The sequence below is a fragment of the Halosolutus halophilus genome (assembly GCF_022869805.1).
Lineage (GTDB): Archaea > Halobacteriota > Halobacteria > Halobacteriales > Natrialbaceae > Halosolutus > Halosolutus halophilus.
This window is the reverse complement of record NZ_CP094974.1, coordinates 906779-1021134: the sequence shown is the minus strand read 5'-3', so window position 1 is coordinate 1021134 and position 114356 is coordinate 906779. Positions and strand designations below refer to the sequence as shown.

The window sequence follows — 114356 nt, the reverse complement described above, 5'->3', positions numbered from 1 at the left end:
GAACGGCCGGCGCGACCAGGAGTGCGAGGAAGCCGGCCTCGACGAGCGCCAGCGAGACCGGATCGATGCCGGCCGGAAACAGGGGGACGAGGAGAAGATGTCCGATCGCAAGCGCGTACGGCGTCCCGAGTGCGTACCAGACGACGATGGTGCCACTCCCCGCGAGGACTCCCGGGGGGCCCGCACGCAGCCCGACCACGAGCAGAAGCCCCAGGATCGCCCCCATCTCCGGCCATCGCGCCCGCGGCTGTGAAGCGGTGGCGAGTAGCGATTCCGGACGGGACCGCGATCGGGTCACGTCGGTCCGATCGCTCATCGACGTCCACCTCGCGGTCGATCCCGGCCGGCGGCGAGGACGCTCGACAGTCGATCACCGGGCGCGACCTCGAGCGCGGTGACCTGCGCCATTCGATCGAGGTCGCGACGGAAGTCCTCGAAGGCCACGTATCGCTCGTACGCCCCTTCGAGGTCCGCCAGGCCACCCGACTCGAAGAGGACCGTCGGCGCGAGCAGGACCAACACGTCCCGGCCCTGGTCTCGCGCCTGCCGAATCGCCGTACGGAGGGCGGCCGGGTCCGAGTCGTCCGTACAGAGAACCGTTCCCCCACGGCCGCGGTGGGCTGCTGCCGCCTGGATTGCCCCGAGTAATGGATCCGACTCGAGTTCCGTGCTGACGGCGTGACGGGCCGCATAAAACGGCTCGAGGGTTCGCGAGAACGCGTCGCCGCGATCGAGGTGCGACAGCGCCGCCCGGGGCTGCGTGACTGCGGGCCCGTGAGCGAGCGCGTGGGCTCCCCCACCGACACCGACCGCGTCGCCAGCCGCGCCGGTGGTCGTGGCCGCGTTTCCGGGGGTGGGACTCGGCTCCGGCGGCCGGGACTGCTGGGGGGTCACAGCGGGGGCCAGATCGAGCAATCGACGGCGGATCGTCGTGTAGTGTGTTGGCCCTCGCTCGGGGGCGATCTGGGTGGTCAGTCCCGTTTCGGCGACCGTCACCAACCCGATCGGATCACCGGCGTTGCGGGCGCCCGCCGTCAGTGCGAGTGCGACGGTCCGGAGGTAATCGAGTTTCGTCTCACCGGGCGGTCCCGTCGAGAGGGCGTCCCGATGATCGAGACACAGCACGGTCGGGCGCTCCGTCTCCGCGTCGCGCTCACGCACGTAGAGCGTCCCGAGTCTGGCGGTGGCGTTCCAGTCGATTCGATCGGCCCGGTCCCCCGGCACGTATTCGCGGAGTTCAGCCGGCTCGAGTCCGGGGCCGAGGCGCCCGCTCTCGTGGTCGCCCTGCGTGGTGGCCACGCGTTCCCCACCCTCGCCGACGTGGACGGTTCGCGGGCCACGCGGTTCGACGGTGACCGTCGGCGTGGGGCCGACGGCGACGGTCGTCTCGAAGAGCCCGTCGGTCGCCGTGAGTGACGCGTGCTCGAACCGGTGGCGGCCCGCGATCGGCCAGGTGACGTCCGTCGTTCGCTGTGCGCGAGCGTCACCGGGTGCCAGTGAGAGGGCCAGCGGCTCGGTAACCCTCCCTCCCGGTGGCACGCCGGCCTCGAGGGCGAGCCGTAGCGAACACGGCGCCTCGAGCGTCGCCGCGAGCGTGACCGGGGTCGTTTCGTTCGTCCGAATTCCCGTCGTGTCGGGTGCCTGGAGCACGTCTACTCCAGCCACCGTCTCGGTCACCGCCGCGAGAAACAGGTACTGGCGGCTCAGGGTCCACGCGCCGATCAGCGCCGTCGCGACGAGCAACAGCGGGCGGGCGAAGACGACCGCACACGCGGCGAGGAGCACGGCGAGGACGCCAGTCGCCCAGAGGTGACGCGTCGGACGCATATCCCAGTGACTTTGCGGCGGCGTGTTGAACTTACTGGTTGGCGATTCGCGCCGCTCGGACGGGGACTCGAGCAGACAGGTTTTTGTGCTGAGCGAGCAATCACCGGTCGTGAACGACGCCGGCCGCGCGCTCGTACTCGCGGTACTGCTCCTCTGTTCGCCGATAGCAGCGACCACTGGAGCAAGCGTTTCAGCCGCGGACGGAGCAGCCACCCCGATCGCGACACTCGACGCGGACGACGGCGCGAACGAAACCGTTCGGCACCAGAATCCGGACGAGTACGACGCCGACGGCGATTCCGAACGCATCGAAGCCTGGCTGTCGAATCGGCTCTCGTCGCGGTTGGCGGGGAGCACGGTCTCGCTGAGCGAGGGCGAATACGATCGGGCGCGGAACTTCGTCGGCGAGGAGTATCGCGACCGGCTCGGCCAGTACGTCGAGGTGGCCGGTGACACGGGCGAGGGTGGAACGGGTGCCGGGCGTGACGACCGGAACGATCCCGAGGCGGCATTCGAGGAGGCCGCGGACGAACAGGAGCGCCTGATCGATCGTCTCGAGGAGTATCGAACGACGAAAGACGAATACGAAACCGCGGTTGCGGAGGGCGACGACGAACGCGCCCGCGAGCTGGCCCGCGACCTCGAAGAGATCGCGGCGGACATCGACGAGACGAGCGAGAGCCTGATCACGAATTACGAGCTCATCACGTTCGAGACCGACGACGATCTCTCGGACGCCGCCGACGCGATCGACGAGACGCGACGCGACATCCGGGGCGAGCAGGCCGTCGTCCGCGACGAGCAGTTCGTCGAGACGAAGCTGCGCCTCGACGCCGACGACGAGACCGTCTCGTTTCTCGAGCCGCTCGTCGCTCGCGGCGAGATACGAACGGCGGACGGCTCGCCGATCGACGGCGACGACGCGCGATTCGTGATCGATGGGGATCCCGTTGCCGTCGAGACGGGGGCGAACGGCTCGGTTGCGTTCGAGTACCGCCCGACGACGCAGCCCCTCTCGGCGGAGACGGTGACGGTCGAGTACGTCCCCGCGGAGCAATCGCCGTATCTCGGGAGCGAAACGACGCTGAACGTCTCGGTGGAGCAAGTCGAGCCCACGATCGCGAATCTCGATAGCACCGAGACGGTCGCCTACGGTGACACACTCGCGATCGAGGGCGACGTGGCAGCGGGGGGCGTCCCGGTCGATGGCGTGGGTCTCGAGGTGCGACTCGACGGCGAACTCCTCGGCGAGGTGCCGGTCACCGATGGGCGGATCGCCGGCGCGGTGCCAGTCCCAGCGGCGGTCCGCGACGGGGGCCACACGCTCCGTGTCGCCCTGCCGTTCGACGACCGGGCGCTGGCCGGCACGATAGCCGAAACGCCGGTGACGGTCGCGGAAACGGAAACCGATCTGACGATCGACGCGTCGGCGACCGACGAGAACGAACTCCAGGTCGCCGGCACCCTCGAGACGGCTGCCGGTGACGGCGTCGGCGACCAGCCCGTCGAGATCCACCGCGACGGGGAGACCGTCGCGACGGTGACCACGGATTCCGCCGGCGAGTTCGTCACGACGCTGGCTGTGCCATCGTCGGCCGCCTCCGACGTCCACGTGGCGGCCGAGTACGACGGGGCGGAAACGAATCTCGCGCCGACGGCGACCGAGACGACGGTCTCGCTGTCGGGGACGGACCGCGGCCCCTCGTCGTCGAGACCGACGTGGGCCGTCCTCGTGGGGATCGTCGTGATCGCGGCGGGTGGGGGTCTCTGGTGGTGGAGACGACGGCCCGCTGCTGGCGGGGCCGTCGACGACGCCGACCCCGACCCGGTCGCCGATCCGCCGGGAACGGGCGACCGCGCGACCACGCCCGAACTGGTCGACGCGTTGCTGTCACGGGCGCGAGAGCACCTGGCGAACGGCCGACCGGAGGCCGCGGTGCGAGCCAGCTATGCCGCGGTTCGACACGAGTATCGGGACGATGCGGAGACCCCGGCCGCGCGCACGCACTGGGAGTTTTACCACCGGCTCGGCGACGACCTCGACGCGGAGGGCGAGACGATCGAGCAACTCCGGGCCGTCATCACGGAATACGAACGGGCGGCCTTTGCACCCGATCGGGTCTCCGCCTCGGCGGCCCAGCGCGTCCTCGAGCGCACTCGCCAGGTGTGCGCCACTGAGACGCGATCGAGCGCCGAGTAACGGTCATCGAGCGGTGGCAGAGACGGGCCCCACATACGTCGACCGAGCGACTTTTACCACCGTCTTGCAGATAACTGAGTGAATGGTCGATCGACGGTCGCTCCGGTTGCTTCTCCCCCGACCGCTCCGGGCGCTCCCGGCGGATCTCGTGGCGATGCTCCTCGTGACGGCGCTCGTCAACGTCGCCGTCTTCACACCGGGGGTTCGCGAGACGCCGTTCCGCGTGCCACTCGGCCTCGCGTTCGTGTTGTTCGTGCCGGGCTACGTCTTCATCGCGGCCCTGTTTCCCGAAGCGGGAGAGTCGCCGACTGCCGACCCGGAGCAACCCCGCCACGAATCGGACGCGACCGTACTCACGTCGTTGCGCTCGGGAATCGACGGCATCGAGCGCGTCGCGCTGGCGTTCGGTCTGAGTATCGCGATCACGCCGCTGATCGGTCTCGTCCTCAACTTCACCCCGTGGGGCATCCGGCTGTCCCCGATCATGGTCGCGATGACGGTGTTTACGCTGGTCGCGACGGCGATCGCCGCCCACCGTCGGTGGCAACTCCCCGCCGACGAGCGGTTCGCCGTCCCGTACCGCGAGTGGTACCGCGCGGGCCGTGCGGAACTGCTCGAACCCGAATCGCGCCTCGACGCCGCCCTGAACGTGGTGCTCGTGGCGTCGATCGTCCTCGCCGTCGGGACGGTCACGTTCGCGATCGTCGCCCCGCCGGCGGGCGAGCAGTTCTCGGCGATCTACATCCTGACCGAAGACGACGACGGCGACCTCGTCGCCGACGGGTATCCGACCGAATTCGTCCAGGGCGAGAGCGCCGAGATCGTCGTCGGGGTCGACAATCACGAGCACGACCCGACGGAATACACGGTCGTCGTCCTGGAGCAGGCCACCGAACAGCGACCTAACGAAACGGCCACAACCGGGCCCGGCGGGAACGACTCGGCGGTCAACGAGACGATCGTCACCGAGCAGCGCGAACTCGATCGATTCGAAACGCAACTCGCGCACAACGAGTCCTGGCACCGCTCTCACGAAATCGAACCGACGCTGACGGGCGACGATATCCGCATCGTCTGGCTCCTGTTCCCCGGCGGGGACGTGCCGGCCGACCCGTCGATCGACGATACCGAGTATTACGTCCACCTCTGGGTGTCCGTCGACGAGTCGACCGACGGCTCGCGGCGGTGAACGGGACTGCGAGCACCGCTCCGTCGGCACCCGAACCAGGCGGACGAAAACGGAACGCATTAACTGACGACTTCGAGTAGCAGATCCTGTGGACGACAACGATCGGTCTATCGTCGGGTTCGTCATGGTCGGCCACGCGATGGTCCACACCTACGAGCTGTCGATTCCGATTTTGATGACGATCTGGCTGCTGGAGTTCTCGTCCACCGAGGCGGTGCTGGGCGTCGCGGCCGCGATCGGCTACGGGCTGTTCGGCATCGGCGCACTCCCGGGCGGACTGCTGGTCGACCGGTTCGGCGCGCGGGCGTTGATCACCGCCTGTCTCGCCGGGATGGGGCTCTCGTTTATGGCCTTGAGCCTCGCGCCGGGGGTCGTCGGTGTGGCGGTCGCGTTGGCGCTCTGGGGAGCCACAGCGAGTGTCTACCATCCCGCAGGCCTCACGCTCATCAGCAACGGCGTCGAGGAACGCGGCCGGGGGTTCGCCTATCACGGGATGGCCGGGAACGTCGGCATCGCTGGCGGCCCGCTTCTGACCGCCGTCCTGCTGCTCGCGTTCGACTGGCGGCTCGTGGCGGCCGGCCTCGCGATCCCGGCCCTGGTTGCCACTGGCGTCGGCATGACTATCGAGTTCGATCCGACCGCGGCGGTCGAGTTCGCCGACGGCGGTCACCAGCGACGGATACCGACGTCGCTCGCCGAGTTCGTCAGCGAGACGCGACGCCTGTTCTCCTTCGGCTTTCTGCTGGTCTTCGTCATCGTCGCGTTCAACGGGCTGTACTACCGCGGTGTTCTGACGTTCCTCCCGGATCTCCTCGGCGACTTCCTCACGGCGGCCATCGGCGACGTCCGGCCCGGCGTGTTCGATCCTGACAGCCGGCTCGCTACGGAGTTCGACGTCTCCCGGTATCTCTACGCCGGGCTGTTGACGGTCGGCATCGGCGGGCAGTATCTGGGGGGCCGGCTCACGGACGCGATCGAACCCGACCGCGGGCTGGTCGGGATGCTGACCGCCCTTACCGTCATCGCGTTGCTGTTCGTTCCCGCCGCCCGGGCGGGTCTCTGGGGACTGCTCCTCGTCAGTTTCGTGCTCGGCTTCGTCCTGTTCGCTATGCAACCGCTCACGCAGGCGACGATCGCGAAGTACTCGCTCGTGGGATCTCGGGGGTTCTCGTTCGGCTACACGTACCTCGCTATCTTCGGGATCGGGGCCCTCGGTGCGGCGATCGTCGGGACGGTACTCACCTACGCGTCGGTGTCGGTCGTGTTCGTCGTGCTCGCGGGCTTTTCGGCGATAGGGGCCGTTCTCGCGGTCTCGCTCGTGTCGGGTCAGTAGGCGACTGGGGCCCAGCCCGCAGCGGCTCTGACAGACGGCCAGTGAGTGGACCCTCACCGTCGAGACGAGGGATGCCGACCCGCGGCACCTGTGACGAGTTCGTGACGCGCTGTGTCGTTCGAGGCTTTGGCAGCGTCGGCGCGGGCCGCGGCTGCCTCGCTGTGCGACCGACCGTGATCCAGGACGGGGCGGGTATCGATCGGGACGCGGGCGGCGACGCCAGCGGCGTGTGAGACCCCGCCCGCGATCGCGGGACGGCGAACCAGTTCGCCCGTACGCGGCGTCGCCGCCGAGAACGCTCGATCGGGACCCCCGTTTGTCCAGTTTTCCCACCGTTTATGCGCCGATAGCATGAACGCTTGCATCCAATCCTGTTTTATTTCTAGACATTTAGTCAATATATAACTAATTATTTATATGACCGGTCGCATCGAACACGTATGTCATACGGACGGTCCCGAAGATATGACAGTCCGTCAGTCGGGACGATCTTCGGCACTCTCGTCGCAGCCCTGGTCGCCAGTCTCTCGTTCGCCGGGTTGCTATCGTCGACCGGACACCTCGAGAGCGTCGCTGCGCTGTACGGTCTCGAGGACGTTTCCAGCGACTGGGCGGTCGTCGTCGCACACGGCCTCGTCGGTGCCGTGCCCTTCGTCGCGGGGCTGACCCGCGCCGCAAAGCACCGGTTCGCACCGGCCCCGCTCGCGGCCGCGCTCCGATCGCCGTTCCTCGGGGGCTGTCTCGGCGTCGCCTACGGCACCGTCTGCTGGCTCGTCGGCGTCGCCTACGGCGTCCCCCTCTGGATCGACCTGACCGGCGGGTCCCTTCCGCTGCCGTACCACCACAGCGCGAGTCTGGTGGCACTCATCGGGTACGGTGCCGTCCTCGGGGCGTGGTATCCGCTGGTTCGAACCGCCGTCGACGACCGTGGTCGGGCGCGTCGCTCGCGGCCGTGACACTCGCGAACCGGTATCGGGGCTGCGATTCCGACCCGAACTCGACAAGCGCCGGCGTTACTCGATCACGTATTCGACGATCCGGTCGGCCTCGCACACCGGACAGGTCGTGACCGACGGCGACACCCCCGTCCCACACTGCCGGCACTCCCGGACGACGGTCGCGTCGGGCCCCCGGAAGAGCATCGACGTTATGAGGTCTTTCATCACTGATTCTGAGTGGAAATCCCGTCAGCCGTGTACACGTTATCGGAGTGCTATCCCAGCCGGCGAGAACCGCCCGCTGCCGTGTGAATCACGGCGACGTGGCCGGAACATCAGTCGTCGGTGGGCAGCGCCTCCCCCCGGAAGGCGTCCTGAATGGCGTCTCGAAACGCCGTGAACTGCTCCACCTCATCCCGGACCGTCCGCTGTGTCTCTTCGACGTCCGCGACTGCGTCTTCGAGTCGACGGAGTTCGCCTTCGACGGCGTCGTGCCGGCTCTCGAACGCCGACTCGAGTTGGCCGGTCCGGTCCTCGACGGTGTCGAGGCGCGTTTCCAGGGCGACCTGCTCGTCGCGAACCCGGTCGAGTTGCTCGCGAACCGCGTGCAGGTCGTCCAGTACCTCGGTGAGGACGTCCTCTCCGGACCCGTGGTCGTCGAGGAACTCCTCCATGGCGTCGAGATAGGCCGCGAGGTCCTGAAACCGCGACTGCAAGTACGTCACCCGCAGTTCGAGGCTCGAGCGGGAGCCGTCGATATCGCCGAGTTCTCGCGCCAATCGATCGCGCTGCGCCGGCGTCGCGTCCGCGTCCAGCGTCCGGAGCACCGTGTCGACCAGGTCGTCGATCGTCTCGCCGTCGTCGACAGCCCCGTCAGCCGCGCCGGTCGCTGCCGTCGTCCGGGTGTCGACCGTCGCGGTGCCGCCATCCGCTGGCGTTCGGGGTCCGGTTGAAGGCGTGGCCGAGTCAGTCGCAGAGTCGTCCACGATATCCGCGACGGAGACTTCGTCCTCCGGCATCTCGAAGTCGTCCACGTCGGTGCCCCCGTGGGCCGCCGACTCCTGCTCGCCGTCGGTACCCGGAGTCGCCTCGCTCCCCCGCGTCGCGGCGGTCGGCTTCTGCCCGCGGGCGCCTTCGTCGGACGTCGCCACGGCGTCAGCACCGCCTCGCGCGGCCTCGTCGATGACCAGCGTCGGCGGGTAGTGACTCCCGGCCTCGGCCCCGGTCCCGCCGCGAGTGTATTTGTACCCCGTCGTGACCGATTCCTCCGACTCGAGCGTTCGTTCGTACTCGACCGTGTCGTCGACTGTCGACCAGCGCGGTGGATTCGTCGTCGGAATCTCCACGGTCGTCTCCGCCGGGACCGCGTCCAGCACGCGAACCGTCAGCGGACGGTCCCGCGACGATTCCAGCCGCAGTCCGATCCGAACCTCGTCGCCGTCCGCATCGACGTGCTTCGTCACCGTGACGCCGGCTTCTTCGGTGGTGAATAGGTCTGGCATCCAAACATCCCCTCCCACGTACACATTGGTATCAAGAAACTAAACTATTCGGGTTTCCGATAATTACGAAGTCGGCGTGCCAAGGGTATCACCAATAGAAATTAATTGAAGCGATCGCATCTCCGTGTTCAACAGCCGCTGCTTTCCCGCATCGACAGCCGTCCTCGCGAACCTGCCCCCGCGTCGGCCGATACGATTCCGCGGACCCGAGCGTTGAGACCCACTTCGGCCAGAACAGGGACTGCTAGACCGTCGAGGTCGAAGCGACCTGGGAGGACCGGAGCGACGTGCCAGCGGCCGCGTTGCGGATCAGGACGAGCGCGCCGTCGGGAGAGGTGCGCTTTCACGTCGGCCTCGTCGGCGACGTCCGGCTGGTTCGCCCACTCGTTCAGTTTCTCGATACGACACGCCAGACAGTAGAGTTCGTGGGTGTTCGGCGACTGCCAGTTTTCCCGCTCGAGCCAGAATCCCTCGACCTCGTCCCCATCGATGTCGTTCTCACACTGGAGACGCTCGTTCGGATGGCCGGGCGGCATCGGCGGCGGCCGATACGGCTGCATAGATGTGGGTTCTGATAGGTATACCATGAACGTTCAGATCTCCTGGCGTCGCTCTCGGTCCAGCAGTCACGATCACGCCGCCGGCGAAGCGCACAGCGGTGCGATCGCCGAGTCCCGCGACCTGCCGTCGCGGGCGATCGAGACGGTGCGCGGCGGTCTGGTAGATCGGGAGGTACGACAGATTGCGAACGTTCGAGGAGAAAGCGTCCCTTCAGGGTGGGGCGTCACGATGGCAGATACGATCGATATTTGTCGAGGGGATGGCCGCGATTTGCCTGGATCCAGCCCACCGTCGTGAGCGACGCCGCGGAGAGCGGGGCGATCGACAGACCGCCGTGGATCAGGGTGTTACTCCCGACGATTGCGAGCACCGTTCCGGTGCCGGCGATGGTGTAGAGGCGGGAATAGCGCGAGGCGACCCCGGTTCGCCAGGCTTCGAAGAAGAGGGCCGTCCCCGCACTGAACAGCACGACCAGTTGCAACGTGTGGAGCCAGTAGAGGAGGTTTGGAGCGATCTCGACGAACACCGTCGACGTGGACTGCTCGACCGGAAGCACCCAGTAGAGTTCGTGCGTTGGATTGGTAATCACCAGCGAAATGTTGATTCCCACACCGATCGCGGCGAGCCCGTAGGCCAACCGACGTCTCGGGACGGATCTCGTGCTGCTGGCAGTTCCCGCGAACAGGAACCAGCCGAGGCCCGCCAGGGAGGCCCCGACGAGGCTCAGGGAGAGAAAGAACCCCTTCACGAGCGCGTGCGGATCGAGGAGTTGCGCGGCGAACATGGCGTTCCAGAGGGCAACGCCCATCACGAGAAGGATGTATGCCAGCCCGTTGTCGCTCCCTCGATAGCCGATGGCTGTGGCGATATAGGGATAGAGTGTGAACGCAGCGACGATGGCTCCGCCAGCGAGGACCCACGACAGCCAGTGAACCGATCCCATGACTGCTCTGGGAAGTATTCTAACTTGTATTTTCCCCTTCTAGTGATAGCATTGGTGAAGTGAACGACGACAGTTAGATTCGCGGCCCGGGCCCGGTGGTCGCTGATCGACCGCTGGGGCCGGTTCCGGTGGAAACGCAGCGGCCCATGGCCTGCAGCGCGGGACACGACCGTCGCGGCCACCGCTGCCCGGTGCGGAAGGTCACTTCGTTGCCCCCGTAACGAACTCGATGGCTTCGTCGGCCAGTTCGTCGGCTCGAGCGCCGTCGCGCGCCTCTGCTGTCACCCGAACCACCGGTTCGGTCCCGCTCGCCCGGATCAGGAACCAGCCGTCGCTCGATTCGACGCGGACGCCGTCCATCGTCTCGACGTCGTCGTATCGATCGGCCACGCGCTCCTCGACCCGGTCCATCGCGCCGGATTTGTCGTCGACCGTTATCGACGTCCGTTCGATCGGATGCGTCGGGATCGACTCGACGAGTTCGGACAGCGGGCCGCGCTCGGCGACCAGTTCGACGAGTTTGCACGCGGCCAGCGGTGCGTCGGGGCACAGCGTCTCGTCGGGCCAGATCCACGCGCCGCTGGGTTCGCCGCCGAAGACGACGTCGTCCGCGGTCGTCCGTTCGGCGACGTAGACGTCGCCGACCCGCGTCCGGGTCACCGTCGCCCCCTCCTCGGCCAGTGCGTCGTCGACGGCGAGACTCGTATCGACGGGGGCGGCGACCCGATCGCCCTCGCCGGCAGCGGTACGGGCGAACAGCGCCAGTAAGACGTCCTTCGGGACGAACGCACCGGTGTCGTCGACGGCGACCATGCGATCGGCGTCGCCGTCGTGAGCGATCCCCACCGCCGCGTCGGTGGTCTCGAGCACAGTCATGAGCGTACTCAGCGTTTCGCAATTCGGTTCGCTCGGTCGGCCGGGGAACGAACCGTCGGGGTTGCCGTTCAGCGTTTCGACGTGACAGCCGACGTCGGCGAGCACGCGAGCGGTAATCGCACCGGCACCGTTGCCGACGTCGACGACGACGTGCGGGGGGTCGTCGATCGAGACAGCCTCGCGCAACGCCGCGGCGTGTTGGTCGGCAGCGTCCGTCCGCTGTCGCCGCGTGCCGATCCCGTCCCACGGCTGAAGCTCGTACGTCGCCGTTTCGAGGCGCTTCTCGATCGCCTCTCGCTTCGCGGGGCCGAACGCCTTTCCCGAGGGCGTCCAGAGTTTGATGCCGTTGTCCGGGGCCGGATTGTGCGAGGCCGTTATAACGGCGCCCGCGTCGGCATCGTACGCGCTCACCGCGCGGGCGATCGTCGGCGTTGCCTCGACGCCGACCTCGATGACGTCGGCGCCACACTCTCCGAGGCCCGCCGCAAGCGCATCGAGCAGGAGTGAACCGCTGTCGCGCGGGTCACGGCCGACGACGACCCGATCGTGGCCCTCCGACGCGACTGCACGCCCGACGGAGAGCGCCAGCGACGCGGTGACGTCCTCCCCGACGGTACCCCGAATGCCGCTCGTTCCAAACATAGCGGCGATTCGGCTCGAGTGACTGTTAGTACTACCGGATATCTGGTCCGGTCGCAAGCGGGCGGATGACGCTCTCGCTTCGCAGCGACGCAGTTTAGCGGTCCCGATCGACCGTTTCGCCGGGCCGGGTCGTCGTCCCGCCGGACAGTTTCAGCCCCGGGGTCAGGCTCGTGTTGATGCCGGTCTTGACGCCGTCGCCGGCGACGACGCCGAACTTCCGGCGCCCGGTGGAAACCCGATCGCCCTTGACCGTAACCCGAACGTCGGCCTCGTCGTGGCGGAGATTGGCGACGTTCGTGCCGGCACCGAAGTTGACGTCGCGCCCGAGAACGCTGTCGCCGACGTACGAGAGGTGACTCACCGACGCACCGGCCGAGAGCACGCTGTTTTTCACCTCGGCAGCGTGGCCGACTTTCGCGTGCTCCCCGACCAGCGTCGCGCCGCGAACGTAGGCGTTCGGGCCGATCGTCGCGCCCGATCGGACCAGGACCGGGCCCTCGATCACGACGCCGGCCTTCACCGTTGCCCCCGCTTCGACGACGACGTCCCCGTTCAGCGTCGCATCGTCGCTGACGTCGCCGTCGAGCCGTCGATCGAGCGCGCCGAGTTTCCACTCGTTCGCTTCCAGCAGTTCCCACGGGCGACCCACGTCGAGCCATCGATCGACCGGGACCGGCGTCACGTCGTGGTGGTCGATCACCCGGGCGAGTACGTCCGTAATCTCGCGCTCGCCGCGTTCGCTCGTCGGAACCGCGAGCCACTCCGTCGCCCGTTCGGGAAAGGCGTACGCGCCGGCGTTCGCGAGGTTCGTCGGCGGCTCAGCCGGTTTCTCGACGATCCCCGTGACGGTCTCCCCGCTGGCGTCCGTACTCAACACGCCGTAGTTGCGCGGCTCGTCGACCTCGACGGCGCAGACGGCCGGACACGCCGTGATCAGGGCCTCGATCGCAGCCGGATCGTACAGGTTGTCGCCGTTGAGCACCGCGAAGGGGCCGTCGAGGTGGGCGCTGGCCGCGTCGACGGCGTGGGCCGTCCCGGCCTGTTCGTCCTGGACGGCATAGGAGACGGTGACACCGCGGTATTCGGACCCGAAATAGTCGCGAACGGTCGCGGCTTCGTAGCCGACCACGAGGACGACCTCGTCGACGCCGGCGTCGATCGCCGCGTCGACGGTGTGGGCGACGAGCGGCCGATCGGCGACGGGCAGCATCGGCTTCGGTACCGACCGGGACAGCGGGCGAATTCGGGTGCCCTCACCAGCGGCGAGTACGATCGCTTTCATGAATAGGGTCCGATTGCGGTATTTGCTTGATAAGCGATTCGTTCGTGATCCGACGTCCGATCGGACCGGCGGCGACGGCGCGGCCGGAAACCGGGACGATCCGGCACGGCGGGTCGGGCCGACGCGTCCGGCGACCGCCGATACGTTTCAGCAAACGGACTGGTCGAACCGAGAGAATTAATTGTCCGTACGATAGTCACCCGGTAATGGCTGCCCCCGCTGTTTCCCCGGACGGTGTCGACACGCCTCCACCGGTCGTCGAAGCGGACGACGTGACGAAACGATACACCAGAGGCGCGGAACCGGGCCGATTGGGTGCCGCTCTCGGCCGATCGGACCCACCGACCGTCCGCGCCCTCGACTCGGTTTCGCTTACCGTCGGCGACGGGGAGATCGTCGGTCTCGCCGGCCCGAGCGGGAGCGGGAAGTCCACGCTGTTGCATCTCGTCGCCGGCCTCGACCGGCCGACCGAGGGACGGATCTCGTTCCGGGGCACGGATCTCGCGGAGCTGTCGACGCGGGACCGGACGCGGTACCGACTCGAGCACGTCGGCATCGTCTTTCAGCACTTCCATCTGCTCGATGCACTGTCGGCTCGCGCGAACGTCGCCTTGCCGCTCGTCGAACTCGGCGTTCGCAAACGGGAGCGCCGACGACGGGCGACGGCCCTCCTCGAGCGGGTCGGTCTCGAGGATCGCATCACCCATCGCCCGCGGGAGTTGAGCGGCGGCGAACAACAGCGCGTCGCGATCGCTCGCGCACTCGTGACCGATCCGACGCTCGTGATCGCCGACGAGCCGACGGGCGAACTCGACACCGAGACCGGTAGGGGGATCCTCGAAGAGTTCGCGCGCGTTGCGGACGACCACGCCGTCGTGCTCGCCTCGCACGACCGAGAGACGCTCGCGGTGTGCGACCGGGTGATCCGGTTGCAAGACGGCACGCGAATCGACGGGACGGATCGACCCACGGTTTCCCCATGAGCATCCACACCGTCGTGCGACGATGGGTCGGACTCGTCGGTGTCGCGGTTCGCCGGGCGGTCTCGCGAGCGACCCACACCGCCCAACAGCGCGTCCTGTTCAGCGTCCTGGGCGTGGCGATCGCCATCACGTTACTGGTCGCCGTCACGGGAATCGGCATTGGCCTCGCGACGGGAACGACCGTCTACGACGACGACGTCGACTACTGGATCGTTCCGGAGAGCGACGGCATCAACTCGCCGCTGGTCGCAACGGACGGGCCACAGTTCGGCTCGGTCCACGAGACGACCGATCGGATCAACGAGATCGAGGACGTTACCTCGGCAACGCCCGTCCTGATACAGGTACTGCGGGTCGAGGGTGGGTCGTCGACGGAGTACGTCCTGGTCGTCGGCGTCGTTGACCACCCGGACGTCGATCGGGTCGCTGGCGTTTCTACCACGCCCCTGACGCCGGGCGATCCGTACTACGCCGACGGTGGGTACGACGGCCAGTGGACCGGCGAGGTCGTCCTCTCCGACAGCGCCGCGGCCGTTCTCGAGGCGTCTGCTGGCGACTCGGTAACCGTCGGGGGGAACGGCTCGTTCACCGTCGCCGGCGTCGACGAGTCCGCCGAGCGCATCGGTGACGTCCCGACCGCGGTCGTTCAGTTGAGCGAGCTCCAGTCGGTGACGGGGGCAGACAGGCACGATCAGGCCGATCAGTTCATCGTGGCGACGAACTCGCCGGCGGTCGAAGACGAGCTTGCCGGGGTGTACGAACAGTCCGCCGTGCTCACCCGGAGTGAACTGACGGCGACGCAGACGATCGATGCCGAGTTGCCGGTGGCGCTCGGCTTCGCAGCGATCGTCGTCGCGGTGACGATCGGGACGCTGTTCGTCGTCACGACGTCCGGACTCGAACTGGTCGCGGATCGACAGCAACTGGCGACGATGAGCGCGCTCGGCGTCTCGGTCCGGAGCCAGCTCACCTTCGTGAGCGTCCAGACGCTGGTGACGACGGCTCTGGGCGGTCTGCTGGGCGGGATCGGCGGGCTCGTTACCGTTCGAGTCGTCAACGAACTCGCCACGCGGACGATAACGACGGAGCCGATCGCCGCGTCGTCCCCGCTGTTCGTTCCCTACGGGCTCGTCGTCGGCGTCGTGATCGGGCTGCTGTCGGTTCCGTGGTTGCTCGTGGCGACCCGTCGCCTGACGGGGGGTGTTCCCTGATGCAGGAGTCGCGCTCCGATACCGGTTCGAGTCGTCCGGCCCGGTGGGGCGGACTCCTCCGGACCGCTGGCGGATTGACCCTCGCCCAGCTCCGCCATCACCGCCTCCGGCTGGGACTGGCGATCATCGGCGTCGCGCTGGCCGTGTTGGCGACGACGCTGCTCGCTGGTGCCGGCGTCGGGGTCCTCGAAACCGGCGAACGGCAGTTCGAAGCCGCCGATCGAGACCTGTGGGTGACGGCGGGCGAAACGCGGTTGACGACCACCGGTGGCGGCGGCTTCGAAAATTCGCTGCACGACTCACGAACGGTCGCCCGGGAGATGGAAACGTACGACGGTGTCGCGAATGCAGCACCGCTGGCGTTCGAAACGGTGTACGTCGGAACTGACGATGGCGAGTTCGAGACGTTCGTCGGCACCGGCGTCCCAGGCGGCGGCTCGGCCGTCCAGGTAACGTCAGGCGAGGGGCTCAGCGGTGATCCCCACTACGCGAACGGGACGTACGAGGGGACCATGACGAACGAACTCCTGCTCGACGAGGAAACGGCACGAGCCCTGAACGTCTCCGTCGGCGATACGTTACACGTCGGCGGGTCGCTCGCGGTCGCCAGGAACACCGAGTTCACCGTCGTCGGCATCTCACCGACCTTCGAACGCATGCTCGGCGCTCCGACCGTGACGATGCCGCTGAGCGAACTCCACCAGGTGACCGGAACGACCCGGACTGAGCCCGCGACGTTCATCACGATCACCGTCGAGGACGACGCAGCCGTCGACGCCGTCCACCGGGACCTTGCGACGGCGTACCCGGAGTACGAGATTCGATCGAATCAGGAACAACTCGAAGCGGTCCTGCAGGAACAGGTGCTCGTCCTCGCGGCCGGCGGAGCGCTCGTCTTGCTCGCAGTCGGCGCTGGCGTCGCGCTGACGGTGTCGCTGCTGTCACTCGTGGTGTTCCAGCAACGGCGCGAGTTCGCCGCACTGCGAGCACAGGGCATCTCGGCACCGCTACTGATCGCGACGGTGATCGGACAGGGGCTGACGATCGGTCTTCTCGGCGGACTCGTCGGCCTCGCACTCACGCCTCCGGGGATCGGGGTGCTCAATCAGCTCGCCGCAGCCGTCGTGGGCTTCGACGACCTCGTCCGGACGGCCGACTTCATCTACGCCAGCGGGATCACGATTGCAGTCGTCATCGGGACGATCGCCGCAGCGATTGCCGGCTGGCGACTCGGCCGCCGACCGATTCTGGAGGATCTCTGACCCGTGATCGGCTCGGGGGACCGACATCGTAGCGATCACACGACGGATAGTCCCAGTGGACGGAACCGCTACCGAACACCGTGAACTCGATCGCGTCGAGACGATACTGGCGTCGCCGTCGCTATTGAGTCCGGGACCGAGACGATCGACGTCCGAAAGCGGTCGTCTCGGGTCGTGAGATCCGCCGCCAATCCGGTCGAATCGGCCACGCGCTACGTCGTGCGGGCGACCGACTCGATTTTTATGTGCGGAGATCGTAGATTGTCATATGACAACACCCCTCGAACGGATTCGACGGCGGTACGAGAACACCGACAAGAAGTGTCCGGAGTGCGGATACGTGGACGAGGAGGGTAACTGGGAGAGTCGGACGGACGGCGGACGGATCGTGTACCGGCACGTCTGTCCCAGCTGTGCTGCGAGCCGCGAGCACACCTTCACCCTCGGATGACGCCGCGGATGCGGACGCGACGTCCACGGACCGATCGAACGGGGCCGTCGACGGGCCGGATGCCGCCCACTCGGACGTATTTGTGCCGCGGCGACGAAGCACGGACAGATGACTGGTAGCGATGACTTCACGATTTTCGGCGTGTACGTGACCGAACCGGTCTTCGACGCACTCGCCGATTCGTTGTACGAAACGGCCGGAATCGTCGACCTCGACGACTACTTCGACGAGGCGGCGGGATCGGTCCCCGCGGGCGATCCCGGCGCCGAAGCGAGCGACGCGCTCCTCCGCGACGTCGTCGCGGAGTTCGACGCGCTGTACGACGCCGCGGATTTCGACGCGGCCAGACGGGTCGATCCCGACGCGTTCCTGCTCGTGCACCTCGCCGCCAGCGCGACGCACGTGACGCGGGCCCGTGAACTGTTCCAGGCCGCCGCGACGATCCAGGAGACGGACCTGCGAACGGTCCAGACCGCGATCCTCGCCGCGTCACTCGACGTCCCCGCCACGACGGCCGATCGGTAACCCGGTTCCACCCGGTCTGGCCGCTGTTCGCCGTCTTCCCGCGGTGGCTGCGCCCCTATCCGCCGCTCCGATCGCTTCGCTCCGGGTAGTGTCGGGCGGAGCCCTCCTCACCGTGGGCGGGGAAAAAGCCGTCCCTCGCTGTATCGACCGTATTCCGCTCAGAACGGGCATCCCGTCGAACGACCGTGGCGGCTGTCGTCGGCGTCGGGCCGCACCCGGCCCCCGAAGGCGGAAACGTCGATCCGCGAACACTCACCACACCGCTGGTACGACGCGGTGCGTCCACTGACGGGCCACGGGCTACCTAGTGACAGCTCACGAGCCACCTGGTGACGAACCACGAACTACCGATCGACGAGCTACGGCCACCGTGCCCGAGGCGATTGACCTACTTATTTATATTCTCGCCGTAGATCGAACAGTCATGTCATACGGACGTTCCAGCCGATACGAAATTCCCTCGGACGGAACGATTTCCGGTGCGGTCATCGCGGCCCTCCTCGCCAGTCTGACGTTCGGCGAACTGGTAGCTGCGACCGGGCACCTCGAGGCCATCCCCGCGCTGTATGGCGTCGAGAGCGCCGTCAACGACTGGGCGTTCGTCGTCGCGCACGGATTCGTCGCCGCCCTGGCGTTCGTCGCGGGGCTGACCCGCGCCGCGAACCACCGGTTCGCACCGGCCCCGCTCGCGGCCGCGCCGTACACACCGTTCCTCGGGGGCTGTCTCGGCGTCGCCTACGGCACCGTCTGCTGGCTCGTCGGCGTCGCCTACGGCGTCCCCCTCTGGATCGAACTGACCGGCGGGACCCTGTCGCTACCGTGCCAGCACGGCGCGAGCCTGATGGCGCTCATCGCCTACGGCGCCGTCCTCGGAACGTGGTATCCGCTGATTCGCACCGCCGTCGACGGCCGGTGACGCTCGCGTCGCGCTTGGCGGTGACGCTCGCGAGTCGATCCGGAACGGACGCGATGCCGGCCCGGAGTCCGATCCGGATCGACGCGGTGCCGATCGGTTTCAGTCGTCGCGCGTGACGATATCGGCCGAGAGGCCCTGTGCCATCTCGATCTCTTTCGAGTTGTTCATCGTCCAGGCGGTGCGCTCGGTGACGGCCTCGATCGCCTCGCGGGCGCTCGGGTAGCCGTTGCCGGACTTCTTGACGCCGCCGAAGGGCAACTGGACCTCGGCCCCGATGCAGGGCAGGTTCGCGTACGCGAGCCCCAGATCGGCCCGATCGCGGAACCGATTGATCTGACGGTAGTCCTCGGAGATGATCGCGCCCGCCAGCCCGTAGGGCGTGTCGTTGTGGATTTCGATCGCCCGATCGATGTCGCCCTCGTACTCGACGAGCGCGACGTGGGGGCCGAAACACTCCTCTTTGAGACAGCGCAGGTCCGGATCGTAGTCGATCTCGTAGACGAACGGGCCGACCCAGTGACCTTCGGCGTGCCCGTCCGGAATCTCGTCGTCTCGGAGTTCGAATCGATCGACGAGCACCTCGGCACCCTCCTGCTGGGCGAGTTCGTTGTGCCGGCGGATCTTCTCGACGTGCTCGGGTTCGATCGCCGGCCCCATGAACGTGTCCTCCTGCAGGGGGTCTCCGACGGCGATGGCTTCTGCGACCTCGACGTACCGGTCTTTGAACTCGTCGTAGACGTCGGTGTGAACGATCAGCCGTTCGCTGGAGACGCAGCGCTGGCCGGTCGTCTTGAACGAGGACATGATCGCCGAGTGGACGGCGACGTCCAGATCCGCTTCTTCCGTGACGACGATGCCGTTCTTGCCGCCCATCTCGCAGGCGGCGAGTTTGCCGGGTTCGCCGCCGACCTTGCTCGCGATCTCGTGACCGACTTCGGCGGAGCCCGTGAAGAGCACCGTGTCGACGCGTCCGTCGTCCGTAATGGCCGCGCCGGCGTCGCCGAAGCCCTGAACCATGTTGAACACGCCGTCGGGGATCCCGGCTTCCTCGAACATCTCGGCGATGATTTGGCCACACCACGGCGTCTGCTCGGCCGGCTTCCAGACGACCGTGTTCCCCTCGACGAGCGCGATCGCCATGTGCCAGAACGGGATCGCGACCGGGAAGTTCCACGGCGTGATGCAGCCGACGACGCCGCGGGGCTTGCGCCGCATGTAGGCGTCCTTACTTGGGATTTCGCTCGGAACCACGTCGCCGTGAGGGTGGCGAGCGTTGCCCGCCGCCCACTCGACCATGTGCCAGGCCTCCGTCACGTCGGCTTTGCCCTCCGAGATCTCCTTGCCACACTCCTTCGTGACGATCGCGCCCAGTTCCTCGTGGCGGTCACGGAGTTCGTGGTAGATGTCCCAGAGGTACTCCGCTCGATCGATGTACGACAGTTCGCGCCACTCCTCGAAGGCGTCCTCGGCGGCCGCGAGCGCCTCGTCCACGTCGTCGGCCGTCCCGCGCCGGAACGTCGCCAGCGTCTCGCCGGTCGCCGGGTTCTCGCTCTCGAACGTCTCGGTGCCGTTACCGTCGGTCCACTCGCCGCCGATGTAGTGGCCGTGTACCTGCGCAGTGGCTTGCTGACTCATATCCGTATCGACGACGAGCGACGTGAAAATATTGATGGTAATTCGTCCGTCGTATCCGCGTTCGATTCTGCACACCGTCGCCGATCTGGCCGCGATATCGCACACGTGTTTGCCTCGCCGGACAGTTACCGCCGTTATTGAACGCTCGAATCCCCCGCCGAACGTTCGGCTGCCCCGTTCGACCGTACGGCCGCCTCGTTCGAACGAACCCGGTTCTGCTCGCGGGAGCGACGATCACCGATCGTCTTCCCGTCCGCGGTCTTTCGTCACCGTTCGTTCGCCGTCGTCCGGTTCCTGGCCCGCTTCTTCGGCGGGGTGGCGCTCGGTTCCCGACTCGGTCATGGACTCCGCCTCCGGCTGGACCCCCTTGCCCGATCGGCCCTCGCCTTCCGGAGGTTCGTCAGCGTCGGGTTCGCCAGCGCCCGTCCCGACGTCGCGCCGTTTGACGTCCGCGAACTCGTCTTCGGTGCGCTCGTCCCGCTCGATGACGGGGACCGTGCCGCCCTGCGTCCCGGCGTCGGGATGGAGACGGATCGCCGCCGACGAGACCTCGCCGACGTCGCTCGCGTCGATCGGGACGATCTCGTCCGTGTCGGCTTCCCAATCGAGGACGGCCCTGATCGCGTCGATAGCCCCCTCCGACGCGTCGACGTACACCGTGTCGTCCGCCGCCGACGGTCGATCACCGTCGCTCGGACCGGATTGTCGACTCACTGCTCGCCGAGGTCGGCGGCCTTCTCGACTTCGCTGCGGAGCGTCGTCGAATCGAACTCGTGGTCGGGGCGCAACCGGACGAAATCGATAAACCGTCGGGCCCGGAGTAGCGTTGCCGGGTCGTATACCGTCGCGGCCGCGTCGACGGCCGCGCGAGGGCCGATGCGGGGCTCGAGCATGGCGAGGGCACAGGCGAGGTCGTACGCAGTCGTCTCGGCGACGCGATCCTCGTGGACGTTGGTCGCGTCGATGAAGTAGAGTTCGTCGTCGCAGATGAGGACGTTCTCGGCCCGGAGGTCGCCGTGGGCCAGCCCGTGGTCGTGGAGCTGGGCGAGCATGGCGAACAGTTCGGGGGCCCGGTCCTCGACGACGCTCGTCGGGACGTCTTCGAGGGACTCGAATTCCGGAAGGTACTCCAGGACGAGGACGCCGAGCCCGTTGACCTCGAAGGCCTCGATCGGGCGTGGGGCGTTGACGCCGATCTCGCGCATCCGTTTGGTCGCCTCGTACTCGTGTTCGACCATCTCGCGGGGCGTGTCGAACCGGCCGAAGAAGCCGCCCGTGCCCGACGTGAAGGCACCGACGTTCCGGCCGGTCGTCAGGACGGCGTGGACGAGCGCGTTCTGCCGGGAGACGATCTTGACGAACCACTCGTCGTCGATGACACACGGGGTCGAGAGCCAGTTGTCGGCGTCGAGGAACTCGACGCGGACGGTCTCGCGGTCGTGACGGTCCGCCAGCGTCCGGACGACGCGCTCGATGCGGCCCCACTCGACGCTGCCTCGAGCGAGCTGGCGGATGTTCATACCGGAGACAGTGGGCGCTCGGGGTTAAATGCCTCTCGAACTGTCGCGGCCGAGAGGGATTCCGTCGACCGTCCGGGCCGGGACCCTGGCCCGGAACTGGGAAGGGGCAGCGGTTACGGGGCCGGAACCGATCGATCCGCGGAACAGTATTATTTTTCCCCGTCGAAAACTATTGTCGATCTAACATGGACGCTGTCGACGACCTCAGTGACGCGATCGACGCGACGCGGAACCTGCTGACGCCGATCCAGGCGGGGACGTGGCTCAAACTCGCGATCATCGTCGTGTTCGTCGTCGGATTCGGCGCGGGCGGTCCGACGCTGCCCGGCGGCGACGTCGGGTCGTTCGCCGAGGATCCCGCTCCCGGGCCCGGACCCGAGCCAACCGTCGAAGATCTCCCGGAGGACTTCTTTCTCTTCCTGGCGATCGCGGCCGGCGTCTTGCTGATCCTCTGGCTGCTGTTCGCGTTCGTCGCCGCGATTATGGAGTTCGCCTTCATCGAGTCGCTCCGAACGACGGAGGTCCACGTTCGGCGGTACGTCCGACAGAACGTCGGCCGCGGCGCACAGTTGTTCGTCTTCCGCGTCGTCCTCACCCTCCTCGCGGCGTCGATCGTGCTGGGGCCGATCGCGTACGCGTTCCTGGTGCGGGGCACTCTCGACGCCGTCGCCGGATGGGTGATCGCGATCGCCCTGCTCGGATTTCTCGTCTACGGACTCTACGCGGTCGTGATGCGCTTTACCTCCGAGTTCGTCGCCCCGATTATGCTGCTCGAGAACCGCGGCGTCCTCGGCGGATGGCGGCGCTTCTGGGGGACGGTTACGGCGAACTGGACCGAGTACGTCGTCTACCTGCTGCTCGCCTGGATCCTCCTCGCCGTGATCCAGATCGCCATCGGCTTCGTGTTGATCTTCGGCGGCCTGCTGCTCGCGATCCCCTTCGCCGTCCTCTTTCTCCTGACGCTCGCGCTCGGAGACGTCGGCATCGTTCTCGCGATCCCGATCGCTATCGTCGCGTTGGTCACCTACATCCTCTTCTACGGGCTCGTCTGGATGCCCGTCCGATCGTACTTCCAGTACTACGCGCTGCTCTTGCTCGGCGATACGAACGACGAACTCGATCTGATCCCCGAGCAACGCGCTGCGATCCGATCGGACGGCGGTGACCTCGCAGGCCGTGCCCCCGACGACCGGAATGGCGCCGACGGGCGCTGGGGGAGCGACGATCGGGACGAGTCGGACGCGTGGGATCGCGATACCGGGTCCGACGTCCCCGACGACGACCGCCGTGACGACCCGTGGGACGACGACGAGTCGAACGAACGCGACGACACCGATCGCGGCTGGTAACGCGCTCGATCGCCGGCGGACTCGACGACCGTTTCGGCCGGGAACACGTCGGTGCGTTTAACCTCCGCCCTGGCAAGTATTGCGTATGGACTTCGACCTGCCCGACGAACACCGGATGGTCCGGGAGACCGTTCGAGATTTCTGTCAGCGCGAGATCGAACCGATCGCACAGGAGATCGAGGACGAGCACCGGTTCCCCGCGGAGATTTTCGACCAGCTCGCCGACCTCGACATGATGGGCGTGCCGATCGACGACGCGTACGGCGGGCTCGGCGGCGACACCCTCATGTACGCGCTCGTTGCCGAGGAGATTGGCCGCGTCTCCGGCTCGATCGGGCTCTCCTACGTCGCGCACACGTCGCTCGCCTCGAAGCCGATCGAACTTTTCGGCACGGAAGACCAGAAAGAACGCTGGCTCCGCCCGCTCGCCGAGGGCGAGTACCTCGGCGGCTGGGCGCTGACGGAGCCGGGCAGCGGCTCCGACGCCTCGGACATGGACACGATGGCGCGGAAAGAGGGCGACGAGTGGGTCATCAACGGCACGAAGCAGTTCATCACGAACGCCTCCGAGGCCGGCTCCGTCCTCGTCAAGGCCGTCACCGACCCCGGCGCGGGCTACGACGGCATCTCGACGTTCATCGTCGACCCCGACGCGGACGACGGCTTCGAGGTGACGACGATCTGGGACAAGATGGGGCTGAACGCCTCCCCGACCTGCGAAATCACGCTCGACGACGTGCGGCTGCCGGAGGACCGCCTGCTTGGCGAGGAAGGCGACGGCTGGGACCAGACGAAAAAGACCCTCGACGGCGGGCGGATCTCGATCGCCGCGCTCTCGACGGGGCTGGCTCAGGGCGCGTACGACCACGCGAAGGAGTACAGTACCGAACGCGAGCAGTTCGGTCAGCCGATCTCGCAGTTCGACGCGATCCGCGACAAGATCGTCGACATGCACCGCAAGACCGAGCGGGCGCGCCTGCTAACTCACAAGGCGGCAACACGGTACGACGAGGGCCAGTCGGTTACTCAGGAGTCCGCACTGGCGAAACTCGACGCCAGCGAGGCCGCCCGCGAGGTCGCCGAGGACGCCGTCCAGGTCCTGGGCGGCTACGGTTACACCACCGACTTCGCCCCACAGCGGTTCTACCGCGACGCCAAACTGATGGAGATCGGCGAGGGGACCAGCGAGATCCAGCATCTCGTCATCGGCCGCGAACTCGGCCTCTAGAGCGTGTTCCTCGCCGCCGACGACGTACCCCGTTCGGCGGTTCCCCGATTCACCGCGCCACTACGAGGGCGACGACCGAACGGCGTGACGGCGTCGGTTTCGCCGTACGCGTCCAACACCGGACGTAGCTGCCCGGCGGTTCCGTCGACGCGGCCGGCTGGTTGCGATCGGTTCGCGGCGACGATCCGATCGAACGTTCGTCACTGGCGACGGAACGGCCCGAACAGGGTCGACACCAGTGACGTCCCCGACCGACGACGCTTGCGCCGCCGGTAGGCGCGAGTTAGGTAGGCGACGAGGACGTATCCCACGACGGAGAGACAGACGGCGACCAGCAGGTTTCCGATCAGCAACTTCTGGGCGGCGATCCCGGCCGATTCGGCGGCCGTCTGGCCCGATCTGATCGATCGTGATCCGAGCAGGAGGCTACCGACCTGGAAGCTCGCGACGTAGACGACCGGTTTGACGAACGGATTGAGCACGGCGACGCTGGCGAAGATCGCGGGTTTGCTGATCCACGACCACAGCGCGGCGAATACGAAGAAGAGCCCGACGCCAAGCCCGCCCGTGGGAAGCGTCGTGATGAAGATCCCGATCCCGAAGCTCACGCCGACCTGATGAGGCGTGTGTTCCTCCCGGAACGCTTCCATCAGCGCCCGGCGGGCTCGATCGCGATACCGGGCCAGCCGCTCGCGAATCACTCAGGTTATCGATAGCCGCCGACCAGCAAAAAGATATCGTCCTCGGATCGACACGTGCGGTGACCGGTCAGCGAGTCACGGGAAGCTACCGGCTTCCTCGTAGGCGTCGGCGACGCGCTGGATCGCGACGACGTAGGCGGCGGTCCGCGGGTTGTCGAGGTCGTGAGTCTCGAGCGTCTCGACGAGCGCGTCGAAGGCGTCGACGATGATGGCCTCGAGTTCCTCGTTGACCTTCTCCTCGGTCCAGTAGAAGCGCTGGCGGTTCTGGACCCACTCGAAGTAACTCACCGTCACGCCGCCGGCGTTCGCGAGGATGTCCGGAATCACGAAGACGTCCTCCTCCTCGAGGACGGCGTCGGCCTCGGGCGTCAGTGGCCCGTTGGCGGCTTCGGAGATGACGTCCGCGGCCACGTCCGCGGCGAGGTCGCCGTCGATCGCGTTCTCGAGTGCGGCGGGGATCAGCAGGTCGACGTCCATCGTGAGGACGTCCTCGTTGGTGATCTCCTCGTCGGCGTCGTGGAAGCCGACGACGCTGCCGGTCTCGTTCTTGTGCTCTTTCGCGGCGACGGGATCGAAGCCGTCGGAGTTGTAGATACCGCCGCTGGAGTCGCTGGCCGCGACGACGGTCGCGCCCATTTCGTCGATCAACTTCGCGGCGATCCAGCCGGCGTTGCCGTAGCCCTGGACGGCGACGGTCGCGCCCTCGAGGTCCTTGTCGAGGTAGTCGAACGCCTCGCGGGCGGCGATGACCGTCGATCGGCCGGTCGCCTCGACGCGGCCCTCGCTGCCGCCGCTGGCGATGTTCTTCCCCGTGATGACGCCGGGTTCGGTGGTGTTCTCGAGGGTCTCGTAGGTGTCCTTGATCCAGTTCATCTCCCGCTGGCCCGTGTTCACGTCGGGCGCGGGGATGTCGCGGTCCTCGCCGATCAGCGGACGGAGTTCTTTCGCGAAAGCGCGGGTGAGCCGCTCGATCTCGCTCTCGGAGTAGTCACTCGGCTCGATGACGATGCCGCCCTTGCCGCCGCCGTAGGGGATCCCGACGATCGCGGTCTTGTAGGTCATCCAGCCCGACAGCGCCTTGACCTCGTCGCGGGTGACACCCGGGTGGTAGCGGATGCCACCCTTGTAGGGGCCCCGGTCGCCGTTGAACTGCGATCGGAACGCTTTGAACCGCTCGAGGTCACCGTCGTCGCGCTCGACGGTGAGGTTGGTCTCGAGCACGCGCTCGGGGTGTTTGAGCCGCTCGATCACGTCGTCGCCGATGTCGAGGTAGTCTGCAGCCTCGTCGATCTGGGACTGCAGACTTTCGAACGGGTTTGCTTCGTCTGCCATTGACTGTAGCTTCCGAGGAAACCGAAATAAACGTGACGAATGCCCCTCATAGTACATAAGTCGCAATATAAGGTATTCTGAGACCATTATATATTCGGCGTCTGTCACCGGTGAGTCGACCGGCTAACTCCTCGGTCTCGAACCCGTTCGTTCCGGGTGTCGCAGCACCGATCGGGGGGGACGTCGCCGACGACGGGAGACGGTCAGCGGTTCGGTGGCGCTCGTCGAGACGGACGCCACCGGTTCACTGCCATTCGTCCGCTGCCTCGGCGCGGTCGCGGATCCGATCGGCCTGGGCGATCAGGGGGGCGTCGATCATCTCGCCGTCGACCTCGAAGACGCCCCGGCCCTCGGCGTCGGCCGCTCGTTTCGCCGTGAGGACCGCGTGGGCCCACTCGATCTCGTCCTCGTCCGGGGTGTAAGCCGCGTTGATCGGGCCGACCTGTGCGGGATGGATCGCCAGTTTACCGTCGTAGCCGAGCCGAATCGATCGCTCGGTGTCCTCGCGCAGGTGCGCCTCGTCGTCGAAGTCTGTGACGAGCGTGTCGATCGCGTCGCAGTCGTGTGCCGCGGCCGCGACGACGACGCGCTCGCGTGCGTATAGGACCTCCGTCCCCTCGGGGGTTCGCGTCGCGCCCACGTCCGCCGAGAGGTCCTCGGCACCGAAAACCAGCGCCTCGGTCGCGGGCTGGGCCGCGATCTCCGGTGCTGCGAGGACGCCGCGCGCGCTCTCGATCAGGGCCAGTACCGGGACGGCGGCGTCGTAGGTGGCGAGTCGATCGGCGAGGTCGCGAACGTCGTCGGCGTGTCCCGCCTTCGGGAGCATCACGCTGTCCAGCCGAACGTCGGCGGACGACCCGAGCACGGCGTCGAGATCGGCCGCGATCGCGTCCGGAGTCGCGTTGACGCGCACGCAGACCTCGCAGTCGGGGTCGAAATCGGGATCGGCGAGGACCTCGCGAACGGCCTCGCGTGCCTCGTCCTTGCGCGCCGGGGCGACGGCGTCCTCGAGATCGAAGACGATCACGTCGGCCCCCGCACCGGGTGCCTTCCGGAGCATCTCGGGTCGATCGCCGGGCGTGAACATGACACTTCTGCGGACCATACGTTGTCTCCACAATCCACGACCAAAGAGCTACGCTTGCCAGTGGAGTGTGGGGATTCCGATCGATCGGTGGCGCGACGGACGCCCCTCGTTCAGCGTGAAAATTCGAACGCGCTCGCCGGAATCTTCGGATGTTGCGGTTTCCACTCTCCAGACGACGGCTGGCGACGACCCGATCGATTCGGACAGTTGAGGGAAGAGGTCCGTCGTTCAGAGCGAAACGGTACCGAGGAGACGCCGGACGGTTCTCGATGTCCGGACGGTGCGTTTACGCTGAACGAGGGGTGTGAGGAGAGCCAGTGCTGAATACGGTTGTTTCACCCGGTTCGAGGCGCTACGGCCACAGTCCGCGGGCCTCGTGGGCCGCGGCGATCCGTGAGAGCGCGACGATGTAGGTCGCGTCGCGCCACGTGACGTCGCGTGCGTCGTACTCCTCGCGGACGGCATCCCACGCCTGGAGCATCTCCGTCTCGAGTTCCTCGTGAACCCGCTCCAGCGGCCACGCGCGGCGGTTGATGTCCTGGAGCCACTCGAAGTAACTCACCGTCACGCCGCCGGCGTTCGCGAGGATGTCGGGGAGCACCGGAATCCCGCGCTCCTCGAAGATTCGATCGGCCGTCGAGGTCGTCGGCCCGTTCGCGCCCTCGACGATCAGGTCGGCCTCGACCTCGCGGGCGTTCTCGCCGGTCAGGACGTTCCCGACCGCTGCCGGGATGAGCACGTCGACGTCGAGTTCGAGCAGTTCGTCGTTCGTGAGCGATCGGGGCGCGTCGTAGCCGGAGACCATCCCCGGCGTCTCGTCGTGATCTTCGACGTCGGTCGTGTCGAGTCCGTCGGGATCGTAGATCGCCCCCTCGACGTCCGACACGGCGACGATGGTGGCCCCGATGTCGTCGAGATAGCGAGCCGCGTTGGCCCCGACGCTGCCGAACCCCTGGACGGCGACGGTCGTCTCTGCGGGATCCCAGTCGTAGTAGTTGATCGCCTCCCGCGTGACGATGCCGACGCTCCGTCCGGGCGCTTTCTCCCGGCCGTAGGAGCCCCCGATGACGGGTGGCTTGCCGGTGACGACGCCGGGTTCGGTCTCGCCTTCCTGCATCGAGTAGGCGTCCATGAACCACGCCATCGTCTGGGGCCCGGTCCCCATGTCCGGCGCAGGGATGTCTTTCATCGGTCCGATGACGGGTCGAAGTTCCTCCGCGAACCGGCGGGTGAGCCGTTCGGTCTCCTCGTCGCTGAGATCTTTCGGGTCGACGACGACGCCACCTTTCGCGCCGCCAAAGGGGAGGTCCATCACGGCACACTTCCAGGTCATCCACATCGAGAGGCCGACGCACTCGTCCTCGCTCACGCCGGGGTGGTAGCGCAACCCGCCCTTGTAGGGGCCGCGAACGCTGTCGTGGTGGGCGCGATACCCCGTGAACATCTCACGACTGCCGTCGTCGCGCTCGAGCGGGATGGTCACCCGGTAGACGTCCCGCGGGTGTCGCAGTCGTTCGACGATCCCCTCGTCGACGTCGAGGTGGGTGGCTGCCCGCTCGAGTTGGCGGCGGGCTGTCTCGACGGCACTCTCTTCTTCCGCTTCCAGTGGTGGTTCAGCTGTTGTCATGGTAGCGCCGTAGGTGTCTCGTCCCGAAGTGCGGGCCGCGGATGACCATCGGACGGCCGTCGTCTTCGCAGCGACCGTCTCCGGGTTCCGATACGAAGGGTTCCGCCACCGACCCGATAACCCTTGCTACTTCGCGCCGGTTCGTGCAATATTTGCACACCCCTCGCCGTCGCGACACGCTCGCCCGTGTGTCGTCCGCTACCGTTGCGACGTCGGCCGCTACTGGAACGTCTGGCACCGTCGTGGCGTCCGCTACCGTCGCGATCGGGTCGGCCCGTACGTGCCGGCCCCTGATTCAAGCCCGTTCCCGTGGACGATCGTCACGTGACGATCGAGAGCACCAATCCGGCGACGGGAGAAGTCGTCGACACCTTCGACGACGACTCCGGTAGCGACCGGGACGATCGTATCGAGCGCGCGACCGAGACGTTCGCGGAGTGGCGGGAGACGCCGATCGAACACCGCCAGCAACTGCTCGCCGCGGCGGGGGAGATCCTCCGGGAGAACAGCGAGAAGTACGCCACCCTGATGACCGAGGAGATGGGCAAGCCGATCGGTCAGGCGCGATCCGAGGTCGAAAAGTGCGCGTGGGTCTGTGACTACTACGCCGAACACGCCGCCGAGTTCCTCGCGGACGAATCCGTGGCGGGGGAGCCGGACGCGACGACGAAAGTGGTCTTCCAGCCGCTGGGGCCGATCCTCGCGATCATGCCGTGGAACTTCCCGTTCTGGCAGGTGTTTCGGTTCGCCGCGCCGAACCTCACCGCGGGCAACGTCGGCCTGCTGAAACACGCCTCGAACGTTCCCGGCTGTGCGCGGGCGATCGAGGACGTCTTCCGGGAGGCGGGCTACCCCGAGGGCGTCTTCACCTCCCTGCTGATCGGCTCCGACGAGGTCGACGCGGTGATCGAAGACGATCGCATCGAGGGCGTCACGCTCACCGGGAGCGACGGCGCCGGACGAGCCGTCGGCGAGACGGCCGGCAGTCAACTCAAGAAGAGCGTCCTCGAACTCGGCGGCAGCGACCCGTTCGTCGTCCTCGAGGACGCGCCGATGGAGGAGACGGTGGAGACGGCGGTCCAGGCCCGCCTCATCAACAACGGGCAGTCCTGTATCGCCGCCAAGCGGTTCATCGTCGTCGAGGACGTCTACGACGAGTTCCTTGATCGGTTCGTCGACGAAATGGACGCGCAGGTCGTCGGCGATCCGACGGACGAGGAGACAGACATCGGTCCGCAGGCCCGCGAGGACCTGATGGAGGACCTCCACGAGCAGGTCGAAGAGACGATCGACCGGGGCGGCACCCTCGAACTCGGCGGCGAACCGATGGATCGCGACGGCGCGTACTACCCGCCGACGGTGATCACGGACGCGCCCGAGGATACGCCCGCGGACCGGGAGGAACTGTTCGGCCCTGTGGCGACGGTGTTCGAGGTGCCCGACGAGGAGAGCGCGATCGCAAAGGCCAACGACACCCGGTTCGGGTTGGGTGCGAGCGTCTGGACCGCGGACCTCGATCGGGGTGAGCGGGTCGCCCGACAGTTCGAGTCCGGCCTGGCGTTCGTGAACGAACTCGTCAAGTCGGATCCCCGCCTCCCCTTCGGCGGCGTGAAGGACTCCGGGTACGGCCGGGAACTCGCCCGCGACGGCATCCGCGAGTTCGTGAACACGAAGACGATCTGGGTGCAACGCGAGGCCGGCGAGGAGACGGACATGGTCGAGTGATCCTCGCCCGCGCGCTTTCCAGACCGTTCAGACGCCCCAGGGGTACGTCTCGGGCGGCATCTCGCCGCCCTCGATCCCCAGCGGGTGCAGCGCCTCGGTTTCGTCGACGTAGACGAACGCGTCGTACCGATCGGGCAGCACCGTCGGAACGTAGTTGCCGCCCTCGTACGCCGGATCGTAGACGACGCCGATCGCGCGGTGGCCGCGCGGTTCGGCCAGCGGATCCGCGTCGTCCGCCGTGCCGTAGCCTCGGTCGAACCGGACGACGGCGTCGTCGAGGCCCGCCCGGTGGAAGACGGCCTCGTGGCTCCCCGATCGCGCCTCGGGAACGGACATCCGCTCCATCGGCGCGCCCCACTCTGCACCCGCGATGACGGTGCCGCGGTGGGAGCCGAAGCCGACGACCGCGGCGTCGGTCTCGTCCGCACAGACCTCGTCGCGGACGAGTTGGCCGAGATTGAGCCTGCCGCGATCGACCATGTCCGTCGCGCGGGCGTCGCCGACGTGGGTGTTGTGCGCCCAGACGATCCCCGGGCCGTCGTGAAAGTCGAGGAGGCGGTCGAGCGTCTCGCTCATGTGGCGATCCCTGACGTTCCAGGAGTTGGCGTCGCCGCGGGCCATCGCACGGTAGTACGACTCCGCGTTCTTCGCGACCAGCGCGTTCTGTTCGGCGGCGAAGGATTCGAGCGGGTCGTCGCCATCGTACTCCTGTTCGGCAATGTCCTCGCGAAGCGTTTGGAGGACCTCCAGCACCTCGCCCTCGCAGTCCTCGGGCACCAGCCGGATCGACTGGGCGTACTCGCGGGCGTCCTCGCCGTACGGCTCGAAACAGTGGTAGGCGTCCCGCGCGCGGGCCGCGAGGTCGGGATCGACCTCCTCGAGGTAGTCGATCACGGCGGCCATCGACTCGTAGAGGCCGTAGACGTCGAGCCCGTAGAAGCCGGCCACGTCGTCGTCCGGCCGATCGGCGTTGTGGTCGGCCAGCCAGTCGAGGAACTCGACGATCTCCCAGTTGGCCCACATCCACGTCGGCCAGCGCTCGAACCCCTCGAGGACCTCGCGCGCGCCGTCGGCGTCCGATCGCCCCGTCACGTACCGCGTCACCTCGTAGCAGTCGGTCCAGTCGCCCTCGACGGCGACGAACGCGAAGTCGTGGCGTGCGAGCAACGCGGCCGTGAGCCGCGCCCGGAGGCGGTAGTACTCCGACGTCCCGTGGGACGCCTCGCCAAGCAGGACGACGTCCGCGTCGGCGACGCCCTCGACGAGGTCGTCGAACCCGTCTCGGATCGGCGTCGCACGGTCCGCGAGGGCGGTCGCCGCTCGTTCCGAATCGCCGAGCGCCCCGGTATCGACTCGGTGTGCAGTCACGGGCCTCACCGATCGATGCTCGGGGTCGCGTCACCTTCGGCGTAGGCCTTGCGCTCGTCGGGATTCGGTCGCGGGACCGGTCCTCGGTCACTCGTCCGTCGCCGATCGGTCCGGCGGACACGTCGATCGAAGGATACGTTTTTGTAGGATCTCCGTGACTGCGCACCTATGTCCGGACTGTACTACGAGGAGTTTACCGTCGGAGAGACGATCGAACACGATCGCCGACGAACGATCTCCGAGAGCGACAACCAGCGGTTCTGCGACATGACGATGAACCAGCAACCGCTTCACCTCGACGGCGAGTTCGCCGCCGACACCCAGTTCGGCGAGCGACTGGTCAACGGTCTCTACACGATGAGCCTCGCCGTTGGAATTTCCATTCCCGAGACGACGGACGGGACGATCGTCGCGAACCTCTCCTACGACGACGTCGAACACCCGAATCCGGTCTTTCACGGCGACACGATCCGCGTCCAGTCGACGGTCACGGACAAGCGCGAGACCAGCGACGGCGAGCGCGGAATCGTCACCATGCACGTCGAGGTCTTCAAAGTCAACGATCCGGACGAACCGCTCGTCTTCGAGTTCGATCGGACCGTCCTGTCGCTGAAACGCGACCGCGCCGCGGACGCGGGGACGTGATGTCTGCGACCGACCTCGATCCCGCGGCGCTGGAGTGGCTCTCGCTCGAGGACGGCGAGGAGATCGTCTGGGCCAGCGGCCCCGATCGGCGGACGCTGGTCCCGGCGTTCGCCGTCGGAATCCCGCTTTCGATCGTCCTGATCGGGATCGTCATCATAGCAAGCGAGTACCTTCGCGTGACGAACACCCACTACGTCGTCACGAACCAGGCCCTCTACAAGAAGACGGGAGTGTTCTCCCGGGACGTCAAGCGGATCGAACACGCGAAAGTACAGGACATCTCGTACTCCCAGAGCGCCGTGGGGAACCACTTCGGCTACGGGACGGTCGAGGTCAGCACGGCGGGCGGTTCCGGGGTCGAACTGGCGTTCCAGTCCGTTCCCGACCCGCGGGCCGTCCAGGGACGGATCAGCGACCTCGTCGATCGCGGCGGACGCGGGTCGAGAGACGAGGAACCGGTCGACGACATCCTCGCCGAGATCCTCACCGAACTCCGTGCGATCCGGGAGGCTGTCGAGGAATCGGAGTCGAATGCACGCCCGGATCGACCCGGGGACGCGCGCTCGAACTCGGACGATCCCCGGTCCCCGCGATGACGACTCCCGACCGACGATCGGTCGCCGAGCGCGACGGGACAGCCGCCGACCGGGACGTCGCGTGGCTCGCACTCGGGGACGGTGAGGCGATCCGCTGGCAGGGCGGGCCGCGGGTCCAGACCGTCTACCCGTGGGTCGCACTCGCCGTCGTGGGGACCCTCGTGATCGGCGCAGCCGTCGCACTCGAGGTCCTCTCGCCGCTGGGGCTGCTCTGGCTTCCGGTCCTCGCCGCGCCGGCGTGCTGGCAGTACGCCCGCGTCTCCCGAACGACGTTCCTGATCACGAACCGCCGGGTCGCCGTCAGAACGGGAGTCCTCGGCGTCACCGTCCGCGTCGTCGGACTGGAACGCGTCCAGAACACGAGAATCACCCAGAACCCGATCGGCCGACTGATCGGCTACGGACGGGTCACGATCGAGACCGCGGGTGGCTCGGAACTCGTCTTCTGGAACGTCGAGACGCCGGCCGACGTGCGAGCCAGGCTCGAAGCCCAACGCGACGGAACTGCCTCCGGGACGTTCCCCGGCACCAGCGAGCAGTGGGCGGCCGTCCTCGCGGAGGTCCGGGAGTGGCGTCGCACCCTCGATCGGTCCCGGTGAGCACCTGCGATCGACTGCTGAATCGGTGCCCCGATAGCGCCGTGCAGGACCGATTCGCCGCTGCATGCCTCTCACTGCCTCACCATCGGCAGGGTTTTTGTTCATCGCTCTGGTGTCGGGATTATGACGAACCCCTTCCCGGCGACGATCGAAACCGATCGGTTCGGCTCGAGGTCCTGCGACCCGAGACGGTCGACGTGTTCGACCTCTACGAGATCTGTTCGTCGGACCCGGGGATCGAAGAGGTCACCGAGTACGTGACGTAGAACCCACACCGGACGCTGAAGGAGGCCGTCGATCACGTGGAGCGCTCGGCCGAGCGCTCCGAGTCGAACGAGGGTGCGTCGAGGAGCGAGGATCGGAGGGGCGCCGCGTTCACGTCACCGTCGCGATCATGTAGACGTTGACGCAGACGGCCACCGCCCACGGGAGGGCGAGACCGGCGGGGACGACCGCCCGGTAGGCTGCCGGGAGGAGCGGGCGACAGAGCAACCCGACCCCGATCGCGACGCCTTTCAGTGCGAGCATGCCGGCCAGCCCGTGGCTGGAGATCGCACCGCGGGCGATCGGGTTCGACTCGCTGAGGCCGAGGTGTAAGCCGACGAACGTCGTCACGACGTCGCCGACGAGCGACAACCCGACGACGATCCAGAGTACACGCTCCAGTTCGACGGGCGTGACCTCACCGGGCAATCGGCGGCGCAGGGACGCGCCGTCGTAACTCATAAGCTCTCGATCGGAGTCGAACCGATCGCGACCGCGCCACCGGAGAGCGTGCGGGATCGCCGCACGCGCCGGTTCCACCACTCGCGGTATTGTTATTGCAGCCGTAGGGCGATCGGCGGGAGAAGTAATCAGGAACAACTGAGCCGAACCGATCGGTATCGAGGGATTTCGTCGTCCGATCTCTCGAAGCCGTCGGTCGTACTCCGCGTCTGGGGCCCGAAGCTGGCGCGCGGGAACGCGGCCTCAGATGATCGTGCCGTGTTTCTTGCTCGGCAACTCCTTCTCGACGTCCTCGTAGAACGCAAAGCGGGCACCGAGTTCCTCGCGTAGCGTACTGGGCGGCACGATCTCGTCGATGACCACGTCGCTGGCCATTCGATGGACGTCGATGTCCTCGCGGTAGGCCTCGCGTAGCTCCTGTTCTTTCCGCTCGCGTTCCTCGGGATCGTCGATCTCGGAGAGCTTGCGAGCGTAGACGGCGTTGATCGCCGCCTCGGGACCCATGATGGCGATCTCGCCGGACGGAAGGCCGATGACGCTCTCGGGGTCGTAGGCCGGGCCGCCCATCGCGTAGATCCCCGCGCCGTAGGCCTTGCGCACGATCACCGTCTGCTGGGGCACGGTTGCCGCCGAGGTCGCGTAGATCATCTTCTTGCCCTGCTCCAAGATGCCGTCTTTCTCGACCTGGGAGCCGGCCATGAAGCCGGGCGTGTCACAGAGATAGAGGATCGGGACGTTGAACGCGTCCGACTTCCAGATGAACTCCGCGGCCTTCTCGGCCGCGTCGGGGAAGATCGCTCCCGCGCGGTGGGCGGGCTGGTTCGCGACGATCCCGATCGGCCGGCCGCCGATGCGGGCGTAGGCGGTGATGATCTCCTCGCCGTAGTCGGGGCGCAATTCGAAGTACGACCCCGCGTCGACGAGCCGATCGATGACGTCGGTCATGTCGTACCCTCTGTTCGGGTGCTGTGGGACGACGCTGTCGATTCCGGCGGGCGATTTCGCCGGCTCGATCGGGTCCCGGCGAGGCGGCTTCTCGTCGGCGTTGTCCGGCAGGTAGGTGATCAACTGGGCCACGAGTTCGCGGGCGTGTTCCTCGTCCCGCGCGACCAGGTCGGCGGAACCGGACTCGCGCGCGTGGACGGCTGGGCCACCGAGCTCCTGCAGATCGATGTCCTCGCCGGTGACCATCTGAACCATCCGGGGGGAGGCGATCGCCATCGCGGACATCCCTTCGACCATGATCGTGAAGTCGGCGAAGACGGGGGTGTAGGCCGCACCGGCGATACAGGGGCCGTAGAGGACGCAGATCTGTGGGACTCGCCCGGAGAGCATCGAGTGGTTGTAGTAGTACTTCCCGATTCCCTCGCGGTTGGCGAAGAAGCCGGTCTGCTGGTCGATCCGGCCGCCCGAGGAGTCCATCAGGTACAGCACCGGCCGGCCCGTCTTGAGCGCGCGCTGTTGCATCCGGAGGAACTTCTCGACCCCCTTCTCGGCCATGCTCCCGCGTTTGACGGTGTAGTCGTTGGCCATGAAGTGGACGTCTCGTCCCTCGAACGTCGCGGCACCCGTGATGAGACCGTCCGCCGGGAGGCGATCGTCGGTGTCCGGGTCCGCACCGCGGGGATGCCAGTCGTCGAACGCCGCGAACTTGCCGTCCTCGAAGAGGAACTCGTCGTCCTCGCCGCCGAACCAGTGCTCGAGTCGATCCCGGACGAACAGTTTCCCCTCCTCGGGCAATCCCGCTCGATACTTCTCGGGGCCGCCTTCGAGGATGTCCGCGATCTCCTCCCGGAGCAGCGCTTCGCGTTCGGTCGGGCCCAGTTCGTCGCCGTCCGCCGCGACGTCGTCCGCCGGTGTCGACGCGACCTGCTGTCCGCTCGCGCCCGATCCCGGTGACGGCTCCGCGTCGTACTCGTGAACTGCCAGCGGATCGTCGTCGCTGCCGACGTACACCTCGACCGTGTTCCCGACGTGCTCGGCGAGCGCGGCGGCAATTGCCGACGCCTCGTCGTCCGAGGCCCCTGCCGCGATTCGGACTTTCATGGCAAAATTTGTGACCGCCCCGCTACAAGTCGTTTTCCCTCGGCGGTCGTCGGTCGGTGAACGACATCGTTCATCACCGATAACGAAACGTACGTGGACTCCCAGTCCCGTCGGAACTTCCCCTTTCCGTCGCGTCGGCAAGTGCCACGCGAGACGGTCGGGGATAGAGAGACCGGTTCGCGCCGAATCGATCACCGCTGATCGGTCGGAGTTCACCACGAGCAGGTGAGATGAGGTGGATCGGGGATCGAGGGGGCGCGAACCGATCGGAAGTGAGTTCGTCTGCCTCCGTGGTCACCAGCACGGAGACGTCTCTCAGTGTAGGGGCCTCACACACGAACGCTCGCCTGTCGTCGTTCACACATTATAATGGGAATCGGACTGCCGACCGCCGTTCCGATTCGTCGCGGTTCCTCGGCAGGTGCAGGCACAATCACTATCGTCGATTTCGCCGAGTATTTCACCACTACCGGCGAGTAGCTGAAGATTAGCTTTGGCGTGGGGCGTCCATCGGTATACGAGCCCACGAATCGATATCGACGACATGCCTGACACTCAGACCGGACACGTAGAACAACAACTGGCGACGATTCGCGATCGACTGGACGCGGGAATGGACCGCCGCGAGTTCCTCCGAACCCTCGCCACCGGTGGCTACGCGATCGGAATGGCACACCTGCTCGGGGTCGACGACTTCCTCGGCGCCGACGACGGCGAAGTTCCCATCGTGACGGCCCTCTCCCGGTCCGATCCCGACGACCCGTGGTCGCTCGAGGAACGAACGCGGCACGTACCCGTGGAGTGGTACACGGCCGTCGAGAAGGCGATCGAACTGAACGAACTGCTGGCTCGGGTCGCGTTCACCGGCTATCTCGGCAGTGCCGTCGTCCCCGGGGACTACGACAGCGGCACCGCCACGGTCTCGGTCGGTGTCTCCAGCAACGCCGACTCGATCGAGCAGTTTCTCGACGAACTCGCGGACGGAATCTCGATCGACGTCGAGACGATCGTCGACATTCAGGAGCTCGAGGACGGCCTCGAATCGCTCGAACCGCGCGTCGTCGACTCCCTCGCGGACCAGACCGTCCCGAGCGGCGTCGCCTGTGAAACCCCCTCGAGCCTGGCGACGCTCGGCCCGGCGATGTACCATCCCGACGACGAACAGGAGTTCTTCGTGACGGCCGAACACGCGTTCGAAGACCTGCGGGCTGGCGAACTGTCACTTCCGATTCAAGGGGCGGAACGGATCGATCTCGGCACCGTCGAGTACGCCCACGCGGTCGAAGACGTCGTCGCGGTGGAGCCAACGGGCGAGTTCAGCCCCTCGAATCGTATCGACGCGCCGACGCCGGTCCGGGTCCGGGGCCAGTTCACCCGCTGGGGGCTCGCCGACCTCGTCGCGCGCGGGGCACAGCTCGAGAAGGTCGGTGCCCTGACCGGCCACACGGTCGGTCGGATCCAGGGAATCGACGCCGTCACCTGTTTCACCGACGAGTTCTGTCGGAGCGGCCAGATTCGCTGGGGCGGCGAGATGGACCTGACCGACGGCGACAGCGGGTCGGTGAGCTACCACCCCGATCCCGACGGCGAGGACGGCGACGTCCTCATCGCGGGGTTCAACAACGCCCGAACCTGGTGGCCCGGCCAGAGCTACGTCTGGGGCGTCGCCGCCTACAAACTGACCGAGCAGTACGGCTATCACTTCTGAGTACGCATCATGGAACCCACACGCGTCCACCACCCTGAACGGTCATCGATCCCCGGTTTCACGGGTCCGAACTGGCACCGATCCGCGAGCGCCACCGGTTCGAGCGAGGGCCCTCCCGATGAGTAACGATCGAACCCGATCGAGTCGACGCGGAACCGGACGCAGCGTCGTGAGAATCGGGACCCGGCTCTTCGTCGACTTCCTCATCGTTAGCCTCTGGGTCGTCTTCGTGACGCTGGTCTTCCTCGCGACCGGCTGGCCCCAGTGGGCGTTCTACGCTGCGCTCATCCTGGGCGTCGGCGGCTACGTCCAGTTCACCGCCGGGTGGGGGTGACGCCGCTCACCGAGTGCGCGACGGAGGTGACCGGCGATCCGGTGGCCGGAGAGACGAGAGGCGGACGTGAGGCGTGGCCGCCCGCCGCGTGCGAGGCGGCCGGCGCGAGAGCTACCCGAGCGTCGACTCGAGCCGATCGATCAACGCGGCGGAACCGACGTGCAGCGGCGTTCGCTCGTGAAGCTCGTCGGGGTCGACGGAGAGCAGCGACGTCTCGCCGTTCGAGGACCGGCCGCCGGCCTGCTCGACGACGTAGCCGATCGGGTTCCCCTCGAACTGCAGGCGAAGCTTCCCCTCGGGGCGGGACTCGAGGCCGGGATAGCCGAAGATGCCGCCGTAGGTGAGCACCTGGTTGACGTCGCCGATCATGGCCCCGCTGTACCGGAGTTTCAGTTCGTCCTCGATCGTCCGTGCGTACTCGCGGAACTCGTCCGGCCAGTCCGGGACGCGGCCGCCGAAGCCGTAGACGACGGGGTCATCGGGTAAGGTCACGTCCCGCCGGACGACGGTCCGTTCGCCGCCGGTCAGTTCGTACTCGGTGACGGTCTCGTCGGTCGCGACCACCATCGTCGTGATCGGCCCGTAGAGCACGTACCCCGCGGCGACGATCGTCTCTCCCCGTGCCGGCACCCGGGCGTCGTAGATGCCGAAGATCGTCCCCATCGAGTTGTTCGACCTGAGGTTCGACGACCCGTCCAGCGGATCGACCGCGATCGCGTAGGTGTCCGACTCGGTGGCGGGGTCGCCGCCACAGTCCATCGGCTCGGGTCGCTCCTCGCTGGCGTACTGTCCGACGCCGTCGATCGACGAGAGCCGATCGGCCAGCAGGTCGTCGGCCCAGACGTCGGCCTCGACCTGGGTGTCGCCGGTGGGGTTTTCCTCGTCGACCGTGCCGCGACGGCCGACCAGACCCTGCCGGATCTCGGTGGCCGTTCTGCTGACCGTCGCGACGGCGTTCTCGACGACTGGATCCGACACAGTCACGGTTACGCCTCGAGTGCAGCGTCGGCGGTTTCCTCCTCGTAGATGACCCGTTCGAGCGCGTCGAGGATGCGGGTGGGGTCCTCGCGCTGCCAGACGTTGCGGCCGACGGCGAGCCCCTTGCAGCCGGCGTTGACGGCGGCCTCGACGGTCGAGAGGAACTCGTAGTCGGAGGTCTTGGAGCCACCGCTCATGACGACCTTCATGTCACCCGCGGCCCTGCAGGCGTGTTCCATCGCCTCGGTGCTGCCGGGGTACTTGACCTTCGCGATGTCGGCACCCAGTTCGAGGCCGATGCGGGTCGCGTACGAGATAGTGGACGGCTTGGTGTCGTTCTTCAGTCCCTGTCCGCGCGGATACGACCACATGACGACGGGGAGGTCGTAGTCGCGGGCCTGCTCCTGGACCTCGCGGAACTCCTCGTACATCTCGACCTCGTGATTCGACCCGCTGTAGACGGTGAAGCCGACGGCGTCGGCACCGAGTTCGACGGCGTAGTCGACCGAACAGTTGATCGCCGAGTCGGGTTCGCCCATCCACATGTTCGAGGTCCCGTTCAGTTTCGCCAGCAGGTTGACGTCGTCCTCGTAGCTGGGGTAGTACCCCTCCGCGATCCCCTTCTGGACCGCCATCGCGGTAACGGCGTCGTGGGTCGCCGTCTCGAAGACCGTCGACGGATCCAGTTTCTCCGGGACCTCCTCGAAGTCGACGGGGCCGTGTTCGAGACCGTGATCCATCGCGAGAATCAGTGACTTGCCGTCGCGAACGATCGGAGAGTCGTCGATCGGAATCATCTGGTAGATGGTCCACGAGGCCGCTATATATCTCTGATGGTCCGGATTATCGAAATTACTCATTCCAGTAGTAAAGATGCGCGCGTAGCGTCGCGATTCCCGTTACCGGGATCGAATACTGCGGGCGAGACTGACGACGGGCCGGGTCAGGAATCCGCTATCCGATCGGTACTCGCGGCGTAATCGGGGGCCGGCCAACACCCGCTGCGTTCGTCACTCGTACCGCGACCGGGGACCGTGGCCGGCATGCGCTACGTTACCGATTTCGAACGGGTCGCGAACGGCACGCATCGGCGCGAGTCGCGGACGTCACGCGTCGACCAGTTCGCGCGCGTTGTGTCGCCAGAAGCGGACGTGAAGGACGTCGAAGTCGAGCGCCTTCGCGATCGCGAAGGCGTCGATCGTCGCCAGCCGCTCTGCCGACACGACGCCAGCCTCGGCCAGCCGATCGGCGTCGTCCGGGCCGACGCCCACGACGGCGGTAACCGGCGTCGGTTCCGGATATGGCCGATCGGTGGGTTCCTCTCGCACGACGTCGAGGTCGCGGGATTCGGTGTAGTCGAACGACTGCCAGTCCTCGTCCCCGCTGACGGCGATCCACTCGCGCTCGGCGGCGCCCAGCCCCCGGATCTCGGTCGATCGGCGATCGAGGTCGCCGTCGTTCTCGAACGACCACGGGAGCGAGAACCGCCGCCGGAGGTCGTCCGCCACCGGTTCGTCGACGCCGGCGTCGAGCAGCATCCGGTAGGAGTACTCCTTGCTCGCGACCGCGTCGGGATCGACGTCGGCCGCCTCGAGGGACGTCCGCTCTGCCGGTTCGATCCCCGGGTCGACGCTGTCCGGCGTCGATCCCATGCCGAACACCAGTCTGGTCGCGGAGACCGTGTCCCCGTCTCGACCGGCTGGCGCGTCCGCCGTCACGTCGGCGGTTCGATCGACCGTTACGTCCCGCTGCAAATCGACGGCCCGGTCGGCACCCGCGTCGGATTTTCGATCGGATCGCCCGTCGGCGTCTGGATCGCTGTGTACGAATTCCTTGCTCACGCGATTCACCGGTTGTCCGTAGCTCACACTCTCTCGTCTTGAAAGTTACCCCGTTTTCGCCCCGGACAAAACGTCAGACGGGCGTCATTCGAGTTGGGACTTCGGAACGTTACCGGGTTCGCACCCGTCTGATCGAACAGGAACGGCGGGTACGAAGCTACGAGAGACCGTCTTCACCACGACTCGAGACTGACCCTGGAGCGACCGTCGATCGAGGACCGCGCTACTGTGACGGGACGTTGCCGTTCGAGTCGACGGCGACGCGATCGTGGATGTGGCCCTCGCGGCTCTTCAGGTGGCGCGGCGTCCGATCGTTGGACACCGCCAGTACCTCCGCGACGATACTGAGGGCGATCTGGTAGGGAGAACCGCCGCCGAGATCGAGTCCGATCGGCGTATACAGCCTCGATAGCGCCGCCTCCTCGAACGTCCGGCCCTCGCTCTCGAACTCCTCGAGCATTTCCTCGAACCGCTTGCGAGGCCCCATCAGGCCGACGTACGGGACGGGCGAATCCAGTAGCTGCTCGATCGTCAACCGATCGTCGACGAAGTTGTGGGTCATGACGACCGCGTAGGTCCGATCGTCGAGGTCGATCGCGTCGTCGACGGCCGCCGGCGAGGTCGTCACCGTTTCGTCCGCCGCTGGAAACCGGTCCTCGAGGTCGACGCTCCCGCGGAAGCCGACGACGGTGACGCGGAAGTCGTTCATCGCGGCCAGTTCGGTGACCGGCCCCACGTCGTGACCCGATCCGAAGACGACCAGTTCCGTCGGCGCCGTGAGTCCGTCGACGAACACCTCCAGCTGGCTCCCCTGCAGAGCGACCTCGACGACGTCGGCTCGCCCGCGTTCGGCGAGGTCGGCCGCGGGGCCCGAGAGGTCGGCGGGCCAGTCCGTCGCCGGTTCACCGTCCGGGGTCGTGAGGACTCCCTCGTCCGGATAGTAGTACACGCGGTCGCCACGGTCGAGCGGTCCCTCCGAGCCCTCGAGAACGGTGAGAACGGCTACGTTCCGCCCGTCGGCGAATGCCTCGACCGTCGGGCGATAGGCGTCGGTCAGCGGCTCCAGCAGAACGTCGATAATCCCGTTGCAGCCGACCCCGAGGCCCCAGACGTCGTCGTCCTCCATCAGATCGTACGTTACCAGCTCCGGGCGGCCGCGTTCGCGAACCGACTCGGCCGTCGCGAGCAGTTCGTCTTCGAGACAGCCGGCCGTAATGCTGCCGACGCCGTCGCCCGCTTCGTCGAGGAGCATTTTCGCACCCGGCCGTCGGTACGCGTTCCCCTCGACGTCGACGATCGTCGCGAGGACGTCCGTCCCCGCCGCGTCGAGTCGCTCGTGAATGCGCTGTACCACCTCTGTCTCCGGAACACTCCAGTTGCGTTGTGTCATAGTTCGCACCTCCAGTTCAGTCGTTCGTCGTGTCGTCTCGATCCGGCCGCTCGTTTCGCACGCGTTTCAGGGCCTGGCCCGGTCCGGTGGCTCGATCGGCCACCGCGTACACTTTCCGAACGCCGGCGTCGTGCAGGTCAGTTCCGCACGCGCCTGCTCGGACGGCCTCGCGGACGCGATCGCGTTCGGTTTCGGTTACCGACGCCCCGGCGACGACGTCCACCCCGGCCGCGAACGCCGGTCCGGGAAGGACCGACGCGGTCGCACCGATCAGAACGACCGTCGCCGCCGCCGGCGCGGCCTCGAGGTACGCCTCGAGACCGCCGTACACGAACGTGGAGCCGGTGACGAAGACGACGTCCGCGTCCGCCATCGCCGCGCTCGCCGCGTCCGGTCGGAACGTCGTGACGCTGACGCCGTCGGGAGAGGACACCGATCCGACGTCGGTCCGTTCGATGACGCGAACGTCGACGTCGGCGAACTTCCGGAACGCGGGCCGGAAGAGGCCGACCGTCGTGATCGCGTCGACGGCCGGATCCAGCAACGCCATCGGATCGCCCGGGTTCCAGTCGACGAACGGTGCCGACAGCGCGTTGATCGCGGCGACGCCGAGTGCGCGCTCGAGCAGCGTGCCGTCTCGCGGTGTCCCGGGATAGCCGATCGTTTCGGTCGACGATCCGCCCGGCGTTCGCGTCGCCCACCGGACGAGCGTTTCGACGTCGACGCCGTCCGTCGACTCGTCGAGAGCGTCCGCCGTCCGTCCGTTCCCGGGCGGTCGATGGGCGAAGCCGGCGGTTCGGTGGCTTCCCCGGGAGCCACCGGCTACGTCCGCAGTTCCGGCTTCGGCCCCGGTTCCGGACTCGACGCCCGCGAGTTCGACCATGAGCGTCGCGTCACCGAGCGTGACGCGCTCCGCCGTCGCTCCCTCGAGAGCGCCGATCGAGCGGAGTCGGTCGACGACGGCCGGAAGGATCGGGTCGATCATGCTCCGTCTCCCTCGTCTCTCTGCGGGTCGTCTCCGGTCCCGACGCGGCGCGGATCGTGTTCGTAGCCGATCGGCCCGCCGATCCCGCGGCGCTCGAGTTGTCGAGCGACTTCGGCGAGGTCGGCCGGTTCCGCGAAGCCGAACAGGCCGTCGACGTAGGGGAGACACGTCGCCATCCCTCGCGACCGCGGTTCGTACGCCGGCGATACTGCGAGCGGATTGAGCCAGACGATCGCGTCGGCTCGGCGGGCGAGCCAGGTGATCCCGTCCTCCAGGGTCGTCCGGTCACCGACGTCGAGACCGTCGCTGACCACGACGACGACGGTCCGCCGGTCCACCGCGTGGGGGTGGCGTCGCCGGAGCGTTTCGAACGCGTCGCCGATCCGCGTGCCGCCACCCCACTCTATCTCGGCCTCTCGAAGGGCCGCGGCCGGATCGCCGTCCGCGCGCTCGAACTGCTCGGTCGCGTCGACGAGATCCGTGTCGAACAGGAAGACGGACCCCGTTCGTGCGACTCCCTGTACTCGTTCCGCCACGGCGAGCAGCGTTTCGCGGTCGATCGTATCGAGGACGGAGCCGCTGACGTCGAGCAACAGACAGCAGCGAAGTTCGCTCGGGACCGATTCGCGGGTCGGCAGCTCCATCGCCGTCCCTCCGGTCCCGAGACTCGTCCGGAGCGCTCGTCGAGCGTCGATGCGGTCACCGCCCGGGGCCAGACGGGTGCGCCGACCGGGGATCGACGCCAGCGCATCGACGAACCGGTCGATCGCTGCGCCGTCGTCGTCGGACAACGACACGCCGTCGGCCGTGACGGGGGCGCGTCCCCCGACGGCGCTATACCGACGCGCGTCGTCACCGCCGTCGCCGCTCGGGCGCTCCCCGGTCGCGTGCCGGCGGCCGGTCGCGATCCGGACGTCGACCGTCTCCGGGCCGTCGCTCGAGTCGGGCGACGGCGGATCGGCGGCGGACAACGGCTCGGACTCCCGGTGTTCCGTTGCGGTTGAGTCGGCTGGGTCGGCCCCGTCGGACGAACGCGCCCCTTCGTGCGTCGCTATTCGATCGATTCCGGTCCGCACGCGATGCCAGAACGTGGGAAACGACTCCTCGAACGCCTCGCGGTCGTTCGCCCCGGTGAGCAGCGTTGCACGGAGCGCGTCGCGGACGCGTTCCCGATCACCGAGTCCGACCACGGCGAGCGCTCGCGCCGCCTCGAGGGTGCCGTTCGCCGCCACGGGGACGCCCTCGCGGCGGAGACGGCCGACGAAGCGAACGAGTTCCGTCAGCACGTGGGTGCGTGCAGCCTCGAAGTCCGGCAACCCGTTCCCGGGCCGTCGATCGAGCCCTCGCATGTCGTCACGCGCGGCGTCGACTCGACGGGAGTCGTCGACGGCGTCCGAGGAGTTCCGGTTGGGGGTCATGTGTCGGCGGGTTCGACTCGCTCGTCGGCCGCAGCGGCGGCCGCGTGGAGCTGTTCGAGCAAGGCGGTGTCGACGCGGGTGACGTCTTCGACTTCCTTGAGGAGGCAACCGATCGTCCGTTCGATTTCGGCCGTCGAGAGCGATTCGGCCTCGCCCTCGGATCGGAGTGCCGCGATCGCACGCGCCCAGTCGAGCGTCTCGGCGACGCCCGGTCGTTTGAGGAACGATTCCTCCCGGAGGCGTTCGACGACGGCGCACACTTCGGCCGCGATCGCCGCGTCGAGTTCGGGGACCTTGCGGGAGACGATCTCGTACTCCGTCTCGAACGACGGCGGCTCGACGTGCAGGTACAGACACCGCCGCTTGAGCGCGTCGCTGAGACCGCGAGTGCGATTCGAGGTGAGGACGACGATCGGCGGGTTCTCGGCGCTGATCGTCCCCAGTTCCGGAATCGACACCTGATAATCCGAGAGGAGTTCGAGCAGGAAGGCCTCGAACCCTTCGTCTGCGCGGTCGATTTCGTCGATCAACAGGACCGGCGATCGGTCGCCGCCGGCGGTGAGCGCGCGCAAGAGCGGTCGCTCGAGCAGGTACTCGTCGTCGAATACGGACGGCGGGCCGTCGATTTCGGCGTCGGAGCCGGGGCCGGTTTCCGGGTCGTCCGGCGGGGCGTCGGACCTCGCGGATCTGCCGGCCACCGTTCCCTCGTTCGACTGCACCGCGAGCAGCTGTTTCGTGTAATTCCACTCGTAGAGCGCGTTCTCGGCCGTGAGTCCCTCGTAACACTGGAGCCGAATCAGCTCCGTGTCGAACCCGTCGGCGAGGACCTTGCCGAGTTCGGTCTTTCCGCTGCCGGGCGGCCCCTCGACGAGGAGCGGTCGCCCGAGCTGGAGGGCGAGCTGTACGGTCGTGATCACGCGGTCGTCCGCGACGTAGTTCCGGCGCTCGAAGCGCTCCCTGATCTCCGATTCGGACAGCGCGTCGACCGGCGTCACCGGCGTATCGCCCGTCATACTGATTCCATCGGTCCGTCTTCGGTCGCCTCTAGATACTCGTCGGGCTCGTTTCGAAAGGAGTCCGCACAGCCGGGACAACAGAAGTAGTACGTCGTCCCCTCGTGGGTGACGCTCGGGGCGTCGTCAGGGTCGACCGTCATCCCGCAGACGGGATCGATCGCCGACGCCTCGGTGACCGACTCCTCGTCGTCGGAACCGGCGCGTTCGGCGTCGTCCGTATCGGCGCTCGAGTCGATCGCGGACGCCGTACTCGTCCCGGTGTCGGCCCGCACGTCGACCAGTTCGGCCAGCAGGCTCGTCGCGATCTCGGCCGCGGACCTGGCCGCGATGTCGACGCCCGCCGGATTCGTGATCGCGTCTCGAACCGCCGCCGGATCGCGATCCAGGAGGCCGGCAGCCCGGTCGACGACCTCGGTCGCGCGGGCGTCACTCGCGACGAGTCCGACGTACGGTGCATCCGAGAGCACGCCGGCAGCGACGCCACGAGCGTCGAACTCTCCCATCGAGGCCACGACGACGAACGGGCCCGCACCGACCGCCTCGGCGATCTCGTCGGGTTCGAGCGTGGAGAGGACGCTCGTCCCGTCCGGGAGATCCGCGTCCGCCGCCTCGGGATCGACGATCGTCACGTCGACGTCGAGTTCGGTCGCCAGCCTGACGAGCGAGCGGGCGATCGGCGACCCACCCACGACGAGGAGTCGCGTCGCCGGAATCACCGGTTCGACGAATATTTCGAGCGTTCCCTCGCTGTGACACAGCATCGGAAAGGCCGCGAGTCCGGGCCGATCGACGTCGTCGGGATCGGGTGCGAGGCCGATCAACTGTGGTTCGTCGTTCGCGATGGCCGACTGGGCCTCGCTGACGACCCGCGACTGGGCGCAGGCTGCACCGCCGATCCACCCGTGGAGGTCGCCGTCGGCCGTGACGAGCGCCCGATCGCCGACGTTGGCGGAAACCGGCGGTTCGCGGCGGACGACGGTCGCGCGGGCGTAGGGCTCGTCGCGATTTCTCAGGGCTCGCTCTCGCTCCGCGAGCTCCCCGTCGGACGCTACAGCTGCTCGATCGGTAGTCGCCTCGGTCTCGTCGGCGTCTGGTGGTGTGTCTGCTGTCATTTCGGTCGTGTCGTGTCGGCGCGTGTGCCCGTCACACGGGCACGAGCCGCGATCGGAACCGATCGGGCCGGTCGCGAGATTCCCTCGCTCGCGGCGGGTCGACGTGGCGGCCGTTGGACCCGTCGGTTCCCGGGCGACCGCCGCTCAGTCGTCCGCCGCCTCGTCGCTCCGCTGGTCATCGAACTCGAGCGCGATGTTGTCGGCGGGATCGGCCGCGAGTCCCGCTTCGTCGAGTTTCTCCCAGACGACGTCGGGGGTCATCGGCATCTCGACGTGGCTGATGCCGCCGTGGGCCATCGAGTCGACGACCGCGTTGACGATCGCCGGCGGCGAACCGACCGTCGGCGACTCGCCGACCCCTTTCGCGCCGATCGGGTGGTGGGGTGACGGCGTGACGGTGTGGCCCGTCTCGAATTCGGGGATCTCCATCGCGGTCGGCAGCAGATAGTTCATGAAGTCGCCACCGGTGACGTTGCCGTTGTCGTCGAAGGTGACGTGTTCCAGCATCGCCGTTCCGATCCCCTGGGCGAGGCCGCCGTGGATCTGGCCCTCGATGATCATCGGATTGATCCGGTTGCCGCAGTCGTCGACGGCGACGAACTTCTCGAAGTCGACCTCGCCGGTCTCGCGGTCGACTTCGACGATCACGACGTAGGACCCGAACGGATACGTCATCTCCGGCGGATCGTAGTAGTTGACCGCTTCGAGCCCCGGCTCTTCGCTCGTGGGGTGGTTCATGTACGCCCCGGCGGCGATCTCGGTGATCGAGATCGATCGATCCGGCGCGCCGGCGACGTGGAACTCGCCGCTCTCGCGGTCCCACGTGATGTCCTCCTCGGCAGCCTCGAGTTCGTTCGCCGCGATCGCTTTCGCCTTCTCGCGAACCTTGCGCGAGGCGACGGCGGCCGCCGCGCCGGCGACGGGCGTACTCCGGGAGCCGTACGTGCCGAGGCCGTAGGGATCGGTGTCGGTGTCGCCGTGTTCGACGGTGATGTCGTCGACGTCCATCCCGAGTTCCTCGGCGACGATCTGGGCGAACGTCGTTTCGTGGCCCTGGCCCTGCGTCTGGACGCCGACCCGGACCGTCGCGTTCCCGGTCGGGTGGACCCGGATCTCGGCGGAGTCGAACATCTCGACGCCGGCGATGTCGCAGGACTTCCCGGGGCCGGCCCCGACGACTTCGGTAAAGGAGGAGATACCGATCCCGAGCAGTTTGTCGGCGTCCTCCTCGATCCGGCGTTGCTGTTCCTCGCGGTAGGCCTCGTAGTCGGCCATCTCGAGGGCCTTGTCGAGCGCCGTCTCGTAGTCGCCCGAGTCGTAGTTCCACCCCGTCGGACTCTCGTAGGGGAACTGGTCCGGCTGGATGAAGTTCTTCCGCCGAACGTCGGCGGGATCCATCCCGAGTTCGTCCGCGAGGACCTTCACCATCCGCTCGATGAGGTAGACCGCCTCCGTCACGCGGAACGAACACCGGTACGCCACGCCGCCCGGTGCGCTGTTCGTGTAGGCCGCCGTCAGCGACCCGTAGGCCGTCTCGACGTCGTACGACCCCGTGAAGATGTTGAAGAACCCGGCGGGGAACTTCGACGGCTGGGCCACGGCGTTGTACGCGCCGTGATCGGCCAGCACGTCGGTTCGAACCGCCAGGATCTCGCCGTCGTCGGTCGCCGCGAGTTCGCCCGTCATGTCGTAGTCGCGTGCGAACCCGGTCGACTGGATGTTCTCCGATCGCTCTTCGATCCACTTCACCGGCCGTTCGAGCACGTACGACGCCGCGGCGGCGACGACGTAGCCGGGATAGATCGGCACCTTGTTCCCGAATCCGCCCCCGACGTCGGGGCTCACGATCCGGATCTTGTGTTCGGGGATCCCCGAGACCTGCGCGAACAGCGTCCGGTGGATGTGCGGCGCCTGCGAGGTCATGTGGACCGTCAGCTTGTCCTTGCCGGGATCGTAGTCGCCGACTGCACCGCAGGTCTCGATCGGGGCGGGGTGCAGTCGCTGGTAGAGCATGTCCTCCTCGACGGTGACGTCGGCCTCTTCGAAGGCCGCGGCGGTGGCCTCCTCGTCGCCGGTCTCCCAGTCGAGACAGTGATTGTCCTCCTTGCCCTCGATGTCGTCTCTGATCACCGGGGCGTCGTCCTCGAGGGCCTCCTCGGCGTCGACGACCGGCTCGAGCACGTCGTAGTCGACGACGACTTTCTCCGCCCCGTCTTTCGCCGCGTACCGATCGTCCGCGATGACGGCCGCGACCTCCTGGGACTGGAACTTGACCTTGTCGTTGACCAGCACGTCCTGCGTGTCGTCCATCAGCGTCGGCATCGTCGCGAGGTCGTACTCGAGCAAGTCCTCCGCGGTGAGGACGGCGACGACTCCGTCGACCTTCAGCGCCCGAGATTTGTCGATGTCCTCGATGCGGGCGTGTGCGTGCGGACTGCGGACGAGTTCGCAGTGGAGCATCTCCGGTTTCTTGATGTCGTCGACGTAGTTGCCGCGACCGGTGATGAACCGCTGATCTTCCTTTCGTTTGACCTCTTCACCCATCCCACCACGGCCGTGACCGCAGTGCTTCTCGGGCTGGGGGCCGCCGTCCTCCGCCTCCGCGTACTGTTCGGAATCGCTGCTCATTCTGACTCACCTCCGCGTTCGCGATCGGTCGTCGGCCCACCACAGCAGTTCTCGACGCCGCAGTCGAACTCGCCGTCGACGGCGACGCCGCCGTCGGATCGGGTCTCCGACGCGGATCGCGAATCCGTGGGTCGCTCACCGCCGTCCGCGGCCGCGACCGACTCGAGTTCGTCCGCGGCGTACTCGATCGATCGCACGATGTTCTGGTAGCCGGTACACCGACAGAGGTTGCCGCTGATCGCTTCGCGGATCTCGTCCTCGTTCGGATCCGGGTTCTCGTCGAGTAACGCCTTTCCGGACATGAGCATCCCGGGCGTACAGTAGCCACACTGGAGCCCGTGTTCCTCGCGGAACCCTTCCTGCAACGGATGCAATTCGCCGCGCGCTTCGGGGAGATCCTCCATGCCTTCGACGGTCATGAGCTCGCTCCCGTCGGCCTGGGTCGCGAACATGAGACAGGACTTGATCGGCTCCCCGTCTTTGATGACGGTACACGCGCCGCAGTTCCCGGTGTCACACCCGATGTGCGTCCCGGTCAGGTCCAGTTCCTCCCGGATGGCGTGGACGAGCAGTTGCCGCGGTTCGACCTCGATCGTGTGTTCGGTTCCGTTGACCGTCAGCGTGATCTCTCGTGCGTTTGTCACTGTGATACCCTCCGTTTGACCAGTCCGGCACGCTCGGCGGCGTCGGCGAGCGCGCGCTGGGTGAGGACGTTCACCATGCGTTCTTTGTAGTCCGCATCGCCGTGTTCGTCGGACTCGGGGTTGGACTGCTCGGCCGCCAGCTCGCCCGCGCGCTTGAACAGTTCGCTCCCAGGCCGTTCACCCTCGAGGTGCGCCTCGGCGTCGGTCGCCCGGACGTTCGTGATGTCGACGGCAGTGAGTCCGATGCCGGCGCGCTCGATGCGTCCGTCCTCGTCGAGGACGAGCCGTGCGGCCGAGCCGGCCATCGCGTAGTCGCCGACCTTCCGTTTCAGCTTGTGGTAGGCGCTTCCCTCACGATCGGCCGGCACCGGGACGCGAAGTTCGGTGAGCAGTTCGTTCTCGTCGAGGGTCGTATCGTAGGGCAACAGGAAGAAGTCGTCCGCGGGGATGACCCGCTCGCCGTCGGGGCCCTGCGCGACGACCTCGCCTTCGTGTGCGAGCAGGACGCTCCCCCAGTCGCCTTTCGGGTCCGCCTGCGCGATCGCGCCGGCGACCGTGCCGCGATTGCGGATCTGCGGGTCCGCGACGAGCGGTGCCGTGTCGGCGAAGCTGCCGTACTTCTCGGCGATCAGCTCGGACTCCTCGACGTCCGCGTGGCGTGCGAGCGCGCCGATTCTGAGCCACTCGTCGTCCTCTTCGAGGTAATCGAGGCTCTCGATTCGGTTGATGTCGATGACGGTCTCCGGAACCGCGAGTCGGAACCGGAGCATCGGAACCATGCTCTGTCCGCCGGCCAGAATCGCCCGATCGTCGAGACTCTCGAGCAGGCTCACGGCTTCCTCGACGGTCTCGGGCTCGTGTTGCTCGAACTGTGCTGGTTTCATAACATTCCGCGGATCCGGTCCGTGATGCCCGAATCCGTCTCCTCGTCGACGTCGGTCATTTGCTGTTCGATATCTCCGAAGAAGTTGCCCACGATCTTGTTCGCGACGGGGTCGATGACCCGCGAACCGAGCTGGGCGATGCGTCCCGAGATGTCGGCTTCGGTCCACCACTCGATCCGCGAGCCGTCGCCGTCCTCGAGCGGGTGAATCTGCATCCCCGAGTCCATGCTGAAGCTGCTCCCGCTCGCGGTCCCGCTTCCGGTCGCGACCATGACGAACGACTCCGTGTCGCGCTCCTGGATCGTCACCGACGTCTCGAACCGGGGTTTGACGCTCCCGACTCCGACCTGCATCAGCGCGGCGTACTCCCGGCCTTCTTCGAACGCGCGTGCGGCGACGGTCTCCGGATCGGCCTCGGGTAGCGTCTCCAGGTCCTCGTCGGGTTCGTATTCGTCGAAACTGAAGTCGTCGTCCATCGGGGTAATGTACCGACAGCCCTTCAGCGAATTTCGGACCGCGATCGGGTCCGAGAGGACGATCCACGCCTTCTCCGGCGGTACCTCCTCGAGTTCGAACTCCCCGTCGAACTCCATTACGACCACCCGGTCTCGATCCGCGAGGGTCGTGTGTCGGCCGCCGTCATCTTTTATAACCCTGCACTATGTGCATACTATTTACCACATCATATGTTATCCCGTACCACACAAATAAACATTAGTGTTAATCGAAAACCACGTTCCGGCGGTAGTTCACACCGATGACCGACGAGAAATCACACGACGGCGACGATCTGATCGAACTGGATGCGGCCGTCGAGCGCGTTCGTGCGCTTCGAGCGGAGTGGCTCTCGTCGCTCGGAACGGAGCGCGTCTCGCTCGACGGACTGGCCGGTCGGACGCTCGCGGAGCCGATCCGTGCGCCGGTCGACGTCCCCGCACACAGCCACGCGACGATGGACGGCTTCGCGTTCGACGCGACCGACGAGTATCCGCTCGCGGTGGTCGACGAACCGGTGTACCCGGAAGACGAGCCGCCGACGCTCGAGGCCGGGACGGCGGTTCGGATCGCGACCGGTGCGCCGGTGCCGGAGTCGGCGAACGCGGTTCTCAAGCGCGAAGAAGCGACCGTCGAGGACGGTCGGCTCACCGGGACGGAGCTCGAACCGGGGACCTACGTCTACCAGCGGGGCAGCAACGTCAGTGAGGGAGAGGAACTGTTCGACGCGGGCGATCGACTCGGGGCGAAGGACGCGCTGTTGCTCGGCGACCTCGGCATCGACGACGTCGTCGTTCGCGAGCGGGCGTCCGTCGGACTGGTGGCGACCGGAACCGAGATTCACGAGGGACGCCACCGCGACCTCGACTCGCCGATGCTCGCGGGGCTCGTCCGAGAATGGGGACACGACGCGACGTACGAGGGCTCGGTCCCCGACGCGAACGATCGGGTCGAGTCCCGAATCGACGAACTCGCCCGCGAGTACGACGTCGTCGTCACGACCGGCGGGACGAGCGTCGGCGACAAGGATTACGTCGTCCGGACGCTCGACGCCCTCGGCGACGTTCTGTTCCATCGCGTCCGGCTGCGCCCGGGGAAACCGATCGCCGTCGCGCGGCTCCCCGACCACGACGCGGTGGCGATCGCCGTCCCCGGGAAGCCGGTCGGTGCCTATCTGGTGACGGCGCTCGTCGCCCGGCCCTTCTTTACCGGCGACGCGTCACTGCCGACGGTTTCCGCGGGGATGGCCCGCGACGTCGGGATCGCCACCGCCGGCTTCACCTACGCGATTCCCGTCGCGCTCGAGGACGGAACCGCGATGCCGCTCGGCCACGTCGACTCGCCGCTTTCGATCTACGAGACCACGTTCGATCCGAGCGTCCTCTCCTCGAGCACGCGTGCGAGCCGAGCCGACGGGTTCGTGCTGACGACGGACGCCGTCGCCGCCGACGAGGAGGTCGCCGTCGTTCCGTCGACGGTGCTGGAGCGATGACGGAGGACTCGTCCGACGAGACGCCGGAACGGCCCGCGACGGCCGCGCTTCCCGTCGTCGAACCTGCCGACCTCCCTCGCGACCCCGACTCGCGGTCGGACGCACCGGCGGTGGCCGGGGTGTTGCTCGCCGCCGGGACGAGCAGCCGCTTCGGTGACGAGAACAAGCTGCTGGCGACGGTCGAGGGCGAGCCGGTGGTCCGTCACGCCGCACGCACGCTCGTTCGCAGTGCCGTCGATCCGGTCGTCGCCGTTCTCGGCCACGAGGCCGATCGGGTTCGGAGCGAACTGGAGGGACTCGCCGTCGAGACCGTCGTCAACGAGGCCTACGACACCGGCCAGGCGTCGTCGCTCCGGACCGGAATCCGGGCGATTCGCGAGCGCGACCGCGAACCTGACGCCGCCGTCGTCGCGCTCGGCGACATGCCGTTCGTCTCGCCCGCGTCGGTAGACACACTGGTGACGGCGTACGCTGCGGACGCCGGTGATGCGATCGCAGCGGCGTTCGACGGCACCCGCGGCAACCCGGTGCTGTTCGACGAGCGGTTCTTCGACGCGCTCACCGACGTCGACGGCGACGTCGGCGGTCGCGAGATCCTGCTGGAGAGCGATGCGAGCGTTCTCGTCTCCGTCGACGACCCCGGCGTACGGCGTGATATCGACGTCCCCGGCGACGTGTAGGCGACCACCTCGTGTGGCGTGTCGCTGTCACGGTGCTCGTCGAAGGAACGGGCGACCGGCCGACGATCGAAGCGCTACTCCGACTCGAGTTTTTTGACGATAATCTGTCCGTCCTCGACGTGCCACTCGATCCGATCCCCTTCGCCAACGGCGAGGAAATTACGAACCGGTTTCGGCACTGTCGTCAGGTTCTTTTCGGAAATCTTCGTATCCGTAAGCGTACCCATCGACGTGGCGTACAGCCCTAGTCGATACATAGTTTACGCTATACCGACGGATAGCAGTTAGCCGCTCGAGCGCCATCGGTGAGCGCCCCCGTCGGACGCCTTGGTGAAGTCCAGATCGTATCGGTCGGACTCGATGAGCACCGGTCCCGGAACGTACCGATCTTCGGTCCCGTCGACCGATTCGAGGAGGCCGCGGTCCGCCATCGTCGAGAGAACGTCCCGAACCGTGCCTTCGCGACCGGGAATCAGATTCCCCTCTTCCATCACGCCGTCGACGTCGACCTGCCCCCGGAGGAACGCCAGCCGGATCGCCGACACCCACGCGGGTTCGCGCTTCGTTTCCCGACACATGGCGGAGTAATCGAGAGGGACGTTGTTATAGTTTCTGACGGGAACGTGCAAGTGGTTTACGAGAGTCGGTGACCGGCCGCCGGTCGTCGACGGCGTCTACCATCAGGCTTACGCCGGTCTTCCGTGTACGCCGCGGTATGGTTCGACAGCAGATCGATCGAATCGGCGTCGTCGGTGCGGGTACGATGGGCAGCGGCATCGCACAGGTCGCGGCCACCAGGGGCTACGACGTCGTGATGCGTGACATCGAGTCGGAGTTCGTCGAAAACGGCTTCGACACGATCGAGGATAGCCTCGGGCGACTGGCCGATCGGGACGCACTCGACGACGACCCCGAGACGATTCGCGATCGCATCGAGGGCACGACCGCGATCGAGACGCTCGCCGACTGTGACCTCGTGGTGGAAGCCGCACTCGAGGACCTGGACGTCAAACGGGACGTCTTCGAGGACCTCGAGCGGGTGTGTGACGACGACGTGGTGCTCGCGACGAACACCAGCACGATCTCGATCACCTCGATCGCGTCGGAACTCGAGCGTCCCGAGCGCGTGATCGGGTTGCACTTCATGAATCCAGTGCCGATCATGGAGGGCGTCGAGGTCGTCGTCGGCGAGAAGACGACCGACGAGGTCACCGATCTGGCCCACGCGATCGCCGAGGACCTGGGGAAGACGACCTGGGAGTCCGACGACAAACCCGGCTTCGTCACGAACCGGATCCTCATGCCGTGGATCAACGAGGGCATCCGGGCGTACGACGAGGGCGTCGCCACGAAGGAGGACATCGACGCCGGGATGGAACTCGGGACGAACGTCCCCATGGGCCCACTGCGACTCGCCGACCACATCGGGCTGGACATCTGTCTGCACGCCTCGGAGACCCTCCACGAGGAACTCGGCGATCGGTACAAACCCGCCTATCTGCTCGCCCGGAAGGTCGAGGCCGGTGATCTCGGCAAGAAGTCCGGCAAAGGGTTCTACGAGTACGACTGAGTTCGCGCGCAGGTATCGGACCCGATGGCCGATCGCGGACTCCGAATCAACCGCCGACCGGAGACTCCGAATCGACTGCCGACCGCGGACTCGGATTCTTGTTGGAATACCTTTATTTCACTGCGGGCGATCTGAGGAGGTATGTCCCTGACGGAAGCGGTCCCGCGGCGCGATTCCCGCCGTCTCGTCGGCGTCGCCCTCCTGGTTCTCGGCGTCGCGGCCGCGGGTTCCGGCCTCGCGGTCTCCGGCCATCCGCCGCTGTCGGTCTGTGGCGTCTGCGACTCGATCGACGGCGCGACCGACGCCGGAACGCTCGACGTCCACGTCGACGAGCGCGGCGATTCCCGCTGGATCGCACGGGTTCCGGTCGACGAGAGCGCCGCCGAGACCTATCGGAACGACGACGCCGCCCTCGAGACCGCCGTCGACGAGGGGTGGTACCGCTACGACGTCGCCGTCGACGACGCCCGGAACGTCGACGCGTCGATCGAGGACGGTGTCGTCCGCGTGGAGTACGCAGTCTCCGACGTCGCCGAATCCGGCGTCGGCGACGGCTGGGTCTTCGACTACCTCTACGCCGGCGGGACGCAGTACCGGTACGAACTCCGGGCCGATCGCGTCACGGTTCACGCGCCCGCGGATGCGCGGGTGACGAACGCACCCCCGAACGCCCACGTCGAGGACGGATCGGTCACGTGGACGAGCGCCGACGCCGGTAGCCCCGACGAGGACGGAATCGCACAGAAGACGTACGTGACCTACGGGTCGCCCGGGGTCGCCGGGACGCTCGCCTCGTGGACGTCGGCCGGAGTCGTCTTCGGCCCCCTAGTGCTGTCACACGGCCTCCTCGCGAGTCTCGTTCCGATCGCGATCGTCGGCCTCGCGACCGTCGCGGCGGGACGGTTCGGTGACGGCCGGTGGGGCGTCGTCGGCGGCGTCGGTCGAACCGTCGGCGACACTGGCCGTCGGGGACTCGATCGGGTCTGTAGCCGGTTCGGCTGGGCGCTCGAGCGACGGACGCTCGTCGGGGTCGTCGTCGGTTCGGTGGCCCTGCTCGGCGCGGCCTGCTGGCTCGTCTTCGGGGTAACCCAGGCGGTCCTTCTCGGCACGTTCGGGTTCGCGACGGGGGTGTTTCTCCCCCTCGGCCACGCCCTCGAGCGGGACGAGTCCTCGTGGCGATTCGGGCTTCTCGCGGCGACGTCGCCGGTCGTCGCGACGATCGCGTTCGCGCCGTACTACGGCTTCGGGTACGGGCCTCCGTTCGCCTGGGTGCTGTTCGCCCCCTGGGCGATCGGTACCGGCGTCGTCGGGTACGGCCTCTCGCTGGTCGGACGACGCCTTGCCGAGAACGGGACCGGTCCCGCCCCGGGACCGACGTAATTCGGCGACGGAGCGGCACTCCCGGGCAGTTTCTCGCTGAGGACGTTCGGAGTCGATCGCGATTCGCCGGTCGTCTCAGAAGAAATCGATCGTGAGCGGATACTCCCAGGTCTCCCCGTCCGCGGCTTTCACCGCCGCGACGATACAGAACACCGTGTCGAGCAGGCCGACGAGGATCGCGGCGAAGATACCGACGATAACGAGCGTCAACACCAGCGATACCAGCATGTAAATCGCGAACGATAGCTGCCAGTTGATCGCGTTCGTCGCGTTCTCGCGAACGAACTCGTCGTCGGTCGAAAGCAGGAGCACGGCCGGACCGATCGCCCACGTGAACAGCGCCAGCACGTGACCGAGGGCGGCGAGCGTCTCGGCGTCGGTCGACGGCCCGGACCCGTACCCGGCGGGTTCGACGTCGGGGCCTCGATCGGCCGACCTCGTCGTCCCCCACTCGTCGGCGCCAGCGTCCCGGACGTCGTCGCCGGCCTCCGAAAGCGCGGCCCCGCAGTGCTGGCAGTACGCACTCGACGCCGAAATTTCCTCTCCGCACGACGGACAGTACATACTCCTTCGTGACAACCACGACTGATACCATTGCTGTTCCAGCGCGGGTCCGATCGACGCCCGGGTCGAGACGGCGGTCCGGCGGTTGCTCAGTGATGCAACGGTTTTTCGGCCATCTTCGTGCGAAGGTCGGCGAGGTTCGATCGCGAGACGCCGTCGTCGAACTGCTGGAGGAGGGCGAACACCTCCGCTCGGGAGACCTTCACGTCGCCCTCCCGGATGACGTCCTCGGGCCGTTCGCGAAGTTCCCGCATCGTCCCGACCGCGAGCAGGTAGGGAATCGCCCACGCCGAGAGGCGGTTGCCGTGACTCTCCGGGACGACCTCGAGGTAGCGCTGGGCGTCGTCGAGGTAGGTTTCGGCACGGCCGGTGACGCGCCTGATGACGTTCGTGACGCCGCTGTGGTTCGACGCGTCGGTCACGCCCTCGACGGTAACGTCTTCCTCCGCGAGCCACTCGGCCGGCAGGTAGACGTTGTTCTCCTCGTGGTAGTCGTTCTCGACGTCTTTGGCGATATTGACCAGTTGCAAGAGGAGTGCGAACGATCGCGCGTTCGCACGCAGTTCGTCCGCACGGTCCTGTGAAGCCCCACGGGCGACGAGTCCGGTGATGAGTTTGCCGACGGTTCCGGCGGCGTACCAGCAGTACTCCTCGAGTTCCTCGAGCGTCTGCAGGCGTAGCCCGCCCTCCTCGGCGTATCGATCGGTGAACATCGCCATCCCGCCGACGAGTTCGCGGACGGGTTCGCGCATGATCTCCCGCGGTTCGTCGTCGAGGGCGTCGAACGTCCGGAGGACTCGCGGCGTCTCGGCGACGACCTTCCAGTCCTCGTTGGGATCGTCCGGGATCCACGGTTCGACGTCGGCCATGAACGCCTCGACCGTCATGTCGGCGTCCGTATCGAGCAACCGATCGTACCCGGTCAACAGGTCGGCCTGCGTCTCCGGCGGGATGTGGCCGGCGTCCTCGATGGTATCAGCGACGCGACAGAGGAGATATCCCAGACAGATATGTCTCGACATCGGTTCTTCGAGCCGATCGATAGTGATCGAAAAAGTCCGCGAAACGCCATGAACCGCCTCGAAACACCACTCGAGGTCGGATTCGGCTGTCCCTTCGTGCTGGCCCGTGGTCATCTACTCGCGTTTGGTTTGTTCCCATCCCGGAAAAACGCCGCGGTCCCGGCGGGATATTCCGATCGTTGACAAAAGTGGGCGATCGGATCCTGCTGTCGGCAGTGCCAGTCGCCTCTCGTCGGCGGGGTCGGGGCCCGGACCACACCTGACAACGTGATTTCCGTACAAAAACAGTAAAGAAGCGACCGGCCGATACTCCCGCTATGGACTTTGCGCTCTCTGCCGAGCAACAGCAGATCCGGGACATGGTATCGGAGTTCGTCGACGAAGAGGTCGTCCCCATCGCGGACGAGATCGACCACGACGACGAGTTCCCCCACGACCTCGTGAGCGAGATGGCGGACCTCGGGCTGATGGGTATGCCCTTCCCCGAGGAGTACGGCGGTGCCGGCCTCGACTACCACTCCTACGCGATCGGCCTCGAAGAAATCTCGCGGGGTTCGGGCGGCCTGGGAACGATCGTCGCCGCCCACACCTCGCTGGCGGGCAACATGCTCTACGAGTTCGGCGACGAGTCCCAGAAGGAGACGTACCTGACGCCGCTCGCGGAAGGGCGGGACGTCGGCGCGTTCGCCCTCTCGGAAGCCGGGGCCGGCAGTGACGTCCCGGCGATGGAAACGACGGCGGAGAAAGACGGCGACGAGTACGTCATCGACGGCGGCAAACTCTGGATCTCGAACGGCTCGGTCGCGGACACGGTCACCCTCTTCGCGAAGACCGACCCGGACGCCGGCAACAAGGGCATCTCCTCCTTTATCGTCCGACCCGGGGAGGACGTCGGCTTCTACGTCGAGGGCACCGAGGAGAAACTCGGAGACAAGGGCTGTCCGACGGCCGAACTCCGCTTCGACGACCTCCGGATTCCCGAGGACCGCCGCCTCGGCGAGGAGGGTGATGGGTTCGTCCACGCGCTGAAGACTCTGAACGGCGGCCGCATCACGATCGCCGCCCGCGGCGTCGGCATCGCCCGCGCCGCCTTCGAGGGGGCCCGCGACTACGCGAACGAGCGCGAGCAGTTCGGCCAGCCGATCGGCGAGTTCCAGTCGATCAAGCACAAACTCGCCGACATGGACACCAAGATCCAGGCCGCGAAGATGCTGATGCACAGGGCGGCGGACAAGAAGATCCGCGGCGAGAACTACATCAAGGACGCCGCCCAGGCCAAACTCTACGCCTCCGAAGTGAGTCGCGAGGTCGCAAACGAGGGGATCCAGATCCACGGCGGCTACGGCTACACGAAGGACTTCGCCGCCGAGCGGTTCTACCGCGACGCCAAACTCAACGAGATCTACGAGGGCACGAGCGAAGTGCTGCGCAACACGATCGGCGATCAACTGCTCGACGAGTAAGCCGGTCGATCCGATCGGATTCGATCGAGGCTGAACGTCGCCCGTCGACGGGGTCGATCACCCCGGATCGCCTTCCGCCTCGAGACACGATCGCATCCACTCGTAGTGTTCGTTCACCCGCCGCTCGCCCGCGTCGGTCAGCGCGTAGACGTCGTGGATCCCCTCCGTTCGCTTCTCCACGAACCCGGCGTCGACCAGCGCCGACAGCGAGCCGTAGAACGCCTTCGGCTCGAGCCGATCGTCGTAGTGCGATTCGAGGTCGGATTTCAATTGCTGGCCGCGCATCTCGCCGCCGGCCGCGAGCAGGATACAGATATCGCGTCGCCGGCCGCTCCGGAGCCACTTCGCCATGCGTCGACGTCGTACGGCAACCGCTCGAAGGTTCCGATCTGGTCCCGTTCCGCGCCCGATCGCTATCCGAATCTACTCCGCGCCCGATCGATCGCCGTCCACGCGAAGCCGCCGGCGATCGACACGGCGAGCAGGAGCCGGGCCCCGAGTTCGAGGTGCACGGTGCCGTCTGCCTGGAGTTCGTGGCGTAAGAGCAGCCAGCCGTCGCCGCCGACGATCACGTCCCCGGTGCCGACGGCGAGGGCGTGGAAGACGAGTGCGCCCAGCGTCGCCGTGCTCAGGACGAGGGTGCCGACGGTTCCCGCGGCGATAGACGAGGCCGCGTCCCAGCGGGGGCCGCGATCGGCGGCGACAGCGGACGAACCGTAGACGGCGAACCCCTGCGCGTCGGCGTGTGGACGTTCCGCGACCCGGACGGTGGCCGGATACCGCGCCAGCGTGGCGGCCATTCGGAGGTCGCCCACCGAGCCGGCGGCGTTCGCGGCGAGCGCCACCACGAGGAGCGAGGACTGGACGATCGTCATCGCGGCGAGGCCAACGGCCGTGATGCCGACGAATGGGGCGAGCAGGGCGACGAGCAACTGATTGCGCGTGTAGCTCGTCCCGCCCGTCGTGGCGTAGGCGTACGGCAGGAGGAAGTTCGAGACCCCGACGCCGTAGGAAGGAGTGCCACCGTACCGGGCCATGAACACCCCGTGGAGGAGTTCGTGCGGGACGACGACGAGCGCGACGACTCCGAGGGCGACGACGAGCCAGCCGAGGACCGTCGACGGTGCGACCGCCGGAACGACGATCGGTTCGAACGGCTCGGCGTGGATCGCCCCGCGAAGCCGGCCGAACGCGTACGCGAAGCCGAAGAAGGCGACCACGGAGACGGCGATCGTCCGGGCGGCGACCGTTCGCGTCGAGCGAACGGTCGCGATCGGCCGCGGTTCCGGGGCCGCGTCGGAATCCGTCGCTGTCACGATCCACACTCTCGAGAGGGGCGAAAAAGCCGTGTCGGTGTAGATCGAGTCGCGTCCGCGGGTTCGCGACCGCCGGCCGCCGAAACCGACAGGTTCCCGGTGGTCGATTCCCGATTGTCGGGCATGACCGACGACCAGACTGCCGAGGCGAACGGGATCCGGGCGACCTACGAGGAGACGGCGACGGAACGGATACTCGAGTTGCGATCGATCGACGACGCGACTCGCGCCAGCGGGACCGCCGCGATCGCCCAGAACGTCGAGGGGTACGCGATGTTGAAGGTGCGATCGACCGCGGACGGCGACGAACTCGAGCGCTACTACGGGTTCGACATGGCGCTCGATCACGCCGGGGAACTGCTCGGCGTCTCACCGCACGACCTCCCGGTTCCGCCGGCGGCCGAAGATATGGGAATGTAAGCCCTCGATCGGACGCGTACCGTCCGACGATCGAGCAGTCACGCGGCGACGTCGTCGAACCGATCGACACCGACGATGTCTGGCCTCATCACGCACCGCAGTCGTCGCACCACCTCACGCATCGCACCACCTCACGTGACGATCGCGTACGTGAGCAGAAAGACGAAGTACAGCAGGACGAGTCCGCCGAGGACGTGGAGGCGGAAGCGACGAATCGCGGCGCGTTCCTCGCGCAGCGCCCGTTCGAAGGCGGCACGCTCGCGATCGGAGAGCCGATGGGGGTGTACGCGGCCACAGTGGAGGCGCTGCAGGCGCCGGTCCCGGAACGGCTGGCCGCAGTACGGACACCGAACGGCCGGCTCGGGGCCACGATCCGTCGTCGGGACCGGGGAGGACGCTGCTGACGCGGTATCGGAGTCGCCCGTCGCCACAGTACCACCACGAACGGGAGGGCCCACCATGGGTGTTGGGTCGACGGGCGCTCGCTGCGAGCCGGGACCCGACGACTGCGGGGGCGCAAAAGCGGGACGAATAAATAGCCGGAGCCGAAGGATTCAGACGAGAACAGCCGTGACAACCGAGTCGTTTCCCCGACCGATCGACACGCACCGACGGTTCTCCGCGCTGCTCGCAGCGACTGCGGTCGGCGTCTACCTCCTGTTGATCGTCGGGGCAACGACGTCGCTCACGAACGCGGCCTCGGCGTGTACGACGTGGCCGACCTGTCACGCCCCGACCGATCCCCTCAGCCAGACGGAACTCGCGATCGCGTGGGGCCACCGGATCGCCGCCGTGCTCGTCGGCGTCCTCGTCGCGGCGACTGCGGTCTGCGCTGCGCTGGGTGACGTCTCCCGTCGCGTCCGGGCGACCCTGCTCGCGGGAGCGGTCCTCTACGTCGTCCAGGTCGGCGTCGGTGCCGTGACGGCGACGGTCGGCCCCGCCGCGATCGTCCCGGGACTCCACCTCGCGCTCGGACTCGTGATCTTCACGGCGGTCGTCCTCGCGCTCGCGTGGGACCTGGAACTCGCGACCGGCCAGGAGGACGACGCCATCGAACAGCCGGAGCCGATCGAGGACCCGACGGGATCGGCAGCCGAACGCACGCTGCCCGCGGGCTGGCTCGCCCGCGCTCGGTTGACCGCGTTCGCGTACTTCAAGATGATGAAGCCGCGGCTGATGTGGCTGCTCTGTCTCGTCGCCGCCGCGGGGATGGCCCTCGCCGCGGGGCCGGAACTCGACGCTGCCACGATCGTCGCCACGCTCGGCGGCGGCGTGCTCGCGATCGGCGCCTCGGGCACGTTCAATCACGTCCTCGAACGCGACGTCGATCGGCAGATGGCCCGGACGTCCGATCGACCGCTGGCGACCGACCTCGTGCCGGTTCGCAACGCCTTGCTCTTTGGCCTCTTCCTGACGGCGGCGTCGATGACCGTCTTCCTGACGATCAACAGGCTCGCGGCGGCGCTCGGATTCGCCGCGATCCTCTTCTACAGCGTCGTCTACACGCTCCTGCTCAAGCCAAACACGGTCCAGAACACGGTCATCGGCGGGTTCGCCGGTGCGCTGCCCGCGCTGATCGGCTGGGCAGCGGTCACCAACGAGATCGGACTCCCCGCGCTCGCGCTCGCGGGCGTCATCTTCCTCTGGACGCCGGCGCACTTCTACAACCTCGCGCTGGCGTACAAGGACGACTACGCTCGCGGCGGCTTCCCGATGATGCCCGTCGTCCGCGGCGAGACGGAGACCCGGAAACACATCGTCTACTACATCGCGGCGACGCTCGTCAGTACGATCGCGCTGGCCTGGATCACCGACCTCGGCGCGCTGTACGCCACGACGGTCGCGGTCTTCGGGGGCGTCTTCCTCTGGGCCGCCGTCCGGCTGCACTTCGAGCGGACCGAAGCCGCGGCGTTCCGGGCGTTCCACGCCTCGAACGCCTTCCTCGGTGCGATCCTCGTCGCGATTCTCGTGGACGCGCTCGCACTCACCGGACCGCTGTTCTGACCGGGGCGGAACGCACCGTCGCGCGCCGGAATCCGCATCCCTAACAGTGTCCAGTTCGTACCCGCAGCCAATGCACCGCCGTTCGTTTCTGACCGTGGCCGGCACGGGAGCGACCCTCTCGCTCGCCGGCTGTACGGCACTTTTCGAGGCGTCGCTTCCCGACGAACTCGAGGGCGTCGATCCGGATCCCGATCAGCTACCGGCACCGTCGATCGGAACGGGGCCAGTGCCGATCGACGTCTACGAGGATTTCGCCTGTCCCCACTGTCACGAGTTCCAGGCGGACGTGTTCCCCGACATCGAGGCCCGACTCCTCGAACCGGACGAGGCGACCTACCGCCACAACGACTTCCCGCTACCGGCCGGCGATCGATCGATCGCGATGGCGAACGCCGCGCGAGCGGTCCAGGCGGAGACGAGAACGGACGACGACCCCGCTGGCGAGTTCTTCACCTACAAGGCGGCCGTGATCGAGGCCGACGACCTGAGTGACGACGGGCTGGCTGCGATCGCTGCCGACGAAACCGACGTCGAGGAGCCCGTCGTCCGCGACGCTCTCGACGAGGGGACGTACTATCCGACGCTCGCAGCCGACTGGCAACGCGGGGACGAAAACGGCGTGACCGAGACGCCGACGGTCCTGGTCGACGGGGAGGAAGTCGACGACCCGTTCGACGCTGACGCCATCGTCGAGCGCGTCCGGGACGCCGCGTAGTGCGTCGCTGCGGCGGGTATCCGCCCGTCGACCGACGTCGGACTCGCCCCGGAGCGGTCGGGTCGGTTCGGATTCCGACCTGTCAGGCCGGTTCGGACGCCGACTCGAACGCGTCGATCGCTTCGTCGTCGCCGGCGAGGAGGAGGCTGTCGTCGCCCTCGAACCGAAACTCGGGCGGGACGTCCGTGAGGATCTCGCCCGATCGCTCGACGCCGACGAGGATGCAGTCGGTCGCCGGAATTTCGGTGTCGGCGAGCGACTGACCCGCGAGGTCGTCGGCCTCGAACCGGACGACCTGTAGCTGCCGGTCGTAGGAGAGGATTTCCTCCCGGAGTACGTCCAGAGCGAGCAATCGACCGCTAATGTCGGGGAGACTGAGGACGTAGTCGGCACCGGCTCGCCGAGCCTTGTTCTCCTTTTCCGAGTCGTTTACCCGGACGACGATGTCGAGGTCGGACGCGAGTTCACGGGCGACGAGCACCGAGAGAATCGCTTCGTCGTCGTCTGCGATCGTGACGACGTACACGGTCGCCGTCTCGAGTTCCGCTCGCTGGAGCACCGACTCCCTCGTCACGTCGCCCACGACGTCGACCTCCTCGGCGTCCCGGATGTCGATGACCGTACACTCTGCGTCGGTCGCGCGAAGTCGCTCCCGGACCGTCGAACCGACCTCGCCGTAGCCGGCCACGACGACGCGCGCTCGCTCCGGGCGGACGGGCGCAGTCCGTGCCTCGAGGGCTTTCAGTTGCGCTTCGCTCCCGGCGAGGAGTAGCACGGTGTTCTCGTCGATCTCGAGGTCCGGCGAGGGGGAACTGACGAACTCGCCGTCCGTCCAGAGGCCGGCGATCGACACGTCCTCCGTCTCGAGGACTCCGGTCTCCGCGAGGGTCTGCCCGCAGATCGGACTCTCCTCGAAGACCGTCACCTCGACGAGGGAGAAGTCCTCGCCGAGACTCGTCACGTCGCTCAGTCGCGGATCGATCTCGGACTGGATCCGTTCGGCGATCCGCCGTCCGAGCAGGTGTCGCGGCGTCACGACGGTATCGGCCCCGGCGTACCGCAGCGGGCGCTCGAGCGTGAGATCGCTGCTCATGACGACGATACGGATCGAATCGGAGCGTTCCCTGACGGCCAGCACGACGCTCGCCGCGACCTCGTCTTCGGTGTCGATCACGACCGACGCAGCCTCGTCGATCCGTGCCCGATCGAGCGTCTCGACGGACGTGGGGTCCCCGTAGACCACCGACACGCCCGCATCGTCCAACTCGATCGCTTCCGGTTCGTCATCGTCGACGACGACGTAGTCGACGTCGCGAGCCTCGAACTCGTCGACCAGCCGATCGCCCCGCGGCGAGTAGCCGCAGACGACGACGTGGTCGGTCAGGTCCGTGGTCCGGGGAACGGTGGGGGAGAGCGTCTCCTCGAGAATCGGCTGGAAGACGTACGGAAGGACGATAAACAGGATCAGGAAGGTGCCGAGGTCCATCGCCATCACGAAGAGGTTCGAGAGCGGCGAGTCCCACGGCGAGTCGGAGCCGTACCCCGTTCCCGTGACGGTCTCGACGACGACCTGCGACGAGTGGAAGTAGCTCCCCGACCGGCCCTCGACGGCGACCATGAGGTAGTGATAGATGATCGACGTCAGGACGATCAGGACGACCACGCCACCGATCGTCTTCGCCGCACGCCGTTGCCAGCGCTCCATGCACGAGTATTGAGCAGCCGGCTACTGAATCCTTTTCAACACATCCGGGACCGTTCGGATCGGACGAGCGTGGCTGCGGAACGCGACAGCCCCGTCCGACGATCGTCGGGCGCTCACCGGGCGACCTCGATGAACCGGTTGACGGTCTCGTCGCTGCCGGCGACGATGAGGGTATCGTCTTCCCGGACGGTGAATTCGGGACCGAGGTTGGTCAGCAACTCGCCGTCCCGCTCGGCGGCGACGACCGTACACCCGAGCCGCGCGCGGATGTCGGTTTCGCCCAGGCTCTGGCCGACGAGTTTCGGTGCCGTCATGCGAACGATTTCGAACTGCGTTTCCGGCGTCAGGACCTCCTCGTCCTCGAGCAACACCGACGAGAGCATGCGCCCCGTCACCGTCGACAGCGCGAGGACGTACTCGGCACCCGCCCGGTAGAGCTTCCGGATGCTTTCGGTCTCGTTGGCCCGGGCGATCACCTCGGTGTCCGGGGCGACCTTCTCGAGGACGAGTGTGGCGTAGATGGCCGCCGTGTCGTCGTCGAGCGCGAGCACGATCGATCGGGCGTTCTCGACGCCTGCAGCGGCGAGCGCGTCCGGGTCCGTCACGTTCCCGACGACGTCGACGCCCTCTTCGTCGTCGCTGTCGATGACCGTGTGCGGAACGGTGGCGTCGTCGAGCGTCGCGCTGACGGTGCGCCCGACTTCTCCGTATCCGCCGACGATCACGCGGTAGGAGCCGCTGCTGGACGGCGAGACCGTTCGCGAGGTCAGTTCCGTAAGCGTCTCGTGAGAGCCGGCGACGAGCAGGATCGTGTTTCCGTCGATGACCGTCTCGGGATCCGGTGCCGGCTGGAATTCGCCGTCGAACCACGCCCCGATCACGTTGACGCCCAACCGGTCACGCATGCTCGACTCGGCGATCGTCTGGCCGGCGAGATCGCTGTCATCCTCGACGAGGAGTTCGGTGATCTCGAGCTGGTCGCCGAGTTCGATCGTTTCCTGGAGTTGCGCGGTCACCGATATCGTGGCTTTCCCTGCGAGGCTACGGCCGAGAACCTGTCGCGGTCGAACGACGGCGTCCGCGCCCGCGTAGCGGTGGTAGGTCGCGACCTCCCGGTCCTCTGCGACGCTGATGATCCTGACGTCGTCGCGGAGTTCCCGCGCCGTGAGGATCACTTCGGGATTGGCCTCGTCGGAGACGTCGATCACCAGGGCGCGAGCCTCGTCGACGTTCGCCGCCCGGAGGGTCTGTTCTTGCTCCGGGTCACCGAGCATCGCGTCGATGCCGTCGTCGACGAGGTCCGTCACCGTCTCCGGGTCGTCGTCGATGAAGACGGACGGGATGCCCGCGGCCTCGAGTTCGTTTCTGAGCACGTCTTGGCGTTCGGTGTGGGAACAGATGATGACGTGCTCGGTGAGGTCGGTCGACTCCGGCGGTTGCGTCGCGAGTGCCTGCTGGAAGAGCGGCACGACGACCAGCGGCAGGGCGAGGAAGACGAGCAACACCCCGCTGAGATTCATCAGGATCACGATGAGGTTCATCGGCGCGCTGGTCCAGGAGTCCGTGTCGCCGCCGAACCCGGCGGTCGTCAGTATCTCGATGACGATCTGTGTCGACTTGACCAGCGATCGGTCGGTCCCCTCGAACGTCGCCATTCCCCACTGGTAGAGGAAGGCGTAGACGACCACGATCCCGAACACGGCGGCGAGGGAGAGGGCGATTCGTCGCCACCACGTATTCATCGTCCGCATATAGACGCCGAAGGGTATGTAACCTGGCGGTTCGACGACGGATCGGAAACCCGTGTCAAGGGTCTCTACCAGGATAGCGTCACGACGGATTCTGCTGACCGGAGACGACCGGGACAGTGATGATCATCGCGTCACGGACACGTGTCTCGTCCTTGAATTTCCGGCCTCGAACGACCCCGACCCTCGATCACCGGAAGGACGGCAGCACCTCTTCCTCGTAGAACTGAAGCGCGAGTTCCTGCTCGGGCCCGATCTGGTGGACGTAGACGTGGTCGTAGCCGACGTCGATCGCCTGTTCGATACTGTCGATGTGGGCCTGCGGGTCCGGATCGGTCGTGGTGCCGGCCTCGGCGACGTCCTCCCGATCGACCAGCTGTGCGGCTTGCTCGAAGTGAGCCGGCGTCGACAGCTCCTGGCCGAGTTCGCCCGGGATCGAACCGTTGGGCCAGTACTCGAGGATCGTGTCGATCGCTTTGGCCTCGGTTTCCGCGTAGCAGCCGTGGAGCTGGGTGTATTTCGGCCCGTCGCCGCCGGCGTCCTCGTAGGCGTCGACGGGGCCTTCTTTCGGTCCGGAACACCAGAGGCCGTCGGCGTTCTCGGCGGCCCACCCGGCGGTCTGTGGCCCGAAGGCGCTCGCGATCGTCGTCGGCTGCTCGTCGGGGACGGTGTAGAGCCGCGCGTTTTCGACCGTGAAGTGATCGCCGTGATGGCTCGTCGTCTCGCCCGTCCAGAGAGAACGCATCACGTCCATGGCCTCGTCTAACATCTCGAGGCGAACGTCGTGTTCCGGCCAGCGCTGGCCCGTGACGTGCTCGTTCAGGTTCTCGCCGGTTCCGACGCCGAACGTGAACCGGTCGTCGAACATCTCGTCGACCGTGGCGACGGCGTGGGCGACGTTGACCGGGTGGATCCGCATCGTCGGGCAGGTGACGCCGACGCCGACCTCGATTTCGTCGGTCATCGCCGCGATGCCCCCGAGCGTCGACCAGACGAACGGCGACTCCCCCTGTGCGGAGATCCACGGGTGGAAGTGATCGGAGATCGAGACGAAGTCGAACCCGACCTCCTCGGCGTGGCGCGCGATCTCGACGAGGGTCTTCGGACCGTGCTCCTCGCTCGAGAGGGTGTATCCGAGCTGGGTCATACCCGGTCCGCTACCACGGACGGGTGGGTAACGGTTGAGCCTGCGAGGGCAAGAGCGCGGTTCTCGCTCACGTCGCGGCTCACGGGTCGCTTCGCTTCCCGTTCGCGTTTCGCGGTCCGGAGCGAACGAAGTGAGCGAGAACCGCGTGTTGCGAACAGCGAGAGCCCTGGAATGCGATCGGGGAGCGAATGCGAGGCGCAGCGTAACTCGAACTGCGAGCGCCGGAATCGAACCCCTTACCCGCCACGCGTGGCTACCGGCCCGTATGGAAGCCGTGGTCGAGGCGGAAGACGTTCGGAAAACCTACGGCGAGACGATCGCGCTGTCCGGTGCGTCCCTCTCGGTGGAGCCGGGTGAGGTCTTCGGGCTGATCGGGCCGAACGGGGCGGGGAAGACGACCCTCGTTCGCGCGCTGACCGGGACGACGACACCCGACGACGGCTCGGTTCGTGTCCTCGGTGACCCACCGACGGCCGTCGATCGCCACAGGCTCGGCGTGCTCCCCCAGGACTTCTCGCCGCCGGATCGGTTGAGCGCCCGCGAACTGCTCGCGTACTACGCCGGGCTCTACGACGAGGCCCGCGACCCCGACGCGGTGCTCGCGGACGTCGGCCTCGGCGAGGCCGGCGACACGTGGTACGAGAACCTCTCGGGGGGGCAACAGCGCCGCGTCTGCGTCGGCGCGACGCTGGTCAACGATCCCGAGGTCCTCTTTCTCGACGAGCCGACGACGGGGATCGACCCCGCCGGCCGTCGGACTATCTGGCAACTGATCGAGGACCTCGCCGCCGGCGGTACGACCGTCGTCCTCACCACGCACGACATGGCCGAGGCCGAGCGACTCGCCGATCGGGTCGGGCTGCTCGCCGATGGCTCGCTCGTCGCCCAGGGAACGCCCGAGGCGCTCGTCCGCGAGCACGGCGGCGCGAGCCGACTCACGATCGAGACGGGGGCCGACCCAGCGGCGTTCGCCGACCTCGGATTCCCGGTCGACGCACGCGACGGTGCGATCGTCGTCCGCGACGTCGACCCCGCCGAGATCGGGACCGTCGTCGACTTCCTCGACGATCGCGACCTCGCGTACACCGGCCTGACGTGGGCCGAACCCGATCTCGAGGACGTCTACCTCGCGCTGGCGGACGACGCCGAACGCGCGGGGACGGATCGCGCTACCGACAGCGCCACCGGGCTCGCGCGAGCGGGTGAGACGGCGTGACCCGACTGGGACGCGTCGGGGCCGAGACCGGTGCCGGCTGGCGATCGTTCGTCCGGCGCCGGACGGCGGTCTTCTTCACGTTCTTCTTCCCGGTCATTCTGATCGTCATCTTCGGGGCGCTCGTGCGGACCGACCCCACGGGCGAGGGGCTCTTCACCGAGCCGCCGGCCTACTACGTGCCCGGCTATCTCGCGGTCGTCGTCCTCTTTACGCCCCTGTCGCGGCTGGGCAGCGAAGTGGCACGCCATCGCGACGGGAACCGCTTCGAGAAACTCGCGACGACGCCGCTGTCCCGTGACGAGTGGTTACTCGCCCAGACCGTGGTCAACGCCGTCATCATCGGTCTCGCGAGCCTGCTCATCCTCGGGCTGGTGATCGCCCTCACGGGCGCTACGATCGCGTTTTCGCCGCTGCTCGTCCCCTACGTCCTCGTCGGCGTCGTCTGTTTCTGCGGCGTCGGCGCGATGCTCGGCAGCTACACCGACTCCCAGGACGGCGCCGTCGCCGCCAGCAACGCGATCGGACTCCCCCTGCTCTTTCTCTCGGAGACGTTCATCGCGCTCGACCAGCTTCCGGCCTGGTTCGAGCCGTTCGTGAACCTCTCGCCGCTGACCTACTTCGCCCGCGGCGTCCGGGCCGTGACCTACCCCGACGCCGGGACCCCGGCGGTGGCCGGACTCGACCCCGCGCTCGCGAACCTCGGAATCCTCGCGGCGCTGGCCGTCGTCACGTTCGCGCTCGGAGCCCGCTCGATCCCGCGAACGGATTGAGCCGCGGGAGTACAGCGAAACGCTGTCCCCGGCCGCAGCCCCCTCGATTTCGGACACGTGATCTCCAGCGTCTCGGCCGGGGCTGTCCCGCCTGGTGGCGATCCGCGACGAGGAAGCGGGCGACTCGATGGATTTACGCGAGGGCCGATTCGATCGAATCCCGGAATCGAGAACCCCGGACGGAAAATTCGTAGGCCATTCTACGCTCTTCTAGATATAATTGTCGACCTGTTGCAGTTATCGGTTCTCAGGGTCGAACTCATAATTTGTGGTGTACTACTATAAATCCGGAATGTCTCCGAACCGTGACCGTACGAACAGGCGAACAGTACTGAAGGGACTCGGTGCGACCGCAGTCGGCCTCGGTGCGGCGAGTTCAGCGGCGAGCGCAAATCAGGAGCGAGGCGGCCGAAATCCGTCGCTGGAACTGGTCGGCCACACGACGCTCGGTGCGCGCGACGGCGCAAATACTCACGGCGCCGTCAGTGAGGAGCACGATCTCGCGGCGGTGGGATCGTTCGTCTTCGGTAACAACGAATTACGGATCGTCGACATCTCAGATCGGACCGATCCGACGATGATGTCGACTATCGGCACGGATCCCGAGGGCCACTCCAGCGACATCCGTAACTCGGACATCCACCCCACGAAACCGTGGGTGTTCACTGCCAACGAAGGTGGAGAAGATGCCGGGTGGGCCATCGTCGATGCGAGCGATAAGGCGGATCCCCAACTCCATGGCCCCTTCACCGTCGAGGATTCCCATAGTGGTGCGCACAACGTCCAGACGTTCGGCGACGACTACCTCATCACGCTGGGGCACGGTCGCGGTGTCGTCGTCTACGACATCAGCGACCCGGAAGACCCGGTGGAGGTGTCGAGCTTCGAGGAGATCCACACTCACGCCGCGCACGTCCGCGGTGACTACGCGTACGTCGCCGCCTCGGGGAACGGATTGTACATCTTCGACATGAGCGATCCCACGGATCCGGAAGTAGTCGCCATGTTCGACTACGAGGAGGAAGAAGCCGACGTCCCCCTTCGGTTCGCCCATCACGCGGTCCCGCACCCCTCGAAGGACATCGTCCTGCTCGGCGAAGAGGTCGGCGGCGGTGAACCGGGATACAAGCACGTCATCGATTTCGACCTCGACTCCGGCGAGACAGAACTCCTGGCTTCGTTCCAGTTCCCCCAGCACGCGAACCAGCCGACCGGACGCCAGGGCTTCTGGTGGACCGGCCACTTCTCCGACTGGGGCGTCGGCGACCAGGAAGACGTCCTGTTCAGCGGCGACTACAAGGCTGGAGTCCAGGTGTTCGACCTTTCGGATCCGGGCGACCCCGTGCGTATCGACCAATACCAACCAACTGAGGGAGTCGGTGAGATCCGTCGAAAAGATCCCGCGCGGTTGGACCTGGTTGACAACGTCCCGTTCACGTGGGGTGCGGAAAGCTCACTGGCGGGAGACAGCGGGCACATCTACGTGTCCGACGCCACTACTGGACTCTACATCTTTACCCTCGAAGGGTACTGATCACAACCGTCCACGATTCCATCACTCCCGTCGGATCACCATTTATTCCGGCGACTCGGTCTGCGAACGCTCGCTAGCGTCGCCGCAGTGAGAACCCGTGCCGGAGCCATCATGTGCCGGCAGTGTGAACGAGAACGTCGAACCCTCGCCGGGTTCGGACTCGACCCAGATCTCGCCGCCGTGGCGCTCGACGATGCGCTCACAGAGTGCGAGTCCGATGCCGCTCCCCGAGTGTTCGTCGACGGCGTGCAGGCGCTCGAAGACCCCGAAGATGCGATCGGTATCCGCGGGATCGATCCCGATTCCGTCGTCCTCGACCGAGATCACCCACTCGCTGCCCTCGCGGTGGGCCGAGACGTCGATCCGCGGCTGCTCGTCGCCCGAGTATTCGATCGCGTTCGAGAGCAGGTTCTGGAAGACCTGGCGCAACTGGTTGCCGTCGCCCACGACACGCGGGAGCGGTTCGGCCGTGATCTCGGCGTCCTGCTCCTCGATCTGGAGTTTCAAATCTCGGCGGGCGTCGGCGAAGCTGTCGTCCAGTTCGATCGGTTCGAGCGGGTCGCCGCGCGTCTCGACCCGGGAGAACTCGAGCAGGCCGTCGATCATCTCGCGCATGCGGTCGGCGCCCTCGACGGCGAACTCGACGAACTCCTGTCCGTCGTCGTCCAACTCGTCGCCGTACCGATCCTGGACGAATCCGAGGTAGCTCGAGATCATCCGCAGGGGCTCTTGCAGGTCGTGGGAGGCCACGTAGGCGAACTGCTCGAGTCGCTCGTTCGACTCCTCGAGCCGTCGCTGGTACTCCTTGCGCTCGGTGACGTCCTGGGCCATGAGCATCCCGGCGAACACGTCGGCGTCGGTGTCTCGAACGGGGACCGCGTGGACGCTCCAGTCCCGGTCGCGGAACGCGACGTCGACCTGGGTCGAGTCTCCCTCGAGTGCGCCACGACACGCCGACTCGAGTTTCGGGACGATCTCGTCGGGGTAGAACTCCTCGATCGTCGCGCCGACCACCTCGCTGGCGTCGAGATCGATCTCCCCGAGCGCCTGTCCGCCGACGAGGCTGTACCGGAGGTCCTCGTCGAACAGGGCGATCGCCCCGTTCGGGAAGTGTTCGAGGACCGTCCGGTAGCGCTGTTCGCTCTCCTCGAGGGCCCGCTCGCGCTCTTTGCGCCGAGTGACGTCGGTGTCGATGCCGACGATCCGATCGACGGTGCCGTCCTCGCTGCGGACGGGGGTCGCCCGGCCGTGTATCCACCGTCTCTCGCCGTCCGGTCTCTCGATCCGGAACTCCTCGTCGTACTCCTCCTCGGGAAGGCCGGTGTACGCCTCCCGGACCCGTTCGCGGTCGTCGGGATGGACGACCTCGAGAAACGAGAGCGCGTCGTCGTACAGCGAGTCGCGATCGAGTCCCCAGACCTCCTCGTAGGCCGGGTTGATATAGCTCAGCGATTCCGGGTCGGCGCCGGTCATCCAGACGACCTCCTCCAGGTGTTCGCTGAGCGTTCGGAACCGCTCCTCGCTCTCGCGAAGCTTCGCCTCCATCTCCTTGCGCTCGGTGATGTCGCGGACCACCCCGATCCGTCTGGTTCCGTCCTCCGTCGACAGGATCGCAAACCGGTTCTCGACCGTCCGCGTGTCGGTCTCGTCCGGTCCCGCGACGATCGTTTCCTCGAACGTCGGGCTCCTCCGCGAGGCGGCCGCGTCGAGCTGGTCGGCTTCGATGGACGCGAACTCTTCGCCGAACACGACGGACGCGTGAGTCCCGTGCAGTTCGTCGCGGCTGAACCCCGTCAGCGCCGCGAACGAGTCGTTGACCAGTTCGAAGCGGCGCTCGTCGTCGAGCACGTAGATGCCGTCGTGGGCCGTCTCGACGACGGTCTCGTAGCGCTCGAGGTCCCGTTCCCGGTCGAACCGGTCCGTGACGTCCTCGATCGCGAAGACGACGGCGTCGAGTTCCCTGTCTTCGTCCCGAACCGGGGCCCCGTTGACGGACACCCAGACCCGCTCGCCGTCGGACCGCAGTACACCGGTCACCTGGTCGAACACCTGCTCTCCGGACTCGGCGATCCGCCGGAAGGGCAACTCGTCCGCCGTCAGCGGTTCGCCGTCCGGTCCCACCTCGTCCCACGCGGGATCGTCGAAACTGAGTTCGTCGATCCGCGCTTTGCTCCGGCCGAATATCTCCTCGGCCCGTTCGTTGGTGAATCGCATCTCCCCGTCGGCGTCGACGATCGTGATCCCGATCGGACTCGTCTCGAGGATCGTATCGGTGAGGGACGCATCCTCGTCGCGTCGCCGGTTCGCACGATCGCGTTCGACGGCCGACGCGAGGACGTTCGCCACGTTCTGGACGAACGCCGCGTCCCCCTCGCTGAACTCGCGTCGCGTCGTCGTGTGCGTTCCGAGGACGCCCCACGGGTCGTCGGACGGGCCGACGACGGCGCTGATTCCGCTGACGATATCGTGGTCGAGAAGCAGGTCCGGGCCGGCGAACCGATCTTCGGTCTGCAGGTCGTCGACGACGACCGGATCGGTCGTCTCCAGCGTGTGTCCGGCCTGTGACTCGCGGTTCGTCGGAACCGTTTCCGTTCCGACGACGCCGTCGTTCCACCCGCAGCCGTCTCGAAGCAAGAATCGTTCCTCCCCGGGCAGCAACTCGAGGAGTTTGCACGTATCCGTCTCCAGGGTCGTCTGCACCGCCTCCGTCGCGTCCCGGAAGAGGCGATCGAGATCGGTGCATTCGAGCGCTCGATTGCCGAGGTCGGCCACGACCCGCTGCTGGCGAACGCGGTCCTGGCGGTCCGATCCGGAACTGGAGGACGACGGGTCCATTTCGTGGCGTTAGTTCTCGGGCGCCCGTAAAGGCTCGTATTGAAAACCACAGAATTTCGACCGGGTCACAGGTTCCGCTGGGGTCGAGCGCGGCGGCTCCGGAGCCGTAGCGTTCTTACCCGCGTCGGCCAGCCGTTCGGTGCGGATCGGGTGAGCCCAACGACAGGGTCGATCGGTAAACACCACGTAATTAGGGAGTGTCCTTAGGCGTCCGGGTACACGAGTGTTTCGTGAGCACCATGACCGCCCACTCCCCCACCGAACCGATCGATATCCTCCTCGTCGAAGACAACCCGGGCGACGTCCGCCTCACGCGGGAAGCGTTCAAATCGACCGACAGCGAGATACGCTTTCACACCGCCACCGACGGAGACGAGGCGCTCGAGCACCTCCACAGGTGTCAGCGAGACGACTCACGATCTTGCCCCGACATGATACTCCTGGATCTGAACCTCCCGCGGGTGGACGGCTTTACGATCCTCGAAGTGCTCGAACGCGACTTCGAGCACCCGCCACCGCCGGTGCTCGTCCTGTCGAGTTCGGCCGACGAAGCGGACATCGCCGGAAGCTACGACCGAGCCGCGAACGCGTACCTCACCAAACCGAACACCCCCAGCGAGTTCAGTTCGATCGCCCGTGCGGTCGAACGGTTCTGGATCGATTCGGCACAGCACCCCGCCCCGACGTGAACGGGGGTATAGACGGATCCCCGACGCACGAGCGGAACATCCGGGACGCCCGCCAACGGGCCATCACCGGCATCGATCGCCGTCGTCCACCGGCGACACTGACGCTATTCGTCCGCCCCCATCCGATCGGTGTAGTCCCAGCTAGAGACCACGGCAGGATCGATCGTAATCGTCACCTCGTTGCGGTCCTCGCGGAGCAGATTCCGCGCCAGGGACGAGTCCGTGCCGTCGAGGTAGCGCTCGAGGAGGTCGCGTAGCGTCTCCTTCTCGGGGTCGGGATCGATCGAGGCCGTGCCACGACCGCGGACGCCCCTGTACGGCGGCTGGTTCGTCGAGATTTCGAAGGCAACGGCCGAGTGCTCGCGAAGAAACGCGACGATGTCCGCGTCGGCCCCGGTCGCACACTGGAGGACCCAGCCGTCGGCGTCGTCGCCGGTCGAGCGGTGACGGTACCACAGCGAGACCATCCAGAGGTTGCCAGCAGGCGTCTGACAGGCCAGCCGGATCGGGATCGTCGTCTCCGCGAGAAACGATCGTATCTCGGCCGCCGAGAGGGGGCCACGGACGTTCATAGGGTAGCTATCGACCGCGAGCGTAATAAGCGCGGACTGTCAGGAGGCGTCGTCGATCAGGGCCTGGACGTCCACGCGGCTATCGGTGTCGGCCGCCTCGTAGGCGGCTTCCGTCAGCGCGGTCACGGACAGCCCCACCGTCCCCGGAACTTCCGGCTCGGCGGTTCCCTCGATCGAGTCGAGGAAGTTCTGTAGTTTGGCCGTCGTGAGCGACGCGAAGTCGGTCTGGGCCTCGATGATGCTCTCGTAGACCGCCGCGTCGCGCTCCGCGAGCCGGATCCGTTCCCCGTCGAAGGTGATGCGGCCGTTCGTTCCCCAGAGCGAATAGTTCTCGAACGGCGCCAGTTGGACTCCGTTCCCGCTGATGGTCACGCCGGCGATCACCTGCTGGTCGTCCCGATCGAGTTGTACGGAGAGCGCACTGTTGACGTCCACGCCGGGACTCGCGTACTCGATCGTCGCCGAGACGTGAGACGGATCCGCGTCGGTGAGCCACAGGAGCGCATCGAGCAGGTGTGACCCGGTGTCGTAGAGCTGTCCCCCACCCGAGAGCGAGGGGTCGACCCGCCAGGTCCCCTGGTGGAGGTCGATCCAGTTCTGACCGATGGCGGCGTTCGCGGCGTGGATCCGTCCGATCCGCCCGCTGTCGACGAGCCGTTTGACCTCGGTGAATCCCGGGTGGAAGTGCCGCTGGTACCCGACCTGCACCACGAGGTCGTTCCGGTCGGCCCGGTCGATCAGGTCGACGGCGTCCGAGACGTCGGTCACCATCGGTTTCTCCAGGTAGACGTGGACGTCGGCCGCGAGACAGGCACGGGCCTGTTCGTAGTGGAGCGTGTGGGGAGTGACGATCAGGGCGACGTCGATCTCGTCACCGTGGTCCGCGAGCATGTCCGTACTCTCGGCGTAGGCCGGCACGTCGAACTCGCGCTCGAACACCGTCCTCGCGTCGGACGAGACGTCGACTCCGGCGATCACGTCGACGCCGTCGAGCCCGGCTAGGATCTCGAGTTCGAGCTGGCCGAGCCCGCCGAGACCGATCGCGGCAGCACCGAACTGCATACACCCTCTGGCTATGTCCCGGAGGAAAAGCGCTTGGCAACCGATCGCATGTCGTGACTCCCAGCCCGCCGGGACAGTCTTCGTTGCCGATCCGTCCGGGGTGAGTCTCACCGGAAGCTACTCTCCCGCCGGCAGCGTACGGCTGTCTATGCCCACGTGCCCAGGCTGCAACAATCAGCTCTCTCACCGCGACTGTATCGAGCACTTGCGCTACTGCAAGTGGGTCTGGAGCAACCATCCCGAACGGGAGTCGCGGTGGGGCGAGCAGCTCCTCGAGCAGCTTCGCGATTGAAACGCGGACCCCGTCAGTAACCCCGCGATCACGGCGCGCACGCGGCCGATTGTTGCGCGATCGTACATCGGAGTGTGATCTACAGCGGGAGCAGGACCGATGGCGTGAACGTGTACTCGTACGCGTGGTTGAGCAGCACGTAGGTGACGACCCCGAGGACGAGACTCAGGATCCACGAACCGGCCGCGATCCGGCCGACCCGGGCGTGGGCGGTGTTTCGCAGTTCCGCCGGCGTGTGGCTCACCCCCAGAATCAACGCGTAGAGGACCACCGGCACGGCTACGATCGAGAGGATGATGTGGACCGCCAGCATGAGCAGGTAGGCGTAGTAGACGGGATCGGGGCCCACGAAATACTTCTCGCCACCGCCCCCGACCCGGACCAGGTAGACGACCAGGAACAGCAGGATCAGCCCGAACGCGCTGGTCATCGCGAAGCGGTGTTTCTCGATTTCGCCCGCGCGGATCCAGTACCAGCCGGCCACCAGCAGGACCGTCGCCGACGCGTTGATGACCGCGATAGCGTGCGAGAGGGCGTTCACCTGCGCGTTCGTGAGATCGGGGTAGAACGGGACCTCGAGGACGAACGTTCCGATGACGAGTGCGTAGCCGACGATCGTCAACAGGACCGTTACACCGATCGGGCGCTCTCGAAGGCGTCGTCTCGCGTCCGCGGTTGCCATTGTCGAGCGTTCGGAAAGCGTCCGTATTTGTCTTCCCATTCCGGAACGTCCCGGCCAGGGATGGAGGGGGCGATCGAAGCGGTAGCATTCCGCGTCCTCGACGCCGGTTCCGACCGAATCGGGGACGGGATGGGTGTCGACGACGTTCCTGACGGTCACGTCTTCGGGAAACTCCGTGGCGATCACGACTGCGCCGAGCGCACGGCCTGGCCGGAAGTCGACGTTTCAGTCCCGCGTCCCGCGTGTCCGCCCGCGATCGACAGTGCCCTCCCGTGTCCTTCGTCCGTCAGTCGTCGACTGTGCCCTCGATCGTCACCGTTCCGCACTTCTCGACTGTGATCCTGTAGCCGCAGTACGTGAACGAAACGAAACCGCCGGGCCGGGGCGTCCCATCGGGCTGATCGGCAAAGAGCGAATCGAGTGCCTCCGGTTCGAGGACCTCGTAGAGCGACTCGTACTCGGGCGGACCCACTTCGTCCGGTGGAACCCCTTCTACGGACGCAACTGCCTCGATAACTGCCCGACTCGGCGGCCGCTTTACCGTCGTATCGATGCCGTCACCATCCCCCACCATGGCACTCTCTCCTTTCCAACCCGATCGAATAAATGTATTCCTTTCCGGTCGAGATATTGATAGTCCTGGCGCCGCGGTACCTTCGGTATCGAAGGCTGTGGTGAATGGCCACAGGCGACCGGTTTTGTCACGTCCGCCGATCGCAAAATTTGCCACAATTTACCGGTACTGATAGATTTCAAATATATATCTCAGGAGATGTGTATCGCGGGCTTTCCGGGACGCGCTTTCGCGGCCGACTCCGAACCCGGCGAGGCCGTCCGCACGGACACTGCCGCGTCGAATTCGTCGGTCACGAGCCACGTCGCCTGTGCCAGGAGTTCCCGTTCTCGATCGGGCGAGAGCTGCTGACCGGACTCCGTTTCCAGGTCAGCGAGGAACGACGCGACGGTTTCGCGATCCACCGGGACCGCCTCGTCGTCGACGGCTCGCTCGACGAGTGACGTCCCCTCCTCTTTCGCCTCTCCCTCCTCCGGGGCGTCTTCGGTTCGTAACGCCGCGACCCGGTACTTCCAGTCGGGGGCGACGACCAGTTCGATCCGATCGGGATCGTCGATCGCCGCCACGTCGACGATGTCGCGGACGTCGTCGAGGGTCGTCTCGACGAGTCGCCGTTCGCGCTCGTACGCGGTGACGTCCCGTTCGGGGTCGGGCCAGTCGGCTTCGACGACGAGTCCGTCACCACGGAGTTTGTTCCACAGTTCCTCACCGAGGTGCGGTGCCATCGGCGCGAGCAGTGCCGTAAGCGTCAGCAGGCCGCGTCGGTAGATCGCGTCGTGAGGGCGGTCGAACTCGCGGTACCGACCGAGCAGGCGCGCGAGTTCCTGAATCTCCGTCGCCGCACGGTGGAACCGGAACCGCTCGTACTCGTCGGTCACCGCGGCGATCGTCCGATCGATCTCGGCGGCGAGGTAGTCGTCGTGACCCCGTCGCTCGACGCGGGTGTCGCCCTCGTTGACGAACGAGGTCACCATCCGATGGACGGTCTGCTGGAGGTCGTACGCCTCGCGCACGTCGTTCGCGGTCCACTCGAAGTCCTGTTCCGGGTGGGCTGCCGAGAGGAGGAACAGCCGCGTCGTCTCCGCGCCGTACTCCTGTGGCGTGACGACGTTCCCTTTCGAACTGGACATCTTCTCGCCGTCGTACAGCACCGTCCCCTGACTGACGAGTTTCTCGACTGGCTCGCGCCCCTCCAGTAGCCCGAGATCGGCGAGCGCCCGGGTAAAGAACCGGATGTACAGCAGGTGGAGGACCGCGTGTTCGTCGCCGCCGACGTAGACGTCGACCGGCAGCCATTCGGCGGCCCGATCGGTATCGAACGGCGCGTCGTCGAGGTCCGGCGAGAGGAATCGCAGGAAGTACCACGAGGAGTCGACGAACGTGTCCATCGTGTCCGTCTCGCGGTGTGCGGGCTCGCCGCATTCCGGACAGGTCGTCTCGCGGAACGAGTCGTGTTCCGCGAGCGGGTTCCCCGTCGTCCGGACGAACTCCGGCAGTTCTACCGGAAGGTCCTCGTCCGGGACGAGGACGTGGCCGCAGTCGTCACAGTGGACGACCGGGATCGGCGTCCCCCAGTAGCGCTGGCGGGAGATCAGCCAGTCCCGCAGCCGATAGGTCACGTCCTCCTCGATCGCGTCGTGCTCGGCGGGCAGCCGCTCCCGGACGGTGGCGCTCTCGAGTCCGTCGTACTCCTCGCGGGTCGGAACCGCGAGGCGTCCCTCGCCCGTGTACGCTGCCGACTCCACGTCGACCGCGTCGTCTTCGGTGGGCGTCTCATCGGCGGCCGCCGGCACGACGACCGACTCGATCGGTAGGTCGTGTTCGCGGGCGAACGCGTGGTCGCGATCGTTGTGCGCGGGCACGCCCATCACGGCACCGGTACCGACGTCGTCGAGGACGTAGCCCGCCACGTACACCGGCAGTTCTTCGCCAGTTAGTGGGTTCAGTGCGTGCGCGTCCGTTTCGACGCCGGCGAAGCCGACCTCGTCCGGCCCCCGCTCGCGGACCGACTCCACGTAGTCTTCGATCGCGTCGTCGGCCGCGGCCAGGTCCTGCGCGAGGTCGTGGCCCGGCGAGACGGCGACGTAGGTCGCCCCGAAGACCGTCTCGGGGCGGGTGCTGAACACGTCGATCGCGTCACTCCCGTTTCCGAGGCCGCCGTCCCCGCTCGTTTCGACGTCGAACGCGATCCGTGCCCCCTCCTGCCGGCCGATCCAGTTGCGCTGGATCTCGCGGACGCCGTCGGGCCACTCCGTGAGGTCGTCCAGTCCGTCGTGGAGTTCCTCGGCGTAGTCGGTGATCGTGAAGAACCACTGGTCGAGTTCCCGGCGGCCGACAGGCGTCTCGCAGCGCCAGCAGACCCGATCGTTCGCGCGGCTCGCGGCTTCGCCGCTCTCCTGATCCGGGGACTCACTGCGTTCGTCCTCGCGTTCCTCGACCTGTGCGTCGGCCAGCACGGTCTCGCAGTCCGGACACCAGTTGACCGTCGCCGCCTCGTACTCGACGAATCCCGCCTCGTAGAGGCGCTTGAACAGCCACTGGTTCCAGCGGTAGTAGTCCGGTTCGCAGGTGGTGATCTCCCGGGACCAGTCGTAGCCAAAGCCCATCGTCTCGAGTTCCTCGCGCATCCGGCGGATACACGCCTGCGTCCAGGATTCCGGGTCGCTCGCCCGCTCGTAGGCGGCGTTTTCCGCGGGGAGGCCGAACGCGTCCCAGCCCATCGGGTGGAGGACGTCGTCGCCCTGCATCCGTCGATAGCGGGCGTACGCGTCCGTGATCGCGTAGTTTCGGATGTGCCCCATGTGGAGCTCCCCGGAGGTGTAGGGGAACATCCCGAGGACGTAGGTCGGATCCGCCGCGTCCTCGTCCAGTTCGTAGACGTCGTCGCGCTCCCAGACGTACTGCCAGAACTCCTGCACTTGCGCGTGATCGTAATGACTGGTCATTCTCGGGGAAGTCGTTGCCGCTTACTCGGCGTGCCGGCTATATGATTGTTCGGCCGCTCGACCGACCGATTCGGATCGCGAGGTGGTCCCCACCGTGCGATCGGGCCGGTTTCGACCGGAGACCGGAGCCGTTCGCCCCCACGCTGTGGGCGCTGCCTAACAAAGCCGGTGGCAATCGTAGTCGAACCCGGTTCGCATGTCTCGTGACGACCCGGGGCCCTCCGATCGCGTCGTGCTCGTTACGGCCGCGTTCGTGCTGGGAACGTGCTGTCTGCTCGTCGTCGCGTTCGCACCGGGGCTCGTCCCGGACGGATCGACGTCGTCGGACGCGGACGAGAGAGACGACACGCCGATCGTCGTCGATCGGAACGATACCGGGGCAGTCGACGGGGACGAGATGGCGGTTACGGAGCCGACGGCGGCCGACGAGGAGACGTCCGGGGAGACCACCGACTCGGATTCGGTGGCCGGCCCTGGCTCCGATTCCGGTGAGTCTTCGCCACGGGGCGACCCCGAGAGCGCCGACGGAGATGGCGGGCCACCGGATCACGAGGACGATTCACCGGACAACGCCAGTGAACCGGGGCCGCCCGATCACGCCGGGCCGCCGTCGGACGGCGAGCGCGGCCCGCCGGATCACGCTGGTCCCGGCTGACGGTGCCCCGGGATGGAGCCCTCGCACCGCGTTCCGTTGCAGTTCCGTTCCGGACGCGTTGTCTCGCGCCGGAGGCGACGTCGGACCCGATCGCGGGGGATCACCGTGCCGAAAATTGCGGTCCTCCGGCGATGCCTCTGCGCCGCGGCTCACTCGTCTCTGCACCGCCGCTCGCTCGTCCCCGCGCCCGTAGCTCACTCGTCGGTCGTCTCGAACTCGAGCGCGACGCCGTTGATGCAGTACCGTTTCCCGGTCGGCTCCGGTCCGTCGTCGAAGACGTGGCCGAGGTGGCCGTCGCAGTTGCTGCAGACGACCTCGGTGCGGATCATGCCGTGGCTGCGATCGGGTTTCGTCTCGACGGCGTCGTCCTCGGCCGGATCCCAGAAACTGGGCCACCCGGTTCCGGAGCCGAACTTCTCGTCCGTCGTGAACAGTTCTTGGCCACAGCCGGCACACCGGAAGACGCCCTCCTCGTCGATGTCCAGCAACTCGGAGGAGCCGCGAGGTTCGGTTCCACACTCCCGGAGCACGCGATACTCGTCGTCGGACAGTCGGTCCGTCCAGTTCTCGTCCGTCCCCGATCGGTCGTCGTCGGACAGTTGGTCGGTCATACCCTTCCGTAGGTGTCGAAGCCATTTGAGTGCCATCCCATCACACCGACGATCGGGGGAGTGTTCTCGTTCGCGGACGTGACAACGGGTCCCTCCCCGCGCTCGGTGCCGCGGGCGCGGTTCACGGGTCGCCGATCGTCTGTTGTCGTACATTCGAGCGCCGATCGTCCGCTACCTGCACGCGGGTCGCGGTCCGGGCTGGCGACCCGCGTGCAGGTCCTCGATCGACTGACAGTGCGGGCGCGTCGACCGGGAACGCCCTCGCGAGAGGTCCCACGGCAGGCGGGGACCGGCCCCGGGAAATCGGTCGTCTGATCTGTCCGTCATCCACGACCTCCAGGCGGGAGCCGTTGCCGTCCGGTGGTCGGCCACCGCAGACGGGAGCGACCGTCAAGACCGGCCTGTACCTGCGGGCCGAACGGAATAGGACGTCGCGCCCGACCGGTTGGCTATGGAAACACGATGGGCGACCGTGGATGGTGTCTCCGTAGAGTTCCCGACGGATTGCACCTGCTCTGACCTTCGAGATGCCTTTCGGAAGCCCTCGGACGCGATCCTGATCGCGGTGACCGGCGACCTCGTGTCCGTCGTTCACGACGAGGAGACGCCGCTCTCCGAGCTGGTCGCGGGCTGTGCCGAGACGTACTACTTCTGGCGCGACGAGGAGTACGCACGGAACGACGTCCTCGACACGGCGGAACTCGAGGCGGCGCTTTCCGACGACGACTCGGCCGAATCGACCTTCCAGCGACCCGGAATCGACCAGTGACCGACGCCGGCCATCGAGGTCCAGCCAGTAATCAGTCCATGGATTCAACAGCGGCGCTGACACCGATTGGGAAGTACTGACAGTAGCTTTTTTCGAAGCGATCGACCACTGCTGGCTGCCGAGCCAACCGCCACGACGGACGGAGGCCGATCGCGACCGGTCCGGGCGATCGGAACGAGGGATTCCGTCGCGTCCACCGTTGCTGGCGGTTCCCGTGGACCGTTCGGCCTCGTGAAACGGTTTAACAGGAGTATAGTGAACTATCGAGGAGCGAAACTGCCGGGTAATGACCCCGTCTGTAACCGTGTGCTGCGGCCGACGCGGCCGGCAGTACACTCCGACTCGTCCGCTGAATCGCTCCCCATCGACCGGAACGGAGATATCGACCGACCTGCGGGTGACCCAGCGCGAAATTGGGTCGGTTATCGATCGGCCAGGACCGGCGGGAACGGATCGTTCGACGAGCGTGTGACTCACCGAACACTGTACCTCAATACTGACAATGCGCCGTAACGCCCGACACCAACGTGCGAAGTCGCGATCGATTCAGACCAGCGTCCAGGTGCTGCTCACCGTCAGTGGCATCGTCCTCCTGCTGGCCGGGCTGGCACTCGCCGCGAGCGGCGCTTCCGTCGGCGGTGCGTTCGGGGCCGTGAGTGACGAATGGGACGAGTCAGCGCCGACTGACGACGTGGGGTCTGCGGACGACGATACGGCGGGTTCCGGCGACGAGAACGACGGCTCCGACGCGGACGGTAGCAACGACACGGATGAGACTGATAGTGGCGACCAGAACGACGGAACCGAGGACGGAGGCGGCGGGGACGACGGTAGCAACGACGACGGTAGCAACGACGACGGTAGCGACAGCGATAGTAACGAGACCGACAACGAAACTGGCGCCGACGAACCGCACACGCTGACGGTGATCGCCGAAGACGACGCGGGTGACCCGATCAAAGATGCCACGGTCGAGGTCGACGGCGGGTTCGGCTCGTTCGAGCAGCAAGACGTCGACAAGGACGGAGAAGCCGAGTTCGAACTCGAGGACGGCCAGTACACCGTCACGGCGAACGCGGACGGGTACAACGAAACGAGCGAGCAGGTCGAGATCGACGGCGAGAACGAGACGATCACGCTGACGCTCGAATCGACCGACGACGGCAACGACGACACCGGCGATAGCTCGCCGTACACGCTAACGACGATCGTCGAAGACGAGGACGGGAATCCGATCGACAACGCCACCGTCGAACTCCAGGATGGCTCATTCCCCTTCGGCTCGACCGAGAAGCAAGACGTCGACGACGACGGGGAAGCCGAGTTCGAGGTCGAGGACGGCCAGTACACGGTTACGGCGAACGCTGAGGGGTACGAAGAGACGACGACCGACGTCGAGATCGACGGCAAGGACGAGACGATCACGCTGACGCTCGTCGAGAACTAGCCCGATCGACGCGATCGCGCCTGCGATAGGGGTTGGCCATACGCGTATCCCTGGGCCGGCCACACGCGGATTCGTCACTTTCTGACGGCGGTTTTCTCGAACCCCGACTCGATCCGGTGACGAGGCGTCGAACAGCACCTCGTGAGGCCGTGCTCGAATGCCGGTTCTCCACGCGGCTGGGGCTGTTTCCGATCGTTTTGTTCCTGAATCGGTAAGCCCGGCGGGTATCACGGACTCGGCAGCAAGCAGGTATCAGGAACCACATCCGGAGCGCACTGTGATTGGCGGTCGGAACCCGGACGGTAGTCCGCGCGGCGGTTCACCGACTCCCAGCCTTTCGAGTCGAGCCCAGCGCCTTCCGGTCGTTCGCGTCCAGCCCAGCGACTCCCACTCGATCGAATCGCGTCCGCGATCAGTTCGGGGATCGATCGAGACCCCACGTCGACGCGTCGTGACCGACCGAGGGCGAAATCGGGGCCTCGGTACCGGGGACTGGGCCCGGTTCGCGCATCCGGCTCGCGTTCCTCGCGGCGCCGAAACGACGCTCGCTCCTATGCCGGTCTTTCGACGCGGCGATCGACTACTGTGACCGGGCTCGATCGGCTCAGCGGGAGCGGAATCGACCGCTCGAAAGAGCGCTCACGATCGCCGATAGTCACGACAGAGTCGGTCGGCGTCGAGTACGGCGGCCGCTCCCCGGTGGCCTACGCACCTGACGTCGTCGAGTCGATCGTCACGGAGATCAGCGATCGACTGCTGGACGGTGGACGAACGATCGAATTCGAGACGCTGTACTGCACAGCGTCGTCGCAAGTGTGCGCTCGGTACGGATCGGTGTGGGAGCCACGGCACCCGAGAAAATCGGCGTGTACTCGACCGCCGTCGTGGACGCCGATTCGATCCGGATCACCGGCCACACGGGCGACCGGACCGAACGGCGGGCGATCATGGTCACAGCGCCGCTGATCGACCGATCGGTGGCCAGCGACACGGTTCGCCAGGTGGGGCTGCAGCGGTCGCTGTAGCACAGACTCGCGCGATCGTAACCGGAGGCGTTGTCCGTCTCGAACGACGCGCCGAAAATGCGTTATTTCCGCACCGACAGGCTCATTCGACCGTCACGCTCTTCGCGAGGTTGCGTGGTTTGTCGATCGGTCGATCGAGCAGGTTCGCGGCGTGATAGGAGAGCAACTGCAGCTGGACGTTCGCGAGCAGGCCCGCCCAGACGGGATGGGTCTCGGGAATCGACAGGTGTACGTCCGCGACGTCGACGAGCGAGTTATCGTCCGGACCGACGGCGACGATCGGCGCACCGCGTGACTGCGCCTCGATCGCGTTCGTCTTCGTCTTGTCGTCGTCATCGCCGGTCGAGACCGCGATCACCGGCGACGCCTCGGTCACGAGGGCGAGCGGGCCGTGTTTGAGTTGGCCGGAGGCGAAGCCCTCGGCGTGTTCGTAGGTGATCTCCTTGAACTTCAGCGCCCCCTCGAGCGCCACCGAGTGGCCGAGGCCGTTCCCGATGAAGAAGTACGACTCGCTGTCGAGCGTCTCCCGGGCGAGGGTCTCGGCCTCGCTCGTCTCCAGGACGGTTTCGACGTGCTGGGGCAGGTCCGCGAGCGTCTCGAGCATCGCCGATCGGTCCTCGACGGGGGTCGCGTCCGGGACGTCGCCGGCGATGCGCTGGGTGAGTAGCGCGAGCGTGACTGCCTGCGAGGAGTAGGTCTTCGTCGCGGCGACGCCGACCTCCGGGCCGGCCCGGATGTAGACCGCGTCGTCGGCTTCGCGTGCCGCCGTCGACCCGACCACGTTCGTGACCGCGAGCGTTCGCGCGCCCCGATCGGCCCCGATCCGGAGCGCGTCGAGCGTGTCCGCCGTCTCGCCGCTCTGGGTGACCGCGACGACGAGCGTCTCCTCGTCGACCGGTCCGGACATCGACTCGTACTCGCTCGCACGGAGGACTTCCGTCCGGACGTCGGCCGCCCGCAACAGCTGTCCGCCGTACATCGCCGCGTGATACGACGTTCCACAGGCGACGAACTGAACGGTCTCGACCGCCTCGAACGTCCCCGGCGAAAGGGCTTCGAAGGCGACGTCACCGTTCTCGACCCGGCCCTCGATCGTGTTCGAGAGGGCGGTCGGCTGCGTGTGGATCTCCTTCAACATGTAGTGGTCGTACTCGCCTTTCCCCGCGTCTTCGGGATCCCAGTCGACGGTGTCGACCGATCGCTCGACCGGAATCCCCTCGAGGTCGGTGATCCGGTAGGAGTCGGGTTCGAGGACGACGAGGTCGCCGTCCTCGAGGTAGATCACCTCGTCGGTGTGATCGAGGAACGCCGGGACGTCGCTGGCGAGGTACCACTCCGCCTCGTCGAGTCCGAGCACGAGCGGGGAGCCCTTTCGTGCGGCGTAGACCCGTTCTTCGCCGTCGACGATCGCGGCGATGGCGTAGCTCCCTTCGAGGGTGTCGACGGCCCGTCGAACCGCCTCCTCGGTGTCGTCGGCCGTCTTCAGGTACTCGTCGATGAGATGCGGGATGACTTCCGTGTCGGTGTCACTCTCGAACTCGTGGCCCTTCTCGCCGAGTTCCGCCCGGAGTTCGTCGTAGTTGTCGATGACGCCGTTGTGGACGACGGCGACGTCGCCCGCGGTGTCCGTATGCGGGTGGGCGTTCTCGTCGGTCGGTGGCCCGTGGGTACTCCAGCGGGTGTGGCCGATCCCCATGTTCCCGTGGGGATGCGCGTCGAGCGAGGACTTGAGGTCCGCCACCTCGCCGGAGGTCTTGTGAACCTTGACGCCCGACCCGTTCTGGACGGCGATCCCCGCCGAGTCGTAGCCGCGGTACTCGAGGTTCTCGAGTCCCGACAGTAGCGTCTCCGCCGCCTCACCCTGGCCGATACGTGCGATGATACCGCACATCAGCCGTTCACCTCCGTTCGAGAGACGTGCGTCGACCACGTCACACCACCCGGCGATCGGGGTGAGACGGGGAGATCGACGACTGTGTCGGTCGTGTCGCCACGATTCGAGACCGCTGCCCGCAGTGCAGTACTGTTCCGTGTCATTGTTGATTCCTACCCGCGTCCGTCGTCCACTGCTGGACGGGCGGGCCTCCACTGCACTCCAAATCAGACAGCGGCCATTACTATACGACGAATAAGACGGTCACTGTCGGCTGTATAACGTCAGACACGGTTTCGTGCTGTGCAAGTCGTGTCTCGTCCCCCGATTCCGCACCCAAATATCGTGACAACCGTCCGGCTCGGTACGTATCGAACCGGCGTCCCGAGTACTCCCGAGACGGGCAGGAACAATTCGTCGGCTCGAAACCGCTACGAGGCGCGTCGACGCGCTTACGTGGATCTTAAACGAGTCTCCGGTTGGACGCCAGTTGCGATCTGTGAGACGTGTCGTGACGGCCAGTGGAACCGTCGCCGTCGGAGATGCCGTCGCCAGTGGGCAAGTGACGGGAACGTGAGGGCGTCGAGAGGCAAGTGACGAGAAAGTGAAGGCGTCGTCGGTAGCCAAGTGACGGAAAAAGTGGGTGCCGCCGGCGCGGCGGGTCCGGTTCGCTTCCGGGTGGTGCGAAACAGAGTGGTGGCATGCACGACGCGTGCTCACGGAAGCGGATTCTCGACCTCGTCCGACTGCGTCTCGTCGTCCGGTTCGGTCTCGGTGAGGGTGATGACGTTTTCCCTCCCGACCGAGGACTTCTCGATCGTCCCGTCGGCGTGCATCTGCGAGCAGATCCTGCTGACCTTCGACTTCGACCAACCGGTCTCTTCGGCGATCTGGTGCTGTCGAATACGACCGCGATTCGCGACGAGCAGTCGGACCACTCTCCCTTCGTCGCTCAGAAGTTCCGGTGGTGTGTCGGGCGAGAGATACCGTTCGTACCCCAGGTGATCGTCGGTACGTGTGCGGTCCCCCTCGTCCGAGTCAGCTGCCGTGTCCGTGATCAGCGGGAGCGCCGTAATTTCGACGTCGCGTTCCGCCAGCATCTCTGCGACGCGAATTCCGACGAGCCCGCTGACGAGCAAGAACAGAACCGCGACCATGGCTATCTCCCAGAACGACGCCACGCGAAGCGGTTGCATCCAGGACAACAGTCCACCGGATCGGACACCGATCTCGGAGCCGATCGTCGGTATCGCGATCGAGTGCGTGTCGAACTGGGAGATCGGAACGGAACCCATGTTAATCGGGTAACTGCTGTGGATCGACGCGAACGAGGCTCCGACTCCGGTCTGGATAGTGGGCACCATGGGTTGTCACGGTTCTGCTGCGGTCGATGGGTGGTCGACTCACGACCGTCGTGAGTTCACCGACCGCACTGGCAATCGGATCCGAAGGACCTTCATTATGAATCGGTACATGAGCGTTTAACAACGGTATAAACGTCCGTCACGACGTCTGCCTGCCGATCCGACAAACCAGCCCGCTCCCCGCTCAGTCGTCCGGATTCTCTCACCCGCGCCGCTTGCAACCGTTTATTCGAGGTATAGTAAACGGCCCCCACCGACTTGGGGGTTCTGAGGCACGCCCCACGATTGCGGGCACATCAATCTCGCACAGTCGCCGTCGCACTCGGTCGTGCGACGGTCCTGCGACAACGTATCACCCATGACCACGACAATCAGCGACACGGAGACGCGAGGGGACGATCGAGAGAGCGACCGGTACGACCTGGACGCGAGCGGCGGGGGAACCGCCCTCGAGCACGTCGAGGAGGAGGCCACCCGCGAGGCGACGATCTGCGTCGTCGGACTCGGGTACGTCGGACTGCCGCTCGCAGTCGGCTTCGCGCAGTCGGAGTATCGCGTGCTCGGGTACGACGTCGACGAGAGGACGGTCGATCGACTGCAGGCGGGGATCGACACGACCGGCGACCTCTCCGACGAGGTGATTCAGGACGGTGACATCTCCTATACCACCGACGCGAACGTGATCGGCGAGGCTGACTACGTCGTCATCACCGTTCCGACGCCGATCGACGACGACGATCGGCCGGACCTGAGCTACGTCGAGAGCGCGGCGACCACCGTCGGCTCGAAGATGGATCCCGGGACGACGGTCGTCCTCGAGTCGACCGTTTACCCGGGTTCGACGCGCGAGGTGCTCGTCCCGGCGCTCGAGGACGCGTCCGATCTCGTCGCGGGCGAGGACTTCTTCGTGGGCTACTCGCCGGAACGCGCCACGCCGGGCGACCCCGAGCACGGCCTCGAGGACGTCGTCAAGGTCGTCAGTGCGCAGAACGAGAGCGTGCTCGACGACGTGGCGACGCTGTACGAGTCGATCGTCGACGCGGGCGTCCATCGCGCTCCCTCGATCGAGGCCGCGGAAGCGTGCAAGGTCGTCGAGAACGCCCAGCGCGACCTCAACATCGCGTTCGTCAACGAGCTATCGATGGCGCTCGACGAGATGGGCGTCGACGCCCGGGCGGTCCTCGAGGCGGCGGGAACGAAGTGGAACTTCCACGACTACCGGCCGGGACTGGTCGGCGGCCACTGTATCCCGGTCGATCCGTACTTCCTCGCGTACCGATCGGCACAGGACGGGTACGAGCCGGAGCTGGTGCGAACGAGCCGGAAGGTGAACGAGTCGGTGCCCGACCACGTCGCCGACATGACGATCAAGGCGCTCAACCGCTGTCACAAGACGCTCCGCGAGAGTCGCGTCCTGGTACTGGGGCTGTCGTACAAACCGGGCGTGGGCGACATTCGCAGTTCGAAGGTCGTCGACGTCGTCGACGCGCTCCAGGAGTACGACGTCGACGTCGCGGGATTCGACCCGTTCGCCGACGACGAGGCGGTCCGAGACGCGTTCGGCATCGAGGTCCAGGAGACGCTCTCGTTCGAGGGATACGACGCGGTCGTGCTCGCGACACCCCACGCGGAGTTCGTGGACCTGGACCTCGAGGCGGTGGCGTCAGAAGTCGAAGCGAGTCCCGCACTGATCGACGTGACGGGCGCGATCGAGGAATCCGACGCCGTCGAGGCGGGATTCGTCTATCGGAGGCTGTGAGACGATGCTATCCAGCGATCGGTCGGTCGACGGCGGGATCGTATCGGCGGCGATCCGAGCGGCGGGTACTGGACCCGGAATCCGACTGGCCCGTACGGAGTCCGATCGAGACGCCAACGCGATCGCGGAGGTGGCACCTCGATGCGCGTCGTGATCACGATCCAGCACCCCGGTCACGTTCACTTCTTCCGCAATCCGATCGCGGAACTACAGGCGCGGGGGCACGACGTACACGTCTTCGCGCGCGAGAACGACGTCGCGATCGAGCTCCTCGAGGCCTACGATATCGACCACGAGGTGCTGGCCGGCGAGTCGGACGGACTGCTCTCGCTGGCCGCAGTCCAGGCCACCTACGAGATGCGACTGTTGCGGCGAGCGAAACGGATCGATCCGGACGTGATCGCGGCGATCGGCGGCGTCGCTGCCGCCCACGTCGCGTCGGCGTTGCGGACGAAGAGTATCGTCTTCTACGACACCGAACACGCGACCCTCATCACGAAACTCGGCTACCCGTTCGCGGACGTGATCTGCACCCCGTCGTGCTACCGGGACGACCTCGGCCCGAAACAGGTGTCGTACCCGGGGTACCACGAACTCGCTTACCTTCACCCCGATCGGTTCGAACCCGATCCGTCGGTTCTCGAGGCGGTCGACATCGAGCCGGACGAGGAGTTCGCCGTCGTGCGACTCAGCAGCTGGGGGGCCTCCCACGACGTCGGCCACGGTGGCTTCGACGACCCTCACGAGATCGTCGATCGGTTCGAGGACGAGGGCGTCCGGGTCCTGCTCGCGGCGGAAGGGGAGCCCCCGGCCGACCTCGAGGCCTACCAGTTCTCGACGGCACCGGACCGGATGCACGACCTGCTGGCCTACGCCGACGTCGCCCTGAGCGAGGGCGCGACGACCGCGTCGGAAGCCGCCGTACTCGGAACGCCGTCGGTCTACGTGAACCCCCTCTCGCTCGGCTACACGACCGAACTCGAGGAGGAGTACGGGCTGCTGTTCGAGTACAACGGCGAGATGCGACACGTGCGCGGGCTCGAACGCGCCGTCTCGATCGTCGGGAAATCCCGCGAACCGTGGCGACGACGCCGCGACGCCCTGCTCGAAGAGCGGGTCGACGTGACGGAACTCGTCGTCCAGCAACTCGAAACGCTCGCGCGGACATCCGCGTCGAACCGATCGGCTCACGCGACCACGACGAGCGAACGATGAAGGTACTACAGCTGGTCACGACGCCGCGACCGTTCTTCGACCAGCAGGTGTCGGCCCTCGAGGAGCGCGGCGTCGACTGTACGGTGCTCGGCGTGCCCGGCGAGCACGGCGGTGACTCGTCCCGATCGCCGACGGCGTACGCGCGATACTACCGGGACGTCCTCTCGACGATCCGGTCGACGGAGTACGACCTGGTGCACGCGAACTACGGCCTCGTCGTCCCGTTCGCGCTCGCCCAGCCGACCCGGCCCGTCGTAGTGACCCTGTGGGGGACCGACCTGATGAGCGAGCACTCGTGGCTCCGATCGCTGAGCCGGTTCGGGGCCCGACGGGCGGACGCCGCGGTCGTTCCGAGCCGGCCCATGGCACGCGCACTCGGAACCGAGCACGATCTGCTCCCGTTCGGCGTCGACACCGACCTGTTCAGGCCGATGCCGCGGGACGAGGCCCGCGATCGCGTCGGCTGGGAGACCGATCGACCGATCGCGCTCTTCCCGTACGACCGGGACCGGGACGTGAAGGACTTCCCGCGGGCGCGCCGGCTCGTCGAGCGTGCGGACGTCGACGTCGACCTGCGGACCGTCTCGGGCGTCGCCCACGAGGAGATCCCCGCCTACATGAACGCGAGCGACGTCCTCCTCGTGACGTCGAAACGAGAGAGCGGGCCGATGGTCGTCAAGGAGGCTGCCGCGTGCAACCTGCCGATCGTCTCGACCGACGTCGGCTTCGTCCGCGAGACGATCGGCGGGGTGGAGAACTGCGTCGTCAGCGACCGGGACGGTGCCCTGATCGGCGGTCTCGAGCGGATCGTCGACGAGGGCAGCCGATCCAACGGCCGCGAGTCGATCGACGGGCTCGGGATCGACTCGCTCGGTGATCGCCTCCTCGGCGTGTACCGTCGGGTGCTCGACCAGTGTGACGGAGCGAAACAGCGCACGGAGGTCGGCCATGGAGTATAGATCGCTGTCGGAACTGCGACCGCTGCGACTCGACACGGTCGCCGCGATCGGTGGGCTCCTGATCGCGATGGGGCTGTTCCCGCTGCGACTGTTCGCGTCGCAGATCTACCTCGACACCGTCCCGATACTGCTCGGAACCGCGTGTACGCTGTATCTCGTCGCCCTGTACCAGCAGGAGGACGCACACACACTCCCGACGCTTCCGACGGGGGTGGCGATGGCGCTCCCGGGTCTCGTCCTGACCGGACTCGCGGGACTCGTGCTCCTGGCGGTGATTCAGGGGACTCGAACCCACCTCTTCTTCGGGGTGGCGAGCGTCGTCGGGTCGCTCCTGCTCGGCCAGATTCTCTTCACGACCGATCGCGACTTCAAGCCGGGGCTGTTGCTGTTCCAGATCGTCTGCTTCGCGTTGGTCTTCCGGTTCACCGCGCTGTACGTGACGCCGGGCTACATCGGGATCGACATCTGGACGCACACGGAACTCACGCGCGCGATCCTCACGGAGGGCTCTCTCGACGCGATTTCCGACGACAAACACTACGCGTCGCCGTTCTACCACCTGCTCGTCGCCGCGTCGGCGCTGCTGTACGACGTGCCGATACGCACGGCGGTGTACCTCTCGGTGGGGCTCGTGATGCCGCTCTCGATCCTGCTCGTCTACGCGGCGACGAATTTGCTCGTCTCGCAACGGTGGGCGACGCTGGCGGCGGGGTGTTACGCCCTGGCGAGCCACGTCGTGATGTGGGGTATGCATCTCATCCCCACGAGTCTGGGGCTCGTCTTCTTCCTCGGGATGCTGTACGCGCTGATCCGGGTGATGCGGATCGAGTACACGTTCCGGGACTTCTCGTTGCTCCTCCTGTTGAGCGTCGCCGTGATCCTCACCCACCAGGTGTCGACGTTCATCATGCTCGTGCTGTTGATCGCGGCGTTCGTCGCGCAACTCGTGTTCGTCGTCGGGCCGCTCGGGCTCACGCGACTCGACGCGAGCGTCTTCCGGGCGAAGAAGCCGGTCAACCTCGTCGGGCTCGTCGTCTTCAATTTCGGGCTCACGATCTTCGTCTGGTCGCTGACGCCGTATCGTCAGCAGTCGTTCCTGGCGACCGTCCTGAGTTTCTTCAGCCAGACGGTCGAGGAGAGCGCCGGCTTCCTCAACATCGCGAGCGACTCGTCGGGCGACCCGGCCGAGGCGGGGGCCGAGGCGGCGACGGTGGTCGAACAGTTCGTCCCCTACATCGACGCCCTCGGCTTCCTGTTCCTGCTCGGCGCAACGTTCGTCGGCTGTCTGTACGTCGTCCACCGGCGACGCGCCGAACAGTCGGTGTTCACGCTCTTGCTGGGGGCGGCGTTCATGCTCGTGTTCGTCATGGGGATGCCGATGTTCGGTATCCACACCTTCATCCCGACGCGATGGTTCGCCTTCCTCTACGCGCCGATGTCGATTCTCGGCGCGATCGGCCTGCGAACCCTGAGCGGGAAACTCTCGCCGGGGCTCGTCGTCTCCGTCCTCCTGCTATTCGTGCTCGTCTACCCGGGGGCGATGATCTTCGCGACCGAGAGTAACATCGACAACCCGGCCTTCGACGACCAGCACGAGCGCCTCGCGTACGACCGGTCGGAACTCGCGGCAGCAGGGTCGATCGCCGAGTTGACCGGTTCGCCGGACGGCAGCGAGATCCGTCCCGATCAGCAACTCCACACCGATCATCCCTACCAGACCCTGTTCAGCCGGACCGGCGCGTACCCGTCGACGACGACCGCGACGGTCCCCGACGGCGGCGTTGCGGATCACGAGTACGTGGTCTACCGATCGAGACAGTCGTCCGACGCGGTCTACTTTACGGACGACGGCGGGGAGGGCCGGATCGAGCAAATCTCGCAGGACAGGCTGTGTCGGTCCGATCAGGCGACGGTCTACACGAACGGGGACGTGACGATGTGTACCACGTCGCCGGCGAGTGCGTGATCGGCTTCTCGCCGGCGAGTACGCGACTGGGCGTCGACCACCACCGCGATACCGTCACGAAAGAACGGTCTCGACGAGCGAGTAGCTGTCCTCGTTTTCCAACTGGGGTCTCTACCGCACTCGCTGGGTGCGGACCCCGGAGTGTCCGGTAGCTCGATCGGTTCCGCTGCCGTCAGCGTTCTGCCCGGTTTGCCCGCTACTCGCGGCGGTTCCAGTGTTGCACCGGTCGAGACGATGGTGAACCGAGGTACTGCGTCCGGCCCATTCGTCGCAACGGTGGGCCCGCCCCTTCGACACCGTTCTGAGCGTTGCATCTCCGGTCCTCGATCGGCGTCACGGGCGGATTTCCGGCCGACGAGCAAACGGGTCTCCCTGCTCGCGAGGAGGGTCGTCCAGCCGACTCTCGATCCGCAGAGGGACTTCGATCGACGATCCACGCGCTGGCGCGAACGTCCCGCCAGGCGTCGCTGACGCTCCCATATCGTCGGCCAGCCCGGAGCCCGACGGCGGCCAGTTCCTGCACGAACTGGACGGCAACCCGCAGGTTCAGTCGGCCCGCGACGAGGTGGTTCGGGTCCCGGAGGGGTGACCGCGACGACCCGATCGAGGAGTCCGTCGTAATCGGCTGTCAGCGGCGATGTGACCGGCCCGAGAACAGCCCGCCGTCAAAAACCTCTCCCCTCGGATCCGGGTCGAGCGCGTCGGTCACGGCGTGTGAGAGGGCCGTCAGCGAGAACGAACTAGCGAGGAGACGGCCCTCGGTCCGGACGGCCACCACGGGCCACGAACCGGACGAACGGGGCGACGACCGGGCGATGACGCTCGAGCCCAGCGAGTGCGGGACGGACGCGGCGGCGAGACGTTCCACGGACCACGACTACTCGACTTCGATCGGGAGCCGAATCACGCGGTAGGCGTCGTCGGCAGCGGGCTCACTCGACGGCTCGCCGTCGTACAGGAGCAGTGTCAGCCGCAACTCCCCCTCCCGCATCGTCGGGGTTACGTTGAGGGTTTGCTCGTGTGTCGCACCGTCCGGAACCGTCACCGACTTCCGATCCAGTTCGGCCGTCTCGTGGACGGTGGCGTTCCCATCGTCGTAGCTCACTCGCTGGAGCAACACGACGGTCGTGTAGGACCGTTCTTCGTGTTCGCGGTTCGTGATCGTGGCAGTAAGTTCCTGGGTCTCTCCGGCGGTGTAGTTCGATTCGTACATCGTCTCGGTCTCGCCGGTGACGTTCTCGGTTTCGATCGCGAACTCCGTGAACCCGTCGTGTTGGGGCGGGTTCGCGACCGCGAATCCGGCGCTCGCGAGCAACAGGATCAGGCCGACCACGATCGCGGCGTTGTACGGTCGGTGGTTCGGTCCACTGTAGAGCGACGGCCGCGTTCGAGTGAAAAACAGCGGCGCAGCGGAGAGCGACGGAACGTACCGCCGATCGGGCGCACACCGATAGCGAGAACCGATCGCGATTAGTGCGAGGACGATAGTGAGCACTGAAAGTCCAGAGAGAACCGGTTCGACCGACAAAACCCCTGGGGTTACGGACGCGAAAAGGGTGATCGCCGGGACGAGCGCAACGCTGAAGGCAACTGACAGGACGAACCGTTCGACCGCTTCGAGTCCTCCGTCAACCAGCAGGGGATTTCCGAGGCCCGTCTTCTCTTCGTCGAACGACTGGTAGTCGTCGGTCGGCCTGTCCGGAAAGAGCGCCGAGACGAGCGCGTACCCGGGAAGAAAGAGGACGAGCGGGATTGCTAGCGCGATTCGTGCAACGCCCCCGATGCCGGAAAATATGCCGTACGTGAGTGCACCAGTGATCGCGATGACGATCGCCTGATCGGAAAACCACCAGTTGGAGTCGCTCATTTCTTCGATACTGGGGGCACAGCGGGTTTATTATCGCCCGGATAAGCCCCGGTCAACGAGGACGGTGTGACGGCCGTCTGACGCCCAACTATCACAACTTCGATACTACATTTGCATATATAACTTTCGCCGGTTCTGAACTGTCCCAGAACTATGAACGGTCGGAAATTCAGAATTAGCTTTCGAAATTTCCGGTAATACGAAGAGGATAATAAATCTCGAAATCGATTTCGAGAATTCGCGTTACGGGACTTCTTGGTACGTATATCGCGGTTTAAAAATCACAGAAAATGATGTCTGACTCCGTGAAACTGACTAAAGTATACCGTTCACAGATGCACGGTTTCAATCCTTTATTACCCACTTCTGATTAGGGAAGACTGGTGCGATGAACGCGACACATATCAGCTCAGAAGAACAGGGTGAGCAGGGTTCGAATGACGAAGCTGACGCCCCCTCTGAAGAGCCAGCCTTCTCGAAAGACGAAATCTTTCATCTCCTGCAAAACGAACGCCGTCGTATGGTTCTCCGGTACCTTCGCGGGACCGAAGGTCCCGTCCGCATGCGCGACATCGCGGAACAGGTCGCTGCGTGGGAACACGATACGACCGTCGAAGAACTCACGTCGACGCAGCGCCAGCGCGTCTACATCCCCCTCTACCAGTCTCATCTCACGAAACTCGACGAGGCGGGCGTCATCGACTACCAGCAGAACCGCGGTATCGTCGAGCGAAAGCCCCTCGCGGACCGGGTCGATACGTACCTCGAGCTGGAACCGACCGACGAACCGTCCGCCGAGACGGGAACTGACGGGGCCCACTGGGGCGACTACTACATCGGAGCGACGGTCGTCGGCTACGTCGTCCTGCTGGGTGCCGTGATGGAACTGCCGTTCACCTCGTTCCTCTCCGGGATCGGTCTCAGCGCACTGATCCTGATCCTCTATACGGTGCTCACGATCGGCTGGAACATCAACTGACGACCGCTGACACCTCCGCTCCAAACTAGCCCGGAACGATCCAGACGGCAACCGTCGTGACGGCTGTGACCAGAATTGTCGTAAGAACGGTCGTCGAGACGAGCGCGACGAGCACGACCAGTAACACGATCGAAATCGCTCCCAGCGCAGTCAGCGAGAACAGGTTACGCTCGGTGCGCTGTGCGGAGCGTTCGACGAGTCCCTGCGCCTCGTCGAACTCGATGTCCCCCGTGGCGTCGAGTGCCGGGAGACGCTCCCGGTGGAGCCGCTCGTGGACGGCGGCCCACGTTTCGATCGACGGACGTGCAGGGCCGATCAACTCGTCGGTGACCTCGTCGACGGTTACGGGCGTCTGCATCCCGTCCAGGACCGCCAGCAGGCTGGCGTCGGAGTCCGGAAGAAATTCCCCCACCCGATCGCTGTCCCCGGCACCCCCCTTCGAGAAATCGCTCCCCGAGGTATGATAGATCGTCACTCCTGCAGTAGTATCGTCATCTTCGGTACGCTCGTCGGATCGAGCGTCGGATGAAGAGCGAAACCACGACGGCGTCAGACGCATATTCCGCGCTAACTGTTCTTGCCATATAAGTATACTCACGGTTCAACGCTCCTGAACGAAATAAATCGTTGTTAGAGCCGCTTTCAACGGATGTCTGTCGAATACAACTGTTGTCGAAGAGCGAAAACGACGACGCCGTCTGCGACGTTACACGACCGGTGACTCGGGCGGGTCCAGCCACGGGAGTGGTGGCTCTCGTGTCCCCTGCCAGCGGTCGATCCACCCGCGAAGATCGGTGAGTCTGAGTTTGTGTCTGGCCGGGAGACTGTGGACGTGCTCGAGGTCCGCCAGCAGGCGTCGATCGAAGTCGTGTCGGTCGAACAGTCGCTCGCGATCGGGCCACGGCGGTTCGAACGACGAGAGGAACGGCGTCTTCCGGCGGACGAACCCTTCGATCTCGTTGAGCAGGGTCGCATCGTGTGGCCGATCGGGCGGCCTGTGTCGGAGGATCTCGCCGTCGATTCGCTCGCACGCCCGGAGGAACGTTTCCGTCGTCCGGTGTTCCGGAGGCGTCCGGAGGTGCCAGTCGATCAGTTCGCGATCGGTCGCCAGAAACGACGTCAGGAAGTGATCCGACAGGTGAGCGTGGAACGGCACCGAGGGCTGGTTGGCGATCCCACAGCAGGTGAGGGCGTTCTGCTCCCTGTCTGCGCGTGATCGTCTCGATTCGAACTCGTCGCGGATCGCCTCCCTGACGAACGACTCCGGATCGACGTCGAACGACGTCCGATCGGCGAGTTCGAGACTCGCCTCGCGGTCGTACCCGAACTTCTCGAGGAGCGATTTCACGGGATCCGGATCGGGATCGAGTCGGCCGATCGGGACGCGTTTCCCGAGGACGTCCACGCTGTCTTCTGCGGTGAAGTGACCCCGGAAGAACGTGTCACAGAGCAGCCCGTGATACATCGTGTCGACGTCGATCTCGTCCGTATAGCCGGCGTGGTGGATGTGCAAGGATTCTTTGATCCCCTGCGAGTACCGGATCTTCGACTCGCCGGGCCGAAGGTACTGCTCGTCCGGCAGAAACGCCGTATGGCTCGCGTCGTACTGGGCGGCGACGCGTTTCGCGCCGCGCACTTCCTGTGCGTCCGGCGAGCCGACCGTGTAACAGCTATCGATCGCCTCGATCTGCGAGAGGATGATCCGCGAGTCGTACCCCGCCGAGAGGAGCAGGCCCTTTCGCCCGGGGAGCACCGATCGCCGGTCCAGCGCCCGCTCGAGCCGATCGGCGAGTTCGCCGACGTAGTCGAACTCTCCGTGCCGGTAGACGAACCGATCGAGCGGATCGATCGACGTCGGCGTGAGCCGGCTGTCCAGCGGGAGCCGATCCAGTTGCGTGACGGCGGTTTTCTCCCCGAGTGCGACTCCCAGATGGAGGAACTCGAGGATACCGTCCCGGTCGAGGATCGGTTCCGCGATGGTGCGACCGACTTCGGCGGCGTCGGTTCCGAAGACGCGAACTCCGGGGTCGTCGGTGTGGAAACACTCTCGCGACCGGATCGGATCCGTGACGACGAACGCCTCACCGGCGACGTCGTGGTCGAGGACGGCCAGGTACGACCCGTTGAGCGACGCCAGTGCCTCGCGCCCGTCCGTCTCGTAGCGTTCGAAGAGCCAGCGCGCGGCGTTCGACTCCGACGACGAGTCCTCGTCGGGGACGTACACTTCGCCCCAGACGACACAGTAGCCGTCGTCGCCCGCGTACCGGGCGCTCCAGCCGGGAGTTCCGAGGTCGGCGTCCCGGATCCCGACCGTGACGGTCGATCCGGTGAGTACCTCGTCGAACTCGTCACTGGCTCTGAACCGCTCGAACGTCTCGATACCGCCGAATACGCCGAAGAGTTCCCTGTTCATCGACACGCACCTGGCAGGCGGCGTACGGTCGAGGTGTGGGTTCCGAGCGAGCCCGCCTCACGTACGCCTCTCGATCACCAGGAGACACGAGTTCGCCATTACTATGGCACCGTTAAGCGCCACAGCGGCGCCTGGGCGACCGTTCGAACGGGGCGACGATTCCGACGACTGGGGCCGTCAGACCCGTCTATCGGATCCATAATAATAGGGGCGCTGTCAGTAGCTTCGGCCCGCCATGACAGCGCAACGTACGACGCGGCGACGGTTCCTCGCACTGTCGGGTGCGGCCGGCATCACCGGGATGGCTGGCTGTACCGATCAACTCCGGTCGGCGTCCGACCGCATCGGCGGGGGGTCCCCGGACGATAATTCGAACGAATCGGGGCCCGCGGCACTCGTCGACGGCGTCCCGCCGCTCGAAACCGAATACGATAGCCGAGAGCGGTTTCGCCAACCGGGAACGCAACTGGACGACTTCGGCGACCTCGACGCCTGGGAGGTCGTCCAGGGATCGGGCGAGGCGGACGAGGACGTCGTCTTCGACGGCGACCAGAGCTTCAAACTCCAGTCGAACGGCAGCCAGAACGTCTTCGCAGAACGGGATCTCTCGGACGAAGATCTGACGGAGACGGATCTGTCGTTCGCAGTCCGAACGACGACGCCACAGCACATAACGATCAATCTGCGGGTCGTCGACCAGTTCGGCAGCGCGAAAGTGTACTCGCTCCGGGAGATCACGTACCGGTCGCCCGACGTCGGCTGGTTTCGATCGAGTCCCGGAGTGTTCCAGCAGAGCGAGTACGAACCCGCGATGGACACCCTCGATCGGCTCGAGATCCAGGTGCTTCACTCCATGCCGGAGGCGGAGGTCTGGATCGACGATCTGCGGACCCACGAGCGGCCGGAGACGGGCTACGTCATGTTGAGCTGGGACGACGGGACCCGCGACTACTACGAGACGGCCGCGTCGCTCCACGACGAGTACGGGTTCCGGACGGTTCAGGCGCCGATTCCGCGGTGGGTCGAACAGGGTCGAGACGGGATCATGTCGATCTCGGAGTTACAGGAGCGACAGGACGAGGGCGACCAGATCGTCGTCCACGGTACGCACGACCCCATCGCCGAACTCGACGACGAAGACGCGATCGAGGCGCGACTCAGACAGGACAAGCAGTGGTTCATCGACAACGAGTTCGAGGGGGCGAACTACATCGTCTATCCTCACAACAGCTACGACAGGACGAGTCTCGACTACAAGACCGATTACTACCACTGTGGCGGATTCAACCAGGCCGGCAACGTCAACACCACGAGCGTCTACGGATTCGATCCGCTGGTCCTCCCGCGGACGATCGGCCACGACCTCGATATCTCGAAACGGTGTGTCGACCTCGCCGCGGCCAACAACCAGTGTACGATCCTGAACTTCCACACGTTCGAGGCGAATAACACGATGCCGGAAGACGACTACGAGGCGTTACTCGAACACATCGACGAGGCCGACGTCGAAGTCATCACGTTCGACGACCTCTGGAAGATGCGGACGGCCAACCACTGATTCTCTGCGCTCGTCGTCGACAGCCGTTCCGAATTGCACCTGGCCCCGAGACGGCGTCACCGCGACGTCGTGCGGCGTGTCCACGGACTCTACCAGCAGGATGGCTGCCCGATCGATCGCCGCCGAAAGCGGTCAGTCGGTCGAGAGCGTGATCTCTGCTGTGTCGGTCAACCCGGCGTCGTCGGTGACCCGCAGCACGATCGGGTGGTCGCCGTTCGCACCGATCGTCACGTCGATCGTCTCGCCCGTTTCGTCGAACGACCCGTCCTGACCGATGCGCCACTCGTAGCAGACCAGTTCGCCGTCCGGGGCACACGAACACGAGGCGTCGAGCGTGATCGTCCGGCCGGGTTCGAGGTCCAGTCCGGGGGCCCACGTGGGAACGGTGTTGATCCTCGCGATCGGTGACTCCCGGTCAGTCTCGTCCGGGCTGTCATCGGCGAGATTTTCGGGCTCGTCCGGTTCCTCGTCGGGGTACTCTTCGCTGGGCTCCTCGTCGACGGTGTCTTCGGGGACGTGATCGTTCTCGGGCACCCCGTCAGGGAACAGTTCGTCGCGGACGAGCCGTTCGGTGATCACCGAGTGCCACTGGACCCGGGTCCCGAGATCCACGTCGGTCGAGAGCGTCTCCACGAGGTACGAGTCAGCCCCCAGATCGCGGGCCGCCTTGTGAACGAGGAGTCCGTTCGGTTCGGAGTCGGGTCCGGAGAACGGGCCCCTCTGGAACGAGAGGGCGGGATCGTCCACGTAGTTGCGGTTCGTGTAGTCGATCGCGTCCGCGGCCGTTTCGGCGACCGCGTCGCCCTCCGAGTGGAAGATCGCCTGTCCGACGCCGTCGACGGGATCGCCCGCGTAGATACCGGTCGACTCGTGGAGATCGACGACCACGTCGGCGTCGTACTCGGTAAGAACGCCCCAGATCGCCCGTGCGAGGTCCATCGCTGGCTCGCTGCCCTCGGGGAACTGCCGATTGAGATCGACGCCCTCGTCGTCGGTCCTGGTCCCTCGATCGATCGCGACGGCGTTCGCTTCGGGGATCGTGACGAGTCGACCGGCGTCGATCGGCCAGTCGGCGATTTCGCCGGCGGCCACGTAGCCCGCGATCTCGTTCCCGTGGAGGCCGCCGACGACGACGACGGTGGGTCCGTCCGCGTCCGCGGTCGTTACGTACGCCGTGGTCTCTTGGTCCGTTCCCTCGCGAACGACGAACGAGTCGCGAGAAACGTTGTCGTCGGCCGTGTCCGCCGTCCCGTCGTCCGTTCGAGCGACGCCGACGGTCGTGAGCGCAGAACTGGCTGTGAGAGTCAACGCGGTCCGTCGTGAGAGTCTATCACGTCCCATTCCATCACGGTGGAGGAATTCGGACGTTTTTACTACACCTACGGTAACGAACGAAACAGCGACGTTTCGGTTCTGCAACGGTCCGAGGCGAGCGTTTCGGGCCCGCAACGGTCGGCGTCGATCGTTGCACCCGCCGGTAGAGTCGGACGCAGTAACGGAGTCTCTCATCGCCCCGGCTCACGATTCGCGCCGATCCCGTCTCAGGATCCGTCTGTGCCGACCGCGCGGCACTGGAGCGTCCGCTGGCCGACCGTCGCGACGAGTCCCGCGAGCAGGATCGTCGCGACGATCGGAGTCGGACGACGCCGAACGCCGGTTGCGGCGGCCCAGCAGAGCCCCGGGACGTGTCGGGGCGTCGCGGCGGCCCGCCGGAGGTGCCACGCGCCCCGCAGGAGTCGGCCCTCGGCCAGGTACCGTTTCGCGAGGATCAGTTCGTGCGTCGATCGGATTTCGTACCCCGCCGCTTCGAAGCGTTCGACCTCGTCCGCGTACGCCGAGAGGTACTGCTCGCTGGCGTTCCGGATCACGCCTGCCGGCGGGTGGCCCGTCTCCTCGCGGCGAACCAGCGGCCTGTCGACGTAGGCGAGTTTGCCGTGTTCGAGCACCCGCAGGCAGAACTCCGGGTCCTGGAACCGATCGAGCGTCTCGTCGAAGCCGCCCGCGTCCCTGGCGACGCTCGTCCGGACCAGCAACGTCGATCCCGCACCCGGCTGGACGTTGTCCGCGAGGATCTCGCCGACCAGTTCCTCGCCGCCCTCCCTCGTGGGCTCCTCGTCACCGCGGGCGAGCACGGACGCGGCGGCCGTTCGGAGCGTCCCGCTCGTTCCAGAGAGGTCGAACGCCGAGTCGCAGTAGGCGCCGACCCAGTCGTCCGATCGATCCGCGAGGATGGCGAGTTGCCGCTCGAGTTTCTCGGGGTGCCACTCGTCGTCCGAGTCGAGGAAGGCGACGTGCTCCCCGCGGGCGTGCTCGATGCCCGTATTCCGGGCGACGTTCGCCCCCTGGTTGGTCGCGTGGATGACCGGCCGAACCCGCGAGTCCTCGTAGGCGGCCAGCACCGACTCGGTCTCGTCGGTCGACCCGTCGTCGACGACGACCACCTCGAGGTCGTCGATCGTCTGTTCGAGCGCGCTGTCGATCGCGCGGGGAAGCGTCGACGCTCTGTTGTACGTCGGGATGATGACGCTGACGCGAGGCATTTTCCGGTGCTACCCGTCCACGGCGGATTATTATCGCGTGGATAAACGGCATCTCGTGGGGCCGTTGTCGAGGACAGTGGGCCCGGACCGTCGTCGATTCCGGGGTCGACCGATCAGCCGGCGTCACGCCCACCTTTCGCGGCTCGATCGGCACGGTGGGTGCTCTAAGACCTGTATAAGAAAGGGGAAACGATTCGTCGTCGCGGTCGATGACGAACCGAAATCGACGATCGTTCGTAACCACGGTTGCAGCGACCGGAACACTCGGGCTCGCCGGGTGCCTCTCGAGCCTGCGCGACTGGCGCGGCGGGGACGGCGAGCCGACGGCCGCGGACTCGCCCGCGAGCGGTGACGGCGAGCCCGGTGGAAGCGACCTGCCGGATCTGCCCGGGGAGTCGATCGACGACTTCGAGACCCTCGACGAGTGGGTGGCGATGATCGACGCCGGGGAACTCGAGGCCGCGACGGACGATCCGTACGGGGGGTCACAGTCGGCTCGCCTGACGGCCGACGCGGAGACCGAGTACGCGGCCGTGTACACGACGCGATCCGACGGACTGGACCTGCGCGAAAAGAACCTCTCGCTCGCGGTCTCGTTCACCGGGCGCGAACAGCTCCACCTCACGCTCGAGTTGTTCGCGCCGAACTCGCGTAACGTTCACGCCCTGCGTCGTACGCTCACGGGACCGACCGATCGATGGGTGCGCGTCGACTTCGGTACCAGCCGGATCGACACCCAGCCCGATCTCGCCGACGTGCGGGAAATTCGGCTGGCGGTCCGCCGCCGCGGCGATCTGTCCGGCCCGATCGAGTGTCGGGTGGACGACCTCCGGGCGGTCGATCGACCCGAGACGGGCAAGGTCCTGTTGCTGTTCGACGGGACCCTCGAGAGCCACTACACGACCGCCCTCGAACACCTGAACGAGTACGGGTACGCGGGCGTCGAGGCCGTCATTCCCGAAGCCGTCGGCGAGAGCGGTCGGCTCGCACTCGACGAACTCGACGCGCTGGCCGACGCCGGCTGGGATATGGCGGCCCGGCCGCGTACCGGGGCCCAGTTCCTCCACGAGTACACGCCCGAAGAACAGGAGGGGATGATCCGGCGGACGAAGGCGTTTCTCGAGAACCGGGGCTACGAGGCGGGCGCGAAGCACTTCGTCACCCCGCGGAACGTGCTCGGATCGGACAGCCTCGACCTCGTCAGGGAGTACCACGAGCAAGCGTTCCGGTTCGGCGGCGGGCCGAACGCCCTGCCGCTCACGGATCCGCACAACGTCGGGTTCTTCTCCGGCGACGCCGGCCAGGAGACGAAGTCGTACGTCGACTACGCTGCCGAGTACGGCCAACTCGCGGTTTTGCACTTCGAGTACGTCGGCGAAGATGGCATGAGCGAGCGGGCGTTCGCGGATCTGCTCGAGCACGTCGACGCCGCCGGCGTCGAGGTCGTCACCGCGACGGACCTGCTGGAGGACGCATGACCGGAACTGGGACGGATACCGGAACCGACGACCCCGTCTTCGGGACCGTCGCCGTCGAACGCCGGGTTGCGACGGAGGGTGGCTGATGTATCAGGGCGCGACCGTCGGCGTCGTGCTGCCCGCCTACAACGAGGAAGGCTTCGTCGGCGACGTGATCCGCGAGATGCCCGCGTCCGTCGATCGAATCTACGCGATCGACGATCGATCGACGGACGGTACCTGGGACGAGATTCTCGAGGCGGCGCGCGACGACGCGACAACGACGACCGACGACTCCGAGGACGCGGACCAGATCGTGGCCGACGGCGGCACGTCCGCCCTCGAAGCGCGGGCACGCGTCCACGAATCCGTCGGACGAGTCGTCCCGATCCAGCACCGGGAGAACCGCGGCGCGGGCGGCGCGATCAAGACCGGCTATCTCGCTGCGCTCGCCGACGGCGTCGACGCGACGGTCACGGTCGACGCGGACGGGCAGATGGACCTCTCCCAGATGCCGCGGCTGCTCGACCCGATCGTCGAGGACGAGGCCGATTACGCGAAAGGCAACCGGCTCCTCTCGGCGGAGTACCGGGCGGCGATGCCGCGGTTCCGGTTCGTCGGGAACGCGATCCTGTCGTTTCTGACGAAGATCGCCGCCGGCTACTGGAAGACGATGGATCCCCAGAACGGATACACGGCGATCTCACACGACGCGCTCGCGGCGATCGAGGTCGAGAACCTCTACGAGTACTACGGCTACTGTAACGATCTGCTGGTGAAGCTGAACGTCCGCGGGATGCGCGTCGCCGACGTGGCGATGCCGGCCGTCTACGGCGAGGAGGAGTCGAGCATCGCGTACTCGGAGTACGTCCCGAAGGTCTCGGTCATGCTGCTGCGGAACTTCCTGTGGCGACTGCGGACGAAGTACCTCGTGCTCGATTTCCACCCGCTCGCGCTGTTCTACCTCGTCGGGGCCGGGACGGCCGCGATCGGCGTATTTGGCGCGCTACTGACGCTGCTGACGGCGCTCTCGGCGATCGGCGCGCCGATGGTTCAGGGGTCGACGAGCCTGCTGCTTTTCCTCGCGGGACTCGGGTTCCTGCTGTTCGCGATGGCGTTCGACATGGCCGAGAGCGAACACCTCGAAACGCAGGTCCAGTAGCGATGGGACCAACCGCTCCGGCGACATCTGATTCCTCGATCGGAACGTGCTGCCGACCACCCGTTCATTACAGGGTCGTCGCTGACGGGAGCACAGACCGCTGATAGCTGAAACGAGCATGTCGCCCTTCACTGGGTTCCAAATCTCGACCGGTGGCTCACGCGTAGAGGTCGAGCCGTTGGAAGACAGTACCCAACAGCACAGCCACCGGGATGATCTCTAGCCTCCCGACCCACATATTAAATATCAGCATTGCCTTTGCTGCGTCGGGCATGTCGGGTCCGGTGATACCGGCGTCGAGGCCGACGGTACTCTGTGCGCTCATCACCTCGAAAATCACGTACTCGACCGGGTAGGCCGGTGAGACGGACCACAAAAACACGGCGACGCCAACCATGAGAAAGAGTACCCAGAGAACGAACACGACCGCTGCCTCCGTGTACTCTCGCTCGACCTGGTTCTGATTGAGCGTCCGTTTTCCCAGCTGAAGGTGTCGAACCGCACTGTTCGGTACGAAGACGCTTCTGATCTGCCACACAGTGCCCTTGAGCAGTATAAGGACACGGATGAGTTTGAGGCCGCCGACCGTTGATCCTGCCGCGGCTCCGGTGAGCATTCCCAGACAGAGCAGCAGCGTCGTCCCGGCCGTCCAGACCCGTTCGGTTCCGCTTCCGATCGTCGTCGTCCCGAACCCGGCGTTCGACGTCGCGGAGACGAACTGGAACAGCGCGATCCGGAACGTCTCCTCGATCGTGTCGTACTGCCCGTTGGCCGAGAGGAGCGCCGTCAGGACGATCGTTCCGGCGGTGAACCAGATGAATACCCACCGGGTCTGGATGTCGGCGTAGAAGTTCCGCACTTCGCCTTTGAGAATCAGGTAGTGGATCGGGAACGCGATACTTCCGGCGACCATCACCGGAACGACCGCGTACTCGATCAGCGGACTTCCGTAATAACCGATCGAATCCGCGTGAATCGAGAACCCACCGGTGGAAATCCCGGTCATCGCGTGATTGATCGCCCCCCACAGCGGCATTCCAGCCGCGACAAAGAGCAGAATTCCTGCGACTGTAATTCCGAGGTAGATCTTCCAGATCTCCGTGACCGTCGAGACGACGCTCGGGTGGATTTTCTCGGAGCGCGCTTCGCTCTCGTAGAGCGTCAGGGACCCACTGCCAGGGCGAGCGAGGACCGCGACGGTCAGCACGATGACCCCGACTCCGCCGATCCACTCGGTGAACGATCGCCACCACTGCAGCGATCGCGGCAGGTCCTCCTCGACCGCGGCCATCGTCAACCCGGTGCTGGTAAAGCCGCTCGTGCTCTCGAAGATTCCGTTCAGTGGGTGGCGAAAGGCGGCAACCGTCTCGGTCGTCGGGGGTGTATTCATCCAGGTCGGGTACGGGTCCAGCGCGATCGTCCACGCGATGAGCAGAAATGGGAGTCCGCCCAGCACGCCGACCGCCCCCCACGCGGTGGCCGCCGTGACCATCGCCTCGAGTTTCCCGGAGTCCGGGGCCGCTCGAAACTGTCGGGCGAGTGCGATACCGAGACCGCCCACCACCACGGCGGAGATGACGAACGCAGGGGCCGCGTAGAATTCCCCGTTGATTGCGGCAACCAGTATCGAGACGAGCAGCATTAGCGAGACGACCTGCAGGATTCGACCCAGATCCCGCCCCACTGTCGGATACTGGAGCCTCATTTATGATTGCCGGTAAACGCTGCAACCGCGTCGGCCAGCGAGGCATCGTCAGTGAATACCGTCACCTTATCACCTGCCCGTATTCTCGTGTCACCCCTCGGCGCTCGGATCGTCCCGTCTCGTTCGAGTGCAACGACGAGAGCCCCCTCGGGAAGGCTCCCCGATTCCAGCGCTGTATTGAGGCGTTGATCACTCATCGGCGCGTCTTCGGTGACGGTTAGTTCCACCAGTTCGGTGCTATCGTCCAGTTCGATGAAGTCACTGACGCTCGGATACCGGACGGAGTGATAGAGGTGATCAGCGATCAGATGTTGTGGATTCTCGATCAGAGTCGCGCCGATCTTCTCGAAGACGGGGAGGTTTTCGGGATCGTGAACCACGCTCACGAGGTTCGGGACGCCGTGTTCCTCCGCGAGCAACATCACCATGATGTTGGTCGCATCGATGTCCGTCGTGGAGATGACGGCGTCCGCACGATCGATCTCCGCGTCCCTGAGCGTGTCGTGGTTTCGCGCGTCGTCGTGCAGGACGAGACAGTCGTACTGCGCCGATGCGGCGCTCGCTCGTTCTTCATCCTGCTCGATGACCACGACGTCGTTCCCGTCACCTATCGCGCGTTCGATCAGATACGAACCGATATCCCCTGCACCAATAACGATCAGATACATATCTCTTCCCTCCGTTTGCTCTTTCGGGAAATCGATACTCGTTCGTCAAAACACTTCGCATGCCCGATAGCGGTTCCTCTCCAACATGATGAAAACGACGGCCAGTAGCCAACGCGGGCAGAGAATTTCGGGTGGGTGGTGATACCATGGAACAGATACTGTCGAGTGCACCTCCGTCTGCGACTGTCGAAATCGGGTACCAGTGTGAGGAAACTGAATTACGGGCAGTGATTATGTGACCCCGGTACGAACTCTCACTTATGTCTCGCTACCCAAAGAAACCCACTCCACCGGAAGGGATGCCAGAACAGCTCGTTGCGGACTTGAACCAGTTAAACGCTGAGGACCTTCGCAAGACGATTATTCACGCGCAGGAACTCCTCAATTTTCACGACGAAACACCGTCCCCAGTTGAGCCGAATTCTGGAGATGACATCCTCAAGGTCACCGAGCGCGATGGATATACCGAAGTCGTGAAACAGGTTTTCTGTGGCGAGGACTGCGGTGACTGTCCGCACGGCCCGTATCTCTACCACGTCGAGCAGGAACCACACCCCGACGGCACAGAAACGTCGTACTGGAGATTTATCGGGGAAGTCCAACTCGACGACGAGTGACGCAGGGATGCTCGATCAAACGTGGTCGTTCGACTGTACCACCTAACTGTTATACTGTAGGATTTCCTCCGGTTCTCGTATGGGCAACCCACACGGCCCCTCGCAAACTGATCTTCTCGCTCACGTTCTCGTTCCGGTCGCAAACGAGGATGATGCCGAGAAGACGGCGATGGCGCTCGAACCGTACGACCCCGATCACGTGACGGCGCTCCACGTCGTCGAAAAGGGGGAGGGAGTGCCGGACAAAACGCCCGTCGAGCAATCCGAGGAACTGGCCGCGGAATCGTACGCCGCCGTCCGCAGGGTGTTTCCCGACGCTGACGATCACACGGCCTACGCTCGGGATATCGTGGGTGCGATCTTTGAGGCTGCCGACGAGGTAGACGCGAGCGCCATCGCGTATCGCTCCCGCGGTGGAAACCGGATCATGCAGTTTCTGTCGGGTGATCTCTCGATCAAGCTCGTTACCGGAGCCGACCGCCCCGTCATCGCACTGCCGCGGACGGATACGGACGAGTGAACCGACCGATCGAACGCGCCGGGTCGTCTCAGCCTCGATGACGTCGAACACGAGTGAGCCCCGAACGATACGCGACAGGAGTCCGCGCTCTGTCGCGCCGATGATGACGAGACCATGATCAGCACTGACGCGTTCGACCGCGGGCTCGACGTCTCCCGTCTCGATATGTACGGCGGCATCCGCCAACTGATGGCCGTCGGCCCACTCGCGCAGGAAGTCCCGTCCCTCTTTTTCTTCCCCCTCATCGACGACGTGTAACAACGACACCTCCGCGTCGATCGTGTAGTTCGAGAGAACACCCTGTTGCGGTGGTTTGTTGCGGGCGTAGAGAAAGTACCAGAGAACGGATCCGATACCGAACGCTCCGGGCAGCGCGATTTCCACCCGTCCACGAACGCGACGAGTTCGAGCGAGAGGATCGCGCTCGGTTCGATCGCCGTCACCCGTAACCGTCGGTTCACTGGTCCCGTTCGCGACGCGTCACACGGCCGTCGTAGCTGCACAGCGGCGACCCGATCGTCACGGCAGCACGTGCTGGACGCCGGGGTCCAGTATCCCGAGGGCGAGGCCGGAGACGAACAGGGAGAGCCCGGCGAGAACCAGCAGGCTCTGTACCCAGTCGCGCGAGGATCCGTCGTTCCCGACGCCCTCGAGCCGCCGGTGGATCGCGTTCGCCTTCGTCCCGATCGGGTCCGGGAAGGTCGACAGAATTTCGAACGGTTCTGCCGGATCCAGTGCGCCGACGAACAGGGCGAAGGCCAGGAAGACGACGAACCCGATCGGCGGGACGACTGCGAGTGCGACCCAGGGGTTCGTGATCGCGGTCGAGAGGGTGACGATGGGGACGGCCGCGAGGACGGTCGTCAGGACCACTCGACCGAGCCGTGCGTCCGCGAGGGGGTCGAAGCCGACGAGTCGAGCGGTCCAGCAGTGAAAGACGAACATGGAACCGTATCCCACGCTGGTCGCAACGGCCGCACCGTGCATCCCGTAGCGCGGGATGAGCGCGACGTTGAGCACGACGTTGATGACGGCCGCGCTACCGGTGGCCGCGATCGGATATCGGAGTGCCCCGTTCCCCTGCGAGACGGCGAGGATCGGTCGTGCGAGCGCGAAGCCGAGCGCTCCCGGGAGCAACAGCAGGAGGGGTTCGATCGCCGGAACCGCCTCGTCGCCGAAGTAGATCGGCACGGCGACGTCCGCCAGGGCCGCGAGACCCACCGCCATGACGGCCGTCAGCAGGAACGTGTACCGCGTCGTCCGGGACGCCAGCGCGGAAATCTCGCGGTGCCGGTTCTGCGACCACAGTTCGGACGTCGAGTGGACGAACACCGTCTGGATCGCCAGCGGGACGAACCAGAGGAATTCTGCGAGCGTGAGCGCCGCCCGGTAGTTCCCCACGGCGGAACTCTCGCTGAACCGCTGGAGCATCACGATGTCGATGTGGTACAGCGACATCAGCAGGAACACGAGCGCGATGTTCAGCGAGTTGAACGTGAGCATCTTCCGGCGCGGAAACCGGTTTGGCGGGCGGCTGAAGACGCACGACAGCGAGACCCGGCGGTGAACGAGTGCCAGTCCGACGGCGGTGACGAGTAGACTCGCGACCAGGTGGCCCGCGAGCGCACCCATGACACCGAATCCGACGTAGGTCAGCGGGATCGCGATCGCGACGAAGCCGAACTTGTCGAGGATCTTCAGCGGTTCCGAGTACCGCTCGAGCCCGAAACCCATGAGCGTCTTCCGGGTGTAGTCGCGGAACTGCGCCGAGATCACGAGCACGGCGAGGACGTAGAAGTAGGGGGTCACCTCCGACCCGAACGCGAGTGCGACGAGTCCGAACTGGGTCGCGAGGACGAGCACGAGCGCGCCGATGACGGCGAGGAGAACCGCCAGCCGGAAGTAGAAGCCGACGACGTGTTCGCTCCAGTTCGCCTCGCCGCGATCCTCGGCGAGGAACTTCCGGACGCCGTCCGTGATCCCGGAACTGACGAAGATCATGTAGATCGCGAAGACGGAGAGCAAGAACGCGTACTCACCGAAGGCCGATGCGCCGAGAAACCGGTACAGAAGCGGCGTGGAGACGGTAGTAACGACGAGTACGATGAGCTTCGCACTGACGACCGAGAACACGCCGCTCGCGATACTCCGGTTCACGGGATCACCCTGGAACGGTCGTGCCACCGGTTTGTAGTCCCCCCCGACGACACTCGTTCGGCATCCGACGTACTCACGGTACAAGGAGGGTGGCGACAGCGCGGCGTTATTATACGGGGGTTAAACGGTCAGGAACGGCGGGGCTGCGGCGTGGAGGGCCGATCGCGTCGTCTCGGGGAGTCGACTGCGCTATCCGGTCACTCGTAGGCGTTCTTCCAGACCGTGACGCTGCTCGCGCCGAGGTCGCGGATCCCGTCGACGAGACGGTTCTTCTTGAACGCCGGGTTCGTCGACGAGGAGTAGAGACAGACGGCCTCGTGGTTCCCGGACGATTCGAGAACCGAGTCGCGAACGACCGCGTCGGTTCCGACGTCGATGTACGGATACTGGCTCGCGCGGAGGTCGCATTCGTAGA

At 66.3% G+C, this 114356-nt stretch carries 104 protein-coding genes and 1 pseudogene (2 of these 105 running past the window's edge); 46 read left to right on the top strand and 59 right to left on the bottom strand.

Annotation, left to right across the window (positions count from 1 at the left end):
- Together MUG98_RS04900 and MUG98_RS04895 are read right to left on the bottom strand one after the other, a co-directional pair.
- On the bottom strand, window positions 1-316 hold the 5' portion of the coding sequence (locus MUG98_RS04900) for a DUF8163 family membrane protein (protein ID WP_265111034.1). The gene continues 230 nt to the left of window position 1, outside the view; only the first 316 of its 546 coding nucleotides appear in the window; it begins with the start codon at window positions 314-316; its stop codon lies beyond the left edge, outside the window.
- Complete coding sequence (locus tag MUG98_RS04895) at window positions 313-1827, bottom strand: DUF58 domain-containing protein (RefSeq protein WP_265111033.1); 1515 nt, start codon at window positions 1825-1827, stop codon at window positions 313-315. The genes MUG98_RS04900 and MUG98_RS04895 overlap by 4 nt, the downstream gene beginning before the upstream one ends.
- 109 nt (window positions 1828-1936) lie before the next feature.
- Between MUG98_RS04895 and MUG98_RS04890 the strand changes: the two genes are divergently transcribed.
- The 5 genes from MUG98_RS04890 (at window position 1937) to MUG98_RS04870 (ending at window position 7505) form a co-directional block, all read left to right on the top strand.
- On the top strand, window positions 1937-4027 hold the full coding sequence (locus tag MUG98_RS04890; protein WP_265111032.1) for a COG1361 family protein: 2091 nt from the start codon (window positions 1937-1939) through the stop codon (window positions 4025-4027).
- Window positions 4028-4109: 82 nt separating this feature from the next.
- On the top strand, window positions 4110-5216 hold the full coding sequence (locus MUG98_RS04885) for a DUF1616 domain-containing protein (protein WP_265111031.1): 1107 nt from the start codon (window positions 4110-4112) through the stop codon (window positions 5214-5216).
- A gap of 88 nt (window positions 5217-5304) precedes the next feature.
- Window positions 5305-6549, top strand: coding sequence for an MFS transporter (locus tag MUG98_RS04880; RefSeq protein ID WP_345779788.1), 1245 nt, complete (start codon window positions 5305-5307; stop codon window positions 6547-6549).
- Between the two features lie 71 nt (window positions 6550-6620).
- The gene (locus MUG98_RS04875; RefSeq protein WP_265111030.1) at window positions 6621-6782 is read left to right on the top strand and encodes a hypothetical protein; all 162 of its coding nucleotides are present in this window, start codon (window positions 6621-6623) and stop codon (window positions 6780-6782) included.
- A 207-nt stretch (window positions 6783-6989) separates the two neighbouring features.
- Window positions 6990-7505 (top strand): hypothetical protein, encoded by a 516-nt coding sequence (locus MUG98_RS04870; RefSeq protein WP_265111029.1) that lies wholly within the window; start codon window positions 6990-6992, stop codon window positions 7503-7505.
- 57 nt (window positions 7506-7562) lie between these two features.
- Here MUG98_RS04870 and MUG98_RS04865 read toward each other — a convergent pair whose 3' ends face one another.
- The 6 genes from MUG98_RS04865 to glmU all read right to left on the bottom strand — a co-directional run bounded on the left by MUG98_RS04865 (window position 7563) and on the right by glmU (window position 13293).
- A complete protein-coding gene (locus MUG98_RS04865) occupies window positions 7563-7712 on the bottom strand; it encodes a hypothetical protein (protein WP_265111028.1) in 150 nt (49 codons plus the stop codon).
- A 110-nt stretch (window positions 7713-7822) separates the two neighbouring features.
- Entirely contained in the window at window positions 7823-8989 is a 1167-nt protein-coding gene (locus tag MUG98_RS04860) for a hypothetical protein (protein ID WP_265111027.1), read from the bottom strand.
- A gap of 128 nt (window positions 8990-9117) precedes the next feature.
- On the bottom strand, window positions 9118-9549 hold the full coding sequence (locus MUG98_RS04855; RefSeq protein ID WP_265111026.1) for a hypothetical protein: 432 nt from the start codon (window positions 9547-9549) through the stop codon (window positions 9118-9120).
- A gap of 224 nt (window positions 9550-9773) precedes the next feature.
- A complete protein-coding gene (locus MUG98_RS04850) occupies window positions 9774-10493 on the bottom strand; it encodes a histidine kinase N-terminal 7TM domain-containing protein (RefSeq protein ID WP_265111025.1) in 720 nt (239 codons plus the stop codon).
- A gap of 201 nt (window positions 10494-10694) precedes the next feature.
- Window positions 10695-12011 (bottom strand): phosphoglucosamine mutase, encoded by a 1317-nt coding sequence (gene glmM, locus MUG98_RS04845; protein WP_265111024.1) that lies wholly within the window; start codon window positions 12009-12011, stop codon window positions 10695-10697.
- Between the two features lie 94 nt (window positions 12012-12105).
- Window positions 12106-13293 carry a bifunctional sugar-1-phosphate nucleotidylyltransferase/acetyltransferase gene (gene glmU, locus MUG98_RS04840; protein WP_265111023.1) on the bottom strand — a complete coding sequence of 396 codons (1188 nt, stop codon included), beginning with the start codon at window positions 13291-13293 and terminating at the stop codon, window positions 12106-12108.
- A gap of 206 nt (window positions 13294-13499) precedes the next feature.
- Here glmU and MUG98_RS04835 point away from each other — a divergent pair, with 206 nt between their 5' ends.
- The 6 genes from MUG98_RS04835 (at window position 13500) to MUG98_RS04810 (ending at window position 18641) form a co-directional block, all read left to right on the top strand.
- Window positions 13500-14276: an ABC transporter ATP-binding protein gene (locus MUG98_RS04835; protein WP_265111022.1), complete on the top strand. Its 777-nt coding sequence runs from the start codon at window positions 13500-13502 to the stop codon at window positions 14274-14276.
- Window positions 14273-15487 (top strand): ABC transporter permease, encoded by a 1215-nt coding sequence (locus tag MUG98_RS04830; protein WP_265111021.1) that lies wholly within the window; start codon window positions 14273-14275, stop codon window positions 15485-15487. Before MUG98_RS04835 ends, MUG98_RS04830 begins: the two co-directional genes overlap by 4 nt.
- Complete coding sequence (locus tag MUG98_RS04825; RefSeq protein ID WP_265111020.1) at window positions 15487-16749, top strand: ABC transporter permease; 1263 nt, start codon at window positions 15487-15489, stop codon at window positions 16747-16749. Before MUG98_RS04830 ends, MUG98_RS04825 begins: the two co-directional genes overlap by 1 nt.
- A 268-nt stretch (window positions 16750-17017) precedes the next feature.
- The gene (locus MUG98_RS04820; RefSeq protein WP_265111019.1) at window positions 17018-17200 is read left to right on the top strand and encodes an HVO_0649 family zinc finger protein; all 183 of its coding nucleotides are present in this window, start codon (window positions 17018-17020) and stop codon (window positions 17198-17200) included.
- 108 nt (window positions 17201-17308) lie between these two features.
- Window positions 17309-17725 carry a hypothetical protein gene (locus MUG98_RS04815; protein ID WP_265111018.1) on the top strand — a complete coding sequence of 139 codons (417 nt, stop codon included), beginning with the start codon at window positions 17309-17311 and terminating at the stop codon, window positions 17723-17725.
- A gap of 424 nt (window positions 17726-18149) precedes the next feature.
- Window positions 18150-18641: a hypothetical protein gene (locus MUG98_RS04810; protein WP_265111017.1), complete on the top strand. Its 492-nt coding sequence runs from the start codon at window positions 18150-18152 to the stop codon at window positions 18639-18641.
- Window positions 18642-18740: 99 nt separating this feature from the next.
- Here MUG98_RS04810 and MUG98_RS04805 read toward each other — a convergent pair whose 3' ends face one another.
- The 3 genes from MUG98_RS04805 to MUG98_RS04795 form a co-directional block, all read right to left on the bottom strand.
- Window positions 18741-20276 carry an aldehyde dehydrogenase family protein gene (locus MUG98_RS04805; RefSeq protein WP_265111016.1) on the bottom strand — a complete coding sequence of 512 codons (1536 nt, stop codon included), beginning with the start codon at window positions 20274-20276 and terminating at the stop codon, window positions 18741-18743.
- A 234-nt stretch (window positions 20277-20510) separates the two neighbouring features.
- Window positions 20511-20990: a hypothetical protein gene (locus MUG98_RS04800; RefSeq protein WP_265111015.1), complete on the bottom strand. Its 480-nt coding sequence runs from the start codon at window positions 20988-20990 to the stop codon at window positions 20511-20513.
- Window positions 20987-21796: an RIO1 family regulatory kinase/ATPase domain-containing protein gene (locus MUG98_RS04795; RefSeq protein ID WP_265111014.1), complete on the bottom strand. Its 810-nt coding sequence runs from the start codon at window positions 21794-21796 to the stop codon at window positions 20987-20989. The genes MUG98_RS04800 and MUG98_RS04795 overlap by 4 nt, the downstream gene beginning before the upstream one ends.
- A 185-nt stretch (window positions 21797-21981) precedes the next feature.
- Here MUG98_RS04795 and MUG98_RS04790 point away from each other — a divergent pair, with 185 nt between their 5' ends.
- Window positions 21982-23145 (top strand): DUF7544 domain-containing protein, encoded by a 1164-nt coding sequence (locus MUG98_RS04790; RefSeq protein ID WP_265111013.1) that lies wholly within the window; start codon window positions 21982-21984, stop codon window positions 23143-23145.
- Between the two features lie 85 nt (window positions 23146-23230).
- The gene (locus MUG98_RS04785) at window positions 23231-24373 is read left to right on the top strand and encodes an acyl-CoA dehydrogenase family protein (RefSeq protein ID WP_265111012.1); all 1143 of its coding nucleotides are present in this window, start codon (window positions 23231-23233) and stop codon (window positions 24371-24373) included.
- Window positions 24374-24573: 200 nt separating this feature from the next.
- Here MUG98_RS04785 and MUG98_RS04780 read toward each other — a convergent pair whose 3' ends face one another.
- The 4 genes from MUG98_RS04780 to gdhB all read right to left on the bottom strand — a co-directional run bounded on the left by MUG98_RS04780 (window position 24574) and on the right by gdhB (window position 29120).
- Window positions 24574-25074 (bottom strand): DUF2062 domain-containing protein, encoded by a 501-nt coding sequence (locus MUG98_RS04780; RefSeq protein WP_265111011.1) that lies wholly within the window; start codon window positions 25072-25074, stop codon window positions 24574-24576.
- A gap of 75 nt (window positions 25075-25149) precedes the next feature.
- Window positions 25150-26406: a Glu/Leu/Phe/Val family dehydrogenase gene (locus tag MUG98_RS04775; RefSeq protein ID WP_265111010.1), complete on the bottom strand. Its 1257-nt coding sequence runs from the start codon at window positions 26404-26406 to the stop codon at window positions 25150-25152.
- 244 nt (window positions 26407-26650) lie between these two features.
- On the bottom strand, window positions 26651-27511 hold the full coding sequence (locus MUG98_RS04770; protein ID WP_265111009.1) for an HpcH/HpaI aldolase/citrate lyase family protein: 861 nt from the start codon (window positions 27509-27511) through the stop codon (window positions 26651-26653).
- Between the two features lie 334 nt (window positions 27512-27845).
- Window positions 27846-29120: a glutamate dehydrogenase GdhB gene (gdhB, locus tag MUG98_RS04765; protein WP_265111008.1), complete on the bottom strand. Its 1275-nt coding sequence runs from the start codon at window positions 29118-29120 to the stop codon at window positions 27846-27848.
- Window positions 29121-29444: 324 nt separating this feature from the next.
- On the opposite strand from gdhB, the gene MUG98_RS04760 reads away from it, so the two are divergent.
- Window positions 29445-30845 carry an NAD-dependent succinate-semialdehyde dehydrogenase gene (locus MUG98_RS04760; RefSeq protein ID WP_265111007.1) on the top strand — a complete coding sequence of 467 codons (1401 nt, stop codon included), beginning with the start codon at window positions 29445-29447 and terminating at the stop codon, window positions 30843-30845.
- Between the two features lie 27 nt (window positions 30846-30872).
- On the opposite strand, the gene MUG98_RS04755 is transcribed toward MUG98_RS04760, so the two are convergent.
- Window positions 30873-32213 carry an erythromycin esterase family protein gene (locus tag MUG98_RS04755; RefSeq protein WP_265111006.1) on the bottom strand — a complete coding sequence of 447 codons (1341 nt, stop codon included), beginning with the start codon at window positions 32211-32213 and terminating at the stop codon, window positions 30873-30875.
- Window positions 32214-32381: 168 nt separating this feature from the next.
- On the opposite strand from MUG98_RS04755, the gene MUG98_RS04750 reads away from it, so the two are divergent.
- Genes MUG98_RS04750 through MUG98_RS04740 form a run of 3 tightly spaced genes read left to right on the top strand, consistent with a single transcriptional unit; the run spans window position 32382 to window position 34053 of the window.
- Complete coding sequence (locus MUG98_RS04750; protein WP_265111005.1) at window positions 32382-32858, top strand: MaoC family dehydratase; 477 nt, start codon at window positions 32382-32384, stop codon at window positions 32856-32858.
- A complete protein-coding gene (locus MUG98_RS04745) occupies window positions 32858-33454 on the top strand; it encodes a PH domain-containing protein (protein ID WP_265111004.1) in 597 nt (198 codons plus the stop codon). The genes MUG98_RS04750 and MUG98_RS04745 overlap by 1 nt, the downstream gene beginning before the upstream one ends.
- Entirely contained in the window at window positions 33451-34053 is a 603-nt protein-coding gene (locus MUG98_RS04740) for a PH domain-containing protein (protein WP_265111003.1), read from the top strand. The genes MUG98_RS04745 and MUG98_RS04740 overlap by 4 nt, the downstream gene beginning before the upstream one ends.
- A gap of 375 nt (window positions 34054-34428) precedes the next feature.
- Here the strand turns inward: MUG98_RS04740 and MUG98_RS04735 are convergent, their stop codons facing one another.
- Window positions 34429-34779, bottom strand: coding sequence for a DUF5658 family protein (locus MUG98_RS04735; RefSeq protein ID WP_265111002.1), 351 nt, complete (start codon window positions 34777-34779; stop codon window positions 34429-34431).
- Window positions 34780-35022: 243 nt separating this feature from the next.
- Window positions 35023-36825, bottom strand: a complete 1803-nt coding sequence (locus tag MUG98_RS04730; RefSeq protein ID WP_265111001.1) for an acyl-CoA carboxylase subunit beta — start codon at window positions 36823-36825, stop codon at window positions 35023-35025.
- A 544-nt stretch (window positions 36826-37369) separates the two neighbouring features.
- On the opposite strand from MUG98_RS04730, the gene MUG98_RS04725 reads away from it, so the two are divergent.
- Window positions 37370-38533, top strand: a complete 1164-nt coding sequence (locus tag MUG98_RS04725) for a hypothetical protein (RefSeq protein ID WP_265111000.1) — start codon at window positions 37370-37372, stop codon at window positions 38531-38533.
- 118 nt (window positions 38534-38651) lie between these two features.
- Window positions 38652-38867, top strand: coding sequence for a DUF8119 family protein (locus MUG98_RS04720; RefSeq protein ID WP_265110999.1), 216 nt, complete (start codon window positions 38652-38654; stop codon window positions 38865-38867).
- Window positions 38868-38978: 111 nt separating this feature from the next.
- Here MUG98_RS04720 and MUG98_RS04715 read toward each other — a convergent pair whose 3' ends face one another.
- From MUG98_RS04715 to MUG98_RS04660, 12 genes are all read right to left on the bottom strand, one after another.
- Complete coding sequence (locus MUG98_RS04715) at window positions 38979-39851, bottom strand: class 1 fructose-bisphosphatase (protein WP_265110998.1); 873 nt, start codon at window positions 39849-39851, stop codon at window positions 38979-38981.
- 2 nt (window positions 39852-39853) lie between these two features.
- Window positions 39854-40642: a class I fructose-bisphosphate aldolase gene (locus MUG98_RS04710; protein WP_265110997.1), complete on the bottom strand. Its 789-nt coding sequence runs from the start codon at window positions 40640-40642 to the stop codon at window positions 39854-39856.
- 309 nt (window positions 40643-40951) lie between these two features.
- Window positions 40952-41713 carry a DUF7409 domain-containing protein gene (locus MUG98_RS04705; protein WP_265110996.1) on the bottom strand — a complete coding sequence of 254 codons (762 nt, stop codon included), beginning with the start codon at window positions 41711-41713 and terminating at the stop codon, window positions 40952-40954.
- A 196-nt stretch (window positions 41714-41909) separates the two neighbouring features.
- On the bottom strand, window positions 41910-43076 hold the full coding sequence (locus tag MUG98_RS04700) for an XdhC family protein (protein WP_265110995.1): 1167 nt from the start codon (window positions 43074-43076) through the stop codon (window positions 41910-41912).
- 16 nt (window positions 43077-43092) lie between these two features.
- Window positions 43093-44061, bottom strand: a complete 969-nt coding sequence (locus tag MUG98_RS04695; protein WP_265110994.1) for a Rossmann-like domain-containing protein — start codon at window positions 44059-44061, stop codon at window positions 43093-43095.
- Window positions 44058-45479: a VWA domain-containing protein gene (locus MUG98_RS04690; RefSeq protein WP_265110993.1), complete on the bottom strand. Its 1422-nt coding sequence runs from the start codon at window positions 45477-45479 to the stop codon at window positions 44058-44060. Before MUG98_RS04690 ends, MUG98_RS04695 begins: the two co-directional genes overlap by 4 nt.
- Window positions 45476-46492: an AAA family ATPase gene (locus MUG98_RS04685; protein ID WP_265110992.1), complete on the bottom strand. Its 1017-nt coding sequence runs from the start codon at window positions 46490-46492 to the stop codon at window positions 45476-45478. The genes MUG98_RS04690 and MUG98_RS04685 overlap by 4 nt, the downstream gene beginning before the upstream one ends.
- A complete protein-coding gene (locus MUG98_RS04680; protein WP_265110991.1) occupies window positions 46489-47607 on the bottom strand; it encodes an XdhC family protein in 1119 nt (372 codons plus the stop codon). Before MUG98_RS04680 ends, MUG98_RS04685 begins: the two co-directional genes overlap by 4 nt.
- Before the next feature lie 144 nt (window positions 47608-47751).
- Entirely contained in the window at window positions 47752-50235 is a 2484-nt protein-coding gene (locus MUG98_RS04675; protein WP_265110990.1) for an aerobic carbon-monoxide dehydrogenase large subunit, read from the bottom strand.
- Window positions 50232-50879 (bottom strand): (2Fe-2S)-binding protein, encoded by a 648-nt coding sequence (locus tag MUG98_RS04670; protein WP_320443113.1) that lies wholly within the window; start codon window positions 50877-50879, stop codon window positions 50232-50234. The genes MUG98_RS04675 and MUG98_RS04670 overlap by 4 nt, the downstream gene beginning before the upstream one ends.
- The gene (locus MUG98_RS04665; RefSeq protein WP_265110989.1) at window positions 50876-51763 is read right to left on the bottom strand and encodes an FAD binding domain-containing protein; all 888 of its coding nucleotides are present in this window, start codon (window positions 51761-51763) and stop codon (window positions 50876-50878) included. Before MUG98_RS04665 ends, MUG98_RS04670 begins: the two co-directional genes overlap by 4 nt.
- Window positions 51760-52356 (bottom strand): SRPBCC family protein, encoded by a 597-nt coding sequence (locus MUG98_RS04660; RefSeq protein WP_265110988.1) that lies wholly within the window; start codon window positions 52354-52356, stop codon window positions 51760-51762. The genes MUG98_RS04665 and MUG98_RS04660 overlap by 4 nt, the downstream gene beginning before the upstream one ends.
- A gap of 164 nt (window positions 52357-52520) precedes the next feature.
- Here MUG98_RS04660 and MUG98_RS04655 point away from each other — a divergent pair, with 164 nt between their 5' ends.
- Both MUG98_RS04655 and MUG98_RS04650 read left to right on the top strand, forming a co-directional pair.
- Complete coding sequence (locus MUG98_RS04655; RefSeq protein WP_265110987.1) at window positions 52521-53750, top strand: molybdopterin molybdotransferase MoeA; 1230 nt, start codon at window positions 52521-52523, stop codon at window positions 53748-53750.
- Window positions 53747-54430 (top strand): nucleotidyltransferase family protein, encoded by a 684-nt coding sequence (locus tag MUG98_RS04650; protein WP_265110986.1) that lies wholly within the window; start codon window positions 53747-53749, stop codon window positions 54428-54430. The genes MUG98_RS04655 and MUG98_RS04650 overlap by 4 nt, the downstream gene beginning before the upstream one ends.
- Window positions 54431-54504: 74 nt before the next feature.
- Here the strand turns inward: MUG98_RS04650 and MUG98_RS04645 are convergent, their stop codons facing one another.
- A complete protein-coding gene (locus MUG98_RS04645) occupies window positions 54505-54657 on the bottom strand; it encodes an AbrB/MazE/SpoVT family DNA-binding domain-containing protein (RefSeq protein ID WP_265110985.1) in 153 nt (50 codons plus the stop codon).
- 57 nt (window positions 54658-54714) lie between these two features.
- The gene (locus MUG98_RS04640; RefSeq protein ID WP_265110984.1) at window positions 54715-55008 is read right to left on the bottom strand and encodes a hypothetical protein; all 294 of its coding nucleotides are present in this window, start codon (window positions 55006-55008) and stop codon (window positions 54715-54717) included.
- Between the two features lie 137 nt (window positions 55009-55145).
- On the opposite strand from MUG98_RS04640, the gene MUG98_RS04635 reads away from it, so the two are divergent.
- Entirely contained in the window at window positions 55146-56000 is an 855-nt protein-coding gene (locus MUG98_RS04635) for a 3-hydroxyacyl-CoA dehydrogenase family protein (RefSeq protein WP_265110983.1), read from the top strand.
- Window positions 56001-56141: 141 nt separating this feature from the next.
- Entirely contained in the window at window positions 56142-57380 is a 1239-nt protein-coding gene (locus MUG98_RS04630) for a YccS/YhfK family membrane protein (RefSeq protein WP_265110982.1), read from the top strand.
- 75 nt (window positions 57381-57455) lie between these two features.
- Here MUG98_RS04630 and MUG98_RS04625 read toward each other — a convergent pair whose 3' ends face one another.
- Together MUG98_RS04625 and MUG98_RS04620 are read right to left on the bottom strand one after the other, a co-directional pair.
- Window positions 57456-57944: a zinc ribbon domain-containing protein gene (locus MUG98_RS04625; RefSeq protein ID WP_265110981.1), complete on the bottom strand. Its 489-nt coding sequence runs from the start codon at window positions 57942-57944 to the stop codon at window positions 57456-57458.
- An 89-nt stretch (window positions 57945-58033) separates the two neighbouring features.
- Entirely contained in the window at window positions 58034-59080 is a 1047-nt protein-coding gene (locus MUG98_RS04620) for a phytoene/squalene synthase family protein (RefSeq protein ID WP_265110980.1), read from the bottom strand.
- A gap of 203 nt (window positions 59081-59283) precedes the next feature.
- Here MUG98_RS04620 and MUG98_RS04615 point away from each other — a divergent pair, with 203 nt between their 5' ends.
- Window positions 59284-60429 (top strand): acyl-CoA dehydrogenase, encoded by a 1146-nt coding sequence (locus tag MUG98_RS04615; protein ID WP_265110979.1) that lies wholly within the window; start codon window positions 59284-59286, stop codon window positions 60427-60429.
- A 57-nt stretch (window positions 60430-60486) separates the two neighbouring features.
- Here the strand turns inward: MUG98_RS04615 and MUG98_RS04610 are convergent, their stop codons facing one another.
- Together MUG98_RS04610 and MUG98_RS04605 are read right to left on the bottom strand one after the other, a co-directional pair.
- Window positions 60487-60780: a PadR family transcriptional regulator gene (locus MUG98_RS04610; protein WP_265110978.1), complete on the bottom strand. Its 294-nt coding sequence runs from the start codon at window positions 60778-60780 to the stop codon at window positions 60487-60489.
- A 62-nt stretch (window positions 60781-60842) separates the two neighbouring features.
- Window positions 60843-61745: a DUF3267 domain-containing protein gene (locus MUG98_RS04605; protein ID WP_265110977.1), complete on the bottom strand. Its 903-nt coding sequence runs from the start codon at window positions 61743-61745 to the stop codon at window positions 60843-60845.
- Window positions 61746-61868: 123 nt separating this feature from the next.
- Between MUG98_RS04605 and MUG98_RS04600 the strand changes: the two genes are divergently transcribed.
- On the top strand, window positions 61869-62165 hold the full coding sequence (locus tag MUG98_RS04600; protein WP_265110976.1) for a DUF7111 family protein: 297 nt from the start codon (window positions 61869-61871) through the stop codon (window positions 62163-62165).
- 131 nt (window positions 62166-62296) lie between these two features.
- Here MUG98_RS04600 and MUG98_RS04595 read toward each other — a convergent pair whose 3' ends face one another.
- A complete protein-coding gene (locus MUG98_RS04595) occupies window positions 62297-62596 on the bottom strand; it encodes a hypothetical protein (protein WP_265110975.1) in 300 nt (99 codons plus the stop codon).
- A gap of 139 nt (window positions 62597-62735) precedes the next feature.
- Here MUG98_RS04595 and MUG98_RS04590 point away from each other — a divergent pair, with 139 nt between their 5' ends.
- Both MUG98_RS04590 and MUG98_RS04585 read left to right on the top strand, forming a co-directional pair.
- The gene (locus MUG98_RS04590) at window positions 62736-64169 is read left to right on the top strand and encodes a heme o synthase (RefSeq protein ID WP_265110974.1); all 1434 of its coding nucleotides are present in this window, start codon (window positions 62736-62738) and stop codon (window positions 64167-64169) included.
- Between the two features lie 70 nt (window positions 64170-64239).
- On the top strand, window positions 64240-64884 hold the full coding sequence (locus tag MUG98_RS04585) for a DsbA family protein (RefSeq protein WP_265110973.1): 645 nt from the start codon (window positions 64240-64242) through the stop codon (window positions 64882-64884).
- Between the two features lie 82 nt (window positions 64885-64966).
- On the opposite strand, the gene MUG98_RS04580 is transcribed toward MUG98_RS04585, so the two are convergent.
- From MUG98_RS04580 to MUG98_RS04570, 3 genes are all read right to left on the bottom strand, one after another.
- Window positions 64967-66589, bottom strand: coding sequence for a potassium channel family protein (locus MUG98_RS04580; RefSeq protein ID WP_265110972.1), 1623 nt, complete (start codon window positions 66587-66589; stop codon window positions 64967-64969).
- A 113-nt stretch (window positions 66590-66702) separates the two neighbouring features.
- Entirely contained in the window at window positions 66703-68331 is a 1629-nt protein-coding gene (locus MUG98_RS04575) for a potassium channel family protein (RefSeq protein WP_265110971.1), read from the bottom strand.
- Window positions 68332-68527: 196 nt separating this feature from the next.
- Window positions 68528-69484: a TIGR03557 family F420-dependent LLM class oxidoreductase gene (locus MUG98_RS04570; protein WP_265110970.1), complete on the bottom strand. Its 957-nt coding sequence runs from the start codon at window positions 69482-69484 to the stop codon at window positions 68528-68530.
- A 265-nt stretch (window positions 69485-69749) separates the two neighbouring features.
- Here MUG98_RS04570 and MUG98_RS04565 point away from each other — a divergent pair, with 265 nt between their 5' ends.
- The 3 genes from MUG98_RS04565 to MUG98_RS04555 all read left to right on the top strand — a co-directional run bounded on the left by MUG98_RS04565 (window position 69750) and on the right by MUG98_RS04555 (window position 73004).
- Window positions 69750-70700, top strand: a complete 951-nt coding sequence (locus MUG98_RS04565; protein ID WP_265110969.1) for an ABC transporter ATP-binding protein — start codon at window positions 69750-69752, stop codon at window positions 70698-70700.
- A complete protein-coding gene (locus MUG98_RS04560; protein ID WP_265110968.1) occupies window positions 70697-71470 on the top strand; it encodes an ABC transporter permease in 774 nt (257 codons plus the stop codon). The genes MUG98_RS04565 and MUG98_RS04560 overlap by 4 nt, the downstream gene beginning before the upstream one ends.
- 292 nt (window positions 71471-71762) lie before the next feature.
- Complete coding sequence (locus tag MUG98_RS04555; protein WP_265110967.1) at window positions 71763-73004, top strand: LVIVD repeat-containing protein; 1242 nt, start codon at window positions 71763-71765, stop codon at window positions 73002-73004.
- A 42-nt stretch (window positions 73005-73046) separates the two neighbouring features.
- On the opposite strand, the gene MUG98_RS04550 is transcribed toward MUG98_RS04555, so the two are convergent.
- Entirely contained in the window at window positions 73047-75839 is a 2793-nt protein-coding gene (locus MUG98_RS04550) for a PAS domain S-box protein (protein ID WP_265110966.1), read from the bottom strand.
- 239 nt (window positions 75840-76078) lie between these two features.
- On the opposite strand from MUG98_RS04550, the gene MUG98_RS04545 reads away from it, so the two are divergent.
- Window positions 76079-76528: a response regulator gene (locus MUG98_RS04545; RefSeq protein ID WP_265112552.1), complete on the top strand. Its 450-nt coding sequence runs from the start codon at window positions 76079-76081 to the stop codon at window positions 76526-76528.
- Window positions 76529-76632: 104 nt separating this feature from the next.
- Here MUG98_RS04545 and MUG98_RS04540 read toward each other — a convergent pair whose 3' ends face one another.
- Both MUG98_RS04540 and MUG98_RS04535 read right to left on the bottom strand, forming a co-directional pair.
- Complete coding sequence (locus tag MUG98_RS04540) at window positions 76633-77100, bottom strand: pyridoxamine 5'-phosphate oxidase family protein (protein ID WP_265110965.1); 468 nt, start codon at window positions 77098-77100, stop codon at window positions 76633-76635.
- Between the two features lie 39 nt (window positions 77101-77139).
- Window positions 77140-78162, bottom strand: coding sequence for a Gfo/Idh/MocA family protein (locus MUG98_RS04535; protein WP_265110964.1), 1023 nt, complete (start codon window positions 78160-78162; stop codon window positions 77140-77142).
- Between the two features lie 148 nt (window positions 78163-78310).
- Here MUG98_RS04535 and MUG98_RS04530 point away from each other — a divergent pair, with 148 nt between their 5' ends.
- Complete coding sequence (locus MUG98_RS04530) at window positions 78311-78454, top strand: hypothetical protein (RefSeq protein WP_265110963.1); 144 nt, start codon at window positions 78311-78313, stop codon at window positions 78452-78454.
- Between the two features lie 79 nt (window positions 78455-78533).
- Here MUG98_RS04530 and MUG98_RS04525 read toward each other — a convergent pair whose 3' ends face one another.
- The 3 genes from MUG98_RS04525 to leuS all read right to left on the bottom strand — a co-directional run bounded on the left by MUG98_RS04525 (window position 78534) and on the right by leuS (window position 82655).
- The gene (locus MUG98_RS04525; RefSeq protein ID WP_265112551.1) at window positions 78534-79136 is read right to left on the bottom strand and encodes a DUF420 domain-containing protein; all 603 of its coding nucleotides are present in this window, start codon (window positions 79134-79136) and stop codon (window positions 78534-78536) included.
- A 286-nt stretch (window positions 79137-79422) separates the two neighbouring features.
- Window positions 79423-79710 carry a HalOD1 output domain-containing protein gene (locus tag MUG98_RS04520; RefSeq protein ID WP_265110962.1) on the bottom strand — a complete coding sequence of 96 codons (288 nt, stop codon included), beginning with the start codon at window positions 79708-79710 and terminating at the stop codon, window positions 79423-79425.
- Window positions 79711-79901: 191 nt separating this feature from the next.
- Window positions 79902-82655: a leucine--tRNA ligase gene (gene leuS / locus MUG98_RS04515; protein WP_265110961.1), complete on the bottom strand. Its 2754-nt coding sequence runs from the start codon at window positions 82653-82655 to the stop codon at window positions 79902-79904.
- A gap of 196 nt (window positions 82656-82851) precedes the next feature.
- Here leuS and MUG98_RS04510 point away from each other — a divergent pair, with 196 nt between their 5' ends.
- Complete coding sequence (locus tag MUG98_RS04510; RefSeq protein ID WP_265110960.1) at window positions 82852-83310, top strand: hypothetical protein; 459 nt, start codon at window positions 82852-82854, stop codon at window positions 83308-83310.
- A gap of 194 nt (window positions 83311-83504) precedes the next feature.
- Here MUG98_RS04510 and msrB read toward each other — a convergent pair whose 3' ends face one another.
- Entirely contained in the window at window positions 83505-83921 is a 417-nt protein-coding gene (msrB, locus tag MUG98_RS04505) for a peptide-methionine (R)-S-oxide reductase MsrB (RefSeq protein ID WP_265110959.1), read from the bottom strand.
- A 451-nt stretch (window positions 83922-84372) separates the two neighbouring features.
- On the opposite strand from msrB, the gene MUG98_RS04500 reads away from it, so the two are divergent.
- From MUG98_RS04500 to MUG98_RS04490, 3 genes are all read left to right on the top strand, one after another.
- Complete coding sequence (locus MUG98_RS04500) at window positions 84373-84690, top strand: hypothetical protein (protein ID WP_265110958.1); 318 nt, start codon at window positions 84373-84375, stop codon at window positions 84688-84690.
- 502 nt (window positions 84691-85192) lie between these two features.
- Window positions 85193-86137 carry a carboxypeptidase regulatory-like domain-containing protein gene (locus MUG98_RS04495; RefSeq protein WP_265110957.1) on the top strand — a complete coding sequence of 315 codons (945 nt, stop codon included), beginning with the start codon at window positions 85193-85195 and terminating at the stop codon, window positions 86135-86137.
- Between the two features lie 836 nt (window positions 86138-86973).
- Complete coding sequence (locus MUG98_RS04490) at window positions 86974-87162, top strand: hypothetical protein (protein ID WP_265110956.1); 189 nt, start codon at window positions 86974-86976, stop codon at window positions 87160-87162.
- Between the two features lie 82 nt (window positions 87163-87244).
- Here the strand turns inward: MUG98_RS04490 and glmS are convergent, their stop codons facing one another.
- Complete coding sequence (glmS, locus tag MUG98_RS04485; RefSeq protein ID WP_265112550.1) at window positions 87245-89053, bottom strand: glutamine--fructose-6-phosphate transaminase (isomerizing); 1809 nt, start codon at window positions 89051-89053, stop codon at window positions 87245-87247.
- A gap of 698 nt (window positions 89054-89751) precedes the next feature.
- Window positions 89752-90399 (bottom strand): helix-turn-helix transcriptional regulator, encoded by a 648-nt coding sequence (locus tag MUG98_RS04480; protein ID WP_265110955.1) that lies wholly within the window; start codon window positions 90397-90399, stop codon window positions 89752-89754.
- A gap of 358 nt (window positions 90400-90757) precedes the next feature.
- Here MUG98_RS04480 and MUG98_RS04475 point away from each other — a divergent pair, with 358 nt between their 5' ends.
- The 4 genes from MUG98_RS04475 (at window position 90758) to MUG98_RS04460 (ending at window position 96298) form a co-directional block, all read left to right on the top strand.
- Window positions 90758-92158 (top strand): nucleotide sugar dehydrogenase, encoded by a 1401-nt coding sequence (locus MUG98_RS04475; protein ID WP_265110954.1) that lies wholly within the window; start codon window positions 90758-90760, stop codon window positions 92156-92158.
- A 141-nt stretch (window positions 92159-92299) separates the two neighbouring features.
- Window positions 92300-93373, top strand: a complete 1074-nt coding sequence (locus MUG98_RS04470) for a DUF354 domain-containing protein (protein WP_265110953.1) — start codon at window positions 92300-92302, stop codon at window positions 93371-93373.
- Window positions 93370-94332 (top strand): glycosyltransferase, encoded by a 963-nt coding sequence (locus MUG98_RS04465; protein WP_265110952.1) that lies wholly within the window; start codon window positions 93370-93372, stop codon window positions 94330-94332. Before MUG98_RS04470 ends, MUG98_RS04465 begins: the two co-directional genes overlap by 4 nt.
- Window positions 94322-96298 (top strand): glycosyltransferase family 39 protein, encoded by a 1977-nt coding sequence (locus MUG98_RS04460; protein ID WP_265110951.1) that lies wholly within the window; start codon window positions 94322-94324, stop codon window positions 96296-96298. Before MUG98_RS04465 ends, MUG98_RS04460 begins: the two co-directional genes overlap by 11 nt.
- 877 nt (window positions 96299-97175) lie before the next feature.
- On the opposite strand, the gene MUG98_RS04455 is transcribed toward MUG98_RS04460, so the two are convergent.
- The gene (locus MUG98_RS04455; RefSeq protein ID WP_265110950.1) at window positions 97176-98165 is read right to left on the bottom strand and encodes a DUF1616 domain-containing protein; all 990 of its coding nucleotides are present in this window, start codon (window positions 98163-98165) and stop codon (window positions 97176-97178) included.
- Between the two features lie 388 nt (window positions 98166-98553).
- Here MUG98_RS04455 and MUG98_RS04450 point away from each other — a divergent pair, with 388 nt between their 5' ends.
- Window positions 98554-99144, top strand: coding sequence for a DUF7344 domain-containing protein (locus MUG98_RS04450; RefSeq protein ID WP_265110949.1), 591 nt, complete (start codon window positions 98554-98556; stop codon window positions 99142-99144).
- A 25-nt stretch (window positions 99145-99169) separates the two neighbouring features.
- On the opposite strand, the gene MUG98_RS04445 is transcribed toward MUG98_RS04450, so the two are convergent.
- Both MUG98_RS04445 and MUG98_RS04440 read right to left on the bottom strand, forming a co-directional pair.
- Complete coding sequence (locus tag MUG98_RS04445; RefSeq protein WP_265110948.1) at window positions 99170-99703, bottom strand: hypothetical protein; 534 nt, start codon at window positions 99701-99703, stop codon at window positions 99170-99172.
- 147 nt (window positions 99704-99850) lie between these two features.
- Window positions 99851-101557: an asparagine synthetase B family protein gene (locus MUG98_RS04440; RefSeq protein WP_265110947.1), complete on the bottom strand. Its 1707-nt coding sequence runs from the start codon at window positions 101555-101557 to the stop codon at window positions 99851-99853.
- 235 nt (window positions 101558-101792) lie between these two features.
- On the opposite strand from MUG98_RS04440, the gene MUG98_RS04435 reads away from it, so the two are divergent.
- Entirely contained in the window at window positions 101793-103115 is a 1323-nt protein-coding gene (locus MUG98_RS04435; protein ID WP_265110946.1) for a polysaccharide deacetylase family protein, read from the top strand.
- A gap of 132 nt (window positions 103116-103247) precedes the next feature.
- Here MUG98_RS04435 and MUG98_RS04430 read toward each other — a convergent pair whose 3' ends face one another.
- Window positions 103248-104456 carry a PKD domain-containing protein gene (locus MUG98_RS04430; protein ID WP_265110945.1) on the bottom strand — a complete coding sequence of 403 codons (1209 nt, stop codon included), beginning with the start codon at window positions 104454-104456 and terminating at the stop codon, window positions 103248-103250.
- 200 nt (window positions 104457-104656) lie between these two features.
- Complete coding sequence (locus MUG98_RS04425; RefSeq protein WP_265110944.1) at window positions 104657-105655, bottom strand: glycosyltransferase family 2 protein; 999 nt, start codon at window positions 105653-105655, stop codon at window positions 104657-104659.
- 209 nt (window positions 105656-105864) lie between these two features.
- Between MUG98_RS04425 and MUG98_RS04420 the strand changes: the two genes are divergently transcribed.
- On the top strand, window positions 105865-107133 hold the full coding sequence (locus tag MUG98_RS04420; RefSeq protein ID WP_265110943.1) for a polysaccharide deacetylase family protein: 1269 nt from the start codon (window positions 105865-105867) through the stop codon (window positions 107131-107133).
- Between the two features lie 85 nt (window positions 107134-107218).
- Complete coding sequence (locus tag MUG98_RS04415; RefSeq protein ID WP_265110942.1) at window positions 107219-108274, top strand: glycosyltransferase family 2 protein; 1056 nt, start codon at window positions 107219-107221, stop codon at window positions 108272-108274.
- Window positions 108275-108431: 157 nt separating this feature from the next.
- Here the strand turns inward: MUG98_RS04415 and MUG98_RS04410 are convergent, their stop codons facing one another.
- Together MUG98_RS04410 and MUG98_RS04405 are read right to left on the bottom strand one after the other, a co-directional pair.
- Window positions 108432-109979, bottom strand: coding sequence for a TrkH family potassium uptake protein (locus tag MUG98_RS04410; protein ID WP_265110941.1), 1548 nt, complete (start codon window positions 109977-109979; stop codon window positions 108432-108434).
- Window positions 109976-110647, bottom strand: coding sequence for a potassium channel family protein (locus MUG98_RS04405; RefSeq protein ID WP_265110940.1), 672 nt, complete (start codon window positions 110645-110647; stop codon window positions 109976-109978). Before MUG98_RS04405 ends, MUG98_RS04410 begins: the two co-directional genes overlap by 4 nt.
- A gap of 260 nt (window positions 110648-110907) precedes the next feature.
- Between MUG98_RS04405 and MUG98_RS04400 the strand changes: the two genes are divergently transcribed.
- Entirely contained in the window at window positions 110908-111264 is a 357-nt protein-coding gene (locus tag MUG98_RS04400) for a hypothetical protein (protein ID WP_265110939.1), read from the top strand.
- A 79-nt stretch (window positions 111265-111343) separates the two neighbouring features.
- Window positions 111344-111784, top strand: coding sequence for a universal stress protein (locus MUG98_RS04395; protein ID WP_265108221.1), 441 nt, complete (start codon window positions 111344-111346; stop codon window positions 111782-111784).
- A 21-nt stretch (window positions 111785-111805) separates the two neighbouring features.
- Here MUG98_RS04395 and MUG98_RS25380 read toward each other — a convergent pair.
- From MUG98_RS25380 to MUG98_RS04380, 3 genes and pseudogenes are all read right to left on the bottom strand, one after another.
- Window positions 111806-112066: pseudogene (locus tag MUG98_RS25380) on the bottom strand (amino acid permease); the annotation flags it as partial.
- A 237-nt stretch (window positions 112067-112303) separates the two neighbouring features.
- The gene (locus MUG98_RS04385) at window positions 112304-113941 is read right to left on the bottom strand and encodes a flippase (RefSeq protein WP_265110937.1); all 1638 of its coding nucleotides are present in this window, start codon (window positions 113939-113941) and stop codon (window positions 112304-112306) included.
- Between the two features lie 197 nt (window positions 113942-114138).
- Window positions 114139-114356: the 3' end of a right-handed parallel beta-helix repeat-containing protein gene (locus tag MUG98_RS04380; protein WP_265110936.1), read on the bottom strand. Its footprint extends 1300 nt past the window's final position; only the last 218 of its 1518 coding nucleotides appear in the window; its start codon lies off the right edge, out of view — the gene reads right to left on this strand; it ends in the stop codon at window positions 114139-114141.

Bases quoted from the DNA above. Each gene is read 5' to 3' on its own strand.
- MUG98_RS04405 (WP_265110940.1), bottom strand. From the start codon at position 110,647: ATGTATCTGATCGTTATTGGTGCAGGGGATATCGGTTCGTATCTGATC.
- MUG98_RS04685 (WP_265110992.1), bottom strand. From the start codon at position 46,492: ATGACGGGCGATACGCCGGTGACGCCGGTCGACGCGCTGTCCGAATCG.
- MUG98_RS04530 (WP_265110963.1), top strand. From the start codon at position 78,311: ATGCCCACGTGCCCAGGCTGCAACAATCAGCTCTCTCACCGCGACTGT.
- MUG98_RS04480 (WP_265110955.1), bottom strand. From the start codon at position 90,399: ATGGTGCCCACTATCCAGACCGGAGTCGGAGCCTCGTTCGCGTCGATC.
- MUG98_RS04545 (WP_265112552.1), top strand. From the start codon at position 76,079: ATGACCGCCCACTCCCCCACCGAACCGATCGATATCCTCCTCGTCGAA.
- MUG98_RS04695 (WP_265110994.1), bottom strand. From the start codon at position 44,061: ATGATCGACCCGATCCTTCCGGCCGTCGTCGACCGACTCCGCTCGATC.
- MUG98_RS04830 (WP_265111021.1), top strand. From the start codon at position 14,273: ATGAGCATCCACACCGTCGTGCGACGATGGGTCGGACTCGTCGGTGTC.
- MUG98_RS04625 (WP_265110981.1), bottom strand. From the start codon at position 57,944: ATGTACTGTCCGTCGTGCGGAGAGGAAATTTCGGCGTCGAGTGCGTAC.
- MUG98_RS04430 (WP_265110945.1), bottom strand. From the start codon at position 104,456: ATGGGACGTGATAGACTCTCACGACGGACCGCGTTGACTCTCACAGCC.
- MUG98_RS04810 (WP_265111017.1), top strand. From the start codon at position 18,150: ATGTCATACGGACGTTCCAGCCGATACGAAATTCCCTCGGACGGAACG.
- MUG98_RS04555 (WP_265110967.1), top strand. From the start codon at position 71,763: ATGTCTCCGAACCGTGACCGTACGAACAGGCGAACAGTACTGAAGGGA.
- MUG98_RS04665 (WP_265110989.1), bottom strand. From the start codon at position 51,763: ATGAAACCAGCACAGTTCGAGCAACACGAGCCCGAGACCGTCGAGGAA.
- MUG98_RS04450 (WP_265110949.1), top strand. From the start codon at position 98,554: ATGAACGCGACACATATCAGCTCAGAAGAACAGGGTGAGCAGGGTTCG.
- MUG98_RS04550 (WP_265110966.1), bottom strand. From the start codon at position 75,839: ATGGACCCGTCGTCCTCCAGTTCCGGATCGGACCGCCAGGACCGCGTT.
- MUG98_RS04600 (WP_265110976.1), top strand. From the start codon at position 61,869: ATGACCGACGACCAGACTGCCGAGGCGAACGGGATCCGGGCGACCTAC.
- MUG98_RS04675 (WP_265110990.1), bottom strand. From the start codon at position 50,235: ATGAGCAGCGATTCCGAACAGTACGCGGAGGCGGAGGACGGCGGCCCC.
- MUG98_RS04795 (WP_265111014.1), bottom strand. From the start codon at position 21,796: ATGAACATCCGCCAGCTCGCTCGAGGCAGCGTCGAGTGGGGCCGCATC.
- MUG98_RS04815 (WP_265111018.1), top strand. From the start codon at position 17,309: ATGACTGGTAGCGATGACTTCACGATTTTCGGCGTGTACGTGACCGAA.
- MUG98_RS04825 (WP_265111020.1), top strand. From the start codon at position 15,487: ATGCAGGAGTCGCGCTCCGATACCGGTTCGAGTCGTCCGGCCCGGTGG.
- MUG98_RS04440 (WP_265110947.1), bottom strand. From the start codon at position 101,557: ATGAACAGGGAACTCTTCGGCGTATTCGGCGGTATCGAGACGTTCGAG.
- msrB (WP_265110959.1), bottom strand. From the start codon at position 83,921: ATGACCGACCAACTGTCCGACGACGACCGATCGGGGACGGACGAGAAC.
- MUG98_RS04570 (WP_265110970.1), bottom strand. From the start codon at position 69,484: ATGACCCAGCTCGGATACACCCTCTCGAGCGAGGAGCACGGTCCGAAG.
- MUG98_RS04445 (WP_265110948.1), bottom strand. From the start codon at position 99,703: ATGCGTCTGACGCCGTCGTGGTTTCGCTCTTCATCCGACGCTCGATCC.
- MUG98_RS04680 (WP_265110991.1), bottom strand. From the start codon at position 47,607: ATGACAGCAGACACACCACCAGACGCCGACGAGACCGAGGCGACTACC.
- MUG98_RS04895 (WP_265111033.1), bottom strand. From the start codon at position 1,827: ATGCGTCCGACGCGTCACCTCTGGGCGACTGGCGTCCTCGCCGTGCTC.
- MUG98_RS04420 (WP_265110943.1), top strand. From the start codon at position 105,865: ATGACGAACCGAAATCGACGATCGTTCGTAACCACGGTTGCAGCGACC.
- MUG98_RS04835 (WP_265111022.1), top strand. From the start codon at position 13,500: ATGGCTGCCCCCGCTGTTTCCCCGGACGGTGTCGACACGCCTCCACCG.
- MUG98_RS04575 (WP_265110971.1), bottom strand. From the start codon at position 68,331: ATGAATACGTGGTGGCGACGAATCGCCCTCTCCCTCGCCGCCGTGTTC.
- MUG98_RS04850 (WP_265111025.1), bottom strand. From the start codon at position 10,493: ATGGGATCGGTTCACTGGCTGTCGTGGGTCCTCGCTGGCGGAGCCATC.
- MUG98_RS04510 (WP_265110960.1), top strand. From the start codon at position 82,852: ATGTCTCGTGACGACCCGGGGCCCTCCGATCGCGTCGTGCTCGTTACG.
- MUG98_RS04875 (WP_265111030.1), top strand. From the start codon at position 6,621: ATGCCGACCCGCGGCACCTGTGACGAGTTCGTGACGCGCTGTGTCGTT.
- MUG98_RS04525 (WP_265112551.1), bottom strand. From the start codon at position 79,136: ATGGCAACCGCGGACGCGAGACGACGCCTTCGAGAGCGCCCGATCGGT.
- glmM (WP_265111024.1), bottom strand. From the start codon at position 12,011: ATGTTTGGAACGAGCGGCATTCGGGGTACCGTCGGGGAGGACGTCACC.
- MUG98_RS04620 (WP_265110980.1), bottom strand. From the start codon at position 59,080: ATGACCACGGGCCAGCACGAAGGGACAGCCGAATCCGACCTCGAGTGG.
- MUG98_RS04710 (WP_265110997.1), bottom strand. From the start codon at position 40,642: ATGATTCCGATCGACGACTCTCCGATCGTTCGCGACGGCAAGTCACTG.
- MUG98_RS04580 (WP_265110972.1), bottom strand. From the start codon at position 66,589: ATGGAGCGCTGGCAACGGCGTGCGGCGAAGACGATCGGTGGCGTGGTC.
- MUG98_RS04460 (WP_265110951.1), top strand. From the start codon at position 94,322: ATGGAGTATAGATCGCTGTCGGAACTGCGACCGCTGCGACTCGACACG.
- MUG98_RS04740 (WP_265111003.1), top strand. From the start codon at position 33,451: ATGACGACTCCCGACCGACGATCGGTCGCCGAGCGCGACGGGACAGCC.
- MUG98_RS04520 (WP_265110962.1), bottom strand. From the start codon at position 79,710: ATGGTGGGGGATGGTGACGGCATCGATACGACGGTAAAGCGGCCGCCG.
- MUG98_RS04865 (WP_265111028.1), bottom strand. From the start codon at position 7,712: ATGAAAGACCTCATAACGTCGATGCTCTTCCGGGGGCCCGACGCGACC.
- MUG98_RS04725 (WP_265111000.1), top strand. From the start codon at position 37,370: ATGCCTGACACTCAGACCGGACACGTAGAACAACAACTGGCGACGATT.
- MUG98_RS04465 (WP_265110952.1), top strand. From the start codon at position 93,370: ATGAAGGTACTACAGCTGGTCACGACGCCGCGACCGTTCTTCGACCAG.
- MUG98_RS04730 (WP_265111001.1), bottom strand. From the start codon at position 36,825: ATGAAAGTCCGAATCGCGGCAGGGGCCTCGGACGACGAGGCGTCGGCA.
- MUG98_RS04455 (WP_265110950.1), bottom strand. From the start codon at position 98,165: ATGAGCGACTCCAACTGGTGGTTTTCCGATCAGGCGATCGTCATCGCG.
- MUG98_RS04650 (WP_265110986.1), top strand. From the start codon at position 53,747: ATGACGGAGGACTCGTCCGACGAGACGCCGGAACGGCCCGCGACGGCC.
- MUG98_RS04885 (WP_265111031.1), top strand. From the start codon at position 4,110: ATGGTCGATCGACGGTCGCTCCGGTTGCTTCTCCCCCGACCGCTCCGG.
- MUG98_RS04640 (WP_265110984.1), bottom strand. From the start codon at position 55,008: ATGTGTCGGGAAACGAAGCGCGAACCCGCGTGGGTGTCGGCGATCCGG.
- MUG98_RS04820 (WP_265111019.1), top strand. From the start codon at position 17,018: ATGACAACACCCCTCGAACGGATTCGACGGCGGTACGAGAACACCGAC.
- MUG98_RS04500 (WP_265110958.1), top strand. From the start codon at position 84,373: ATGGAAACACGATGGGCGACCGTGGATGGTGTCTCCGTAGAGTTCCCG.
- MUG98_RS04790 (WP_265111013.1), top strand. From the start codon at position 21,982: ATGGACGCTGTCGACGACCTCAGTGACGCGATCGACGCGACGCGGAAC.
- gdhB (WP_265111008.1), bottom strand. From the start codon at position 29,120: ATGACAACAGCTGAACCACCACTGGAAGCGGAAGAAGAGAGTGCCGTC.
- MUG98_RS04785 (WP_265111012.1), top strand. From the start codon at position 23,231: ATGGACTTCGACCTGCCCGACGAACACCGGATGGTCCGGGAGACCGTT.
- MUG98_RS04495 (WP_265110957.1), top strand. From the start codon at position 85,193: ATGCGCCGTAACGCCCGACACCAACGTGCGAAGTCGCGATCGATTCAG.
- MUG98_RS04855 (WP_265111026.1), bottom strand. From the start codon at position 9,549: ATGCAGCCGTATCGGCCGCCGCCGATGCCGCCCGGCCATCCGAACGAG.
- MUG98_RS04635 (WP_265110983.1), top strand. From the start codon at position 55,146: ATGGTTCGACAGCAGATCGATCGAATCGGCGTCGTCGGTGCGGGTACG.
- MUG98_RS04535 (WP_265110964.1), bottom strand. From the start codon at position 78,162: ATGCAGTTCGGTGCTGCCGCGATCGGTCTCGGCGGGCTCGGCCAGCTC.
- MUG98_RS04410 (WP_265110941.1), bottom strand. From the start codon at position 109,979: ATGAGGCTCCAGTATCCGACAGTGGGGCGGGATCTGGGTCGAATCCTG.
- MUG98_RS04540 (WP_265110965.1), bottom strand. From the start codon at position 77,100: ATGAACGTCCGTGGCCCCCTCTCGGCGGCCGAGATACGATCGTTTCTC.
- MUG98_RS04425 (WP_265110944.1), bottom strand. From the start codon at position 105,655: ATGCCTCGCGTCAGCGTCATCATCCCGACGTACAACAGAGCGTCGACG.
- MUG98_RS04400 (WP_265110939.1), top strand. From the start codon at position 110,908: ATGTCTCGCTACCCAAAGAAACCCACTCCACCGGAAGGGATGCCAGAA.
- MUG98_RS04395 (WP_265108221.1), top strand. From the start codon at position 111,344: ATGGGCAACCCACACGGCCCCTCGCAAACTGATCTTCTCGCTCACGTT.
- MUG98_RS04770 (WP_265111009.1), bottom strand. From the start codon at position 27,511: ATGGTCCGCAGAAGTGTCATGTTCACGCCCGGCGATCGACCCGAGATG.
- glmS (WP_265112550.1), bottom strand. From the start codon at position 89,053: ATGTGCGGTATCATCGCACGTATCGGCCAGGGTGAGGCGGCGGAGACG.
- MUG98_RS04435 (WP_265110946.1), top strand. From the start codon at position 101,793: ATGACAGCGCAACGTACGACGCGGCGACGGTTCCTCGCACTGTCGGGT.
- MUG98_RS04655 (WP_265110987.1), top strand. From the start codon at position 52,521: ATGACCGACGAGAAATCACACGACGGCGACGATCTGATCGAACTGGAT.
- MUG98_RS04645 (WP_265110985.1), bottom strand. From the start codon at position 54,657: ATGGGTACGCTTACGGATACGAAGATTTCCGAAAAGAACCTGACGACA.
- MUG98_RS04870 (WP_265111029.1), top strand. From the start codon at position 6,990: ATGTCATACGGACGGTCCCGAAGATATGACAGTCCGTCAGTCGGGACG.
- MUG98_RS04630 (WP_265110982.1), top strand. From the start codon at position 56,142: ATGTCCCTGACGGAAGCGGTCCCGCGGCGCGATTCCCGCCGTCTCGTC.
- MUG98_RS04585 (WP_265110973.1), top strand. From the start codon at position 64,240: ATGCACCGCCGTTCGTTTCTGACCGTGGCCGGCACGGGAGCGACCCTC.
- MUG98_RS04775 (WP_265111010.1), bottom strand. From the start codon at position 26,406: ATGGCAGACGAAGCAAACCCGTTCGAAAGTCTGCAGTCCCAGATCGAC.
- MUG98_RS04735 (WP_265111002.1), bottom strand. From the start codon at position 34,779: ATGAGTTACGACGGCGCGTCCCTGCGCCGCCGATTGCCCGGTGAGGTC.
- MUG98_RS04860 (WP_265111027.1), bottom strand. From the start codon at position 8,989: ATGCCAGACCTATTCACCACCGAAGAAGCCGGCGTCACGGTGACGAAG.
- MUG98_RS04750 (WP_265111005.1), top strand. From the start codon at position 32,382: ATGTCCGGACTGTACTACGAGGAGTTTACCGTCGGAGAGACGATCGAA.
- MUG98_RS04720 (WP_265110999.1), top strand. From the start codon at position 38,652: ATGAGTAACGATCGAACCCGATCGAGTCGACGCGGAACCGGACGCAGC.
- MUG98_RS04700 (WP_265110995.1), bottom strand. From the start codon at position 43,076: ATGACACAACGCAACTGGAGTGTTCCGGAGACAGAGGTGGTACAGCGC.
- MUG98_RS04805 (WP_265111016.1), bottom strand. From the start codon at position 20,276: ATGAGTCAGCAAGCCACTGCGCAGGTACACGGCCACTACATCGGCGGC.
- glmU (WP_265111023.1), bottom strand. From the start codon at position 13,293: ATGAAAGCGATCGTACTCGCCGCTGGTGAGGGCACCCGAATTCGCCCG.
- MUG98_RS04415 (WP_265110942.1), top strand. From the start codon at position 107,219: ATGTATCAGGGCGCGACCGTCGGCGTCGTGCTGCCCGCCTACAACGAG.
- MUG98_RS04475 (WP_265110954.1), top strand. From the start codon at position 90,758: ATGACCACGACAATCAGCGACACGGAGACGCGAGGGGACGATCGAGAG.
- MUG98_RS04610 (WP_265110978.1), bottom strand. From the start codon at position 60,780: ATGGCGAAGTGGCTCCGGAGCGGCCGGCGACGCGATATCTGTATCCTG.
- MUG98_RS04660 (WP_265110988.1), bottom strand. From the start codon at position 52,356: ATGGAGTTCGACGGGGAGTTCGAACTCGAGGAGGTACCGCCGGAGAAG.
- MUG98_RS04470 (WP_265110953.1), top strand. From the start codon at position 92,300: ATGCGCGTCGTGATCACGATCCAGCACCCCGGTCACGTTCACTTCTTC.
- MUG98_RS04690 (WP_265110993.1), bottom strand. From the start codon at position 45,479: ATGACCCCCAACCGGAACTCCTCGGACGCCGTCGACGACTCCCGTCGA.
- MUG98_RS04565 (WP_265110969.1), top strand. From the start codon at position 69,750: ATGGAAGCCGTGGTCGAGGCGGAAGACGTTCGGAAAACCTACGGCGAG.
- leuS (WP_265110961.1), bottom strand. From the start codon at position 82,655: ATGACCAGTCATTACGATCACGCGCAAGTGCAGGAGTTCTGGCAGTAC.
- MUG98_RS04745 (WP_265111004.1), top strand. From the start codon at position 32,858: ATGTCTGCGACCGACCTCGATCCCGCGGCGCTGGAGTGGCTCTCGCTC.
- MUG98_RS04615 (WP_265110979.1), top strand. From the start codon at position 59,284: ATGGACTTTGCGCTCTCTGCCGAGCAACAGCAGATCCGGGACATGGTA.